Source organism: Mucilaginibacter sp. P1_D10 (assembly GCF_056406215.1).
In genome coordinates this window covers 115,344-230,686 of record NZ_JBFUAP010000002.1, presented here as the reverse complement: position 1 = coordinate 230,686, position 115,343 = coordinate 115,344, and the positions used below count along the sequence as shown (strand labels likewise).

The window sequence follows — 115,343 nt, the reverse complement described above, 5'->3', positions numbered from 1 at the left end:
AAACCATGTACCAGCGCAGCAAGATCCAGGAAGAATCCCTCTATTACGAAACCCTAAAGCATACCGGCGAATATCCCATCATTGGCGTGAATACTTTCCTCAACAAAAAAGGCTCGCCCACGCTGATCCCATCCGAAGTGATACGCGCCACCGAAGAAGAAAAGCAATGCCAGATAGAGGCCCTGCACCTGTTCCAAAAGCGGAATGAAGAAAAAGCACCTGCATTGCTAAAAGAGCTACAACAGCGCGCCATAGCCGGCGATAACATCTTCGAGAGCTTGATGGAAGCCTGCAAATATTGCAGCCTTGGGCAAATAAGCCATGCGCTTTACGAGGTGGGGGGGCAGTACAGGCGGAATATGTGAGCCCCCCAGCCCCCTGAAGGGGGAGTTTTTGAATTGCTAACTGATATTTCGCGCAAAGCCGCTAAGCTGCAAATAATCCCGAACATCGTTGCTTTTTTTCTGCAATAGGGAAGGGTTTAGCCACGGTGCGGTTGACAGGTGTGCAACGACAACGGGGCCGCAGCGCTCCCGACAGTCGTTGGGACTGCAAAGCCCGGCCCGCAGGGATTGCCCATAAATTTACTTTTATGGTTGTTGCCGTTTCTCGCCCGTGGCATCCTCAATAACTATTTCGAACCGTTTATTTTTTACTGCAATGGATTTAAGAGTTCCGGCAAACCGCCATGTTGTACCGGCATTTGCTTGTATGTTATCTGCAGTCCACTTGCTTTTTAGTATTATATAGTATGAAGTAAATATAGCTCTATCCTCTTGATCCCCCTCCGTAAGCACCAAGGTATCAGGGACATTTAAATCGGCACTAAATGTGTTTAACTCCCGTTTTTCGGATAACGGGTACCAGGGAAGCAAAACAAGCTTACTAACAAAACCAGTAACGTTATTTAATGCTTCAGTTTCAGTAACCTTACCTGTATTTAGCAAGCCCGCCTCGGAAAGTATGTACATGTACCGAAGTTTAGGTGCCTCCCGGCTATTTACTTGCACGAAAGGAATGCTATTTAAAAGCGACAACGATAATTTGTTAGCGGGGAGCCAGTCTCCTGCCACAATCAAGTCGACAAGGCGGCTCCAATCTTTCTTCGCTATTACTGATTGGGCATGCGCGCTCGAAAAAGCAATGAAAAATAACAAGGCAAAAACAACTTTTTTCATCGTCAAACTATTACTTTGTTTTCGCAAAATCCAGATCCTGGAAATCATAACTAAAATCTGTTGCGGGGCTGATGGCTTTCATTTTTAGGCCGGTTGGTTTGCCGTTCTCATCGGTAGTGAACATCGCAAAGGCGTCGGCATCCATACTGCGTTTGTTCCATTTCACTACAAATGTGTTGCCTTTATAAAAGAACATTTGCCCGGTTAGGTGCGGCGAACGTTTTGATGTGAACCAAAGCTGCCCGTCCTTTTGGCTGATGGTGGCATCGCCCAGCCAGTTGTCGTGGTAAGTTCCTGCATAAACGCTGGCATCTAAAGTTGTTTTCTTTTGCTCTTCTACCTGTTTCCAAACATCGGCAACTACTTTGCCTGCACCTGCCATACCGGCTTTTTCATTGTCGCTGTATACTTTTACCCAGTCGCGACCGGTATCGCCAATGTAGGTATCCAATATCTCGTTGGTAACCGAACTAAACGCACCGCCCGATTGCTGGTTGGTTAGCACAATAATACCCAGCTTCAACTCGGGGAACAGCGTTACCTGCGTTACCATCCCGTCCAGTCCGCCTGTGTGGCTTACTTTTAAATAACCCTTGGCATCCTGTAGGAACCAGCCCAGCCCGTAGCCTGCGAAGTGCGTATTGTAACTACCCGGCCCGGATGGGAGCGGTGTTTGCACCGACCACATCTGGCGGTGCACGGCGCTGCTGAACAGGCGTTTGCCTAAATCGTCGCCGTATTTGCCATCGTTCATTTGCATAATGGCCCATTTGGCCAGGTCGTTCACGCTGCTGTAGATACCGCCGGCAGCATTGGTAGGTTCGCTGGTATTGCGGGGGATAACAATTACTTTACCATCCACGGCGGCATGGGCATCAATGTAGTTTTTTGTGTTTTTTACGCGACTGTATGATGCAAAACTGCCCGTCATTTGCAGGGGCTTCATAATGCGGGTTTCTATAAAATCTTCCCAGCTCATGCCGCTTACGCGGGCAATCACTTCGCCTGCCACTATGTACAGCTGGTTATCGTAATCAAATTTACTACGGAAACTGCTCACCGGTTTAAGGTAGCGCAGGTTGTGGATGATATCCTTCACCGTAAAATCTGTCGAATCGGGGAAGATCATCAGGTCGCCCGCGCCCAGCCCAAGCCCGCTGCGGTGGGTAAGCAAATCCCGGATGGTGAATTCGGCCGTAACATATGGGTCGAACATCTTGAATTCGGGGATGTAGTCGGTTACTTTATCATCCAGCTTGAGTTTGCCTTCGTCAACCAAAATACCAATAGCTGCGGTAGTAAAAGCCTTGCTGTTTGATGCTATGCCGAACAGCGTATTAGCATCCACCTTTTTCTGGGTACGCAAAGATGCCACCCCATAGCCATTGGCATAAACCAGTTTGCCGTCCTTTACCACAGCCACAGCAATACCCGGCACGTCGAAGGTTTTTAGCGCAAGGTTTGCCAGGCTATCTATTTTTGCCGGGGTCATCTGGGCTTTTGCTGTGCCGAAGGTTAATGCGCAAACTGCGAGGGTAAGTATAGGGCGAAGGTTCATGGTGATGATTGTATTGAATAGCTAAATATAAGAACAGGATTTAAGGATTAGCACAAGCAATTAAAAATTATAGTGAGGTTTATCAGAGTTGTGCAAGTGGGCCAAATAACCAAAATCGTTTTGCAATTGACTATACTTAAATGAGTTTCAAACTACGGAAAACTCAACTTGAAAGTTCTGTTATTCTAACGTCACTCACTTCTATTTGTCCTTGCCCAGCAGTATATTGTAAATGAATCCGTATGTTTTTATTTGTTTTAGGTTGAAAAAAGAGCCCAACTTTTTCCCCTTTTTGAGACGGTATTTTACATTGTGTGGTCGTGCTTATTCCAGATCCAACTTGGTCGGTGCACCAAAGTTGAAACATTGCTGTAGTTCCCAACGTCGATTTAATGAAGCAAGAAATCTCATAGGCTTTACCTATTTCTAATAGGTCGTTTATGTTAATATTTGAACCATCTTCTTTTTTGGCAGTATTTGAACCAGTAAATATCATTTTACCATTTTGAATGCTTGCGTAATTGCTACCCCAATGATTAATATCCCACAAATAGTTAATCGGAATTTGCTGCGATTTCTCCTGAATCCTTTCAATTTCATTTATTGCATCCTTGACATCATTCTCATTCTCGTTGGTTTCCAAGTTTCGTACGGTTTTTTTTAGCCTCTCTAAATCTGCCGGAACATCTTTATTTCCCACCATAATTTTGACAAAATTGTTTTCTTCTTTATAGTCACTGGGGGAATACATCACTTTTTGATTAAAATTTAATGTCGAAAAAAATAATATTGCCAGTAACGTTGGAAAACCTATGAGAAACCAAACGAAAATATATTGTAATTCCTTATCAATTAAACCGATAGCAACGGTAGAACTTACCTCTGCCAATGCGGCAAAAATTCCAATTATAGTAAGTGGGTTGTTAATCCTTTTAATATTCTCTACCATAAAGCTTTAGTGATTTATTTTTAAGTTATTGATTTTCGTAAATATAGTAAGGATTTATCTTCGATTCATTATTGATGATTGGGGACATTTTCCGGTCAATTGTTCCAGATAACTTCAATAGGTTTTATCGCCGCTGATAAAAGGAAAGAAGATTTTGATGCCTCTTAAAAAACTAAAGAAGAAAAACAAGTAAAACCATCAATTACTGAATAATTCAAAATTATAGCAAGCCGGTGCCCCTAAGCACCGGCTTGCTATAATTTATTTCATCGTCATGGCCGCTTTATAAACGGCCCTATCCAGTGTTATGCCCAACTGTTTTGTAAACTCGGCAGGGTTAAATCCAATACGTTTGTATTCGGCTTGCACGGCTTCTTTGGCATGGGCAAGGGCTTCCTGGCTTTCCCAAACGGCTATGGTGGTTAAGAGGGTATTCCCGGCCATATCGGTGCCTTCATAAGCCTCGTCGCGTACAAAACCGGGCAAATTGCGGATAAACTTCCGGTTATAGTCCGTGCGTTTCATAAACTCCTCTTTTGCCGCAGCGGGGATAACAAATTTATCAATAAACATTACCTGGGCATTGTTGGCGGCCATCCGGTTCACATCTGCCGGCAGTACGTGTATGCCCTGCAAAAAGCCGAGCCTGTCGGTTTGTAAATGGGCGGCAATCACCTTGCCGTCTTTTAACTGGTAAATGGCCAGCCCATCGTTATGAGTAACCTGGTTGGTAGGCATAAACTTTTGGTATTGGTTTTTAAAAGTGCCTGTCCACCGCCAGCGTATACTTACTTTGTCGCCTTCGGCAACAAGGTCTTCTATATGCCAGTTAATATCCGGGAACGATTTGATGAGCGGGGCCACAAAGCCCTCAAAAGCATGCGGCCCTTTTTCTTCCTTAAAGCCTACATATTCCGGCGCTATTAAATTAGTGAGCAGCGCCATGTTGCGTTTATTCAGCGCTTGTTCGTATAGGTCGCGTATGATTTGTTTGTTTGCAGTGGTTACCATAATAGTTGTTTTGTTGGATTGATGATTTAATTTGGGGGATTGCGCGTTTGATGCCCCGGTGGCCAGTAGGGCCAGGGGTAACAGCATTAGCTTAATTGTTTTTGCGTTCATGTTGCAGATAATTTGTTAGCACAAAAATCCCAACAGGCGCGGCTCAATCCTTGTAAAAAATCATTGATTTACCAAAACAGCGGGTTGCGGAAGAAATCGGTAGGGGTTTGACCGGTAAACAATTTAAAGTCTTTATTAAAATGCGGCTGGTCGAAATACCCTGCGTTAAAGGCCAGTTCGTTCAGGTCGGCGCAATATTTACCGGCACTTAGCAATTGCCTCATACGAATAATGGCCGAAAATTGCTTGGGCGATGCGCCCGTGGCCCTGCGGAAGCGTTTTTCAAGTGCATCCTGGCTGATGCAAAGTGTGGCGGCGAGTTCTTTAATGCGGATGTACCCTTTAGTTGCCCGTATTTTTTGCAGGGCAGTGGCTACCAGTTTATCGGCGGTGTAGTTTATGGGTTGCGTTAAAAGGAAAGATTCGATGACGGCGATGCGCCGGGCGTTATTGTCAGCTTCGGCGAGTTGCTCCTCTACCAAAACAATCTTTTGCCGGCCAATAATATCCTCCATCGGCACGCTATTATTAAACAATTCGTGTACGGGTGGCTTACAAAAGGCCGCCGCCCCCGCCTCTTTAAATATCACTAGTAAATTGCCCGATTGCCGCCCGTACTGCATTACCCGGGCAGAGCGGCGCAGCCCCGATATCACCGAAAGCGGCAGCTCTGTTTCCACGCCTTCGGCGGTATAATTTACCTTGCCGCAAAACCTGAAGGCCATTACCAGCGCGGTATCGGGCAATACGCGGTTAATGTCGCCCTCATCGCTTTGGATAACCGCGTACTGTTGCACAAAGGGCGATAAGGCGGCAGATGGCGGGTAAAACTCGGCTTTCATTTAATTAGTTGACAGGCAATAATTAAAGTTAGCAAAACGGCCGCAGCCTGCTAAACAGCTTTGCATTTATTACATTTCTGTGTAAAACGGGCAGATATACTATGCGCAATCATTTTCCACATCCACCCAAAAATAACCGATAAGCTTATCTTTGCTGCTATGCATCATGAAGACCAAACTTTCACCAAACTCACCGCCGCCCAGTTAAAATCCGCCCAAGTTTATGAGCATTGCAAATTCATCAGTTGCGATTTCAGCAATGCATACCTGGATGGGCTTGTTTTTATGGATTGCGGCTTCGAAGATTGTAACCTGCTGCTGGCCAGCGTGGGTAATACCGGTTTCCAAAATGTGTTGTTCAAAGGTTGTAAGCTAAGTGGGGTAAACTTTGGCAAGGCCCGCGATTTTTTGTTCGAGACGAATTTCGAACACTGCATACTGGATAATGCCATTTTCTATCAAAAGAAGAATAAGAAAGCTAAGTTTACTGATTGTTCCATGATAGAAACAGACCTCACCGAGGCCGACCTAACCGATGCCAAATTCATCAACTGCAATCTGCACCGCGCATTCTTCAGCCGCACCATCTTAAAAGGCGCCGACCTGCGCTCCTCCTACAATTTCACTATCGACCCGGATGATAACGTAGTAAAAAAGGCTCATTTCTCGCTCCACGGATTGCCGGGATTGCTGGGGAAATACGATATTAAGATAGAAGGGTAACGGTTACCAAAATTTCCCCAACGTCATTGCGAGCGAAGCGCGGCAACCATCGGCAAGCATAGTCGCTCTGCATATCCGACCTGCTACCGAGGGTTGCTTCGTGCCTGCAAGGACGCGGTGGTGAAAGCAACCCTTCGCCACAAATCCCCGTACTCCTTAAACTCACCCCATCCGCATTTGCGTAAGTAATCGCCGGGAAGGGATTGCGTTCCCCCGAAACAATTTAAGCTTTTACGCTATTAGTACATCATATTACTTGCCCTCAAAATATGCCATCTATCGCTGCAGTATCAGGCGTAAGCCTCCCCCATAAAGTAAACCAGCAGGACGTAAAAGCTCAGGCCCGCGCCCTCTTCGTAGAGCACTTCCCGCAGGTAGACCGCCTAATGCCCGCCTTCGATAATACCGAAATTGTTACCCGTAACTTCTGCAAACCCATCACTTACTATGCCGAGGCCAACACCTTCGAGCAGCGTAACGATGATTACATAGAAAACGCCCTGCAATATTCTATACAAGCGGTTGAAGAAGCGGTCGCCAAAGCCGGTGTGGATAAGGATGACATAACCGACCTCATCTTCGTATCTACCACAGGCCTCGCTACGCCCAGCATCGATGCGCTCATCATCAACAAAATGCGCCTAAATCCGCATATCAACCGCATACCGGTTTGGGGCCTGGGCTGTGGGGGCGGCGTATCGGGCATGGCCAAGGCAAATACTTTAGCCAAAGCCAACCCCGATGCCATCGTGCTGCTGGTAGCCGTGGAACTATGCTCGCTCACCCTCATCAAAAACGATTACAGCAAAAGCAATTTCATTGGCAGCAGTTTGTTTAGCGATGGCATAGCAGCCGTCATCGTAAAAGGCGATAACTATCAAACGGAAAAGAAAATAAAAATACTGGCAAACAGCAGCAAACTTTATTACGACTCATTGGAGGTAATGGGCTGGGATTTTAAAGACACCGGTTTTAAGGTGCTCTTCTCCAAAGATATCCCTACCTTCATCCACGAAAATATCCGCGGCGATATCGATGCTTTCCTGGCCAAACAGAATTTGGAACTGAAGGACATCAAGAACTTCGTGTTTCACCCCGGCGGCAAAAAAGTGTTGGATGCCTATGCTGATGCCTTACAGGTACCTGGCGACTTTCTGCACAACACCCGTCACGTAATGAACCAAAACGGCAACATGAGCAGCGTAACCGTGCTATACGTGCTGGAGAAGTTCTTATCAGAAGGTTACGATGATGGCTACGGATTAATGCTGGCCATGGGTCCCGGCTTTAGCAGCGAAATGGTTTTATTAGATATGAAAAACTAAATATGTTTATCCTCTTTATCGGCTTTGTAATTTCCCAACGCCTTTTAGAATTAGTAGTAGCCAAACGCAACGAAGCCTGGGCGCGCAGCCAGGGCGCGGAAGAATTTGGCAAGGCGCACTACCCTTTCATCGTGGCCCTGCACACGCTGTTCATCATTAGCATGATAGTGGAATATTACTGCCTTCGTAACGGCGAATTTAACATGATTATGCTGGTGGCGTTCCTTATCCTCATCTCCCTAAAAATATGGACCATCGGCTCGCTGGGAAAATATTGGAACACCAAGATACTGCGTATCCCCAATTCCATCTTCGTAAAAAAAGGGCCCTACAAACTGTTCAAGCATCCCAATTACTTCATCGTTATTTGCGAGATAATGGTAATCCCGCTTGTATTCAACCTCTATGCCACGGCAATCGTATTCACGCTTTTGAATGCAGCTATGCTAACCGTAAGGATACGCGAGGAAGAGCGGGTATGGAACCGGGATGAAGCGGATTTTTACGATTTACAGGATTTTAAGAGATAATCCGGGGAATCGCAAAAATCGTAAAAATCCCGGTTCAGACAATTCTACCTCAATATAACCACCCAGCCTGATATAGGTGGCAGGTTATCTTCCTTTAAGTTTATTACGTAATAATAAGTGCCGTTGGGCAGCTGCCTGCCATTGCTGGTGCCATCCCAGGGTTTTGCATAACCAATACTTTGGTACACCCGTTGCCCGCCTTTGGTGAAGATGCTTACCTGCGCCTGGGGATAACTGTTAAGGTTGTTGATGTGCCAGAGGTCGTTTACGCCGTCGTTATTGGGCGAGAAGGTATTAGGCGCGGTTACCAGTTTATAAACCCGCACCACTACATCGCTGGTGCTTTCTCCGCAGGTACCGCTCAGTACATGCAGCGTATAGGTAATATCATCGGTAGCGCTGGTGGTTGGCGTAAGCGAAGCCGGGTTATCTAAAAACGCCGACGGAGTCCAAAACACGCTCACAATGCTGTCGCCTTTGGCTGTACCGTTTAGTCGGGCGGTTTGCCCCTCGGTCATCCTTATTTTAGGCCCGGCATCAGCAACAGGCGCCGCCAACACCCTCACGGTAACCGCTTCTGTAGACAGGCAGCCGCCGCCGTTGCTCACCTCCAACTGGTAAATGGTTGTTGCCGATGGGTTGGCCATGGGGTTGGCTATATCGTCGTGATCGAGCCCGGCGGAGGGGCTCCATTTAAAGCGGGTGGCATTGGCGGTTTGGGGGGTAAGCTGCACGGGGGTACCAACGCAGGTGAGCTTTGCGGGCATGGGTTGTACGGTGGCCTGGTCATACACGGTAACGGTGGTTTCGGCGTAGCTGTCGCAACCATTGCGGGTTACCCTTACGCGGTACACGCCATTGTTTGCCGGGCTGGCATTGTAACTTACAGTGGGGCTGCTACTGGCAGATGTAAAGCCGTTTGGCCCCGTCCATTCGTAGGTGTCGCCGCCTGTTGCGCCCAATTGCAGCTGAAAGCCCCTGCAGCCGCTTATACTGCTGGCCAGCGTTACGGTGGGCGGAGAATAAACATCTATGGTGAGCGGGTCCGAATAGATGCGACAGGCTTCTGAACCTACCTGGCTGGCGTTAAGGATGCCTATACGATACTGGTACTTGCCCGGTGCCGAATTGGGGATCGTAACCGAGGTGCTTTTATTGGTTTGTCCGGTGATGTCTTTCCATCCGTTGCCATCGTTAAGGTTTTGCTGCCATTGGTAGGTGGGGCTATCATAGCCTTGCTGATCGGCAACCAGGGTGTATTGCAGGTTCTCGCCTTTGCAGCTGCTGCGGGCGATATTATCGCCGATGGTACCAAAACCGGTTTGGATAAGCGGACCGCAGGGGCTAAAGGTAATATCGTCCAACGCGAAATCGTTGCCCGCGCCGCCCGGTGCATTGTTGATCATCTTTACCACAAAATCGCTTCCATCTGCGGGGGTGGTAAAAAGCGTTCCGTACTGTACCCATTTGCCGGGACCGCTTTCGGGCGGTATAATACCTGTATTGTAGGTTTTAAGTTCGCGCCCGTCGGTTGTTTCTATGCGGAAGGTGATATCGGGCTGCCTATAGCCTTGCGTTTGCGGCAGATCGCGCAGTACGTTCATGATCCAGGCACCAAAAAAGTAAGTGGTGTTGGGGCAAAGCGCGTTGCCGGCCACCCTTTCATTAAAAAACACGTCGGGCTGCTCGCCGGCGTTGATGATCATCATATAACCGTTCTGGTCCCCAGTGTGATCATGTGAGATAGCCTGCCAGCTACCCCCTTTGCATGATGAGCCCATGGATGTTTGCAGGGTGTACACACCTTCGCCGCCATCGCCGCCGCAGTTATCGTTAAAATAGCGCAGGTTGGTAATCCCCGCCGCAAGCGGTGGGCCGGGATTGAAGGTAGTACCGTGACCGAAGGTTTCGTTGATTACCGGCGCGCCAAGGCTGCCATTGCAAACCTGCGAAGCGGCGTTTACCGCAAAAAACAAGCAATAAGCAATAAGTATGGTGGAAAAAAGCAGGCGCATGGTTAAGCGTGCGAGGGCACGGAGGTAAATGTAGGCAATTTATCGGATATGGGAGCGCGCGCCAGTCAACGCGGTTTACTTAAGGACTGGCCTGCTAATTAAACCCCGCCCCAACCCTTCGCAATGAGAGAGGCTCAAAAGTGTTCACGTTGCGCCGCGTGAACACCGTGAACACTATTAATATCCTCTTAATCAAACATTTGCAAATTATGGAGTGGTGTCAAAATCGTGTCACCACCGTTATTGCTGTGGTGCGCTATATTTGCGCAGAAACCCTTGCATCTAATTTCACTCCCGTCTATTGGGAAACATGGGTTTTTGATACCGCCCTCTAAAACGAGGCTTAAAAAAAGCACGAGCAAACGCCTTTAAACTTATTACCTGCCTATGACCGCCCGGCATTCCCCCACAGCAAAATAATCTCTAACTTCGAACAACAAACAATTCGTTTGTTATTGGATTTTAATCATAAAAACGAAAATGAATACTGAAAAAGCCATACTGGCCGGCGGCTGCTTTTGGGGGGTAGAAGAACTCATCAGGCAACAGCCGGGCGTTATCAAAACCGTTGTAGGTTATACCGGCGGCGACGTGCCCAACGCCACTTACCGTAACCACGGCACGCATGCCGAAGGCATCGAGGTGATATTCGACCCGGCCGTACTATCTTACCGCAAACTCCTCGAATATTTTTTCCAGATACATAACCCCACCACCCGCAACAGGCAGGGGAACGATATCGGCGCCTCTTACCGCTCGGCTATTTTTTACCTGGACGATACCCAGCGCGACACCGCCACCCAGCTGATAGCCGAAATGGATGCCTCGGGCATATGGCCCGGCAAAATAGTTACCGAAGTAGTGCCCGCCGGCGATTTTTGGAACGCCGAAGCCGAACACCAGGACTACCTGCAAAAGAACCCCTACGGCTACACCTGCCACTTCGAACGGCCGGAATGGACGCTGAGCGAATAAGCCACGCGGAAATATATCAGAACCAACAAGGCCCTGAATCGGAAGATTTGGGGCCTTGTGCGTTAAAGTAGCAAGGTTAAACTGCCTGATGCGCCGAATGCATTTACCTCCCGATAATTTGCAATTGGCAATTAATTAATATTCCGTTATATTAGCCTTGCTTAAACCTCATAAAACATGGAAAATCAATACCAATACATTATCTACGGCATACTTGGAATAGCCGTTATCTTAGCAATTTTTGCGTTTACCAAATTAGATATCAGCTTTTTTGGCTTCAAACTGAAGGGAGACAAGAACACCCGGCGAAACAATGCGGATGTTGACGGCACAGGCAACACAATAAAGATGAGCAGCAACTCAAGCACAACTCCCGCAGATAACACCGCAAAAGTGCGAGGTGACGAAAACGATTTAGAAATGAGGTAGGGTTAATTCCATGGGCCTAATCCAGTACAACTCCGTAAAAATTGATGGCGACAACAACCTGGTGCTCCAATCGGTTGATGGCGAAACCCTGCGCGTGAGCCTCAGCGAGTTCATTGACAAATTTACCCGCGAGAAAAACGAAAGGATAACGTTGTTACAAAAAGCGTTATACGACAAAGAAAAGATAGAAATTTTTAGTGACGAAAAGATAGCCACCCTCTCTGCCGAGCTTCAACGCGTAACGGAAGAACGTGATGCGCAAACCCTGCAAATCATCAAAATGTTAGAGGATTTTGCGCAAAAGGACATTGCCGCAAGCGGTACATTATATCAACAAGCCTTTAACTTATTCATTGCCGCTAAGTTGGATGATGCGCTTGCGTTGTTAAGCGAAGCCCGCTTGCAGGAGGAATTAATCATAATAGAGCAGCGTGAGGAAGCCTCTAGGCAGGAGCGACGAAATTTAGCAAACAACTATTTGTTGCGAGCTAAAATATTGCAGTTACAATTCGATTTCGTGGAAGCAGCCTCTTGTACGGAAAAAGCAGTGGTCATTTGCCCGGAGTGGGGTTATTACCTGGAAGCCGGCAATTTCCTCAAATTTCTTAATCGCCTTAAAGAAGCTGAATTTTATTGGCAAGCTGCGTTGCTGAATGTAAACAGCCCCACGGAAAAAGCCAGAACGCTCAATAATCTTGCTGTTTTACGAGACCAGCAAAACGAATACGATAAGGCCGAAGCCAATTATAGCGAAGCTCTAATTATCCAAAGGCAGTTGGCGACAACTGACCAACACGCCTATCTGCCTGATGTAGCTATGACGTTAAACAATTTGGCTATTCTGCAAAGGAAGCGAAAAGAATATACTCAGGCGGAAGCTAATTACATCGAGGCCTTAACCCTTTTAAGGGAACTGATATCTACAAACCCACAAATATACTTGCCAAAAGTTGCTCATACGCTTAACAACCTCGCTATTTTGCAACAGGAGCGGAAAGAATATGAAAAGGCGGAAGCTAATTACAACGAGGCCCTCGACATCAATAAAAAGTTGGCCGCAACCAACCCGCATACCTACCTTAATGATGTTGCTGTGACGCTTAATAACCTCGCTATCTTACAAAAGAGCAAAAACGAACTGAAGAAAGCGGAAGTAAACTACATCGCTGCGCTAAGCATCCGCAGGAAACTGGCGGCAATAAATCCGCAAGCTTACCTACCCTACTTAGCTGACATTTTGAACAACTTATCTAATTTGCAAGTTAAGAAAGAAGAAAATGACAAGGCAGAAGCAAACTTTAGTGAGGCGGTAAGCATTTATCGAAAACTGATATTGATAAACCGGCAACCCTACCTACCTTATCTCGCTGGAACGTTAAACAACCTAGCCATTTTACAAACAGATGAGGCAAAATACAGTGCTGCGGATGCCAATTTCAGCGAGGCACTCGGCATCTACAAACAGCTCGCTGTAGCAAATTCGCGGATGTATCTGCCTGATGTAGGGATGGTATTAAGTATTATAAGTATGCTCTACACTTTTCACGAGAATTACAAGAATCGCGAAAAAGCGCTGCATTCCGCGAGGGAAGCAATGAAAATTGCGTTACCATTTTCTCATTTTGACCGTCCAAGTGCTGAGTATATTCAAGATGCATCTGATGTATTAAAATACTGGGGCGAAGACGCAGAAGCGTTCATCAGCTTATTAAAAACCCAGTAAGTACCATGAGTCTCATCCAATACAACTCGGTTAAAATTGATGGCGACAACAACCTGGTGCTGCAATTGGTTGATGGCGGCACCTTGCGGATAACGCTTAGCGAGTTCATAGATAAGTTTACCCGCGAAAAAGACGAAAGGATAAAGGAACTGCAGGAGGCCCTTTACGATAAAAACACCATCATAAGTCTCACCCAAGAAAAAGCAAGCAGCCTCTCTGCCGAATTAGAACGGCTAAACAAAGAGCGCGATGCCCAGGCCACGCAGATTACCAAAATGCTGGATGATTTTGCGCAAAAGGATATAGCCACAAGCGGCGAGCTTTATAAGCAAGCCTTCAACTTATTCATCGATACAAAACTCGATGAAGCGCTGGCTTTACTAAGCGAGGCGCGCTTACAGGAGGAATTAGATTCAATTGAGCAACAAGAGGAAGCACCTAAAAAAAGAAGGAGTAACCTGGCAGATAGTTATTTGCTAAAAGCTAAAATGCTACAATTAAAATTCGATTATTCCCGCGCCGGGGATTGTATGGAAAGAGCCGTAAATATTTGCCCTGAATGGAAATATCATCTGAAGGCAGGTAATTTCTTCCATTTTATCAATCAATTAGACGGGGCCGAATTTTTCTTTCAGGCCGCCTTGCGGAACGCAAATAGTCCCAGCGAGAAAGCTGGTACGCTGAACAACCTCGCCGTTTTACAAAAGGACAGGAACGAATACGATAAGGCCGAAGCCAATTATATCGAAGCGCTTGGTATACAGAGGCAGCGGGCAGCGGGCAACCCGCAAAGCTACCTGCCCGATGTAGCCATGACGCTGAACAACCTCGCCATTTTACAACGAGACAGGAACGAATACGATAAGGCCGAAGCCAATTATAACGAAGCACTTGGCATACGGAGGCAACTGGCAGCAGCTAACCCGCAAAGGTACTTGCCCGGTGTGGCCATGACGCTGAACAACCTCGCCATTTTACAAAGCGACAGGGGCGAATACGATAAGGCCGAAGCCAATTATACCGAAGCCCTTGGCATACGAGGGCAATTGGCAGCAACTAACCCACAAAGCTACCTGCCCGATGTGGCCACCACGCTGAACAACCTCGCCATTTTACAACGAAACAGGAACGAGTACGATAAGGCCGAAGCCAATTATAACGAAGCCCTTGGTATATACAGGCAACTGGCAGCAGCTAATCCGCAAAGTTACCTGCCCCGTGTGGCCGGCACGCTGAACAACCTCGCCATTTTACAAAGTGACAAGAACGAATACGCTCAAGCCGAAGTCAATTACAGCGAAGCCCTTGGCACCCGAAGGCTGCTGGCAGCAGCTAACCCGCAAAGCTACATGCCCGATTTGGCCATGACGCTGAACAACCTCGCCAGTTTACAAAGCGACAGGAACGAATACGATAAGGCCGAAGCCAATTATACCGAAGCCCTCAGCATACGCAGACAATTGGCAGCAGCAAACCCGAAAACGTACCTGCCTTATGTGGCCAGCACCCTAAACAACTTCGCGGTCTTGGAAAAGAACAGGAACGAATATGATAAGGCCGAAGTGAATTATGGCGAGGCACTGCACATACGTTGGGAATTGGCAACAGTAAACCCGAAAATATATTTGCCATATGTAGCAGAGACGCTGAATAACCTTGCTAATTTACAAGTTGAAATGGAAGAATACGATAAGGCCGAAGAGAATTACATTGAGGCATTAGAAACCCGCAGGCAACTGGTAGAAGCTAACCCACAGACCTACAAACCCCTTATGGCTAATATTTTAGTCAACATGAGCATACTTTACACTTATAATGAGGATTTTCGCGACAAAGCAAAAGCACTGGATAATTCCAAAGAGGCAATAGCTATTGCTCTTCCCTTTTCTACCTCTGTTCCTACATGCGCTCAGCACATCCAAAGGGCATGCAATATCCTCCAAAACTGGGGCGAAGACCCCGAAGCATTCCTCAACTCCCTAAAAGAGCAATCTTGAGTCTTTACCCCCATTTCATCATTTAATAATCTTCCCTAAATTGCCACCAGATTCTACGCTTATGAAAATATTGTTCGGCTTAAAGGGTACCGGCAATGGGCACATCAGTCGCGCTCCGGATGGCCATTTGGTCCACAGGGTCGTTTCAACAGCCCCTTCGGGAACGTGACACGTCAATTTAGAAGAGCTTACCCCTCATACGCCCGTTTCAGCGTTTCCAAATCAACTTTTGTCATTGGCATAAAAGCTTGCGTAACGCGTTCAATTTGTTGGGGGCTGCCGTTCTTTAGCGCATCAAACATCACGGTAGAGGCCACCTGCCAGGACACGCCGTATTTATCTTTTAGCCAGCCGCATTGGCCGGGTTTGCCACCGGCAGAGAGCGCCTCCCAGTAATAGTCGATCTCTTCCTGGGTTTCGCAGGGCACCAATAGCGATACGGCATCGTTAAACCCGAAGCCATGCTGGTGCGCGCTATCCATCGCAGCCAGCCAGGTTTTATCAGCGTAAAAATCGGCAAACATCAACGTGCCCGCTTTGTCCGGTCCCATATCCGTAGGGCGCGGGGCGGTGGTACCGCGTTTGCCATCCTTAAATACCGAGCAGTAAAAATCAATGGCCTCATTGGCCTTGCCGGCCACGGGTTCGGTAAACATCAGCGATGGAATGATGACCGGCCTTTCCTCGCCTGCCGGGTTAGTGAGGATGAGCTGCCAGGACACGCCGTTTTTATCGGACAGCCAGCCAAAGCGCTCGCTAAATGGGTAGCGGTCCAGCGGCATTAGTATTTTTCCGCCCTCGGTAAGCTTTGCCCATGCCTCGTCGATGTGTTTGGCGGCGTCCGGGTCGAGTGAGGGGTCGAAGTTGATAAAGAATGAAATAGAGGGGTTGATGCCCAATGCGTGACCGGTGCTGATGCCCAGGAAGGGCTGACCGGCAAGGGTAAATTCAACCACTTCGCATTCGCCGCCGGCCATCGGGAAATGATTTACATAATCAACAGCGGAATTTGGCAGTAAGCCTGCATAAAATTCGGCTGCCTCTTTGGCGCTTTGGCCGAACCAGATGTGCGGTTTGATGGGTAACATAGGTATATGATTTTGGTTATGTAATGTAAAAAGTAGAAAGCGTTAATTGTTTTGATGGAATTAATTAACTACCTCAAAGTTAAATGATTTCGCACCACCGTGTCGGTGCCAATTGAGCCATTTTAGGGGTGTATTGCGACAAGATTTGGGGGCCTTACTTATCGCCCGGCTAGTTGAACCCATCCCTCAGGAGCTATATTACCAGCCCACAAAAGATTTATTTTACCCAAATTTGCGGCATGAAAGAAGAAGTACTTGCCTTAATTTCGGGTTTGAAAGAAAATACAATTACGTTTAGCCAGGTTATTGAATTTATAGAAAGCCATTACCGGCACCAGCCCACTGCATTTAAAAATGGCGATGCCTACAATGAAGCAACACAAAATCAGGGGAGTGCCAAGGTTTTTACTTTTGCCCAAATAAACAATTTAAGTGCCGAGGATACCCTTTACCTGTTTGCCGAGCATTACCGCGCGGTGCTGGCCAGTCCCGATGCCACAGACCATCAAAACATCAGGCAGTTTATGCTTCATGGCTGGCCGGGGATAGTTTTTGAAGGGAATGCGCTGCTTGCAAAATGATGCTGGCCCTGCCACCTGTGCGGGGGTTACTTTACAGCAACGTTAAAGGCCAATTTTCTTCGGCTCCAACACCCTCATCCTGTAACAATTCATCGCTGTTTCGCCCAACTGGGCTATGAGGTGGTAGTTGGCAATAGCCCCTACGGCAGCGCCGATAACTGGGATAAGCTGGGCCATTTTGGCCAGGTCGATATAGTCGCGGTATTCCAGCTGGAAGGTGCGCCAATCGAACTGATCAGTATCGGCGGGTAACTTTGCGCTGTAGCTTTCCCAACCCTCCAGCAGGTGGTACACCTCGTTGCGGCGTTGCTGGCTGCAAAAGGTAAGCTGAAAAATATAGAGGATGTACAGCCTTTCCTTATAATCCTTCACATCAAAGCCATACAGGGCGGCAATATTAAACAGCAGTTTCATTTTTATGCCGATAAGAATTGGGAACTCGGCAAAACCCAGCAAGATGCCGCCCGTGCCTGTAATAGCACCTTCCACAGCGGCGGTTTTGCGGTAAATCTCTATCTCGCGTTTTACATAACTTTCGCGCAACAGCAGCGAAGCATCAGGCGCAAGCTTATCAGGGGTGGTGTACTTGGCGCCAAAAAGCACCGCCTTCACCATTTTTTCGATGGTAACGGTAATTACTTTGTGCGCCTTCTCGGGGATGATGCCGTTGATCTTATTCTGCAGGCTCTTGGCTATGCGGTTGGCAAGAGATGGTTTCTTTTGCATGTTTTGCCGCCATTGGGTAAGCAGTACATAAGCTTGTTCTTCGTAGGCATCCATGCAGTTTCGGGTTAATTAAATAGTAGATGATAATTATACCGCAATGTTACTGCCAAAAGTAAAACGCCACTTGTTGACCGGTAAGCGCATATACATTTACCCTCATTTCATCATTTAATAATCTTCCCTAAAGTTTTCTTTGCTAAATTGCCAGCAATTCTACGCTTATGAAAATATTGTTCGGCATACAGGGTACCGGGAATGGGCACATCAGTCGCGCCCGCGAAATTGTGCCCCTGCTGCAGCAATACGGCGAGGTTGACCTCATCGTGAGTGGTACCGAGGCCGAGGTGAGCCTGAGTCAGCCTTTGCTGCATAAGTTCCATGGTTTCAGCTTTGTGTTCGGCAAAAATGGCGGGGTGGATAACTGGGCCACTTTCAAGCTCATGAACCTGCGCCAGCTTTGGAAGGATATGCACAGCCTCCCCCTGGGCGATTACGACCTGGTGATCAACGATTTCGAACCCGTTACCGCCTGGGCATGCCGACTGCAAAAGGTACCATCGGTATCCTTAAGTCACCAATGTTCGTTCGTGTCGCCAAAAACGCCCCGCCCCAAAAGCTGGGACTGGGCCGAGTGGCTCTTCAAATATTATTCGCCCACCACGCACCATATCGGCTTCCACTTTGAGCGGTACGATGATTTTATACATACGCCGGTCATCCGCAGCGATATCCGCCGCATGCAGACCTCCAACCTGGGCCATTACAGCGTTTACCTGCCCGCTTATAGCGACAAAACTCTGCTGAAACACCTCAGCGGCACCGATGCCGAGTGGCATATATTCTCTAAACGTACCAAAACCCCCTACCGCGAGGGCAACGTACAGGTGTTCCCCGTGAATAATGACGGCTTCAACAACAGCCTGGCCAGTTGTGCGGGCCTGCTTACCGGCGGTGGTTTCGAAGGCCCTGCCGAGGCCCTGTTCATGGGCAAAAAGGTGATGATGATACCCATGAAGGGCCAGTACGAGCAGCAATGCAACGCCCTCTCGGCATCCAAACTGGGCGTAAAGGTGGTAAGCACCATCACCGACCACTTCAAAACCGACATCAACGCCTGGCTGGCCGACCAAACCCGCATCAACGTAAACTTCCCCGACGAAACCGCGCAAATTGTGGACGATATGGTGAAGAAATACGCGAGGTAGTACCCACTTTGTCATATCGAACGAGCGATAGCGAGGAGATATCTTGTTGGATTTGCAAAGCCGACATGCAAAGTGGCTAACCTTGCACCAATAATAAGATTTTTTCACTGCGTTCAAGAGATAGTTCTCCCTCGTGCCTCGGTTCGAAATGACATATTGTTATAGTTTTTTTCTGCTATTTTTGCCGCCATACGCAAGGCATATGATCAAGATCTTCAAGGCATACAATCCTGTCAACGTGTTATGGCTTGCCGTGCTTCTTTTCGTGCTGCGTATTGGCTACACCGTGCACGTGCCGGATAAGCTGGCGTTTACCTTCGTAGAGCCCTTTGCCCGCCTGCTGATACCTGTAGCTTACGAGTATGTTTTTTCGCCGGCCGTAAATATGCTGCTGGCCGGCATTTTGGTGCTCGGCCAAGCTGTACTGCTCAATTACCTGGTAAACCATTTCAACCTGCTTAGCAAGCCAAGCTTTTTGCCTGCGTTGATGTATGTTACGCTCACCGCGCTGTTTACCCCCTTCATGGTGCTGAGCGCGCCGCTTATCTGCAATTTTCTGGTCATCTGGATGCTTTTCAAGCTGTTCAGTTTCTATAAAAGCGAGGATGCCAAATCTACCGCTTACGATCTGGGTATGATCGTAGCCGTAGGCTCACTTATCTATCTCCCCTTTATCTTCCTGTTTCTGGCTATCTGGATAGCGCTCGTGATATTCAAGCCCTTCAACTGGCGCGAGTGGGTATCGTGCATATTGGGCTATATCACCGTGTTCTTCTTTTTGGCGGTATTGTATTACCTCAATGGCAGGCTGGGCCGTTTTTACGATATCTGGGCACCCCTCGGTTCTAAATTCCCCAACAGCATCCACATCCGGTATCTCGATTACCTGGTGCTTATCCCGGTCATCATCATTATCGGCCTGTATTTCGTAAAACTGCAGCAAAACTTCTTAAAAAGCTACGTGCACGTGCGCAAATCGTTCCAGCTGTTGTTCCTCATGTTTTTGATCGCGGGGCTGAGTTTTTATATCAAAAGCGAGTTCAACCTCAACCACTTTTTGCTGTGCGCGGTGCCTGCCGCGGTGTTCTGCAGCTACTATTTCATCAACGCAACAACCAAATGGTTTTACGAAAGCCTGTATTTATTGCTGCTTATCAGCATAATATACCTGCAGTTTAACACTTTTTAACTTTTACATTCGTTCAAATTTCGGCCGATGTGTTAGTTTTGTAGCATGAAATTTGGCGTAGTAATATTCCCCGGCTCCAATTGCGATGAAGATATCATCCACGTTTTGCAAAACGTAATGGGCCAGCAAGTAGTTAGGCTGTGGCATAAAGACCATGATTTGCAAGGTGCAGAGTTCATTGTTTTGCCCGGCGGCTTCTCTTTTGGCGATTACCTGCGCTCGGGCGCTATCGCACGCTTCTCGCCCATTATGCAGGAAGTAATACAATTTGCGGCGAAAGGCGGCAAGGTATTGGGCATATGCAACGGTTTCCAGATACTGGCCGAAGCGGGCCTGCTGCCCGGCGCGTTGCTGCACAATAAAAACCGCAAATTCATCTGCCGCAATATTTACCTTAAGCCGCAAACCGCAAACTCGTTGGTTACCCGCCAGCTAGATCCGGAGCGCGCCTTGAAGATACCTATAGCCCATGGCGAAGGCAATTACTTTGCAGATGCCGATGTGCTGAAGGCCATTAACGATAACGACCAGGTGCTGTTTCGCTATTGCGACGAGGCCGGCAACATTACCGACGAAAGCAACCCCAACGGCTCGTTGGAGAACATTGCAGGCGTTTGCAACGCAGAGCGTAACGTGTTCGGCTTTATGCCACACCCTGAGCGTGCATCCGAAAGCCTGGTAGGCAACGAAGACGGGCTGGCGATATTCGAATCGATACTGGCATTGGCTAAGGCCTAAGGATGACATCGCTGGTTATAGATATTGGCAACACTTTAACCAAGATAGCCATTTTTGAGGGTGATGAAATAGTGGTGGTGGAGCAATACCCGGAAATAACCAGGGTAGCGTTAGCTGAATTTTGCAGTTTATACCTACCTGATGCCGCTATTATTTCCACAGTAAAGAACACCGAAAGGCATATTTGGAAAGATGCGTTGGATGCTTTCTCAAATTGTACTCTTACGGAGTTCGACAGCAGCATGGCCAGCGGCATAAATATCCATTATAAAACACCCGACACGCTCGGCCCCGATAGGCTGGCAGCTGTAATAGGCGCGCACCATTTATACCCGCAGGCCGGCAACATCGTTATAGGCGGGGGCACCGCAATCACTTACGATTATGTTGATGCCGGGGCAAATTATTTTGGAGGCAGCATATCGCCGGGTTTAAAAATGCGTTATAAAGCCTTAAATCATTATACAGGAGGCCTGCCGCTGATAGAAACCGACAGCAACTTTGAGGATAATATGGGCCACGACACCGCCTCGGCGATTATGTCGGGCGTGCAAAACGGCATCAAATACGAGCTTACGGGCTTTATAAACGAGTACATAAAAACACAAAAAGCGTACAATATCATACTACACGGGGGCGATAGTATTTTTTTTGATACGCTGTTAAAAAATAGCATCTTTGCCCCCTATATAAAAAATGAGCCTTACCTGGTTCTTAAAGGATTAAACGCAGCTATACAAAAGCATAATGATTAGATATATAAGGCTCTTTATAATAGTTTCTCTTACTGCCACCGCACTGGGTGCAAATGCCCAATCTACCGCAACTACCAGCTCGCCGTATTCCAGGTATGGCCTTGGCGATCTTAGCCCTTCGGTTATGCCGCAGAACATCGGCATGGGCGGTATAGGTACCGCCATCAACAAGATAAACAGCTACAACTATATAAACTTTTTAAACCCGGCTGCCTACTCGTCCATGAATTATGTGGTTATAGATGCGGGCATCTCCAGCAATTTCAACACCCTTAGCAAAAGCGGGCTAAGCAACCAAACCAACTCGAGTTTCAGGCTTAGCCATATCGCCTTCGGCATACCGGTTTCAAAGCAATCGGCTATCAGCTTCGGCATGCGCCCTTATACCGAGCTGGGCTACAACTACCGCCAGAAACAAAGCAATTTCGGCACCGGCCTGCCTGCAGATACCAATGCCGTTAACTACCTCTACCAGGGCGATGGTGGCTTAACAAAAGCGTATTTAGGTTACGGCGTGCGTATAGGCAAGCACTTGTCTATCGGTGCCAATGCATCATACATATTCGGCAACCTTAAAGAAACGCAATCTACCGAAGTGCCAGACCTGTTCGGCACCCTCAACTCCCGTATAGAAGAAAGCAACAGCATCAACGGATTTAATTACGATTACGGCGCACAGTACAGCTTCGATTTTTCGGAAAAGAAACACCTGGTGTTCGGTTACTCGGCATCGGCAAGTTCAAAGCTCAACACCCAAAACAGCTATATCGTAAGTAGCTACTTTACCGAAGCTGGCAGCGAGGGCGTTGCTACCGATAGCCTCATCAACCGCAAGGATGCGAAATCGAAGATAAACCTGCCGCAGATAAACCACTTCGGCATCAGCTACCAGCACGATGGCAAATACATTATCGGTGCCGATTATAGCATAGGCAACTGGAGCTCGCTTACCATAGCCGGCGTAAACAAGGGCCTGCAAAACAGCAAAACTTTAAACGTGGGCGGCCAGGTAACGCCAAACATGTATTCGTTATCCAATTACTTTGCCCGGGTTGACTACCGTTTTGGGGTAATATACGATCAAACCTACCTCAACGTAAACAACACCAATATAAAAAGGTACGCCGCCACCTTTGGCATGGGCCTGCCCTTGCCACGTAACAATACCGCATTCTACAAAATAAACCTTGCGGCAGAGTATGGCAAACGCGGTACGTTAACCAACGGACTGGTAAAAGAAAACTATATCAACTTCCACCTGTCGTTTACGCTTAACGATCAGTGGTTTGTGAAGTACCGCTACGATTAATATTCAGCCGCATGCGCAGCAGGTTATTGGTATTGAGAATAGGGTTGCCGGCATTGTTTATAATGATGCTGCTGGCTGCCTGCGAAAACGATATCAATAAAATAAAAGCTTTAGCAGCGGCCGATTCTACCAAGCCCGTACAGCAAACTACCAACATCGATTTGATTTACAGCGATTCGGCCCTGGTGAAATACAGGCTGAACGCGCCTTTGATGATTGAATATATGGTTGCAAAGCCCTACAAGGTGCTGCCAAAGGGAATCAAGATTACCTTCCTTGATAAAGACGCCATGCCGGCCGGCACCATCACTGCCGATTCGGCCCTTACGCGCAACGACGATAAATTCATCGAGCTCCGTCATAATGTGGTGGCCACCAATGCCGAGGGCACGGTTTACAAATCAGAAGAACTTATTTGGGATATGGCCTTAAAACAAATTTATTCTAACAAGCAAGTGGAGATGACCAAGGTGGGCGGCGATATTATGCGGGGTACCAGCTTTAAAAGCGATGATGCCCTTAAGCACCCCATCTTCCAGAATTCCACCGCTACTATACACGTCAATGGCGACGGATTGCAGCAATAATCAGGCAAATCGGGGGCGCAAAAAATTGTGCTATAGAATTTTAGTAAAAGTTGTATCTTGCGCCTCTTTTTGAGAAATATAAAATAGATATAAGAGTTATATGGGTATCATGGGTTACTTGCGGGATAGGATGGGAACAATCCTCGCAGTTTTTATTGGTTTTGCGCTTTTAGCGTTTGTTGCCGGCGAAGTTATCAAGTCGGGCAGTTCAATTTTCAGGGATAGCAATTCCGAAATAGGCGAAGTGAATGGCTCCACCATCAGCTACAAAGAATTCAACGACAGGTTGGATATGTCTACAAAGCAATTCCAGCAGCAATCGGGTCAGGCCATTTCGCCGCAGATTACTACTTATTTGCAGGAAAGCACCTGGAACCAGTTCCTTACCGACAAGCTATTGAGCAAAGAGGTTGAGAAACTGGGTATCACCGTAGGCGATGCCGAAAGGCAGAACATGATCAGCGGCACCACGCCGGATCAGCAGATTATGCGCCAGTTTACCGATCAGCAAACAGGCCAATTCAGCCGCGATAGGTTAAACCAGTTCCTTTCTTATATCCAGAGCCCACAGGCAGATACTGCGCAGATAAAGCAGTGGGGTACTTTCCTTACCGAACTGATAAAGGATAAGAAAAGGCAAAAATACATGGCCCTGGTGAGCAGCGGCTTGTACGTAAACTCGCTGGATGCGCAAGACGATTACACCGGCAAAAACAAACTTGCCAATTTCAAATACACCGTGCTTGATTATGCATCCATACCGGATGGCAAAGTTACCCTTACCGATGACGATTATAGCGCGTACTATAACGATCACAAGCCCGAGTTCAAGAACAAGCAGGAACTGCGCAGCTTCGATTACGTAAGCTTCAACGCGGCACCTTCTAAAGAAGATACCCTGGCTATAAAAACACAAGCAGATAAGCTAGCGGCCGATTTTAAGGCATCTACCACCGATTCATTATTTGTGCAGATAAACTCGGTTAACAAAGCGCCGTTCCTTTTCCAAAAGAAAGGGTCTTTAGAGCCGCAGCTCGATTCGGTGATGTTCAATGCCGAGAAAGGCTTTGTTTACGGCCCGTACCTGTCTAACGGCTTCTACAAAATAGCTAAACTGCTAGACGCTAAAGTTGGCCCCGATTCTGTACAGGCACGCCACATCCTTATCGACCCTACTAAAGAGGGTGGTTTGGATAAAGCTTTAGCCAAGGCCGATTCATTAAAGAAACTATTGGCAGGCGGCAAAAGCTTTGCTGAGCTTGCGAAAGATTTCTCTACCGATAGGGCATCCGGCGAAAAAGGCGGCGACCTGGGTACTTTTGCCCGTAACGCCATGATACCTATTTTCGACAATGCCGTTTTCAGTGGCAAAACAGGCCAGATACTGGTAGTCACCAGCCAGGCAGGCGTGCATCTTATCGAGATACAAAAACAAATAGGCTCATCTAAAGTAGTTAAAGTTGCTATCGTAGATAAGCAACTGGAGCCTAGCCAAAAAACACAGAACGAGGTTTACAACAAATCGCAAGCTTTCCTGGGCGGCTTAACCAAAGACAACTTTGCAGCACAAGCTAAAAAAGCCGGCTTAGCCGTTAAGAAGGCGGAAGACATAACCGGTACAGCAGCATCGCTGCCTGGCCTGGATAATGCACGCGCTTTTATAAAATGGGCGTTCAAAGCCGAAAAAGGCGACTTCTCTGAAGAAGTTTTCCCAATTGGCGATCAATACGTAATAGGCTCGCTTACCGAAATAAAACCTATCGGCTATTTAAGCCTGGATGCTGTTAAGAAGCAGATAGAGCCTGCCGTAAGGAATATCGTAAAAGGTAAGATGCTTGCCGAAAAGCTTGCAGCAGCAGCAAACGGTGCCAGCAATATAGACCAGGTTGCCGCAAAAGCAGGCAGCAAAGCGGTACCTGTGCAAAACATCGTATTGGCTAATCCGGTTATCCCAGGCTCTGGCCCCGAGTATAAGCTTATCGGCACAATCTTCGGTTCTAAACCGAATGTATTGTCTAAACCTATTGCAGGTACTCAGGGCGTTTACGTTTTCACGCTGGATAGCTTTATCAACCCGGCTGCTTTAACCAACGCCGTTAGGGAGAAACAAACCCTGGGCCAGGCATTAACGCAACGTGCCGATGGGCAGGTGCTTGATGCGCTGAAAGATAAGGCGAATGTAAAAGATAACCGCGCTAAGTTCTTATAAGCTAAATTTAAAGTAATTTTGCATCCGGCAGCAGCGTTATACTGTTGCCGGATTTTTTTTGCTTATAAACGGAACAAATACGCTATGGAAATACAAGAGAACATCATCAATAAAGTTGCGCAAAGCGGCCTGGTTACGCTGGACCCTGCCCAGTTTTACCCGCAAGGCGAACGCGTGGTGTACGATATAAAGGATAATTTGTTCCATGGGCTGATGCTGCGCGAAAAGGACTTCCGCGAATTTGTAAAAGAGCACGATTGGGCACAATACCAGGATAAGTTGGTGGCCGTAACCTGCAGCGCTGATGCCATTGTACCGGCCTGGGCCTACATGTTGTTGGCCAACCGTATGGCCCCCTATGCCAAAGAAGTTGTTTTTGGCGATGCCGGGGTGCTGGAGACTGTTTTGTTCATCAAACAGATAGCCGCTATGGATGCAACGCAATACGCCGGGCAACGCCTGGTAATAAAAGGTTGCGGGGATATACCGGTGCCGGTATCTGCCTACGTAGAGCTTACCAAAAAACTTACGCCTGTGGCAAAAAGCATTATGTTTGGCGAGCCTTGTTCTACCGTGCCGATTTATAAGCGGCGCGATTAAACCCCTGGTGCATAATTCGGTCTATTGGGTTCTATATCAAATAAATGAAGAAATACTATTTTGTGTTTTTACTGCTGGCAGGTTTCGCTACAGCACGTGCCCAGGAAGCCAAAAAAACCGACGAGGTTGCCTTCCAGGCAGGCGAGCAAATTACCTATAAACTGAAATACGGCATATTCAGCGCTGCCGAAGCGGTAATAAAAGTGGAGAACAGCACGCAGAAATTCGACGGCAAACCCGCGTTGCGCATTTTTTCTACCGCCAACACCGCGGGCACCTTCAATTTACTGTTCAAAGTGCGTAACCAATACCAAACTTTTATAGATCCGCATACGCTGCTGCCCTATTATTACTCCGAAGACCGCAAGGAAGGCGGCTACAAGCATTCAGACAAAGTGATATTCGACCACGAGAAGGGCGAGATAACCGCTAACAGTGGCAAATACCCGTACAGCGGCAATGTTTTCGATTTCCTATCGGCCTATTATTTCGCGCGCAATGTGGATGTATCGGGCCTTAAGATAAACGATAAGCTGGATATGCGTTACTTTTTGGAGGATGGCATCCACACGCTTACCATCACTTATCTGGGCAAAGAGCAGGTAAAATGCGGGCTGGGCACCTTCAACTGCTTAAAATTCAACCCAACTATTATCCCGGGGCGCATCTTCCGCAAAAATAGTAAGCTATATTTGTGGATTACAGATGATAAGAACCGCATCCCCGTTAAGGCCCACGTGGAATTGATAGTAGGCAGCCTGGTAATGGATCTGACACAAGCAAGCGGGCTTAAGTATGCCTTAAACCCGGTAAAAAAATAATGATGATTGAAGTAGGAAGCGTTTTGCTGCACGAGGATGTAGTAAAAGAGAATTTTGTATGTAACCTGACTAAGTGCAAGGGTGCCTGTTGCCTCGAAGGCGATTCGGGTGCGCCCCTTAACCACGATGAGCTGGCTGTACTGGCAGAGATATACCCCAAGGTAAAACCCTTCATGACGGCAAAAGGCATCGCCACCATCGAAAGGGAGGGCACCCACGTTACCGATTTTGAGGGCGATTACACCACCCCCTGCGTAGATACGAATAAAGAATGCGCTTATGTTACCTGGGAAAACGGCATTACCAAATGCGCGATTGAGAAAGCTTACGAGCAGGGCGTAATCAGTTGGCAAAAGCCCATATCATGCCACCTGTACCCCATACGTATTACCGCCTACCCCGAATTCGAAGTTTTGAATTACGACCGTTGGAGCATTTGCAGCCCGGCTTGCAGCTTTGGCGACCAACTGAAAGTAAAAGTACACGAGTTTTTGAAAGGCCCGCTTATACGCAAATACGGCGAAGAATGGTACCGCGAACTGGAAGATACCGTTGCAGGAATTTAAAATATTAAAAGGTTTGTATATAACCTTATACCGCCGTTTTCGATTATTTTGGTAATATTGCAATAAATAATTGCTTACTCCAATATTCGTTAATGAAAAAAGCTTTAATCACAGGTATCACAGGTCAGGACGGCGCATATTTAGCTGAATTTTTATTGAAAAAGGGATATGAAGTACACGGCGTAAAGCGCAGGTCGTCTTCATTCAATACCGATCGCATAGACCACCTGTACCACGATCCGCACGAAAAAGGCGTAAGACTGCATCTTCATTACGGCGACTTAACCGATTCTACCGGCTTAATAAGGCTGATACAAGAGATACAACCAGACGAGATTTATAACCTTGGTGCCCAAAGCCACGTTAAGGTAAGTTTCGACACCCCGGAATATACCGCCAACGCCGATGGTATAGGCGTACTCCGCATACTGGAAGCCATCAGGCTTTTAGGCCTCACCAAAAAAACCCGCATTTACCAGGCGTCAACATCAGAGCTCTACGGTTTGGTGCAGGCCGTACCGCAAAGTGAAGACACGCCCTTTTACCCGCGCTCGCCCTATGCAGTGGCCAAACTGTACGGTTACTGGATAATGGTAAACTACCGTGAAGCCTATGGCATGTATGCCTGCAACGGCATATTATTCAATCACGAAAGCCCTATACGCGGCGAAACTTTCGTAACCCGTAAAATTACCCGTGCCGTTGCCAAAATAGCCTTAGGCCTGCAAACCTGCCTGTTCGTAGGCAACCTGTCTGCCCAGCGCGATTGGGGCCACGCCAAAGATTATATTGCCGCCATGTGGCTGATTTTGCAGCAGGATAAGCCCGAAGATTTCGTGATTGCTACCGGCGTTACCACTACGGTAAGGGAATTTATCAAAATGGCCTTTTTAGAGCTTGGCATCGAGGTAGAATTCAGCGGCAAAGATGAAAACGAAAAAGGCGTTATTATAGACGTGAACCAGAAAAAAGTGCAGAAGCTGGGCCTCAACTATGCCGCCCTGCACCCTGGCCAAACAGTGGTAAAAGTAGACCCTAAATACTTTAGGCCTACCGAGGTTGACCTGCTTATAGGCGACCCTACAAAAGCCAAGGAGAAATTAGGCTGGGTACCCAAGTACGATCTGGCAGCGCTAGTGGAAGACATGGTGCACTCTGACCTTGACCTGGCCAAAAAAGATGAACACTTACACAAAGGCGGTTATAAAACGTTGAATTATTTCGAATAGAACAGAAGATCCATCGGCATATATATGAAGAAAATCATACTCAGCACTTTTGTATTGCTGGCTTCTTTCGGGCTTACCAAAGCACAATCTGTGTATCAGCCCTATAATTACCAGTTTTACCAAAAGTTGGATGCCGATGTTTATTCAACCAAAACGCGCGTACATTCGTCAATGAAGCCTTTCTTTGCCGACGACTCGCTTTTGGTGTCGCGCATGAATGCCCTGCTTAACTACGGCGTAGTGAAAAACGGTGCTTATGCCAAAATATTCAACGAGCATTTAATCGATTATAAAAGCACTTCATCAACCTTTTATGCCGATTTGCTGCCCGATTTCAATATCGGCCGCGATTTTACCGACAAAAAAACAACCCATTACAATTCCCTGGGTTTGCAGATTGGTGGTACCGCAGGCAAAAAGTTCTCTTACAACGTAGCGGGCTACCTAAGCAACGCCAAATTCCCCGATTACCTTTCCACCTATATCAACCAGGTGGGCATTGTTCCGGGGCAGGCTTATGCACGCCGCTTAACCAGCGATGCCGATGCGTACAATTGGTCGTACATTACGGCAAACGTTTCGTACACGCCGGTAAAGTTCATTAACATCAGCGCCGGGCGCGATAAAACTTTTATCGGCGATGGCTACCGTTCGGTGCTGTTATCAGATAATGCGTCGCCTTATCCTTTCTTCAGGGTAACGGCCAATGTGGGCAACGTAAAATACATGTCGATGTGGGCATTGTTCGAGGACCCCGCCGCAACCAGCGACCACGGGATCAACCGCAAGAAATTTGGCGTTTTCCATTATCTGGACTGGAACGTGAGCAACCGCCTGTCTTTCGGGTTCTTCGATTCGGTAATATGGGCCAGCGAGGATGACTCCGGCCACGCCCGTGGCTTCGATTTCAACTACATCAACCCGCTTATATTTTTGCGCCCGGTAGAAGCTGCTAACGGCTCGCCGGATAACGCGCTAATAGGCCTTACCAGTAAACTGAAAGTGGTAGACGGGCTTACGCTATACGGCCAGTTCTCGCTGGATGAGTTCGAATCCAAGAACTTTTTCCATAACGCAGGCAGCTACCGTAACAAATTTGGCTGGCAGTTGGGCATCAGAGGCGCTGACTTGTTCGGCGTGAAGAACCTTAACTATCTTGTCGAAACGAATTCGGCAAGGCCATACACTTACTCCGAGCGCGCATCGGTGCTTAACTACAGTGCCAACAGCGAGCCGCTTGCGCATCCCTTCGGTGCCAACTTCCGCGAGTATGTGGGTATGTTGAATTACTCGTACAAACGTTTCGATTTTTCGGGCGAGGGCGATTTTGGCCATTACGGTTTAGATATCAACAACCTTAACTACGGTAAAAACCCGTTCCTTAACTACCAAAACCCGGCAAAAACCGACGGAAACTACATTGGCCAGGGCTTAACCACCAACATGGTTTACCTGCAGGGCAAGGTAGCCTTTTTGCTGAACCCTAAATACAACCTGAGGCTCGAGCTTGGCGGCATTTACCGCACCGAAAAGAACAGCGCATTTAATGATAAAACCAGCATGCTTACTTTCGGCATCCGCAGCTCGTTCCGCGATCTGCATACCGATCTGGCCAGCTTTAAATCGCATTAAGGATAAGTAAGTGGGGGTTTTAACCACAAAACAAAGATAAAATATGAAGAGCACTAAGATTTTACCCCTTAGTGCTCTTCGTATTTATATGCTATTAAGATTAAGGATTGTCTTGCTTCCTGACTCTTATCTCTTGCCTCTCCGCGCTTATTTCGCTTTCATTTCCTCTTTTATCGCCCTTAGAAACTCGTTGGCGTGCTGCGAGCCGATGATGTAAAGCAAGCCATCGCGATCGGTAAGGTGGATGGCATCGTTGCCGGCAGTATAGAAACGGATGGTACCCTTAGAGTGCAGGTTGTAAACAGGATTATTGAAGAGGTAGCGACTGTAGGTGCCTTTCTCTACTTTTACGATGCTGTTAAGGTCTATTTTTACGCGGCGGGTGGTCCACAGGCCATCAAGCGTAACGCTTTTATTGGCCACCACGGTTTTAAAATGCAAAACAAACCCCAGGATGATAGATATGGTGATGATGGCGAAACCCACAACGGCCAGCAAATCGCCGTTGCGTTCGCGTTCGTCGGTAAAAAAGTACGCGGCAAAGCAAAACATCGCTAACATAAGGCGGATAGTAATTGGTATCCACTCGCGGCCCAGGTATTGTTTTTCGGTAAAATCGGCTTTGTCGGTCATAATTTAATCAATTCGAATATAGTAACTTTTTTAGTGTTTTTGCCCACTTTGTACCTTTCGTCGGGCCGGTAACCGCCAAGCCAAATAATATCGCCATTGGCATTCACCAAAACAGGTACATCGCTTTTTTGATGCAGCGGTACCTTCTGGTGAACGAAAAAATCGCTCAGCTTTTGCTTCGTCTTCATCCCCAGCGGGTAAAAATAATCGCCGGGCTGCCAGCTACGCAAGGTAAGCGGATACACCAGCAACTCCGCATCTACCGATGTGGCCAGTGGGTTATCCTTGATGATGAGCGGACTATCATCATGCAAAACACTTAGCTTATACGCCTGGTAATTTACATAAGTTTCCCCCTCGTTAATAACAACAGGCATATTATCGGCCGCTTTTATAACAGCTATAATCAGCGCCCCCCTATCCACCACCAAAGTATGGGTATTGCTGTTGAATACCCTACCTGCATGCTTATCCAGTGCGCTAATCAAATCATCAACCACCTGTTCTACGAATCCGTAAGGTTGCAATAGTTTAAACAACAACAGGCGTTGCGGACTGATATTTTTTATGGCAGCTATGCTGATGCGCACCTCGTCGCCATGTTCCGTTATTACCTCTGCTCGCAGGGCCTCCACCCTTTCGTTCAGCAAGTGCTCCATCTCGCGGAAGTTGCGCAGGTTGCGCTCGAAGGTATCTTCCAGCGCGGGGTTCAATTCCTTAAGCACCGGCACTACCAGGTGCCGTATTTTATTGCGGGCGTATTTTACCGAGGCGTTTGAGCTGTCTTCCATAAAGGCAAGCTTTTGGGTAGCAACTATCTCCTGTATCTCCTCCCTCCCCATAAACAATAAAGGCCGCACCAGGTTACCATTTTTGGGCATAATACCGTGCAGGCCGGCTATGCCGGTGCCTCGCGTAAGGTTCAACAATATTGTTTCTATCGTATCGTTCTGATGGTGTGCAAGCGCAACGGCGTCGTAACCCGCTGTTTGGCAAAGCCCGGCAAACCATTGGTACCTCAATTCGCGTGCAGCCATCTGCGTAGATAATTTATGCTCAGCTGCGTATTGTTTGGTATCGAAATTGGTGGTATGGAAGCTTACGCCAAGCTGCGAGGCCAGCCTGCGGGTAAATTCCTGCTCGGCATCGGCTTCGGGGCCGCGCAGCATAAAATTGCAATGCGCAATGCCGAACTGATAACCTGCAGATTTAAGCAAATGAGCCATTAAAACCGAATCGATACCGCCGCTTACTGCTGCCAGCACTTTTGTGCCGGGCTCAAATAGTTTATTTTGCACAGCAAAATCAATAAAGCGTTCAACAGGAAGCATATCCCAAAATTATTAATTTAATAACCCCTGCAAAAAACTAATTTTGCCCTCGTGATAAAATACGCCTTCAGCCTTCTTTTTGTACTGCTATCTGTTACCGTAATGGCGCAGAAAAAATCCGTGGTGCTGCTTATTCGCTCTAAAAGCCTCGAGCAGATTAAGATAAACGGCAAGGATGTAATCAAAGTGTACCAGGGCACCTTTCAGCAGGATTTTTCGATCATGAGGTCGGACAGCGCATACTTTTATGCGCAGGATAATGCCTTTGATGCCTTTGGCAACGTGAACATTTCGCAGGGCGATACGCTCAATATCTTCTCAGACAAGCTGAATTATAACGGCAACACCAAAATTGCCATACTTACCGATAACGTGAAGATGGTGGATAGAGATGCCACCTTAACCACCAATTACCTCACTTATAATACCGCTACACGTTACGGAACTTATACCAGTGGCGGCAAACTGGTAAATAAAGACAATACGCTCACCAGCCAGAACGGCTATTATTTTGCCGGCAGCAGGGATGCTTTCTTTAGATACAATGTGATTTTGGTAACACCCGATGCGCTGATAAAAACCGATACGCTGCGTTACAACACGGGCACCCGCATCTCCTATTTTTACGGCCCAACCAATATTTACGATACCAAGGACAAAAAAGATACGCTGTACACCGAAGACGGGCTGTACAATACCATAACAGAACAAGCCTTTTTTGGCAAAAAAAATCTCTACAAATCGGGCACCAAACGGTTAAAAGGCGATAGCTTGTTTTACGATAAAAAAGCCGGCTTTGGCCGCGCGGTGAAACACGTGGTATTTACCGATAGCGAGCAGAAGATAACGCTGCTGGGCGATTTGGCCAATTACTACAAAAACGAGGAACGCACCGTGGTTACCAGGGATCCTTACGTGGTAATTGTAACCGAAGAAAAAGATACCACGGCTACTGCGGCCGATACCGCGGCAAGCAACAAGCCGGCTACCGTTAAAAAAGGTTCGCCGATAAAGGCACCATCGCTGGGTACGGTTAAGGCCCCTGTCAGAAACTCGCCTGTAAAAGCCCCGCCATTAACGGTGCCTGTTAAAACCCCCATGGGTACGCCAATTACCAACCCGGGCCTAAAAAAACTAAAAGCCGCCACAGATTCTTTAGCCCGCTTAGCGGCGGCAGCGAAGGTTGATACGGGCAAAAAGCCGGATAGCCTGCTGAAAGTAAAAAAGCCCGAAAAGATAAAGCGCGACTCGATATTCATTTCTGCAGATTCGCTGGAAACCCAGATGGTAACGTTCAAAGATTTGAACATTATGCAGGAGAAACAGCGGCTGGCCGGCATAAGAGATACCTCCATAAAAGTTAAAGCGCCCACCGCTGCAGATAAGGCGGCTGCCGATAAAAAAGCATCCAAATTTTTGGTGGCTACCTCGCTATGGTTGCCGAAAGATAGCCTGATACTGCACCCTATGCAGTTCGGTCCTCCCCCGCCCGTTGTAGTTGCGCCACCCAAGTTGGATAAAGACGGCAAGCCCATCCCTGTGCCCGCAGGCAAGCCCGATGCACAGGGCCGCATCATGCCCAAAATGACCGATCAGCAAAAACTTGATGCCGACCCCGAAGAAAACGACCCGGTATTTGTGGTACGGAAGGTTACGCTGCGCGATACCGCCCGCATCAGGATAATCAAAGCCTTTCATCATGCCAAGCTGTTTAAATCAGATTTGCAGGCCAAAGCCGATTCGATGTTTTACAGTTACAGCGACAGTACCCTGCGCTGCTTTGTAAACCCGATTATATGGACGCAAGGTTCGCAGCTATCTGGCGATACCATTATGATGCAGATGCGTAACAAAAAGATGGATAACCTGATGCTGTTCCCTTCGGCGTTCATCGTCAATATCGAAAAGGACGACTCTACCACCTTTAACCAGATTGCCGGCAAGCGCATGCGCGGCTTTTTTAAGGATGATAAGCTGGATAGGATGTATATATCGGGTAATGCCGAAAGCCTTTACTTTGCGCGCGACAGCACCAAGAAAGTAACAGAGATGCAGCGCTCGCTCACCAGCCGCATGCGGGTGCTGTTTAAAGATAATAGTGCCACGGATGTTTACTTTTTGGTAAAGCCTGAGCACCGCTACGGACCGATAGACAAGTTTAAAGATGACGAGAAGATACTGAAGGGTTTCATATGGAAGCCTAAGGAACGGCCCTTCTCCAAGGAATCCATCATCCCATCGTACGGTAAAAAAGCAGCTACGGTAAAACCAGCCAGCACTACGCCTAAGAAAACCGGAAAAGATAAACAACCGTTGGCTAAACCTCCCGGCGGCAAACCCATGCCCGGCGATAGCACGGCAAATAAATTACCGGCCTTGCTGCCTGTTAAAATGGGTAAAGATACAACCGGCGTAAAACCTGTGATAAAGGGGAAGGCGGATAGCACAGGGCTTAAACCAATCAGTACGCCGGTGGTAGCACCCAAGCGCGATAGCAGTAGCGTAAAGCCAAAGCAAAAGCCGGATACTACGGGTAAAAAGCCATAAAGAGGGTTTCTACCCCCCCACGTCATGCCGAACTTGTTTCGGTACCCCACACGGCAGGTATCGAACCATGCTAACCGACATGCAAAGCTCGTTAGGTATGGTGGCTACTCTTATGAGGGGGTTCTGAAATAAATTCAGAATGACGACAACTTTAAAACGTCATGCTGAACTTGTTTCGGTACCCCACGCGGCAGGTATTGAACTATGCTAACCAGCGTGCAAAGGTCGTTAGCATGATGGCAACTTTTATGATGGGGTCTTGAAACAAGTTCAAGATGACGGGGGAATATTATGTTGCAATTTCATTCAGCCAGCGCGCTCATTCAAAAACGCAATCAACTTCTCAACCGCTATTGCACGGTGGCTGATGGTGTTCTTCTCATCCATGCTCATTTCCGCAAAGGTGATATCATAGCCATCCGGCTGAAAGATGGGATCATAGCCAAAGCCATCGGTACCGCAAACCTCATTACGAATGCTGCCCACAACCACGCCCTCAAAAAAGTGTTCCTCGCCCTGCCACATCAACGAAATAACCGTACGGAACTGCGCCTTGCGGTTCGCCACACCATTTAAGTTTGCCAGCACCTTATCATTATTGGCCTTGTGGTTGCCGTGCGTACCCGCGTAACGTGCCGAATAGATACCCGGCTCGCCGTTGAGCGCGTCAATCTCCAGCCCGCTATCGTCGCCAAAGCAGTCAAGCCCGTAACGTTCCCATATAAAATGGCTTTTGATAGATGCATTGGCTTTAAAGGTAAGGCCCGTTTCTTCTATCTCATCGGTACAGCCTATATCACCAAGCGTAAGCAGGGCAAGCTGGCCTTTTATTTTGGCGGCTACTTCCTGTAATTTGTGGCGGTTGTTGGTAGCAAAAACTAATTGCTGCATATTATAATGTTTTCATCTGGTCCCAAAAGGCCTTCTTGTTTTCATTGCTGCTCATCATCTCATCAAAACCGAAACTATACAGCACCGTGGTTTTCTTGCCCTGCACCGGGCTGTTGAAGGGCAAATTGCCTATACCCTGTGGCAAGGCATCTTTACCCATTATCACCATTTTAAGCGGCTTCAGCAATTCGGCAACTTTGGCAATAGCAAGCGGCTGATGCTGATGGATGTTGAATATCGCTACATCATCCAACACTAAATCTTTCCGTTTAAGGATGCTTTCCATGGCCGTTAAATGCGCCGCGGGGATATGCTCGTCTGATGCATAATTCACCAGTATTACAAAATTCTTATTGTTACCGCCCAGATAATTAAATGCAGGGCGGGGCGTTTGTATTGGCTGAGGAATTACAGGGCTAGCGGTATTTGCAGGCTCAATTTCCCTTGCAGATGACGGGATTACCGGCGTGGCTGCAGGCTGACTAAGAGGTGCAGTAGCTGCCGCAATATCCGGCTCTGCGGCTTTAACCGCTACCGGGGGTGCAGCAATCGGGCCGGCAACTTTATCCTCGGGCAGCAGGTAAAGCTCATCCTGCAGTATAAAACGGAAAGCCTGGGGGTTATCAACCTTCATCATTATTTAACATATTTTAACCAAAAGTACCTAAAGCAGTTGAAGCATTATAGGCATATTCGCACAACGGCTTAATTAATATCGTTTACTGAAGAATTTGCCCGCTATTTAGGCCTCACCCCAACCCCTCTCCAAAGGAGAGGGGCTAAAAAATCCTCTCCAAAGGAGAGGATTTAGGTGACGCTGATGTAAACGGCTTAATTATATATTATTATTAATAAATTTTACCGAAATTTGCGATTTAACGGCCTGCGCGCCCGTCATATTTTTTAACAAAGTTCATGAGAAAATTAGGGATATTCATTGTAAATATTTTTTTAGTAGCCACTATAGCCCAGGCACAAACAGATACTACAAAACAAATCAAGGCCGATACCACCGTAAAAGGCCCTACCGGCCCGGTACGCACCATTGATAAAATTGCTGCGGTAGTTGGCTCCAGCATCATCTTACAATCAGATATCGAGTTGCAATACGCGCAATACCTGGTAAGCGGCCAGCAGCCCCCTCCCGATTTCAAAGCCGTTTTATTGCAGAACCAGCTTACGCAGAAGTTACTAGCCCAACAAGCCGTAATCGATAGCGTGCAGGTGAAGGATGAAGACGTTGATGCCGACGTAGAACGCCGTATGCGCGCCTTTATACAACGCGCAGGCGGACAAGAGAAGCTGGAAGCTTTCCTGGGCCGTTCGGTTATCCAATACAAAGATGAGATACGCCCCGACATCAAAGAATCGATGATTGCGCAGCGAATGAGGCAAAAAATTACTGAAAAGGTAAATGTTACCCCACAGGATATCAAACGCTTCTACGAACTGATGCCGAAGGACAGCTTGCCCACTTTCAATAAAGAGGTAGAAGTTGGCGAAATCGTTTTCGACCCGAAACTTACTAAAGACGAGAAACAGTATTATAAAGACAAAGCCGAGGAACTGCGCAACAGGATCAAGAAAGGCGAAGATTTTGGCGCCTTAGCCAGGCTTTACTCGCAGGATCCGGGTTCCGCGCCCGATGGTGGAGATTTGGGCTTTAACGACCGTAACGGTTTTGTAAAAGAATTCTCGGCGGTAGCCTTCAAGCTGAAAGCCGGCGAAATCTCGCCCGTTTTCGAGAGCGAGTTCGGTTTCCACTTTTTGCAGGTAATAGAGCGCAGGGGCGAGCAGGTACACACCCGCCACATCCTGATAGTGCCCGTAACCACCCCGGCCAGTTTAGACAGGGCCAAGGTAAGCGCCGATAGTTTGTACACCATCATGAAAGCCAACAAGCTGATTGATTTCTCGAGCGCAGCAGCTTTGTTCTCTGATAATAAAGAAACCAAATACAATGGTGGCATGATGCTGAACGCCGATAATGTCCAAACCCGTTCTACGTATATCCCCACAAACCGCCTAGATCCGCAGGTGGCCCTGGTAATAGACACCATGAAAGTAGGCAGCATATCGCAGCCAATTTTGTTTACCGATGCCCAAACCGGCAAAAAAACCTATAAAATTTTATACCTTAAATCGGTTACAGATGCCCATAAGGCCAACCTGGAACAGGATTTTGCCAAGCTGAAAGATATGGCTATGGACGACAAGCTTGACCGCACCGTGAGCCAGTGGTTCGAAAAACGCCGTAAAGAAACCTTCATCAAAATAGACCCGGAATATCAGGCATACCCTATACTACAGAAATGGATAATGCCGGTTACCTCGGCACAGGCAAAACCATAATATAACATATGCAACACCGCTCTGATGTAGAGGCCGCCGACGCACTGAAGCATGCTTACGAGCAAATACGTGCAGAAATTGGAAAAGTAATCATAGGGCAGGACGAGGTTATCAAATTCGTTCTGATCTCTATTTTCAGCAACGGGCATTGCCTCTTGGTGGGCGTGCCCGGCCTGGCTAAAACGCTGCTGGTGCAAACCGTAGCCCAGGTGCTCGACCTCGACTTCAAGCGCATCCAATTCACGCCCGATTTGATGCCATCAGACATCATCGGGTCTGAAATACTGGGCGAAGACCGCAACTTTAAATTCATCCCCGGCCCGGTGTTCTCTAACATTATCCTGGCCGATGAGATAAACCGTACCCCTCCAAAAACGCAGGCGGCACTGCTGGAAGCCATGCAGGAAAAAGCCGTAACGGCAGCAGGCGTTACCCACAAATTAGCTAAGCCATTTTTTGTATTAGCTACCCAAAACCCAATAGAGCAGGAAGGCACTTACCCCCTGCCGGAAGCACAACTGGATAGGTTCATGTTCAACGTAGCCTTAAACTACCCCTCGTTTAAAGAGGAGTTGCAGGTAGTGAAGAATACCACCAGCACCCACCAGGCCACGGTAAGCAAGCAACTGAATGCCGAGCAGATTATCTATTTCCAGCAATTGGTGCGCAATATACCCGTTACCGATAACGTGCTTGAGTACGCTGTAAAGCTGGTATCTAAAACCCGCCCCGATAGCGAGTTTGCTACCCCGCAGGTAAAACGTTTACTTAACTGGGGTGCAGGCCCTCGTGCATCGCAGTTCCTTATCCTGGGTGCCAAATGCCACGCTGTACTCAACGGAAAGTACTCGCCGGATATAGAAGATGTAAAAGCAGTTGCCAAGCCTATATTGAGCCACCGCATCGTACGCAGCTATCACGCCGAAGCCGAGGGTTTGTCTGCCAGCGACATTATCGAGCAATTATTTTAAGAAACTTTATATATATAACAAAAAACGCTAAGCCGATAAGCTTAGCGTTTTTTGTTATAGGCTAAATTTACTGTAGAATTATTCTACCGTAGAAAATATCTCTAACAGCACGTTCCATTTGTGGCTGGCATCCTGTTCCCAAATACGCACATAGTTGTAGTTGTTTACGATATTGCCCTTGCGTATGCGGGCGGTGCCGTAGCTGTAGGCCAGATCGTTACTGGTAGCACGACCGCCATTTACCGTTTGCGACGAAATACTGATGCCCTCGCTGGCTATGAAATCCGAAACTTTTTCTTTGCCCTTTATCGGTTCGAAACCCGGGAAATAATACATCGCACCGGGGCTTAAAAACTCCTTGTAAGCCGCCCTGGCCGACATACCCTGCAGTTGGTTAAGGATTTTATCAGAATCCATTATCAGTCTTTTACCGTTAAAAGGGTCTTTACTTGCAGCTACTTGTTTAGTAAGATCGGGCTCCTGAAAATCGGTAACTACTTCGCCCTCCGGCTCGGGATGCTGTATGCCTAAATCAATCAGTAGTTTATACCTGTTCTCGGTTGGATCCAGTTTCCATACCGAAACGTATTGGCCAAAAACCTTATCATCGTCGGTTTTGCCGTTTTGATAAACGTAGGGGCCGGCGGTAAAGCCCAGATCGCCGTTGGCAGATATACGGGCAACTTTGGGTGCCCAGCTCAATTTGCCGGGCTGTTTGTCGATGGTGGCATAAAACTCAGATATCTTAACCGCGTTTGGTTTAAACACTATCCCTTCGGGATCGGCAACGGCCAAAAAGCCTGCTTTGATGCCTTTGCGCTCAACCAGGTTATTAAAGTCGATTTCGGCATTTACTATCCTGCTTACTTCAACAGGTTTTGTTTGTGCCGATGCATGCTGGACCATGCCAGATAAAACGAAAGCAGCTATCAATAATTTTTTCATAGTGTGTATTGGGCAATATCTATTTTTCGTGTGATAAATGTAAGCATGCCCCGCTTAAATTCAATATGTTATAATCGTTAAAAATGGTTAAATCCGTATCCAATCGGTAGTGCCTTGTTTATTATCGTTCAGTTGGAAACCGATTTGTTTCAGGCCTTCCCTTATCTTGTCAGAAGTGGCGTAATCCTTATTGGCCTTTGCCTGGTTGCGCAGGTTTACAATTAAACCAAGCAAACCGGCTGTATCGCCGCCTTCGTTATCTTCTTGTTTCAACCCTAAAACATCATAAAAGAAATCGTTGTACGTTTTCTTCATACGTTCGAAAGTTGCGGCCGACACAGCACCCGAGTTGCGGGTAGCATCTGTAAATGAATTTGCCCACTTGGATAGGTTGTTTAGTGCCTCTAACGTTTTTGGTGAATTAAAATTGTCGTTCATGCCGTTATAGCAATCTTCGCAAGCCGATATAATCTCGCCCTCTGCCTCGTCATCAACAGCAAGCAGCGCATTTTGTTGCAATACACTTAACTTTTTAGCGGCCTTGGCCAGCGTTTTATAGAACTTCTCGGCAGCATCAAGCGCCTCGTTGCTAAAGTCGACCGTGCTGCGGTAGCTTGCCTGCAAAAAGAAGAAACGTACTACCATGGGGCTATACCCCCTTTTTAGTAAGGAGTGTGTACCCTCGAACAACTCGTGCGGCAGGAAACTGTTCCCCAACGATTTCGACATTTTTTGCCCGTTCACGGTAAGCATGTTCGTGTGCAACCAGTAGCGCGCGGGCGTATTGCCGCAGCTGGCCACATTTTGAGCTATCTCATTGGTGTGGTGCGTGGCCATCAGATCCATGCCGCCGCCGTGGATATCGAACTGATGCCCCAGGTATTTATTGCTCATGGCCGAGCACTCGAGGTGCCAACCGGGAAAGCCCACACCCCATGGCGATGGCCATTTCATCAGGTGTTCAGGCTTGGCTTTTATCCAAAGGGCAAAATCGAGCTTGCCGTGCTTTTCGTGTTGGCCGCCCAATGCGCGGGTATTGTTCAGCATATCTTCCAGCTTGCGGCCGTTCAGTATGCCGTAATCCTGGGTTTGGTTGTATTTCTCTACATCGAAGTATATCGAACCATCCACCTCGTAGGCGTAGCCTTTCTCCAATATAGCCTTCACCAGCTCAATCTGTTCGATGATGTGGCCCGTTGCGGTAGGCTCTATACTTGGCGGCAGGGCGTTGAAGATCTTCATCACATCGTGAAAATCCACGGTGTACCTCTGCACTATCTCCATGGGCTCTAAAGCCGATAGCCTTGCTTTTTTCGATACTTTATCCTCGCCCTCGTCTGCATCGCCCTCCAGGTGGCCTGCATCGGTAATATTACGAACGTAGCGTACTTTATACCCCAAATGCAGCAGGTATCGAAAAATTAAATCGAAGCTGATAAAAGTGCGGCAGTTGCCCAAATGCACATCGCTATATACGGTTGGCCCGCAAACATACATCCCGACGTGGGGAGCATCGAGCGGGATAAATTCTTCTTTTTTACGTGTTAAACTGTTGTAAACAAACAATTTTTGTTCCATGAGCGCAAACTTACAATTTTTAGGGTTCATGTATAATAAATCCCCATCTATCTCATTCAATATTACCCAAACTTAACGGAACGGATAAAATTTGCCAGCTTTTAAAAGCCTCACCTAAACGGCGAAGCCCTCATGTAATAATCCTCTCCAAAGGAGAGGACTTAAAAAAACCTTGTTTAGCCCTTCTCCTTTGGAGAAGGGTTGGATGAGGCTCTTAACTATCCAGCAAAAAACCAAAAGTGTACCTGGGCTGATAACCAAAATAACGAGTAGCTTTCCCACAATCATAAACCCTATCGATACTCCTGGGGAATTGCCAACCCTTAGCCGCGTAGATGGCCTCTGCCTGCGGGTAATATTTCAGGATTGCCGCCCGCGGGTTGTGTTTCAGCTCCACAACGTCTTCCCGGTTAAATGGCGAGCCGCTGCTGATGTTGAATATCTCGAAATTGGCGAAATCTGCTTCCAATGCCAGGCGCAGGGCTTCGGCACCATCGCGCTCATCCAGTCCTCGGTACAGGCGGTGGTTCAGCTTAAGGTTATCATCCTCGGGCAAAAACCGGCCTACGCGATATACCGAAGCCTGAAGATCTTCCTTGTTAAAAAAATCACGGCAAAGCTGTTCGGCAGCTTGCTTGGTAATATCATAGATATCGCGTGGGCGCTCTGTTAGTGTTTCATCTACCCAAACGGCTTTATCTTTATCTACCAATGCCTCGCCATAAATGGATGTAGTGCTGGTGTACAGGAATTTCCTGATGCCATTATTTACGCAGGCTTCCAGTAAATTTAAAGTACCCAGGATATTGGCGTGTATAAATGCTTCGCGTGGATAGCCCAGCTCGTAATGCTTGCCGTGCAGGGCGGCAGTATGGATGATAGCATCGAACCTCTTTATTATCGAAACCACCGCTGCTTTGTCCTGTATATCGATAAGCGCGTCGGTCGTAGCGGAAGGTATCAAATCGATACCCGTAACCCGGTGACCATGGGCTGTGAGGTGCCTAACGGTTGCACTGCCCAACTGGCCCGAGGAGCCGGTGACCAATACATTCATGAAGGGGGTATGTATAGCGGGATGATCCAATTTATTTCAACAGCACATCGGCCCATACGGGGTAATGATCCGACAGTTTTTTTTGGATGATCTGATAGTTCAGCACGTCGAACTGCGGGCTCACCATAATATAATCTATCTGGTAGTTGGGAAAATCGCCGTTATAGGTGCGCCCCAGGCCCGAGCCTTTCTCGAGGAAAGCGTTCTTCATGCCCAGCGCCATCGTGTTAACGGCAAACGAGGCGGGCGTATCGTTAAAATCGCCGGAGTAGATGTATGGATAAGGGCACTCTTTTGCGTGGGCCTTCACGGTGTAAACCTGATCGGCGCGTTTTAGGAATGCTATCTTGAGTTTAGTGCCCAGGCGCTTGGTGGCCGTCATATTGGTTTTGCCTTGTTTGGATACCTCGCCCAGGTATTTGTAATCCTCCGGTTCGAACTTGATAGATTGCAGGTGCATGCTATATAACCTTATCTTCTTATCGCCCTTCTGTATATCTACAAAAAGGCACTGGTTACCCGTCATTTTCCCGGATAGCGATACCAACCCGAAATTGAAGATAGGGTAACGTGAGAAGATGGCCATGCCCGATGCCTGGTCGTAATTCACATCGAAGGGTTCGAAATAATAGAACTCGCTGTTCAGTATTTTTTTGATAGAGTCGATCATATCATACTGCCCGCGCCTGCGGGTATAAAACTCCTGTATCCCTATTACGTCGGGGTTGTTCTGGGCGATGAGTTCCAAAATCTCGTGCTTGGTAGAGATATCGTTATTGGCACCGTAGCGCTTAAAATCGTGCGCGTTATAGGTCATGATGCGCAGCGAATTGGGCTGCTTTGGCCTGGCGATATCGGTTTGGGTACGGAAGCCGATATTATTGATCAACACCTTATACCCGATGAGGATAGTGATTACCGATAGCAGGAAATAAAGCCGGCGCCTGAATAGCCAGTACACAACCAAAATAACGTTGAACAATAACAGGGGTGGGTAAGCCAGCCCGAAGAACGCGATAAGCCAGGCCTTGCGCGGATCCAGGTAGGGGGCCAGGTAACTCAGCAACAAAGCCAGGCACAGCGCATAGTTGCACCATAACACTATCTTGCCGAAAAACCCTAAGCTTTTTTTATCCTTCATTATTGTTGCTTGCGCGGGATAGTGTCTCTTTTTCCTGCTTGCTCAGGCTATCGTAACCAGATGCGGAAATTTTATCTAAAATACGGTCGATTTCGTCTTGCCGGGGCATGTTGGCCGCTTTTTTTTGCGGATGGTTAAAGCTTACCACTTTCATTTTGGGCCTGGGGGCAAATAGCTTGTTGATGCCGCGGATCCAGTCGGTACCGCGCTGCAGCTGATTGATGTAGATAAAGGCAAACAGACCGCTGCCCACATAGCCCATCATGGTAAGAGGGCTATCCTTTGCACCGATTAAAGCCAGTGTTACATAAAACACGCACACCCATTTTAACTTAACCGAGCCGATGATAATCAGGCGGATCTCATGTTCGGGAAGCAATGTGGCGGTAGCCACTATAACAGACACTACACTAATCGCAGCGCCGGCAATTGCCGTATCGGGGATACCCACATGCGCCAGGCTGAGCAAATTGTAACCGGCTATTGCGAAAATAGCACCGGCCAAACCGCCAAGCAGGTACACCCCCAGCAAGCGCTTATGATTTAAGAACTCCTCAAACACGCGCCCCATCCAATATAGCCATAACATGTTGAATAATATCTGCAGGAAGCCCTCGTGCATAAACATATAAGTAAGGGGCGTCCAGATGTGCCTGGCCAAAACCGGTAAAACGGGCGACAGTAAAAGATACTCGCTACTGTAGGCACGCACTGCCGGAATTTGTATGAGTAAAAAAAGCGCCACGTTTATGCCGAGAAGCAGGGGTATCCGGCTATCGCTTTTGGATAATTTATATTGGATATCTCGCCAGAGGGTGTTCATATACGGTAGCTGTAATTGCTATGATAACAAATGAAAATTAATAGTAATTGTTTGTGCTTTTAAGCCCCCAAATTTTTATCAGTATAAACCCGAACAAAGCCCCGCCGAGGTGGGCAAAGTGGGCAACGTTATCCCCTGCGACCTGCCCTATTCCGCTGTATAATTCGAGGGCGATGTAACCGATAACAACAAATTTAGCTTTAACGGGGACAGGGATAAACATAATCATCATTTCCATATTCGGAAACAACATACCAAAACCCACCAGAATACCAAAAACTGCCCCGGAAGCGCCCAACATTTTGCTATGATAAATGTCATAAAGGCTTTGCGCTTGCTCCTGGCTGTGTGCATATTGCGAATATGATTCAATCAATTGAGGATTGGGTATGCTTATCATTCCTGCAATATGATATACCTGTATTGCATTCACTGCCATATATAAAACAAAGCCACCAATGCCTGTAAAAAAATAGTAATTAAAAAATCTCTTAGAGCCTAGTGTTTGCTCAAGTATGGGGCCAAACATAAACAAGGCAAGCATATTAAAAAAGATATGCGTGAAGCCGCCATGCATAAACATATACGTAATTACCTGCCAAGGCTTAAAATATGGAGAGGGTGGATAAAATACAGCCAATAGCCTATTAAGGTCTACAAACTGCCCCAAGGCATAAGTAGCCGCAAAGAAAAGGAGATTGATGATGATAAGATTCTTAACAACCGGTGTTAAATTGGCAAATGGTGATTGCATGTTCTGTATAAATATTAAAATGCCTATAGGTTATTTCTCAAACCGTTCGGCTAATTCGTTTAATGTAAAGGTAGTAATTACGGGCTTGCCATTCAGGGCCAAATTTGGCATCTGGCAGGCAAAAAGCTGGTCTATCAATTGGTTCATCTCTTCCATAGACAATTTTACGCCGGTTTTTATGGCAGCGTTGCGCGCCAGCGAACGGGCCAGGTTATCGCGTTTATCCAGCTTCAATATCGCCAGGTTGTTCTTAAACCCTTCCAGCAGGTGCTCCAGCAGTTCGTGCTCATTGGCGTTGTTGATATCCGCAGGTATGCCTTCTACCACTACCGTATTTTTGCCAAATTCGCGTATATCGAAACCAAGGGCGCGTATATCGGGCAAAAGCTCTCTCAATAACTCAAAATCGGCACTATTTAGTGTGACAGATTGCGGAAATAAGCTTTGCTGGCTCACCCCGCTATGATTCTGCAATTGCTGCAGGTAACGCTCATACAAAATACGCTCATGCGCCCATTGCTGGTGTATAAGCATAAAGCCCGATTTTATCTGCGAGAGGATAAACCTGTTGTGCACCTGGAAAAACTGCTTCTCGCTGCTTTTGCTTATCTCCTGCTCGTTAACGGATGTGCTTTTCTCTTCGTGCATCTGGTGCTGCAGGTTTTCGTCGCGCCGGGCAATCTCGTAAAGGGTATCCCAATTTTTGGGGATGGCTTGCCGGGGGCTGCCACCATCGCGCAGGAAAGGCAATTCGCGTTCTGGCCGTTTCTCCGCCGCGAAGGGGTTAAAATCGGGGTTGAAGGCAATGGTTGGCTGCACAATTTCCTCGAATGGCTTTTGCGTAATCAAATGCCCTATGCTGTTCTCCTGGTCGAAATCCAACGTCGGCGTAATATTGTATTTACCCAGCGAACGCTTCACCGCCGAGCGGATGATGGCGTAGATGGCCTTCTCATCCTGGTATTTGATTTCAGTCTTCGTCGGGTGCACGTTGATATCTATTTTTGATGGGTCGATATCGATGAACAGCACGTACAGCGGGTAAGAGTCATCGGGCAGCAGCTCCTCAAAGGCCGTTAGCACCGCGTGGTTCAGATAAGCATCCTTGATAAAGCGGTTGTTTACGAAGAAGAATTGCTCGCCCCGTGTTTTGCGGGCAAACTCAGGTTTGCCTACGTAACCGTTGAGGCGGATGATGGTGGTATCTTCCTCCACAGGCACCAGGCGCTGGTTGTAATTATTGCCCAACAGGTGTATAATGCGTTGTTTAAGCGATGCTGCCGGCAGGTGGTAAACCTCCTGCCCATCATGATGCATGGTCAAAAACACGCCCGGATTGGCCAGTGCCACACGCTGAAACTCATCTATAATGTGGCGCATCTCCACCGGGTTGCTTTTTAAAAAGCTGCGGCGGGCGGGCGTATTATAAAAAAGGTTTTTGATGGATATGGACGTACCTGTATTGGCCGAGCATGGCTCCTGTTTGATCACCTCGCTGCCTTCAATGCATATACAGGTGCCCAGCTCATCCTCGTGGCGGCGGGTTTTCAGTTCTACCTGTGCAATGGCGGCGATAGATGCCATGGCTTCGCCGCGGAAACCCATGGTACGAATGGCAAAAAGATCCTCCGCCTTGCGTATTTTTGAGGTGGCGTGCCTTTCAAAGCACATGCGGGCATCGGTAAGGCTCATGCCGCAGCCATTATCTATCACTTGTATCAATGCCTTGCCGGCATCTTTCAATATCAGCTGCATTTTATCCGCACCTGCATCTATGGCGTTCTCTATCAATTCTTTTACTGCCGATGCGGGGCGCTGCACCACTTCGCCTGCGGCTATTTGGTTGGCTACCGAATCGGGTAAAAGCTGTATTATATCTGGCATTTAAACGTATTTCCCTCCTCCCGATTTTTTCGGGATCAATTTCGATGCTAAATTAATTATTTGATTGCATAACTTTACCTTTACACGTTTGTATATAATATCAACGTTATCTAATTTACATCCACCTGTTTTTTATATGAAGAAACTCTGGCCCCTGCTGTTTGTTCTGCTTGCCGCTTGTAAGCAAAAAGAATATAATGCAGATACCCTCGTAAAAAATGCTCTCGTTTATACGGTAGATAGCACCTTCTCCACAGCAAATGCCTTTGTGATAAGCAACGGCAAAATAATAGCCGTAGGCAACGCCGATACCCTCGAACAAAAATATTTAGCCAAAGAAACGATAGATGCCGGCGGCAAAGCCGTTTACCCTGGCTTTATTGATGCCCACGCCCACTTTTATGAATATGGCCTTGGCTTGCAGGAAGTGAAACTTGTTGGCAGTAAAAGCTGGCAGGCTGTGGTAGATACCGTGAGTTCTTACGCCCGCAAAAACACCGAAGGCTGGATAATAGGCAACGGCTGGGACCAAAACATATGGGCCGTTAAGCAATTCCCCAACAAAGCTAAGCTCGATTCATTATTCCCGGTACGCCCGGTTATCCTGAGCCGGATAGACGGCCACGCCGCCATTGCTAACCAGGCCGCACTTAACATAGCAGGCATAAAACCCGGCCAAACCATTATTGGCGGGCAGATAGAAACCATCAACGGAAAGCTTACCGGCATACTGGTTGATAACGCCGTTGGCATAGTAACCCGCAAAATACCCGAACCTACCGAGCAGGTGGTACAATCGGCATTGCTGGATGCGCAGCGCAATTGCTTCGCAGTGGGCCTCACTACCGTTGACGATTGCGGCCTGCCTTATACCATGGTAAGCACCATCGCATCATTGCAGCACAAAGGCGATCTGAAGATGCGCATGTACCTGATGCTGGCCGATAAAGAAGAAAACTACGAATACCTGTTTAAACGCGGCGCCTACAAAACGCCATCGCTGAACGTGCGTGCTTTTAAAGTTTACGCCGATGGAGCCCTGGGTTCGCGCGGGGCATGCCTTTTAAAACCCTATGCTGATAAGGCCGGCTGGAACGGCTTTTTGCTGAGCAGCAAGGCACATTTTGAAGAAGTAGCTAAAAAGATAGCCGCCAACGGTTTCCAGATGTGTACGCACGCCATAGGCGATTCGGCCAACCGGGTGATACTTAAGGTTTATGCCGCTGCCTTAAAAGGCAAGAACGATAAACGCTGGCGCATAGAGCACGCGCAGATCGTTTCGCCGCAGGATGTAAAATACTTTGGCGAGTATAGCATCATCCCATCGGTGCAGCCAACGCACGCCACATCTGATATGGCATGGGCCATTACCCGCCTCGGGCCCGAGCGGCTTAAAAGCGCCTACGCCTATAAAGACCTGATGAAACAAAACGGCTGGATACCCTTGGGTACCGATTTCCCGGTAGAAAATATTAACCCCATGTACACGTTTTATGCTGCGGTGGTACGCAAAGACCTAAAGGGCTCGCCTGCCACAGGCTTCCAGATGAATAACGCCCTTAGCCGCACCGAAGCCTTACGCGGCATGACCGTTTGGGCCGCCAAAGCCAACTTCGAGGAGAAGGAAAAGGGCAGCATAGAAGTGGGCAAGTATGCCGATTTTGTGATACTGGATAAGGACATAATGAAGGTGGATGGCAGCGAGCTGCCTAATGTGAAAGTAGTAAAGACATATATAAATGGTGTTAAGGTTTATGAGCAGAAATAGGCAGTATCTCTACCTGCTGCTTTTATCGGGATTCGTAATTTTCAATTCGGCATGCGCGCAAAACCCGCCAATCGGCAAAAACTACCTGCAGGAGCAAAAGGCGGCCGAGCTAAGCACCGTACTACTCAATAACGAAAAGCAAATCATCCCCCTGCAGAGCCTCGATGCAGCTAAAATAGCCAGCATCCATTTCTCGGGCGTGTACGCTACCGCGTTCGATAGCCTACTGAATAAGTACGCTAAAGTGCAGCTCTTTAACGGTAATGATTACCTGGGCATTAAATCCCTCGATGCCTTATCGCTCGATACCAAGTTTTACAACACACTCATCGTACAACTCGCCGATGCGGATTTAAACAACCCGCAGATACTCGATTTTATCAGCACCAACCAAAAGCTAAAGACGGTAGTGGTATCGCTTCTGGGGAGCGATAAGTCGCTTGCTAAACTGAATGATGTAGCAGGGCCGTTGCTATGGTCTACCAAAGTTACGCCGGTATCGGCCATGTTCAGCGCGCAGGCTATATTTGGCGGGGTGGCGGTAACCCAGAAACTCAGCAAAACCTATACGCCAAAATACGCCAACGGTACAGGCTCGCTCACTGCTAAAATACGCCTGCAATATACCGTGCCCGAAGATGCCGGCATCAAAGCAGAAAACCTGACAGAAATTGATAAGATTGCCGCAGAAGCCATCAGCAACCAGGCCACCCCTGGCTGCGTGGTAATGGTGATAAAAGATGGTAAGGTTATCTTCAATAAAGCCTATGGCTACCACACCTATAGGAACGACATACCCGACCAGATAACCGATATCTTCGACGTAGCCAGTATGACTAAGATATCCGCCACTACCATGGAAGCGATGCAGCTTTACGATCAGGGCAAGCTGGCGCTAGATTCTACCGCAGGAACCTACCTGGCGCTGGCGCGAAAAAGCAATATTAAAACCCTAACCGTACGGGAGTTGCTGGAGCACCAGGCCGGCCTGATACCCGATATACAAACTTTCACCAAAATAAAGCCGACTGATTACACCGTAGATTCTTCGGCTAATTTCCCAACGAAGGTGAACGATAACTATTACCTGCGCAAGAATTACTTTGAAGAAGTAATGTGGCCCGATATGCTGAACGCCCCCGTTAAAACCCGCGGGCAATACGTGTACAGCGATGTGGGCATGTGCATTATGCAGCAGATAGTAGAAACCATTACGGCAAAGCCTATCAACAACTACGTGCAGCAGCAGTTTTATAACCCGCTGGGGATGCAAACAGCTGGCTACCTGCCTTTGTACCGTTTCCCGGTGGATAGGATACCGCCTACCGAAGACGACAAGAAAGACCGCCATACCTTGATAGACGGCTACGTGCACGACCCAACCGCGGCGCTGATGGGTGGCGTTGCGGGCCACGCCGGGCTGTTTGCCAGCGCAAACGATATTGGTATTATGTACCAGATGATGCTGAACCGCGGCACCTACGGCGGCGTGCAGTACATTAAACCCGAAACAGTGGATTTGTTTACCGCCAAGCAAAGCGCGGTAAGCCGCCGCGGACTAGGCTTCGATCGCTGGGACCCTATTGCCGACCATAAATACCCGTCACAACTCGCATCAGATCAGGCATACGGGCACACCGGCTTTACCGGTACCTGCGTATGGGTAGATCCTAAGTACAACCTGGTTTACGTTTTCCTATCCAACCGCGTGCACCCCAATGTGAGCAGCAAATTGGGCAGCCTCAACATCCGCCCAAGGATACAGGATGTTATTTACGGTGCGATAGCTAAGGGGATGTAGAGGTTTTTCACCACACATTCATCCCGATTTGTCATTTCGAACAAGCGATAGCGAGGAGAAATCTTGTTAATGAAGCAAAACCAACACGCAAAGCGGTCACACGTTAGCTTTCATACCTGACCTAACAAGTTTTCTCACCCTCTCCCGCACCCCCTGCGCTTCAGGGTTCGAAATGACATGGGGGTAATGGTATCGTTATAATCCCCCCTACTCCAGCACCACCTTCTGGTGCTGGTAAGGAATCTCTACGTCGGCAAAGCCTTTCTCTTTAAGCTTTTGAGCAAAGTGCTGCTGCACCTCATATTCGCCATGCACCAGGAAAAGCTTTTTCACCAGTTTCGGGTCCTGGCAGCTGAGGAAATGCAGCAGGTCGTCGTAATCGCCGTGGGCGCTCATGCTTTTGATAGACTGTACTTCGGCATTCACGTGGTACTGTTCGCCAAAAATATGAACCTCCTTTTCGCCACGGGCAAGGCGGCCGCCTAATGAATTAGGTTCGGCGTAGCCCACCATCAATATGGTATTCTTTTGGTTGTTGATGTTGTTTTTGATATGGTGCTTCACCCTCCCCGCCTCGGCCATGCCCGATGAGGAGATGATAACGCAGGGCCGTACATCATTGTTCAGCGCAATAGATTCCTGGGTAGATTGCACGAACTTCAAACCCTTAAAGCCGAAGGGGTCTGCATCTACCTTCATCACGTCTTTCACCTCTTTATTATACACCTCGGGGTGGGCTTTCAATATCTGCGTAGCTTTCTCCGATAAGGGGCTATCTACATAATATGGCACATCGGGCAACACGCCTTTCAATTCCAGCGCATTTAAGGCATAAAGCAATTCCTGCGTACGGCCCACGCTGAATGCAGGGATAATCACTTTGCCTTTTTTCTCCTCGCAGGTGTGTTTGATAATTTCCAGCAGGGCATCTTCTATAGGGCCAATATCTTTATGCAGGCTGTCGCCGTAAGTCGATTCCAGCAAAATGTAATCTGCCTGCGGGAAAGTTTGGGGGTTATTGAGGAGCATATCGCCATAGCGGCCCACATCGCCGCTAAAGGTGATATAGGTCTTTTTGCCGTTTTCTATAGCGCGGATATGCACGGCCGCGCTGCCCAGCACGTGCCCGGCATCGGTAAACTTAAATTTAAGGTTTGGCGTAATATGGTAAGGCTCCTGGTAATCTACTATTTTGAAAAGGCCCAGCGCTTTTACCACATCATCCTCGGTATATAAAGCCTCCAGCAATGGCAAGCCTTTACGCGCCCTGTGCTTATTGCTGTACTCCACATCCTGCTCCTGTATCTTGGCCGAATCTAAAAGCAATATCTTGCAAAGGTCCATGGTGGCGGCGGTGCAGAATATCTGGCCTTCGAAACCTTCTGCCACCAGGCGCGGTATCAGTCCGCAATGATCAATATGTGCATGCGAGAGGATAAGGTAATCAACCTTAGCCGGGTTGAACCCGAAATGCTCATTCATCTCTTCGGTTTGCTCGCCCATACCCTGGAACATGCCGCAATCTAAAAGTATGCCGGTGCCATCCTGAAGGCGCAAAAGGTGCTTGCTGCCGGTTACGTTACGGGCGGCGCCGTGAAAGGTAATATCCATGTATAATTGGTTGTGCGTTTTACAACCAAACATGCACATAAAAGTTTGATAAATAAAAAACTAAACGTTTAGTTGTTATTTTCATTTTAATGTTTTAACTTCGTTTAACTAACAATTTAGTTTATCTCACATAGTATGGAAATTAAAGACTTAACCCGCGCCGAAGAACAGATAATGCAGGTGCTTTGGCAGTTGAAGAAGGGCTTCGTAAAAGATGTTTTAGATATTTTGCCCGAGCCTAAACCTGCTTATAATACCGTATCGACCATCATCAGGATACTGGAAACCAAGGGTTTTGTTGGCCACACCGCCTACGGCAAAAGCCACGAATACCACCCCGTAGTAAGCAAAGAGCAGTACCAGAATTTTGCTGCCGATAAGCTGCTGAGTGGCTACTTCGATAATTCGGTAAACAGGATGCTTTCCTTCTTCGTGAAGAAAGAAAAGATTGACCTGAAAGAAGCCGACGAGATAATGAAACTGATTGAAAAACTAAAAGATAAATAGTTATGGCCTGGTGGAATTATTTATTACTGGTAAATATTTACCTCACCCTGTTCTTTGGCTTTTATTCGCTGCTGCTTCGCCGCGAAACTTTTTTTCAGCTTAACCGCATTTACCTCGTAGGCGCGGCCCTGCTGTCTTTCCTTATCCCGCTCATACAGTCCGACTGGATAAAGGAGCTTTTTATTACGCAGGAGGTGCAAGCAACCTTTTATGGCTCGGGCGCAGATATTAACATAACAGCACTCGCACCTATAAAAGACAGCCCTTACACGCTTGGCCAGTTGGTGGTGATGCTGTACCTGGCGGGCGTAACTGTACTTGCCCTGCGGCTGATGTGGCAATTCATACAACTTAAGCGGGTACTTAAGCAGGCCTTGCCAACGGTACCCTACTCGTTTTTCAACATGATATATGTTGCCGATGATACCGAAAGCAAGGATGTAATTATGGCGCACGAGGAGGTGCACGCCAGGCAATGGCATTCGGCAGATGTGCTTATCGTAGAGGCGGTGATGATACTCAACTGGTTCAACCCTATTGTGTACCTATACCGCTCGGCTATTAAGCATATACACGAGTACATTGCTGATAGGCAGGCCATAAAAGCCGGCAACGACAAAGCCGAATACGCTATGTTGCTGCTGAGCCAAACCTTTAATGCACCGGCACATCGTTTAGTTAACCCTTTTTATAACCACAGTTTACTCAAACAACGTATCATGATGTTACAGAAAAACAAATCGCAGCGCATCAAATTATTGAAATACGGGCTGTCGGCGCCGTTATTCATCATGATGCTGATACTATCATCGGCCACTATAAACGATAGTAAAGCCGTAAAAAGCATCAATAACAACGCCGAGGAATTGTTTTTGCAGCCTGCATCAGCCATCGTTTCAGAGCAGGAAGCATCGGCATTGTACCCGGAGGTGGTAAATGTGCTTAGTCCGGATAAATCCGGCCCAAAGAAAGCAACATTACTGAAAGAGAAGGTTATTGCCTTAGATACTACAAAGAAAGGGCAGGTTTATGTGGCCGTAGAACAGCAGCCACGATTCCCCGGCGACGATAAAGCCTTTGCGGCCTACCTGGGCAAAACAATAAAGTACCCGCAAACCGCGCGTAAAAACAATGTTCAAGGTCGCGTAATACTGACTTTTGTAATAGAAAAAGATGGTGCCATTACCGATATAAAAGTGCTGCGCGGCGTAGGCAGCGGCTGCGATGAAGAAGCCGTGCGCGCGCTGAAACAATCGCCAAAATGGATTCCAGGCAAACAGGGTGGCAAGGCCGTGCGGGTGCAATTTTCAGTACCGATAGCATTTACACTGACAGCTAAAACCGCTTTAAACGTAACCCCAGCAAGCAAAATACCGGGCCTGCCCGATGCCATATTTACACAGGTAGAGCAGCAGCCGGGCTTCCCCGGTGGCAATGCCGCATGCGTTAAATACCTGCAAACCACCATCAAGTACCCAGCCGAGGCACGTAAGAACAAGGTGCAGGGCCGTGTAGTAACCAGCTTTGTGGTAATGAAAGACGGCAGCATAGCCGATGTAAAAGTATTGCAGGGCATAGGCGCTGGTGCCGATGAGGAAGCAATACGCGTAATCAAAAATATGCCTAAATGGTTCCCGGGCATGCAAAACGGCAAGCCGGTAAATGTGCAGTATACGCTTCCAATCTCCTTTACGTTAGATGGTAAACAACTGAACCTGCAAGGCAAAGTAGACCCCGCCCTGCGCCAAAAAACATCTCAGATTGCGGCAAGCGATACCGCCAGTTACCGGATAGCCGGTGGCTCTACTTTTATACAGTTGAAAGGAAGCATCAATCCATTGTACATAATTGATGGTAAGGAGGCAACCAGTATTGATGCGCTGAACCCTAAAGACATAGAGAGCATTAGCATTCTAAAAGATAATAGCTCAACTGCTATCTACGGCGATAAGGGAAAGAATGGCGTAGTGCTAATTGTTACCAAAAAAGCAAAATAAGCTCAGTTTAGTTAATTATAAACCCGGGCCGGCAGCGTAATACTGCCGGCTTTTTTGTGGGTTCAGTAACTCCCTCCCAACGGGAAAGGGGTGCGGCTGTCTGAGCGCAATGGCGGGGAGGGGTTTAGTCGAAAGCGATTTACCATAGCCACCCTCTACGCTCTCACTGTCCTTATTTAAGGGTTAGCAACCTCGTAGAGGTTTAAGCTTTGTAGAAAAACATAGAAAATATAAGACAACGCCGTTAGGTGTTGAACGCCGTTAGGTGTTGAACGCCATTTTGTTGAGTACCTACGGCACTCTATATTTGGGGTGGCTGGTTTGCTACTACAAAGCTTTCACCCCTATGGGGTGACAAGGTTGCTTAAATAACAGCATGGCCGATCTCCCTCCGTAGGATTCTTTCGGACAAAGGAGGGAATCGCACGGGCCCTGCGCATTTCAATCAATATGCTTTTTTGTGGACATTAGCGCCAATTATTATATAGCTGTGGGCCTGCGTATAATGCCTAATATGATGGCAATGACAGCAATAACAAGCAATACGTGGATAAGGTTGCTCACAGCGGTAAAAAACACGCCGATTGCCCAGCCTATAATCAGGATAACAGCGATGATATACAGTAATGAGTTCATGGTTGATGATATAAATGTTTTACAGGTATTTGTTCGTTGAGTAGATATAATAGCCGCAGATTGAAAAATGTTTTAAATATTTGCAGTGGCAAAGCAAAACCACAGCGGCAACACAGCATCATGAAATATTACACCTTTGGCGATGAGCCCGCCATATCGCCCGACGAGTTTTTTATGAACGAAGCCCTTAAAGAGGCGCGGCTTGCTCTGCAGGAAGACGAGATACCCATTGGCGCCATAGTGGTTTGCCAGGGCAAGATAATAGGCCGGGGCCATAACCTTACCGAGCGGCTGAACGATGTCTCGGCCCATGCAGAGATGCAGGCATTAACCGCCGCCACCAACTATATGGGCGGAAAGTACCTGCCCGAATGCACCCTATACGTTACGTTAGAGCCCTGTGTGATGTGTGCAGGTGCGTCGTACTGGTTCCAGGTAGGCAGGATAGTATTTGGGGCATATGATGCCAAACGCGGTTTCGGCAGGCTCAACCAAACAATTACCCACCCCAAAACGTTAATTACCGGCGGCATTTTCGAGAACGAATGCGCGCAGCTGGTGAAGGATTTTTTTAAAAGGAAGAGGTAGCTTTTGGTTCATGGATGATAGTTCATGGTTCATAGAAAAAAGTTAATGGGCGATAGTTTGTAGATGAAAATTCATGGCTCATAGCCGACGACGGTAACCTTTTACCATGAACCATCAACTATGAACCATCAACTAACCAACAAATGACATTTATTTAGAACAAAAAGCCAATTACACGCTTATATTTGCTCGTCACAACATCGTAAAACTTAAAAACTGAATATTATGGCATTTACACTACCGGCGTTATCTTACGCTACCGATGCACTGGAACCACATATCGATAAATTGACCATGGAGATACACCATGGCAAGCACCACAACGCTTATGTTACTAACTTAAACAAAGCTTTGGAAGGCAAACCGGAGGCCGATGCACCTATCGAAGACATCATCAAAAACATTTCTAAATATCCAATGCCGGTACGCAACAATGGTGGCGGTCACTATAACCACAGCCTGTTCTGGACATTGCTTTCGCCCAATGGCGGCGGCGAGCCTACAGGCGCTTTAGCAGCGGCTATCACCAGCACTTTCGGCTCATTTGCCGATTTCAAAACCAAGTTATCTGATGCCGGTGCAACCCGTTTTGGTTCGGGCTGGGCATGGCTTATTGTTACTACCGATAAAAAACTGGCCATCACCTCTACCCCTAACCAGGATAGCCCGCTGATGGATATCGCCGAAGTAAAAGGCACGCCTATTTTGGGTATCGACGTTTGGGAGCATGCTTACTACTTAAAATACCAAAACCTGCGCCCGGCCTATTTAGCCGCCATTTGGAACGTAGTGAACTGGGCACACGTAGCTGAGCTTTACGCTAAAGCGATAGCTTAAGCGGCCCCACTAAAAAGCAAGACTTAATTATATTGAGCGGCAAGTTGGGAACAATTTGCCGCTCTTTTGTTTTATTATTCACCCAATGTCATTGCGAGGAGCGACAGCGACGTGGCAACCTCATAGGACAATCGGATAAGCAAGGTCGACCGTCCTATGAGGTTGCCGCGCTATCGCTCGCAATGACATGGTGGGAAATATGCTATATCCTATGAAAGCCATCGTCCTCGAATCCGCAGAAAACCCCATTGTATATAAAGAAGTAGATAAACCCATAGCCGGGCCGGGCGAAGTGCTGGTGCAGATAAAAGCCGCCAGCCTCAACCGTCGCGACTATTGGATCACCACAGGCAAATATGCAGGCCTTAAATACCCCACCATTTTAGGGGCCGATGGCGCGGGCATTGTTGCCGAAGCCGACGAGGGTGTAGAAGAATGGCTGGGTAAATCGGTTATCATCAACCCATCGCATAACTGGGGCGAGCACCCGGAATTCCAGTCCAAAGAATTTAAAATATTAGGGCTGCCCGATGATGGCACCCTGGCCGAATACGTAAAAGTAAAAGCCGAATACCTTTATCCCAAACCCGCTCACTTAACCTGGGAACAGGCAGCTGCCTTACCCTTAGCCGGGTTGACTGCTTACCGCGCCTTATTCACCAAGGCGCATCTGCAAAAAGGTGATAAAGTATTAATAGTAGGCGTGGGGGCGGGTACGGGCACATTCCTGCTGCAATGGGCAGTAGCGGCGGGTGCGCAGGTGTTTGTAACATCGGGCAGTGGCGAGAAGTTGCAGCGCGCCAAAACCTTAGGCGCAGCCGCAGGCGTAAATTACAAAGCGCAGGATTGGGCAGAGGAGTTGAAACATTTTTCGGGCGGAGGATTTGATATTGTAGTGGACAGTGCCCTCGGCCCCGATTTTAACAAGATACCCGACCTTTGCAACCCCGGTGGCCGCATCGTATTCTTCGGTGGCACGGCGGGCAACATCCCCGAACTCAATGGCCGCACCATCTTTTGGAAGCAATTGCAGATACTGGGCACCACCATGGGTACGCAGGAAGAATTTCAAGCTATGCTCTCTTTTGTGGCTGAACACCAGATAGTTCCCGTGATTGATGAGGTATTCCCGCTAAAGGATGTAGCTAAGGCGTTCGCCAAAATGGGCAATTCGGCGCAGTTTGGTAAGTTGGTGATAACCGTATAATAACGTGGTTGAATTTAGGGTAGACGGCATCAAGTGGGAGCTGCAGGATACGGCGACCTTTTACCTGGTGGAGAAGATAGTACGGCCAGTGCCTTACAAAGCGGGGCAGTTCCTCACCTTTGTATTCGACCACCATGGCGAGGAGATACGCCGGTCGTACTCGCTTAGTTCCTCCCCCGATGATGACCGGCTGGCCATCACCGTAAAACGCATCAGCAATGGCGAAATCTCGCGCTTCCTGCTGAGCAAGGTAAAAGTTGGCGATATGCTTACGGCAATAGAACCGGCTGGCGTATTCACTCCCGGCAATTATGAGGCGGCAAAGGATCTGGTATATTTTGCGGCTGGCAGCGGCATCACGCCGGTATTATCGCACATCAAGTACATCCTTAACAGGAAGGGATGCAGCAAACTGCACCTGCTCTACAGCAATCGAGATAAGCAATCTATCCTGTTCCACAGCGAGCTTGCCGAACTGGAACATAATTACCCCGACAGGCTGAACATCACCTACCTCCTCAGCAGCGAGGCGAACCGCTTAAGCAATTATAAAGTGGAGCAACTGGTGCAGCAGCAACTGCAGTTCGATGCAGCGATGGCCGAATTCTACATATGCGGGCCATTTGCGTACATGCGCATGATTAGCCTCACCCTGCAATTCATGGGCGTGCATGCCGGTCAGATACACAAGGAAAACTTCGTGCTGGAGACGGTGCCCGTCAGCCATCCTCACAAGAGCTACCCACCCCAAAATATCCGCATCAACTACCGGGGCGAGTGGCATGATATCGTAGCCGGAGAGAACCAATCTATATTGCAGGCAGCCCTCCAGAATAATATCCCGCTACCCTATAGTTGCCGCCACGGCATCTGCGCGGCCTGTGTTGCCAATTGCAAAAGCGGCAAAGTAGAGATGGTGAGGAACGAAGTCCTCACCGATGCCGACCTCTCCGCCGGCCGCATCCTCACCTGCACCGGGCATGCGGTTACCGCCGGGGTAGAGATTACTTACTTCTAAAAAAAAGGCATCCCTCGCCGGATGCCTCAACGCCTTCCAAAAAGGCCGGATAACAATCTAAAAAATCATAAAAACATCCCTAAAAAAACGCTATTGTGATAAATTCACGGAGATTTTCGCAGGTAAATTTGGCTAAATCTGCGGTGCCGGGTGCTTTTGAGCCCGCCGGTGGGTTAGCATCCGCTCCTTTTTTGGCTTGTTTTTTTTGCGTTTCCCTAACCATATGATGAACCCGGTTACCGGCAAACTGGCGCAAATAAGGCTAGCCAAAAATGCGATGATTTTACCCGGCAGGCCTATTATCTGGCCCACATGAATATCGTAGTTCATTTCGTTAAGTTTCAGCCCGGCGCTCTTCTTTTCGTAGATGTACGATTTTAGCAGCTTGCCGTTATACTTATCAAACTCGAAGCCTGTTGCATGCGAATAGTGCATCGATTTTGCATAGGCCCCAACGCCGATAGCACCCGAAACAGCAGGGTCATTATGTATCAGGAACATCTCGGCCTGCGGTACGTTTTTGCGTGCATAGGCAAATGCCAGGTCGATAACGGGCTGCGGTGCTACCCCGGCTCGTTTCAACGAATCCGATTTCGGCTCCGTTACTTCGGTTTTATAATCCACCTTCCCAAGGTTGGCTACATTGTATATCGCCTTACTTACCGGTTCAAACGCGATAGCCAAACCGGTAATGGCTAGTATCAACGCAATGGAGGTGGCGTAAAAGCCTAACACATTGTGTAAGTCGTAGTTAACCCTGCGCCAGCGGCCTCCCCATTTAATGGTAAAGCTGCGTTTGCGGTCGGTTTTGCGTTTGGGCCACCACAGGATGATGCCCGTAATCATCAGCACTACGAATATGATAACAGCCACGCCAACCACCCATTTGCCAATAGCGGGGGGCAGCAATAGATACAAGTGTATATATTCTACAACGATGAAGAAGTTGGTCTGCGGTTTTTCGTGGTAAGTGATCTTACTGGTGTACGGGTTCAGGAAAACGTACTCAAAGCCGTCTTTCCCTGTATTAGCCAATACCCCGGCAGGCCTTTCGGTACCGAAATAATAAATGTAATCGGGACTTGCCTTGGGGAACGCCTTTTTTATTGTTGCCACCAGCTGCGATGGTTGCACATATGGTTTACCCGTGTTTTCAACTGTACGATAGCTGTACATGGCATCCTGTATCTCATCCTGAAAGCAGAAGATGCAGCCGGTGATACTCACTATAAACACCACTAGCCCGGAGATGAATCCGAGCCAGCGGTGGCAAAAAAGCATTACTTTCTTGAAATCTGTCATGCTTTAGAATTTGTAGTTGGCGCTCAGCACAACCTGGCGTAAACGCTGCGGGTTGATGGTTGTATAGCCGGTGTAGTATTTTTTGTTGGCCAGGTTGTTTACGGCTAAGCCGAAACGGTATTTGGCTTTATCGTAAAACAGGTTGCTGTTTAGTATGGTGTAAGCAGGCAACGAGAAGGTGCCTTCGGCAGCGCTGTTGATAATCTTGTTTTTGCTTACGTAGTTGCCACCGAAACCGAGACCTAAACCTTTTAAGGCGCTGCCCGGCAAACGGTAGCTTGCATAGAAGTTAGCAAGGTATGGCGACCCTGCAGTATTAGGGCGGTAACCGATAATAGATGCGTCGCCACCTGTGTATTTAGAGTCGTTGTAGGCAAAACCGGCTACGATGTTCACAGAAGGTATCGGGTTGGCAACAACTTCAGCTTCGAAACCTTTGCTTACCTGGGTACCATCCTGCACCTGGGCAAAGTACGGTAAGCCTGCTACAGAACGCAAGGTATTGGTAACCTTTATGCGATAGTAGCTCAGCGTGCTGCTCAGTTTACCGTCAAATAAAGAAAGCTTTACGCCGCCTTCCGCCTGGTTGGCATTTTGCAGCTTTGCAATTACAGATTCGTTGCTGGCGTTGGTAAACAAACCGGGGTTAGAGAAACCATTCTGGTAGTTGGCAAACAGTGATACCTGGTCTTTAACCGGTTGGAATATCAGGCCGAATTTTGGCGAGAACGCAGTTTGGTTGAATGGCCTGGCCGACTGCGTACCATCTAACAGGTAGCTGCCTTTGTTTTGGTAGTTATCTACACGTAAGCCTACCGAAGCAATGAGCCTGTCGGTAAGGTTAATAACGTCAGATGCGTAAGCGCTGTAGGTGTTTGTGCGGTAGATGTAGGGATAGGTATTGGCGTTGGTAAGCGGGTTGGCAGCTACGGTAGCATCAACCAATTGCTTGTTGAACGCGCCGTAATCGAATGTAGGATCGTTAATTGGGGCGATGCCATAGCTGTTGCCATAATAAATCTGGCGTGAGTTTTGGCGCTGGAAATCTAAACCGACCACAAAACGGTGGCGCATACCGCCTATGTTAAAATCGCCGTTGATGTTTTCCTGTATTTCGGTAGCCGCGAATTTACTGTCGGCGGTAGATTGGTCGTTACGGAAAATATAATTATTGTTACCCGGAAGATTTGGTTTAGATGGATCGAGCGCAACAGCTGTTTCATCTGTAATCAGGTAATAATAAGGGCTTGGGCCGTTAGAGAAACTGTGCGTGTTTGAGATGACAGTTTGTGACGCAAGCTTATCAGAGAACTTGTATTTAGCTTCTGCATAGTAGTTTGAGCTACGGGCGTAGGAGGTGACGTTATCGTTTGAGTAAGCGTTCTTGTAATCGATATTCAACTGGCTAACATCGGTAATACCCATTGTTTTTGGGCTATCATAAAAAAAGAAGAAAGGCTTGGCAGCACTACGGCCGTAATACATTTCAGCTTCTAACAAGAAAGAAAGTTTGTCGTTTGCTTTTATAGCGAGGCTTGGCATGGCGGCAAATGAACGGCTCTTGCCATAGTTTTGAAAACTACCCTCGTAACTGTAGGCGCTATTTAAACGGAAGGCAACGTTTGAGCCCAGCGGCGTATTCAAATCAATAGTGGTACGGCTAAGATCGTAGTTGCCCACGGTGTGGCCAATTTCCAGGCCAAAGCTTTCATAAGGTTTTTTGGTTACCCTGTTTACCAAACCACCGAAAGACGTAAGTATGCTACCAAACAAAGTACCTGACGGGCCTTTTATTACTTCCAGTTTTTCTACGTTTATGGCGTCTATGCCGCTGGTAACCAGTCCGGCAATGCCGTTACGTAAACGGGTTTGTGTAACAAAACCACGCAGGGTAAAGTAGCCTCCGCCATCGCCTGCACGGTTGGTAGCATCCCACATTTTCTGTATGCCGCTTGCGTTCCGCAGGGCATCCTCTACATTAAACACTTGCTGCTCTTTAAGCAATTCGCTGGTAATGGTGCTATAGCTTTGGGCATTCTCCAGGTTGGCCAGGGGTATCTTCGCCGCATCCACGCTTATTTTACGGGTAAAACGATTGGCACGGTTAGCTATTACGTTTACCTCGCTCAATTGCGAAAGGCTTGCGTTGATGATAATAGTTGGTACAGCTGTGGTTTGGCCGGCTGTAACAGTAACCGGCACTTCTACCGGTTTTACGCCAACATACGATATGATGAGGGTATAGCTGCCTGCGGGGGCCTTAAACGAAAATTCGCCTGCGTTATTGGTGGTGCTGCCGTAGCTTGTACCTACCAAACCGATAGAAACGTTATCGGCAACCTCGCCTTTGGCGGTTGTTACCTTACCGGTAATGGTACCGCGCGTTTGCGCTAATGTGTTTAAAGGATTTATTAAGGCAATGATAATCGCGAATGCGGCGAGGTATCGGAAAAGATGAGGTTGGAGTTGCTTCATTTTTATTAAGACTAATTATAAATAATGAGGCGAAAATACATGAAGCGACCCAACTTTACAAGTTATTTATAATTATTCTAAATAATAGGGTGATTATTTGGTTGTTCCTTTTACCCGCGAGGCATTATCCTTCGCAAAAGTTTCCCAGCCCGAATAAGATTTTTTACCCTTGCCGCCCGAGGAAACGGGTACCCGCTGGAACGAATGACAAACGGCTACCGCCAGGCCATCGGTAGCATCCAAAAAGTCGGGCGTTTCTTTGAATTTAAGCAGAGTTTGCAGCATGGCGGCAACCTGCTCCTTGGTGGCATTGCCGTTACCGGTAATAGATTGCTTTATTTTGCGGGGAGCGTACTCGGTTATCACCACATTGCGCGACAGCGCCGCGGCTATAGCCATGCCCTGGGCGCGGCCCAGTTTCAGCATCACCTGGATGTTTTTCCCGTAGAAAGGCGCTTCTATCGCCAGGCAATCGGGTTTGTAGTTATCTATCAGGGCAACGGTTTTTTCGAAGATGCGTTGCAGCTTCAGCATATGGTCGTCTATCTTTTCCATCTTCACCACGCCCATGCTTATCAGTTCAATTTTAGGGCCCTTCTCCAGCACCAGGCCATAGCCCATTACTGCGGTACCGGGGTCTATGCCTAAAATTATGCGTTCCTTATTGTTTATCTCGTCCATCTGCTACTGCAAAACTAAGCTTTAGGCGATGGATTTGTGCAGTATGCCTGTATATTCTTCGCGGCTTATCATGTGGGCACCCATACTTTCCAGGTGTTCGGTATAAACCTGGCAATCGATTAATTCATATTCACCGGTTTGACAAAGCCAGATGAGGGCCATTTTTGATGCGTTGCTTGCCCGGCTAAACATGCTCTCGCCGCAGAACACCCTGCCCACTTTTACGCCATACAGGCCACCAACCAGGCTCCCCTGCTGCCAAACCTCTATGGAGTGCGCGTAGCCTTTTTTATGCAGCAGCGAATACGCGGCTTTCATGTCATCGGTTATCCAGGTGCCGTCCTGCCCTTCCCGCGGAATCGTGGAACAAGCGGCCACTACATCATCGAAACATTGGTTGGTAGTAACGCTAAACAAGTTACTGCGCAAAACCTTGCGCATAGATTTGGATATCTTCAGCTCGGTAGGGAATAACACAAAACGCTCATGCGGCGAAAACCAAAGGATTGGCTCACCCTCGCTATACCAGGGGAAAATACCGCTGGCATAGGCCAATAACAGGCGTTCGGTGCTCAAATCTCCGCCAACGGCCAGCAGCCCGTCTTCTTCGGCAAGGGCCGGGTCGGGGAATAGGATGCGCTCATCAAGCCTGAATATCATCCGGGCAAATTTATGCCTTCTTGCGTATTACCAGCTTTTTATTTTGTGCGCGGGCCACGTTATCCATGTATTGCTGCATCTCGGCATATTTTGCCGCCGGGATGATATGGTTATTCAAGTTGAATTTGGCTGTGCTTATTACCTGATTCTTTGCGGCGTCATATGCATAATTTACCTCGTAATTGCCGTAGCTAAACTTAAGGGTTTGGTTGGCCGGCAAAGTCTCTACCTCGAAACCGACTGGCAAATCTATAGTAGTAACGCAGGAGCGCTGCGATGGATATTTAAAAAAGAAATCCGATTTGCGTTTATCCAATGCGGGGTAGGTGGCCTGCCAAAGATCGAACACGCGAGGCTTGTAAAACTGCTTGCTCCCGGTGATGATATCGCAAAACTTCTCGTATTCCAAGCTTAGCTCTACCTCGTCGGTGCCGTTTTTGTCATCCAAAGGCTTAAACTCAAAGGCCGATGGCTGTTTGATATTGAGCGATTTTATCAGATGTTCCTTTTGGTCGTCGGTTTTTAAGGACGCTATGTTCAGGTATTGCTCGCGGAATTCTCCCGTGCTCAGCAGCTTCACGTTTGCTTTTGCTCCGCCATCGGCATCCAAAACGATGTGTACGCTGCTATTTAGTTGGTTGTCGGCACTGTTGCTGCGGGGGGTATTCACCAACTTGCCGCCATCTTCTGTTATCAGCAAGGCGTTCCGGTTTTCGGTAAATGGCCCAAGCTTGCCAAAGGTATGTGTGTTGCTGGTACATTCCAGCCAGGTGGTATCGCCTTTGAACGGGATGCATAAAATAGCATGGTTGAACGGATCGGTAGGGAAATTCGCATCAGCAGGCTCTTCATTGCTGCCTGCGCGCACCAAAGCGTAATACGAAGGGATGTTGGCAGCTTTTAATAAGGCATACATGTAATTTGACAGGCCTTTGCAATCGCCGTACTTTTTGTCGTCGACAAAGGTTGCCGGAAATGGTTTAAACCCACCAATGCCCAGTTGTATGCTCACATAACGCATGTTTCGCTGCATGTATTCATATAAAAACTTTGCCTTCTCTTTGTCTGTTTTTAAGTTGGCGGTCATTTGTTGTATCTCCTGCACCCGTGTTGGGCTCAGTGTGCATACATCAGCGTTTAACCCTTGTATCCATTTGCCAAAGTTTTGCCAGGTGCTAAAATCGCCCGGAATATTAGCGTAAACAAATGAATTATTCATAAAGGTAACCTTTGGGAACAACTGCCATGCAACAGCGTAGTCTTCCAGCTTAACGGCCTTTATGTTGTTGGCTATCCAGGTATAAGTCTCCAATCCATCCTGCATGGTTTTGGTGGGCTTAACGGATGTGCTGCGGCTGCTATACCTAAAACCAACTGAGGGAGGTACGGTAACCGAGCAGATTGAATTCTGTGTAGATTCCTCGTTAGCCTGTGGTGTCCAGCCCCCTAAATCTAAATAGCTGTTTGTGCTGGTTTCTAATATGAGTTCTATAGTGCAGGGGTACGATGCGATGGTATGCCTGAAATAAAGCATACGGTCGTCAGTTACGATAGTACTCCCGTCGGTAGCGGAGCGGTCGTACATATCGCTTTTGCCGTACTTCTTCAGCTTTAAACCGGCAGCATTGTAAACAATCATCTGAAAACCGTTAACACTGTTGAATTTATCATAGCCCACGCCAAACTCAGCGTTGTGGTCGCCTTTCTCATTTAGGATAGTAACGATGCTATGATATTTGGAGGTTACCTTTCCAGGCGCTTTAACAATGTACTCCTGGTACTCGTAACGTGTAACTGCATGCGCATCCTCCTTCAGCGAATCGGGGATGGTAGAGGCAATATAAAGCTCGGGCAGGATTGATTTATCCTGTGCCGCTGCCCCCGGGATTAAGTAAAGGCTTGCCAGCAATAGTATCCCGTAAAATTTGAAATGCCTCATATTAGGATTTTTTTAATACGATCTGCTCATTCAGCATCTCATACATTTTTTTATAAAACTCAAAAAACTCCGGATAGTCTTCTTTAAAGAATATCGACTTTTTATGCTCCACGCTGTACCGTACTACGATGGTGCCTTCCTGCTCGGCCACAATGCGTTTAAAAGTTATGCTCCCATCGGGCATTACCATTGACGTGCTTTTGGGTAGCGACTCTACCTTGTACCCGGCGGGCATTTTGTATGAGCCTACCAGGGTATTGCTTTTATGGTAGCCAAAATCCACATCGGTAAAGCGATTGGTGGCCAAAAACGGGTTCTTTTTTGCCAGGCCGAATATATTGGGGTTGAAATAAATATAATTATCGTCAGAACCGGCCAAATCCTGCGTAAAATCAATCGCCTCGCCAAGCGGCAGCGTATCTACAGCCATATTCTCGAACTTAACTGCCGATATGCGTACGTTGTTATCGTTATCGCGCAAAAAGTCGAGGTACTTCTTTTCGCCATCGGCATTGTATTTGTCCAAAGCATTAACCCGCTCATAATTATAATCGGTTATATTGGCCGTACCGGATAACTTACCGCCGGCCTTTATTTCACCGTTTATTAAAATGGTTTGCCTGGCGGGGTTTTCGTTTTGCAGGAATTTGATATCATATACCTTATTCCATTTATCCAGCATGAGCCCAAAACCATTAAGCATATTAGCAGGTACCTGGTTATAAACGTTGTATTTTTGTGCGGCATCAAGCACATAGTTTTTATCATCGTCTATAGCCACATAAGTAACCAGGGTATTGAATTTATAGAGAGTTGGGTACGCCGGATTTACCTTGCCATTACCCCTGGTGCTCACCAGCATAAGGAAAGCCCTATCGATGCCGGCCTTCCGTAGCAGGCGGCAAACCATAATATTCATTTCGCTGGAGTTGCCCGTCTTTTTGTCCCATGCCTTGCCAACGCCCTCGTAGGTGTACAAATAATAAATTTTATCCCACTTTACCATATTTTTTACTTCGTTGAAAATATAGGCTATCTTCTCATCATCGGTTTTTAAGGCCTTCGCTTTTTCAAGTATTGCTTCCTCGCCCGTAAGCTTTTTATCCAACTGCACCCCTAATCCCCTGTCAAAAACATATTCGCCAACCTTCGTCCAGGTACCTAAATAGGTACTTGAGAGATAGCCGGGGGCATCAAAGGAAAGGAATTGGAAAAGTATTCTTTGGCAATTGTCCTGGCGAGAGGTCATGTATGGCTCGTCGGGTATAGAAGGTATATTGGCAATTGCCCTCACCTGCGTACCGTCGTTAGATTTTTTGTCCACTACATAAGGCTGGTAATGGCTTTCGAGGTTTTTATAGGTCAATTGATCGGGGATGGTGGTCTCCAGTTCGCTGTACCGGTTGGGCAGCCTGCCTTGAAAATACCAATCGGGGAAATTACCTATGTTGTTTGTAGTAACCTCGTATCTATACTCCAGTATACACCCTGCCTTAACCTTAGGGAAAGAGAATACAATCGCCATATGGTCATTGTCAACCACTTCAGTAAATATCTGTTTCTTGTCTACAGGGGTTATTTCAATATTGCCATTAGTTTGATCAATGGTTTGGGCCTGCAGGTCTCCAATGGTTTCCAAATGCCCGACAGAAAAAAATTCTATCCTGATATCGCCTTCGTTTTTAGCATTATCGTTGAATATCTTTATCCGTTTGTGCCTGTTTGTTTTCAGATTTCCGGTACGGTCAAAGTAAACGCTTGCCTTGTCAAATAATACCATGGCATTGGCATCCTTTTCAAAGTCGCAGTATTTTAGCTCAAGGTCGGCCTTATCCACTTTGCCGAAGGGTTGCGTGGTGGGGATAGTTTGTGCTTTAACTGTACAGACAAACAAACCAGCCAGTAGAAGCATTAGAATCCTGTTCATATCAATTATTAAATTAGTTGGGGGGTATTACTTTACGATTTCTTCAGCACGATTGGCTCGTTCAGCATCTCGTACATTTTTTTATAGAATTCCTGAAAATCCGGATAGCTTTCTTTGAAATAAATGGTTTGCTTTACATCTACCGTAAAACGTACAGATACGCCCCCGCCCTGCTCGCCAAAGATACGCTTAAAGCTTATGCTACCATCGGGCATTACCATGCTTACATTTTTGGGTAAAGATTCTATTTTGTAACCAACCGGCAATTTATACTGCCCTACCAGCATAAAGCTGTTGAGGTAGCCAAAATCCACATCGGTAAAGCGGTTTCCGGCCAGGAAGGGGCTCGTTTTTGCTTCGCCCAATAGGTTGGGGTTAAAATAGATATAGTTTTCGTCGGATCCCGTAAGGTCGAGGCTAAAATCCACAGTTTGCTTCAGCGGCAGGCTATCTACCTCCATATCTTCCAGTTTCAGCGACGTTATCTTCATGCCGTTGTCGCCGCCGCTCAAAAAGTCGATATATTTTTTCTCGCCGTCGGTTTTGTACCGCTGCACGGCGCTTACCTTGTGGTAACCGTAGCTTACGAGGCTGGCAGACCCCGTTGCTTTGCTATCGGGCTTTATTTCTGCGGTTACTATGGCAAAGCGTTTTACGGCATTTTTGTTCTGCACGAAAACCATTTCGTAGTTCTCAGCATCCTTATCCATAGCCAGGCCGAAGGTATTCAACACATTAGATGGTACCTGGTTATACAGGTTGTACTTGTTGCTGGCATCGAGCACATACATTTTTACGGTATCTACGGGTATGTAGGCCACCACATTGTTGAATTTATACGAACTTGGGAAGCCGGGGTTTACCCTGCCATGGCCGCGGGTGCTTACCAGCATAGGTTGCACGTTTACGCCCGATTTTTTGAGCAGGTGGCACAAAATCATATTGATCTCGCCCGAATTACCGGCTTTTTTGTCCCAGGCTTTGCCAACGCCATCGGTGGTATATTTATAATAAGACCCGCTGAATTTCATGGCGTTTTTAACCTCGCCAAAAACGTAAGCAATCTTCTCATCTAAGGTTTTAAGCGCTTTGGCTTTAGCAATAATAACTTCTTCCCCGGTGAGCTTTTTGCCCAGCTGAGCGCCCAGATCTTCATGCTCTATCATGTTTTTGCCAACCTTTGCCCAGGTATCGGAGTAATTGCGGGCATAGTAACCCGGTATATTTATGCTGAGGAGCTGGAACAGCAGGCGTTCGCAATTATCCTCGCGCGAGATCATGTAAGGCTCATCGGGGATGGATGGGATATTAGCAATGGCCCTGGTTTTGGTGCCGCTGCCTTCTTCTTTGTTTACGGCCCAGGGCTGCGTGCGGGTTTCCAGGTTTTTGTAATATAATAAATCGGGCACGGTGGTTTTCAGTTCGCTGTAGCGGGTAGGCAAGTGGCCTTGAAAATACCAATCCGGGAAATCGCCCACGTTGGCTGCTGTTAAGGTGTACTTAAACTCCAACACCGATCCTGCCTGCACATTGGGGAAAGAGAAAACCAGCGCCGAAGTATATTTATCAACGGCTTCGGTAAATATCTGTTTTTTATCAACCTTGGTTATAACGGGTTTTCCATCAACCATGTTGATGGTTTGGGCCTGCAGCCCCGTGATGTACTCGGCACGGTCTGCGCTATAATATTCTATTCGGATATCGCCCTCGTCTTTGCCATTGATGTTGAATATTTTGATGCGTTTGTGTACGTTGGTTACTACCTGGTACTGCGTATCGAAAAACACGTCGGCTTTATCGAACAGTACCATCGCATTGGCATCTTTCTCAAAGTCGCATGCTTTCAGTTGCAGGTCGGCAAGGTCTATTTTGCCAAAAGGTTGAGTGGTTGGGGGCGTTTGCGCTTTAACGGTTATGGCAAGCAGGCAAGCCAGTAGTAAGGTAAGGGTTTTAATCATGTGATAGCTAAATTAGGATTAGGCCCAACGAATATAACACCTGCCGATGAAATTTCGTAATTTATTACGAATAAAAAAACGAACTCCTTCAGTTTTTTTCTATTCGTAAGACAGGTTATCAGGATTTTTTGAGTACAATAGGTTCGTTCAGCATTTCGTACATTTTTTTGCAGAAAGCGTAAAACTCCGGGTAATTTGCTTTGCTGTACACGGCGTTTCTAAAATCGACACTGTAGCGTATAACGATATTTGAGCCATCAGCGGCCACCACACGTTTAAAAACAACGCTGGTATCAGACATCATCATGCTAGCCCCCTTTGGCAACGCATCTACCTTATAATTAGCCGGGATAACAAAGGTGCCGCTGATGAGGTAGTTGTTATGATAACCAAATTCTATATCGGTGCTGCGGCTTTCGCTGAGGAAAGGATTGGTACCCAGCGAACTGAATAGGTTTGCGTTGAAGTAAATGTAATTCTCGTCGGCCCCTGTCAAATCCTCCGTAAACTCAATATCCTGCTTAAGCGCAAGCGTATCAATATCGACATTATCTAATTTGAGTGAAGTGATTTTTAGTGCGCTATTATTATCGGTTAAAAAATCCGCATATTTTTTCTCGCCATCGGTTTTATAACGGCCCAGGCTGCTGATACGGTTATAACCAAAACTGCTTATCTGAGCCGTACCGGCCATTTTGCCGGTTGGTTTAATTTCGGCGTTTATTAAAACTACCTGCCTTACAGGCTCCTCCTTTTCCAGTTCGATGATATCGAAAACGCTTTTATCTTTATCAATATACAAACCCGACGAGTTTAATAGCGAGGCAGGTGTTTCACTGTAAATATTGTACTTGCCGGTTGCATCTAATACATAGGTTTTACTGCCAAGGTCGGCGTAAACAACGGCTTTATTAAACTGATATAAAAAAGGGTAGTAACGGGTAACTTTACCATGGTCGCGGGTGCTTACTACCATAGGGTAAACGGGCAACCCTGCTTTTTTCAGCAAATGGTACAAAATCAGGTTTATCTCTGCCGAGTTGCCTGTTTTCTTCTCCCATGCTTTCACGGTACCATCGTTGGTGTACCACCTGTTGGCGCCATTCCATTTCATGGCATCTCTTACAGTATTAAAAATATAGGCTATCTTCTCGTCGGCGGTTTTGTACGTGGCGGCTTTGGCTATAATAACCTCTTCGCCCTCCAGCTTGCGTTTAAGCTGTTGGCCAAAATCGGGCTCATCGGCCAGTATGCGACCAACCTTAGGCCACGAGTCGGCAAATGTCCTCACTACCCCGCCAACAGGTTTTACAGAAACCAAATGGTAGGTGAGCGATTGCAGGTTATCTGCGTATGACGACATGTAGGGTTCATCGGGCAACGAGGGTATATTGGCCAGTGCTCTTAGCGTCTTTTTCAACCTAAAGGTTGTGCCGAATACGGTACGGGCATCATCTGTCTCATTGAACTTCACCAGCTGCTACTTAAGATTCGATTTAATGCTAAAAGAAAGCTGCTCGGGCATTACAGTGGTGAGCTCGTTATAGCGCGAGGGTATCATATCCTGAAAATACCAGTCAGGGAAGTTAACTATCGAATTGGTATTCAGCACATACTTATACTCTATTACAGACCCCGACTTAACATTGGGCATGCTAAACACTAAAGCCGACCGGCTTTTATCTACTACTTCGGTGTAGATGAGCTTCTTATCCAGTTTGATAATCTCGGGTTTGCCATCAACCAGGTTTATGGTTTGCGCCTGCACGCCGTTGATGTATTCTAAATGGTTGCCGCTAAAGAATTCCACCCTTATATTGGCTAAATCTTTACCCTTGTCGTTAAATATCTTGATGCGCACGTGCCTTTCCATCGACAGGTCAAAATTTTCGTCATATGCTATTATGCCCTTATCGAACAAAACCATGGCGTTGGCTCCTTGCTCAAAATCGCAGAATTTTAGCTCCAGGTCGGCAACATCAATTTTTCCGAAGGGTTGGGTGGTGGGTTGCGTTTGCGCTTTGGCAAAAGTACACAGGCACGATAGCAATAGGGTAATTAAGGTTTTGGAATTCATAACAAGGGCTTGGTACAGCGAATATACTGTACACCGACCACATATGCTATCGCCTTATAATTTTTAATTAAAAATAAAAAAACTAAACCCTTTTGATCCAAAGCTGTCATACTAGTATGACAGCCAACATGAAGAGCATCCGGCATTTGTATGCACGGGCGGGCTTTGGCCTTAGGTTTGAGGATTTGGATACCCTTGGGAAGCTATCTGTAAAAGAAGCGGTAGCGGCTTTGTTCCGTGCATCAGAAAACAGCGACCCGGCCACCATCATTGCAGGCAACATCAACTACAAAGACTTTCTATTGGCCAACGAGGGCACCAAGAAGATGTTTCTGCAGGAGCAGCGCCAGCAAGAAAAAGCCCTGAATATTGATTGGGTGAACAAAATGAGCAGTACCGATGCGCAGCTGCGCGAGAAGATGACACTGTTTTGGCATAACCATTTTGCCTGCCGAACTCAAAACGCCTGGTATGCCCAACAACTGAATAACATACAGCGCAGCAACGCCCTCGGCAATTTTAAAACCCTGCTGATGGAGGTATCGAAAGCGCCGGCCATGCTCCAGTTTCTGAACAATCAGCAAAACCAAAAGAACCATCCCAACGAAAACTTCGCCCGAGAACTGATGGAGCTTTTTACCATTGGCCGCGGCAACTATACTGAGCAGGACGTAAAGGAATCGGCACGGGCATTTACCGGCTGGAGTTTTAAGAAGGATGGCAGCTTTGTGGCCCGCCCCCTTCAGCATGATACCGGGCAAAAAATCTTCCTGGGCAAAACGGGCAATTTTGCAGGCGAGGATATCATCGATATGCTGCTCGCTAAAAAAGAGACGGCTCTGTTCGTCTGCAAAAAACTGTACAGGTATCTGGTTAACGATGTACCCAACGATGCGCACATCAACGCCATGGCGGATATTTTTTACAATGGCAATTACGAGATAAGGCCGCTGTTGCAATACGTATTCACGGCCGATTGGTTTTATGCAGATACCAACATCGGCAACCTGATAAAGGCACCTGTGGAGTTTATAGTGGGGCTTAACCGGCAGTTTTATATTACCTATCAAAACCCCGATGTGGTGCTACAATTTGAGCGGGCCCTGGGGCAGGTGCTGTTTTATCCGCCCAATGTTGCGGGCTGGCCGGGCGGTAAAAACTGGATAGACAGCTCATCATTGATGTACAGGCTCAAGATACCCTCGACCGTGCTTAATGGCGGTGTAATTGAGTTTAGCGGCAAGGTAGACCCCGAAGACGAAGCCTTTATAGCCACCACCCGCAAACAAAAGGAAGCTGTAATTACCAAGATACAGGCACAGGCCGATTGGGATAAATTCATGAACAGCATACCACGGGGCGCTGGAAAAGCTGCCCTAGCGCAAACCCTACTGGCAGCGCCCTTGAGTGCTGGCATTACTGAAGTAATAAATAATACGACCGATATAAAGGCATTAGCTATTGAATTAGTATCTACACCAGAATATCAATTATGCTAAAAACATATCCGTTATGAAACGCAGAGATTTTTTAAGAGGTTCGGCATTGGCTTCGGGGGCATTTTTAATCCCTTCGTTTTTAAAGCCATTGGAAGCGATGGCCATGGGGCAACTCTCCGGCTATAAGAATTTGGTGGTGATACAGCTATCCGGTGGTAATGATGGCCTTAACACCATCGTGCCCTTCGGTAACGACATTTATTACCAAAAACGCAAAACCATTGCCATACAGCAGCCCGATATAATCAAACTGAACGATATGCAGGGTCTCAACCCTAACCTGACTGCTTTGAAAGAAATTTACGACCAGGGCTGGATGAGCGTGATCAACTCGGTAGGTTACCCCAATCCCGATAGGTCGCACTTCCGTTCGATGGACATATGGCAAACCGGCAGCGATGCCAATCAATTTTTAACTACCGGCTGGATAGGCCGCTACCTGGATTCTAACTGCGCTACCTGCAATAACCCTTACACCGCTATAGAGGTTGATGATACCCTATCACTCGCCCTCAAAGGCGCAAAAATGAAGGGCATAGCTGTAGAGGACCCCGGCAAGTTATACCAGGCTACCCGGCAGCCATTCTTTAAGCAATTGGTGCACGGCCACGATGCTGCCCACCTGAACGAGGATAACCTGGGCTACCTGTATAAAACCATGATAGAGACCTATTCATCTGCAGATTATATACAGCAAACCTCAAAAACCTATAATACTACCGCCACATACCCGCAAACGCCATTTGCCAATCAGCTTAAAAGCGTGGCTAAATTCATCAACTCGGGCCTGCAAACGCGGGTTTATTATGTATCGTTGAGCGGGTTTGACACCCACACCGGCCAGCAGAACCAACAGGGCCGCCAGCTAAAGATTTATGCAGATGCTGTGGCGGCGTTTGTTAAAGACCTTAAACAGGCTGGCAAACTGGATGATACGTTGGTGATGGCATTCTCTGAATTTGGCCGCCGTGTAGAGCAAAACGCCAGTAACGGCACCGATCACGGCACCGCCAACAACGTAATGCTATTTGGCGGCAAGCTAAAAAAGGCCGGCATATATAACAATGCGCCAAACCTGGCCCAACTGGATAACGGCGACCTGAAATACGAGGTAGATTTCCGTTCGGTGTACGCCACGCTGCTGGATAAATGGCTAAATGTAAGTAACAGCCAGGTGCTTAATAAAAACTTTGCCGGACTGGATTTTGTATAGGTGATTTTGAATGCAGAAACAGCGATGAGGTAGAGATCCGTGCTAGACCTATCTCTCAATCTCCCTTTACAAGTGAGAGAGGCCGCCGGCAATAGTCTCAAAGCAGCAGCGTGTTGGGTCTAATCGCCAGCCCATCCCGGCCACTTACCCTCTCAACTAACCGAAAATCACCCTCCTCCTCTGCTATTTTATAATATATTTGCGCCTCCTTTTCGTAATTAACTCAAATATTGTATTTTACATAAAATTAATAGCCCTAACCCACCCCTGTTTAATGGAGGATATCTATAAAATCATTCTGGAAGAGACACTTGCCGGCTATTGGGATTACTACATACAAGAAAATAAGGTAATCTTAAGCCCGGTTTTTAAAGCTATGTTTGGCTACCAGGACGATGAACTGCCCAACACCACCGCCACCTGGGCCAACCTTATATTGCCCGAAGACAAGGTGGTGATGGATAATTGCGTTAGCGGGCATTACAAAAGCCACGGCGTAACCCCCTACAACGTTGAGGTGCGCTATCGCCACAAAAACGGCAGCATAGTTTGGGTAAACAGCACCGGCCGGGTAATTGAGTGGGATGGCGATAAGCCCCTCCGTATGGTGGGTTGCCACTTTGATATTACCCAACGCAAAAAAGCTGAGCAAAACCTGGAGATAAGCGAAGAAACTTTCCGTAATGCGTTCGAGCATTCTTCCATCGGCATGGTGCTGGTATCTACCGAGGGGAAATTTTTGAAAGTAAACAAGAGTATTTGCGATTTGCTTGGCTACACCCGCGAGGAGCTGCTGGTAAAAACCTTCCAGGAGATAACCCACCCCGACGATTTGGAGGCAGACCTTACCCTGCTGCAAAAAACCCTGAACAAAGAAATCCAGAACTACCAGCTGGAGAAACGCTATTACACTAAAACCGGAAATGTTATTTGGATAGTGCTCAACGTATCTTTAGTGTTAGGGCAGGATGGCGAGCCCTTGTACTTCGTATCGCAAATAAAGGATATCACCGCCCGAAGGGAAGCCGAAGAAGCCCTGCGCGAAAGCGAACGGAGGTGGGTATTCGCATCGGAAGGTACCGGTGGCGGCCTATGGGATTGGGACATAAAAAATGGCACTATCTATCACTCAGAACAATGTTTGCGGATGATAGGCATGGAAAAAGAGGATTTTGGAACCAAACTTGGTGAGTGGACCAGTCGTGTACACCCGGCCGATAAAGCTAAATACATCGCTGATTTAAAAGCCCACCTGCGCGGAGAAACCGATATCTACACCAACCAGCACCGGGTTTTATGTAAGGACAATACTTACAAGTGGGTGCTGGATCGCGGTAAGGTGATGGAGTACGACAGCGACAATAAACCCGCCCGTATCATTGGCACCCATACCGACATCAGCGACCAAAAAAATAAGGAACAGCAATTACGCGATACCTTAAACCTGGTGAGCGGGCAAAACAACAGGTTGCTGAATTTTGCCTACATCGTATCGCACAATTTGCGCACGCATGCCAGCAATTTTAAAATGATAATGGATGTATTGGGCGACCCGATGACCGAAACCGAGGAAAAAGAGGAGCTGTCAGGGCATCTCCTGAAAGTATCGGAACAGCTGAATGAAACCATCGCCAATTTAAACGAAGTAGTATCGATACAAACTAATATCGACATCCAAACCAGCAAGCTTAACCTGCGTACTTATTTCGAAAAGGTCACGGAATTACTGAGCAATGATATCGCGATGTGGAAGGTAGATATTGACAACCGGATTCCGGCCGACTTCATTTTAACCTATAGCCCGGCCTACCTGGAGAGCATCATCCTTAACCTGGTAAGCAATGGCATCAAATACCGCTCGGCAACTCAGCCCCCAAAAATCATCATTGATTATTTTACCGAGCCCAATGGCGCATACGGCTTTACCATTGCCGACAATGGCGTAGGCATCAACCTGAAAAAAAATGGTGCGGATTTGTTCGGCATGTATAAAACCTTCCACGGCAACCGCGATGCCAGGGGCATAGGGTTGTTTATTACCAAAAACCAGGTGGAAGCCTTTGGGGGTAAAATAGAGGTAGAAAGCGAGTTGGGTAAAGGGACTACTTTTAAAATTTATTTGGGGTAACCGTATTTTTCTGAACTCGAATTTGGGGGAATTAACGAATTTTACAGAATTGCTGCACCAACACTAAGGCTTTCTGGAAATTCATAAAATTCGTTTAATTCGAGTTCAGACAAATGAGCTCAACCTAAGCCCCAAACCTCGCCAAAATAGCTTCTGCACTTAACTTTTCCTGTTCGCCGCTTTGCATGTTTTTAAAGCTGAGCAACCCGCTCTGCATCTCGTCGCTGCCGATAAGGACAGTGTAGGGTATCTGCTTGTTGTTGGCGTATTCCATTTGCTTTTTCAGCTTGGCCCCTGCAGGGTAAAGTTCGGCATTCACGTTATTGTTACGCAGTTGCTGCAACAATGGCAAAGCATAAGCTTCCGCTGCAGCATCGAACCCGATGATGAGCACCTGTGTGCTTTGTTCTGCCGATGCCGGGAATAAGTTCAGTTCCTCCATCACATCATAAATACGGTCGGCACCAAAAGAGATACCCGCACCGGTTAAGCCCTTCAGGCCGAACATGCCGGTAAGGTCGTCGTACCTGCCTCCGCCGCCTATGCTGCCCATGGCCACTTCGTTGGTCTTCACTTCGAAGATAGCGCCGGTATAATAGTTCAGGCCGCGGGCGAGGGTAATGTCCAGTTCCAGTGTAGCGCGCTTTAGCGGTGTGTATTGCAGATAGTTAAACACAGTTTCCAGTTCGTCGCAGCCTTGAAGGCCAATCTCAGATGTAGCCAATGCCTCGCGCAGCTTTTGCAGTTTCTCCGCGTTATTACCTTCCAGCAAAATAACGGGCTTCAGTTTATCAATATCAGCTGCGGTAAAGCCGCGCTCTAACAGCTCTTTTATCACGCCGTCTAAGCCTATTTTATCCAGCTTATCAATGGCTACGGTGAGGTCAATTATACTATCGTATTTATCTATTACTTGCGCAATTCCTGATAGAATTTTTCTATTATTTATTTTTATGGTAAAATCCTTCAGTCCCAACAGGCTTAAAGCCTCGTCGTAAATCATCACAAATTCCGCTTCGTTAAGCAATGAAGCAGAGCCCACTACATCCACATCGCACTGGTAAAACTCGCGATAGCGGCCTTTTTGGGGCTTATCGGCACGCCATACCGGCTGCACCTGGAACCGCTTGAACGGGAAGGTAATCTCATTTTGGTGCTGCACTACGTACCGGGCAAAGGGAACGGTGAGGTCGTAGCGGAGGGCTTTTTCGGAGATAACTATTGCAAATTTATTATAGTCAATACATTCATCAACAAATTTTAATGCCAATTCTTCGAACTCTGGTTTACGCTCAGCAACCGGGTCAACAATCCCCTCGTCATATGCAGGCTGTCCTTTTCCTTCACGTACCTTGGCTTGAAGATAGTCACCCTCTAACGCGGTAAGCTGCTTAAATGTGGGAGACTTAGAAAAATAGTCCCCACTATTCAATACCTTAAATATCAGCTTATCCCCCTCATCTCCATACTTACCGGTGAGGGTGCTCAGGTTCTCCATGGTTGGCGTTTCTATCTGCTGATAGCCATACTTGCGGAACACGCCTTTAATGGTATCGAAGATGAAATTGCGTTTAGCCATTTCGGCCGGAGAAAAATCGCGGGTGCCCTTGGGTACAGATGGTTTGATGGATGCCATGGCGCAAATGTACGAAAACGCGGGAAGCTTAAGAAGGAGCGAACTTTGATTTGCATCAAACGAAGCGCTTCATTTGCAATACCGCTCTGCTTACCGATGATTGCCGCGCTATCGCTCGCAAGGACGAAGGCGCGTTTTTCGCCTCGGCTTAGCCCAAAAAACAAAGCCCTCCCGAATGCTCGGAAGGGCTTATGTTGAAACTATTATTTCTCTGTCTTATTAAATGTTTATTGGGCGCTACGGGCCTGGTTCTTCATTTGCTCGTTGGCAACGATTACGATTTCTACACGGCGGTTCTGTGCCTGGCCGTCAACGGTGCTGTTATCGGCAATCGGTTCAGATTCGCCTTTACCAGATGTAGTTAACCTTGAGCTTGCAACGTTACTTGCGGCTATAAAAGCTTTCACGGCTTCGGCCCTGCGGATTGAAAGAGCCATGTTAAGCGCATCGCCACCGGTATTGTCGGTGTGGCCCACAATCAGGATGTTTGTTTGCGGATTATTCACCAATGATGCCGCCAGGTTTTGCAGGTTGGTACGGGCAGCGGCCTTAAGGTCCGACTTATTGATATCGAATAAAATACCCGAATCGAATTTCACCAGGATACCTTCCCCTTCGCGGATAACGGTTGCGCCCGGCACGGTTTGTTTTATTTCAGCAGCCTGCCTATCCATGTTACGGCCTATGAATGCACCGGCTGTACCGCCAACAGCACCGCCTATTATAGCACCCAGGGCAGTGTTACCAGCTGCTTTACCAATAAATGCACCAATGGTACCACCGGCACCTGCGCCAATGGCAGCACCCTTTTGTGTTTTGGTTAATGAGTTACAGCCGCTGCCGATAACACCTAACGAAGCTATTGCAATACTGAAAGTAGCTATCCTTAATTTTAAAGTCTTCATGTTGTATATAGTTGTGTATTTGGTTAAACACTTGCAAAGCAGATGCCAAACCCTGCGTTTGGCAGCAATTCACAAGCATTATCCACCAGGCTTAAAAAACCATACCACAACTATAGTTTTTTAATTCAAGGGAAAGCCAGAAGGTAAAAATGGCAGTTGCCACAAATATTCCCTACAGCTACTGACTGTAATTTAGGACAAAATTAGCTAAAAACGCCTATTGCCTGATAAGCTTTGCCGGGATGATGAGCGTAAAGGTGCTGCCTACGCCTTTCTCCGAACGCACCTGCAGCTCTATTCCGTGGAAAGCCGCTATCGATTTTACGATGGGCAGCCCCAGTCCAAAGCTATCCTGCTTAGGCGATTGTTTTATTTTTTTGAACCTGTCGAAAATGTAGGGCAATTCGTCTTCGGCGATGCCTATGCCGGTATCGTTTATGCTGATTACGTAGTAATTCTTTACCTTTTCGCCGTTTACAATAATTGAGCCATCGGGCTTATTGTACTTAATGGCGTTGTTTACCAGATTGAACAGCAAGTTGAACAGCAAAAACTTGTTTACGTTAACCAGTGCTGCATCCTGGCTCAGTGCCAGCGCGTAGCCTATGTTTTTCTCCTGCAGGCGTATGGATATCTCTTCATACAAATCCTGCAGCATATCCGTTAGCGATATCTCGTCTTCCTTCAAAAACTGCTCGTTCTCTATCTGCGATATCAACAGTAGCGTTTTGGTAATGCTCTTGAGCCTGTTAAGTATTTTCTGCATCTCCAGCATGCGCACCTTCATCTCATCGTTTATATCCTCCTGCTGAAACATATTCTCGATTTTGGATTGCAGGATAGAGATTGGGGTCATCAGCTCGTGCGAGGCGTTGGAGATAAACTCCCGCTCTTTTTGGAAAGCATGCTCAATAGTTTCAATCATCTTATGGATGCTGAAATCGAGATGCTGAAAATCGGAGGTGGTGGTTTTAACCTGCGCATACGAGGTAAAACTGGGGAACTTGGCGCCCACCAGCTTGGTGCGTATAATGCGGCTTAAGGGCGCGAGGATATAGTTAGAATACACCTGATCGGCCAGGATGGTGAGCAATATCATGCCCAGCAATATCAGGAAAGCGATGTTTTGCAAGGGGCCGGTGGTATCGTCTATGGTTTCGGTGCTTTTGCCAATTTCCAGCAGGTAGTTCTTTTTGCCAACCATAAAGGTATGGCTCAGGATGCGGTAATCGATAGTGTCGCGCTCAACCGAGCGGCGTTCATTTTGTATGGTATCGGCGTAGTAATCGGGCTCCGCTTCATCCAAACTAATATACTCTTCCTTTAGCGGCAGGTAGCTGCCGTAGCTTTGCCCGTCTTCTATATAGGTTTGTATGCCCTTCTCCTTTACTATCTGCAGCAGCTTATCCTTTTGTTTAATGAGGCGGTCGTCGGTATAGTTGCGGTTGATGCTTTCGATAATGGAGGGCAGCAAAAGCACAAAAAGGGTTACGATTACCAGTTTTGATAAGGCATTAAACAGCGTTAGTTTGGTTTTTAGCTTCAAATACTTAAACGTTTGTTTTTATACGATAACCCAACCCGCGCACGGTTTCCAGCCAATCGGCGGCGGCAAAGGCACCCAGTTTTTTACGTATATTTTTGATGTGGGCGTCAATAAAGTTGCTGTCGTAATCGTCGTTCACTACGCTGCCCCAAATGTGTTCGCTGAGCTGCGCACGGGTTAAGGTGCGGTTCTTATGCAATATAAGGTAAGCAATCAGGTCGAACTCTTTTTTAGTAATAGCGCTAACCGCATTGCTCATGTAAGTGATGGTGCGGTCGGTAAGGTTTACCAAAAAACCATCAAGGTCTACTACCTGGTTTACCAGCCCAAACTTGCGGCGGGTGATGGCTTGCATACGGCTTTGCAGTTCCAGCAGCGAGAAGGGCTTGGCCAGGTAATCGTCGGCACCCAGGTCAAGGCCTTTTATACGGTCGTAAACTTCGGCGCGGGCGGTAAGGATGATGCAGGCTGCTTCTGGGCGGTTGCGTTTGGCTTCTTTAAGCAGATCCAAGCCTTCATAATCAGGCAGGCCAAGGTCTATCAGTATAAAATCGTAGAGGTTAACGGCAATTTTTTCAGATGCCGATGCGCCGTTGAAGCATAGTTCGCAGATATAGTTGTTCTTGGATAAGAACAGCTCCATCTCATAAGCCAGCGCTTTTTCATCCTCTATTATTAAAACATTCATCGGGCATCAATAAAAAACGTAATAAAATGTAAGGTTGTAAAAAGATTCGCGGCGGTTGAGCAGGGCTCCTTCCACATTTACCGGGATAGAATATTTGTACGAGAACTCCAGCGTGTAATGCGGCCTGTTGTACGATACGGGTATCTTGAAGCTGTAATTGAGCATGGTGAATTTGGCGTTGGCGCGAGCCCCCGTCGCGTTCTGGTTGCGGATATAGATATTATCAGCCTCAAGCTGGTACTTATGGTCGATAGAGTACCGCTGTACAAAGTTTTGCGTACCCAATATAAAGTTGAACGATGGGTTGATGGAAAGGTAATCCTGGTCGTCGAAAATACTCCAGCTGCTCTCCCAGTATTTGGAGTTGCTGACAGTGGCAAACACATCGTACGATTTACCAAAAAGGTAATCGGCCACCAGGCTGGTTTTCGCGAAGCCCCAATCGTACGAGTTTTTGAAGTTGATATCGTTGGATGAGGCCGACTTGATGATAGCCGACTTATTATTGAAAATAAACCGCGTATAGCTTAGCGTGCCGGTAAAGTTTTTAGACAGGCGGTAGAAGTACCCGCCGCCAACGTCTATCTCATCAACCAAAGGCACTTCGTAACCTAATACCTTTAGCGCCGAGCCGTATATAAAAAAGCCCGATTTGTAATTCACTACCAAATCGGCAGCCATAAATGGGTACTTTTTGGGGCCTGTACGGCCGAAGAACAGCGCATCGCTGCCATAATTTATCCCCGCCGAAAGCGAGTTTTTGCGTACGATAACATTGGTATCGGCAACGGCTTTGGCAACGGTATCTGTATCGGCTACCAAACGGGTTTGCAGGCCTGCAAAGGATGCAGGCTTTGCCACTGCTGCGTTAAACGCATTGCAACTCATTACTAAAACTAATATGCCGAAGTATCTCATTGATAAAACGCGGTAAACTTAGTATTAATTATTGTTTCTTCTGGGAATTTCGGGTGGCCGCTCCATGCCATCGGGCCGTCGCTGCCGTTTTGGCTTCACTTTTGGCTTGCCGGTAAGCGGGTCTATTTCTTCCACTTTTTCGGGCTTAGGTTGTTTTTTGGCCTTGGCTACCTCTTTTATTTTCTTTTTCTCTTCTTCCTGCTGCCGTTTTTTGTCTTTGTTAGTTGTATCGCGCTGTTGTTGAAAAACCGGGCGCGCGTCTATATGCATGGCACCGCCACGAAAATTATGATTGCTGCTGATATTGGAGCTGGCAGATAAAAGGCGTGGTGCGGATATCAACAAGAGTACAATATACAAAAACCACTTTATCATTTCAGAAGGAAAACAAATGCGTTATTATTCGTATAAACAACCCCCAAAGGGGAATTGCCTACATCAATAATAACAGCCGAGGGTAAAAATTAACTTATATAGAGGCCTGGTTAGTAATATTGGTAAATATATAAATAGCCTATTGAGCCGCCAAACGCTTAGGCCGTTAATTTAATATCTTTTGATGTGTAAACCCGGGCATGGTCATCAATAATGATGCAGGCCATTTGATTAAGTTTATTGATGAGGTATAAACCGGCGTTTATGCCCATGGCAATAATAGGGGTTGCCATGGCATCGGCAAGCTCAGCACCGGGCGTAATAATGCTTACGCTTTTTATTTTGCTCACTGCAAAGCCGCTATCGGGGTGTATGTTGCCCGCAGGTACTGCACCGCCGGTGTAATTAAGCTTTTCTGAATTGAAGGAGGTAGCAATAGCCATATTGCTGATGTTTACGCCTGCAAAAGGCTGCCCGGCTTGCGATGGATCTGCTGTGCCAATGGTCCACGGCGTGTTATCGGGCTGCAAGCCCCAGCTAAGTAAATCGCCGCCGGCATTAATAACGCCGCTGCTTACGCCTTCCATCTGTAAAATATATTTTGCCCTATCGGCGGCGTAGCCTCTGCTTATGGCGCCCAGGCCTATGCGCATACCTTTGTTCTTTAAAAACACGGTTTGTTTTGCGGCATCGAGCACTACGTTTTTGTAGTTGGTGAGGCTAAGCTTGCGTTTTGCTGCCTTGGTATCGGCATCGGCAATTTGGTTGGCGGGGTAGGTAACATCAAAAGTGCCGTAAGTAAGCTCTGATATTTGCAGTGCCCTATCAACCAGATTAAAAATTTCGGCATCTACGCGTACCGGGCGTATGCCGGCATTGCGGTTAATCTCGTTCAGCTTGCTATCTTCGGTAAAGGTGCTCAGGAGTTTCTCAACGCGGTTTATTTCGTTGATGGCGCTATCAATGCGTTCATTGGCCCAATCGGCATCATTAGCCACCAGGCTTATTGCAAATCCATTACCCATCAGGCGTACTTCGCGTGCGAAAATTGTATTGATACCTGTTAAATTTTTTACTGCCAGCATATGCTTCAAGATTACGTACCGTGGTGATTAGTTGCAGCCGCCTTAAAAAACCGGGCAAACGCCTAACCTAACATTGCTAATGTAGCGGGGCATTATGAAATTGGGATGAAAACGCCGAGAAATGATATTAAATCATTATTTTGCACCAGCGATATATATAAATATTACAATATATATTTCATACCTGATAATCTTAAACAACTAAACCGGCCAGCAAGTACGGGCCGCCTACTTATGAGAAAACTCGCCCTTTTTGCTTTACTGCTGTGTACGTCCAGGTGTTTAATGGCCCAAAACGGCAACAAGGCAGAGCTAAACGGCCTGGTGGGCTTAAGCTCGTTCACCGCAGAAAAATACAAGCTGCCCGGCCATTTGCTTGGGGCGGAGTTTGCCTACCACTTTGATATGGCAAACAACAAAGCGCCATACATCCGCATACTCAATATCCAAGCTATAGATGCCGTGTTCGGCATGCGCAGCTTTAACAATGTAAGCGTGGTAGATAGCGTGTCTACAACGCATCCGATAGGCCATGTTTACACAGTAATGGGGCGTTTAGAGATCCCTATTGTAAAACTCGGTGGCACGCGCCTGGTTTTTGCCCCGGCATTGGGTGTTGCTTATGCTACAGGCACGTACTTTTCTAACGGCAACCCGCTTATTGGCAGCCACATTAATTTGTGTACACAAGCGGGGGTGTTTATTTCAACCCCGCTGAGCCAAACCATTGCTATAAAGGGGGGAATAGATATTTTCCATTACTCCAACGGCGCGGTACGGGTGCCTAACAATGGCATCAACACGGTAGAGGCTTCATTCGGCCTCATCAAAACGCTGAACACCCCGGGGCCGCAAACCAGCAGCAAGGCATTCAGTGAGTTTTATAAACATTCGTTCGAAATAGGGTTTGATGTGGGCCGGCGTGGGGTGCAAAAAGCCGAAGGTGGATTATATAAAACAGGTTTTTCCGCAGCTTACAATTATCGCCTAAGCCCGGTACTGAGCTTAAAGGCCGGAGGAGAGGCCGTTTACTATTATACCCTCTACCATCCCGATAACGACCCCAAAACCAACCTGGAGCCTACCTACCAGTATCATGGCACCTCGTACGACAGATGGCGATACGGCCTAAGCGGCGGTGTAGATTTGTGGATGGGGCGGTTGGCTATTATGGCTAACTATGGCTTTTACCTGCACTATAAAAGCACCACCAATATCAACAGCTATTGGACCCCCGGCGTGAAATATTATGTGCTGCCATGGATGGCCCTACAGGTTAAGGCCTACATACACGGCAGCGATTGCGATTATTTGGGTGGCGGCTTAATTTTCCGCGCGCATTAAGCTGAAGGAGAAAGCATCCGCGCATTAGAATCCAGGAAAAGAGTCGACGAAGAAAAGAGAATTAATTTATGGTCTGGCGGTTTTCAAGAACGCATACCATACGCTTACTGACTATGATTGGGGTACGCCGAAGCTTGGGGTTTCAATCTCACCGAGGTTGTGGAACACTATATTAGAAATTTTAGCCAACTGTAATGCTTCCATCGTTTTGCGGGTTACGATAATACTAAAATTTGCATTTGGGAGAAAAATATCGCTACCATCCCACTGGTCAAGGCCGACATATAAACCCTTAAGGTATTTACCTGTCGGACCGCCTTCAATGAGGCTTTTCTCAAGCACCACAGATGATTTATCATAATCAATCCGCCCGCACCTGCCAGTAACAGATAAACCACTGTAACCACTGATAACGTTGCCTTTTCTGTCTAAAACCGTAACTGGGAATGTCTTGAACCCCGATTGTTGCGCCTCTTTCATTACCGATAGCATATTATCAGAAATCAGGTGCAACCCCGGCCAGCCAGTATCCAACATATCACGCAACTTAGTACCGTACTTTTGCTTAAAAACTACAGGGAAAGAAATGTTGGCATATTCGCCCATTATTAAGCGATGCTCATAAAACACGCCATCGTCATCGCGGCCGAGCAAGCCCTCTGCCTGCACTTGAAAAGTTGAGGAAAGTGATTTACCTTCCATTAAATAAAAATCGCTTATTGGCAGTGCTGCCACCTCCATGGCGGTGCTCCTATCCGCTCGCTGTGTCGTATCAGGCAACACGGCTCTTAACGTTTGCAAAAATGTTTTCAAAATCATCTGCACCCGTTTTTTTCATTAAGCGGCGGTGCCTTCTTTCAACCTTTCGGCATTCTCTGCAAATTGCAGGGCTTCCATAATCTCCTGCAGGTCGCCGTTCATTACGCCGTTAAGGTTGTATATGGTTAAGCCAATGCGATGCTCGGTTAAACGGCCTTGCGGGTAATTATAGGTACGTACTTTGGCGCTCCTATCACCCGTGGCAACCATCGTTTTACGTTTTTTAGACGTTTCTGCAAGATGCTTTTGCAACTCCATTTCGTACACACGCGAGCGCAGTACGCCTAAAGCTTTATCGTAATTTTTTAATTGAGATTTTTGATCCTGGCACTGCGCAACAATACCTGTTGGGATGTGCGTTAAACGCACCGCAGAATAGGTAGTATTTACCGATTGACCACCTGGACCAGATGCGCAGAACAAATCCTTACGGATATCGCTCACCTGCAAATCGATATCGAACTCGTCAACCTCTGGCAATACTACAACACTCGCAGCAGACGTATGCACACGACCCTGGGTTTCGGTATCGGGAACGCGCTGTACGCGGTGCACGCCGCTTTCGTATTTAAAGTTGCCATAAGCATCTTCGGCATTTACGTTGAATACAATCTCCTTATACCCACCAGCAGTACCTTCGGTGTAGTCTACCAGTTCGGTTTTCCAGCCGCGGCGTTCGCAATAACGCATATACATACGGTACATATCGCCTGCAAACAATGCTGCCTCATCGCCGCCCGTGCCACCACGTATTTCGATAATGGCATTTTTAGAATCTTCGGGGTCTTTCGGTATCAGCATCAAACGGATTTTTTCTTCCATTTCATCCTGCCTGGTCAACAACTCGTCCAATTCCATCTTAGCCATCTCGCGGAACTCCTCGTCCTTCTCGGTAGCCAAAATTTCTTTATTGGAATCAATGTTGCTCATAATGTTTTTGTAAACATTATACTCGTCAACAATTTTAGCAAGGTCTTTATATTCTTTGTTCAGCTGGGCAAAGCGCTTCATATCGCTCATCACGTCGGGGCTGCTTAGCTCAACTTCAACCGCTTTCCAGCGTTGGTATATCAGTTCTAATTTCTCTAACATCTTATTTCGAAAATCAATCGCAGCGCTTGTTGGTTAGGCTAGCCCCGCTTTTTATTACAAACCTTTTTCTACGCGTAAACCCCGATGCTCAAAAGGCTTTTCATGCCAATCGGGTTTAGCTTACGCAGTCTATTGCAAAAAACATGCAAAAATACGCAAATTAAGGGATATAATATATTCAGCGAATTGTAAATAGATTAGTGCTTCCAAACGGGTACAGCCTCACGCTCGAAATACTTTAGGGTTAAGTCGGTACCGTCGAAAACTGCGTAGCTGGAATTATACAGCCAGTCGCCGAGATTAATATAACGGGAATTTTCCGTTAAGGCGATATCCAGCGGTTTATGCCGGTGCCCGTAAACCATGTAATCGTAATGCTTGGTCTGCAGCAATTCGCGTGAGTAAATTTCTATCCACTCCTGCGGGTGCAGTTTAGCTTCGCCAATACGGGCATTGGTTTGCTTGCTATCGTGCGACCACGCATTGGCCAACCCAATACCCAAATTAGGGTGCAACCTGGCAAAGGCCCATTGGCAAAGCCTGCTGCGGAATATCTTCTTAAGGAATTTGTATTTTTTATCGCCGGGCCCAAGGCCATCGCCGTGGTGCAGGTAAAAAGTCTTCCCATTGCGCACTATTTCCAGTTCGTTGGTGATGATGGTGGCACCCAGTTCTTTCTCGAAGTAATCGAACATCCACATATCGTGGTTTCCTTTAAAAAAGTAAAGCTTTATGCCGGCATCTGCCAGTTCGGCCAGTTTGCCTAAAAAGCGGATATACCCTTTAGGGATTACCGTTTTATACTCGAACCAAAAATCGAACACATCACCAACCAGAAAGAGTTCGGCAGCATCGGCTTTTATCATATCCAGCCAGCGGATAATGCGGGCCTCGCGGATGGCCGAGGTGTCGGCACCGCCTACACCCAAATGAAAATCTGAAGCAAAGTATAGCTTATTACCGGTTGGCATATCCGCCAAAAATACGGCAATAAAGCACAGCGGACAAGTGGCAATTTAAAGCAGCTTGTATTAAAACCCATGTTGCCCCTTAGGTGCAACGAGGTATCGGCTACAACGCTTCTTGCGCAAATAACAAACAGCAACAACACGCGTGGTGACACCATTTTGACACCATGCCTCAATTTACAAACATCTGATTAATAGCGAATTAAAAGCGTTCACGGTGTTCACACTGCGCAGCGTGAACACTTTTGAGGGTTTATGATGTAATTTCCAGGCATGAGGTTTTAATATGCCCCGGCTGTGAGCGGTGGCATATTTTCTATGCGTTTGGCAAAGTATAAATCCCATGCATGCTGTTGCTGTTTGTTGGTGCTGTGGCCGGTATCTTCGTCGTAATCGATATTCAGCTGTTTGTATTTGGCATCTATACGATTGAATATATCCATCGCCTCGTTTTTGTAATTGGCGGTAAAGCGGGTGCGGTTTACAACGCGCAGCACTTCCTGCTGTTCCAAATAGGCGATATTGTAATGGCCCTGCTCGTGCTTTAATATTTCGGCAAGAGATTGCTGCGAGGTAATGCGCGAGCGGTCTATCCACGATTTGTAGTGATTCATATCCAGCCGCACGTTGAAATGCAGGATATACTCGCCATCCTGATGCGTAGCCTGGAAATGGAAGTCGATAGTGCAATTGGTATAAGCCACCACGCCGCGATTGTTGGCGCGGGGGTAGCCCTGGAAATCATCAGCCGTTAGCTGCCTGAAAGGCTGGGCATGAAGCGTAAAAGTAGCAAGCAGCAACAACACCGATACCGTGCCTGCACGTAATAGTTTAAAAATCATCAGAAGGGGTTAAAAAGTAATTTTACTTTTTGACTTTATCTGACTGCAGAAGGTTTAATGCCATCATTTCTTTCATGGTATGCTCCATACCGGCGGTAGAGCCGTCTAAGAATATCACGTTGCCGTTAGAGTTTTCGGCGAAGTGCTTGATAGATTCTGTCCACATGGTGAAGAGGATAACCGAGGTATCCATATTGGCGCCTTGCATTTCTTTAGCGGCCGTAGTCATACCCTTGGCCACTTCCTCGCGGAATAAGGCGATACCCTGGCCACGCAACTGGGCGGCCTGGCGCTCAGCCTCGGCAGAAATTTTGATGGCGTTACCATCGGCTTCTGCTGCTTTGGTTTTGGTGATGAGCAATGCCTGGCCCTCGTTTTCGGCAGCGGCTTTGAGGTTATTAGAAGCCACTACCTGGCTCATGGATTTCATGATGACGTCATCGAACGTGATATCGTTTAGTTGCAGATCTTGCAGGTGGTAACCCCAGCCTTCCAGTATAGTATCCAGTTGATCTTTTACGTGCTCTACGATGTCGCGGCGCAGTATCAGCACCTCGCTCTGACGCTTGGTGGCAACGAATGCGCGGATGGAGCCCTCTACGGTGCGGATGAGTGCCTGCATCAGGTTACGTTCGTCTACGAATTTAAAAGCAACGTTCTTGATTGCCTCTTCTGATTGATCCAGTACCGAATACAGCAGCATGGCTTTAAAATAAACGTTAGCCTGATCGAACGTTACGGCCTGGAACTCCAGCTCTACCGAGCGGTTCTGGATGGATATTTTTGAATAAACATTTTCGATGAAGGGAATCTTGAAATTCAAGCCCGGTGCTAATATGCGGCGGTATTTGCCGAACACGGTTATGACCACGATGGTGCCCTGTTTTACCGTAACAAACGACGAGGCCACCCCGATAAAAACAAGAAACAGGATGATGTAAAAAACAATAGATGTTGATTCCATTTGGCTTTATAATTTGAAATAAATATAGGCTTATTTATTTGAGGCGCAAGAGGAATTTAAAACGAATGATTAAGGGTAACCTCACGCAAAGGCGCGAAGGCGCAAAGAAAAAAAAATAGCGGCCTTGCGCCTTTGCGTGAAATATTCGACCCCTACTCCGCCACCCAAACCGCATCAACAAACCAATCCTTGCTATCAAAAAGCCTATCCAATGGCTTAAAGCCGGCAACTGCGGCCATGTTATCCACCTGCTCTACCGTAAACTTCTGCGATATTTCCATGTAGATGTACTCGTCTTTGGCGAAACTTATATACGTATCGCCAATATTCACCCGCTGTTCCTGCAAACTAACCAGATAGCTGCGGCAGGCGCCGCTTTCCGGGTCATACATGGCGTAGTGGTCGAATTGTGAAACATCGAAATCGCCGTTCAGTTCGCGGTTGATGCGCTCCAATAAATTCAGGTTAAAGCGTTTGGTAATGCCTCCTTTATCGTTGTAGGCTGATAAAACGGTGTGCGGGTTCTTCTTCAGGTCTGCCCCTATCAACACCATATCGCCGGGCGACAGATGCTGGCGCAGCACCTTGCAGAATGCCTCGGCATCCTTCACCTGCATATTGCCTATGTTTGAACCCAAAAACATCACCACCTTGCGTTTATCGGAAATTGCAGCTGCCTTCGTTAACATATCAAAATACTCGCCCTGCAAGCCATTTATTTTTATGCCCGGCAAGGTAACCGGTAGGGTAATATTGAGGTAGGCGATCACATTTTCCGAAATATCTATCGGCAGGTAGGTAAAATCAGCTTGTTCATCAATCAGGTATTTTAACAGATGTGACGATTTTGTGGCATCCCCCGCACCCAGTTCTATCAGTTCGAAAGCATCGCCATCGGCAATGATGGCTTTGGCTAGCTCCGCAGTTTTTTGGGTGAATATCTCCAACTCGCAATTGGTTGGGTAATATTCGGCGCAGTTCATCAGCTCCTGGAATATCTTATCGCCGTTGGCATCATAAAAATATTTAGAGTCGAGGCGCTTTGGTTTGGCGCTTAAACCGGCTATCACGTCCTTGTAGAACTGTCCGTTGGGGCTTGCGTGCTCTTCAGGTTTTTTCAGGGTGCAGGTAGATGTTTCCATAGGTGTTTTTGCAGTGTTTTATTTTGCGAGGCGTATGCCGGTAAATTGCCAGCGTAATTCGGGTTGAAAAAAGTTGCGGTAGGTAATGCGGCTATGGTTGGGCGGGGTTGCTTCTGATGCGCCCCTCAAAACCTTTTGCCCCACCATAAACTTGCCATTGTATTCGCCGATTGCGCCGGGTGCTTTGGCAAAGCCCGGGTATGGCAGGTAGCTGCTTTCGGTCCACTCCCAGCGACTGCCCCAGTTAAACTGCATAGCCGCGACTTCCCATTCAAACTCCGTCGGCAGGCGCATGCCCTTCCATGAGGCGTAGGCGTAAGCTTCGTAATAGCTGATGTGGCAAACCGCCTCGTGCAGGCGCAGCGGCTCTAAACCATGGTAGGTATAATAATGCCACTCGTCGTCAATCAGATGCCAGTACATGGGGGCCTCTACCTTATTGGTATTTACCCAATCCCAACCGGCGGCATGCCAGTGGCGAAAATCGTGATATCCCCCGGCATCTATAAATTCGAGATATTCGGTATTGGTAACCAGCGCCGGACTAATCCCGAAGGCATTCAAATAAACTTTATGGCGATTATGCTCGTTATCGAAGGAAAAACCTTCGCCCGCAAAGCCAATCTCGTAGACGCCTTCGGCGAGGCTTATGAGATCTGTGCCATCAACCTCCTCTACTCTCGGCTTTACATAATCTTTGGAGTAAGCTGAGAACAAAGGGTTATTGCCGAGGATGTATTTGATATCTGTCATCAGCAGTTCCTGGTGTTGCTCCTCGTGGTTAAGGCCGAGCACTAACAGTTCCTGTACGTCGGCACCTAATGGGCTGCAGGCAATAAAGTTCTGCATGGCATCATCTACGTACTTCCGGTAAAGCTGTATATCGACAACTGTGGGGCGGCTTAAATTCCCTCTATCCGTCCGGATAACGCGCGTACCTACGGTTTCGTAATAGCTATTGAAAACGTAATTGTATTGGGGGTCGTACTCCTGATAGCCCATAAAATAAGGCTTCAGGATAAAGGTTTCAAAAAACCAGGTGGTATGCCCGATGTGCCATTTGGGGGGACTAACATCTACCACGGGCTGCACCACGTAATCTTCGGTTTGCAGGGGCGCGCAGATGGCTTCCGTTCGCTGGCGTACTTTTTTATAACAGTCTGCTAAATCCATTGGTATTACTTACTATCCAAATATCGTTTAAGGTCTGAAATTGTTTTAATATGCAGCTCCTTTGCCTGTTTTTGGCGCATCATTAAGGCATAGGCATTATTAAACCCGATAGGTTTAAGCCACTTCAACTGATAACGCTTTTCAAATTCGCGGGCAACGTAGTTGTAGGTGCTATCCTTGCTCATTTGCAGCTGCATCACCGTTTTTGCCGGGGCCTGCAGTATGGCCAATAAGCCGGTGCCAGTGTATTCGGGGTACAGGTCTATCTGGTCGTTAGTGAGTGCATCGAAAACTATCTTGGTGCCGCCCAGGCCGGTTTTTGTGGCAACGTCGTAATCGGTATAGCCTTTGATAAGCATGGTGTACATGCCTGCCAATATGTATTGCTCGCCGAATATTTTGGAGCCGATGCGCACCACGCCCCCTTTGCCGCCCCTATCTGCCCTGAACAAATGCTTCGCCACCAAAAATTCTTTGGCTACGCGCTCGGGCGATTGGTGCAGATAATCGGTTTTGTAGTTCAGCTCCGTCATTACCGAATCGGTAATCGTGCCGACCAGCAGGTTCAGCGTTTTTTCCAGCTGCGGGAATTTCCGCAGGGCATCTTCGCGCACCACCGGCGCAGCATAATAGGGCGGGAAAATCTTTTTATCATCATCAAGCACCACCAAATCGTAAGCCTTCAGGCGGCCATCGGTTGAGTAACCGCTTATCACATCCAGTTCTTTCTCCTGCGCGGCGTTGTACATCACCGCATCGCTAATCACTATCGTGTGTATCTTCAGTCCGTATTTACTTTGCAGCCCCAGATTACCATCTTGTCGGCCCATAAACTCGGGCGTAAAGCCGGCGGTAAGCTTACTGCCATAAGCAGATGGCACAAAATACAGGCAGGATAATATCAGCAGTAAAACAGGCGCAATTTTTACCGCGCCCTTAATCTTTTTGAAATTGAGCTTTTGAACCAACGACAGCAGGAAATCGAAAATAATGGCCAGCAGGGCTGCCGGTATTGCACCCGCCAAAATCATATTGGTATTGTTAAGCGAGATCCCCCCGAAAATAAACTCGCCCAAACCACCCGCCGCAATGTACGATGCCAGCGTAGCCACACCCACATTGATTACCGTGGCGGTACGTATGCCCGCCAAAATCACCGGCATAGCCAGCGGAAGCTCCACTTTGAACAGCACCTGCCATTTACTCATGCCCATGGCAATGGCAGCTTCTTTTACCGTAGCATCTACCCCGGTTATGCCCGTATAGGTATTGCGGATGATAGGCAGCAGCGCGTACAGCAACAGCGCTACGATGGCAGGTTTTGCACCGATGCCTAGCAGTGGTATCATAAAACCAAGCAACGCTATGCTGGGGATGGTTTGCAAAACGCCCGCTATGCCCAGCACCAAACCTGAAAGGCTTTTTTTGCGGGTGATATAAATACCCAGAGGCAGGCCTATCAGCACCGCGATAAACAGCGAGATAAACGTAAGCCCGATATGCTGCAGCGTTTGCACAGCCAGCTTATCGGCCTGCTGAGCCATAAAGCCCCAAAGCGTTTGCTGTTGCTCATTCATGCGGCTGCAGGGTTTTATACTGTGCGTAAGCGGCCATCAATTGCTCAAAGCTGATGGCCTTTATTACATGCTCGCTGTTGGTAACCTGTATCGTTTCGGCTTTGCTAAATTTAAACCGCTCCAATGCCGACCAAAAATCAAGCTCGGTAGAAAGGGCCGGCGATTTTGCTTTGCTGCTTCCCGCAGGCAAGTGCTCCCACAAATCGGCTAGTTTGATGGCTCTGAATTCCAACTGCAAACGCTCCTCCTGTAAAAAGTCCCGCACGAAATCATTCTTCGGAGCAAACAGTAATTCGGCAGGGGTGCCGATCTGCACTATCTTGCCTTTATCCATCAGGGCAATGCGGTCGGCCAGTTCAAAGGCTTCCTGCACATCGTGTGTTACCAGGATAATGGTTTTGCGTTTCAGTTCATCGAGTGCTTTAAATTCGCCGTGTATTTTTGAGCGGGTAACGTTATCCAGTGCACCAAAGGGTTCATCCATCAGCAGCAGCGGCGGGTCGGCAACCAGGGCACGGGCCAGGCCTATACGTTGCTGCTGGCCGCCGCTCAGTTCATTGGGATAAGCGTTGAGATGCTCTTTAGCCAAGTGTAGCTTCCCCAGCAGTTCGTTGATGCGTCTATCGGTTTTGGCTTTATCCCATTTCAACAATTGGGGCACTATGGCAATATTCTCGGCAACGGTATAATGCGGGAAGAGGCCGTTGTTCTGCAATACATAACCAATGCCACGGCGAAGCGTCTCGGGGTTTTCTTGGAGGATATTTTTATCATTGATGTAGATTGCGCCGCTATCGGGCTCTATCAGTCGGTTCAGCATTTTTAAGGTAGTGGTTTTGCCGCAGCCGCTGGTGCCCAGCAAGGCCAGAGTTTCGCCTTCGGCTACCTCAAAAGATATGCCGCCCACAGCCTTTGTGCTGCCGAATGTTTTTACCAGATGCTCTACTTTTATCATAGCGGCCAATTAATCCTCCAAAGTCATGAAAAGATTATTGAGCGATTCGGAGTAGGTGGGGTGGGCAAATACACAATAGCGGATCCTGTCGTAAGTAATGCCGCCTTCCATGGCCATCTGTAGCACGGTCATTATTTCGCCGCCCTCTGTACCCACTACGGCTACACCCAATATCTTTTTAGTATCGGCATCTACCACGGCTTTCATCAGTCCCCGCGTATCGCCGGTTTCCAGCGCCCTGGCTACGTGCGACATCGGCAGCTTAGCCACTTTTATATTCAGGCCCTGCTTGCGGGCCTCAGTTTCGGTGATGCCTACGCGACCGAGTTCGGGGTCGGTAAACATACAATAGGGTATTGGGCGGTCTTTAGTGTTTAGGTCTAGTTTTTCTATCAGGTTGCGGTACACGATGGTATAATCATTATACGAGATGTGCGTAAACGCCGGCCCGCCCTTTACATCGCCCAGCGCATAAATGCCTGGCTGCGTGGCCTCCAGCTTATCATCTACCTTAATGTAGCCTTTCTCATCTAACGCTACGCCGGTCTTTTCCAGGCCGAGCCCATCGGTCTGCGGGGCGCGGCCAATGGCTACCAGCACATGCGTGCATTTCAGCTTGCTTTCCTTACCAACGGTATCCAATGTTGCCGTAACCTGGTTTTTGCCCTTGTTTTTGAATTTTACTGCTTTTGTGTTGGTGAGCACTTTTATACCTTCCTCCTGTAGTATGCCGGTTATCTCTGTAGAGATATCTTCATCCTCGCGCGAGAGCAGCCTGCCCGATTTCTCCAATATGGTAACCTTGCTGCCGAACCTGCGGAACATCTGCCCAAATTCCAACCCGATGTAGTTGCCGCCCAGTATCAATAAATGTTCGGGGACTTTCTCCAGCTTAAGGATGCTGGTTGAGGTGAGGTATTCTATATCGTCCAGCCCATCGATATCATGCGGGACGATGGTTTTACAGCCGGTGTTGATAAATATCTGATTGGCCGTAAATTGCCGTTTCTTGCCCGTTTTGGGGTTTACGGAGATAGTTTTGTTACCAATAAATGTGGCCTCGCCAAAAAGCAGGTCGAGGTTTTTTGTTTTCTCCATTGCGGCCTGGCTGCCCGTGCGCGATTTCATTACGATGCCGTTGGCACGTTTCACTACCTGCTTCAAATCTACCGTGTAACCCTTTATGCTAATGCCCATATCGTTGCATTTGCCCGCCAGATAGGCGAGCCGCGCACTGGCCACCATGGTTTTGGTGGGTGTACAGCCATCGTTTACGCAGGTGCCGCCTATAAAGCGCTTCTCTATCAGCAGTGTTTTCATACCGGCGTTGGCCAGCTTTTTCGACAAGGGGGAGCCCGCCTGCCCCGAGCCGATGATTATTGCGTCGTAATGCTTCATATCAATCGGTTATTTTTACGCCTTTCCAGAAGGCAACATGGTTGGCAATATTGGCGGCAGCAGCCTTGGGTTCGGGGTAATACCAGGCGGCATCAGTGTTTTGCCTGCCATCAACCTCCAGCGTGTAATACGATGCCAGCCCTTTCCAGGGGCAGGTGGTTTGCGTACTGCATTCCTTAAAAAACTCCGACTTGATACTATCCTTAGGGAAATAGTGGTTGTTTTCTACAACGATGGTATTGTCGCTTTCGGCAATAACCTGGTTGTTCCAGATGGCTTTCATGTGAGGTTGATTTGTGTATAAAGATACCGCAACGGCATCGGAATTATAAATAGCGAAATGTATTTTTTGTTTGTCCGCATCAAAAATGAGATGCCTTACACAATTGGTAGCGCGTAACGCAGAAACCTTACAGCGAAAATATTTTAAATTTTATTTTTAATTTCTCAGAAAACGCATATCTTTGCATTCCCAAAATAAGGGGAACGAAATTAAAAAACAACGATTTCGCCACCCAGAAATGGCCCGTTCGTCTAGGGGTTAGGACAGGAGATTTTCATTCTTCAAACAGGGGTTCGATTCCCCTACGGGCTACCAACCCTCTTTACAAAGTGTAAAGAGGGTTTTTTCTTTTTGCAACTTTTAAAAGATGCCCCGATTGCATATAAATGAATATTTTAGGGCTCAGTCTATAATTTCCCTCAGGAGTTTGTTCAATTCATTAACCGGTATTCCTGTGGCGTTTTGCCAACCCGTTGTTTGAAAAGACGTGCAAAATGCTGCGGGTATTTAAAGCCTATGCCGTAAGCTATTTCGCTTATTGATTTGCCTGCGTCAAACATTTGTTCCTTCGCTGCATCTATAATTTTATTTTGAAGGTATTCCTGAGCCGATTGTCCCGTTTCTTTTTTTACCAGGTCGCCAAAATATTTCGGCGAAAGATGAAGTTCTTCAGCACAATAAGCTACGGTAGGGAGGCCTATTATCGCTGGTTTATCCGATGTAAAGTAATTATCCACCAGGCTTTCAAACCTTGTTAATATATCTTTATTAACATGCTCACGAGTGATAAACTGCCGGTCATAAAAGCGCTCACAATAATTAAGTAACAATTCAATATTGCTGATCACCAATTTCTTGCTGTGCTTATCTATCGACCGTAATAATTCCCTTTGGATTTTGTGAAAACATTCCAGCAAGTCGCTTTTTTCACGTTCAGAAACATGCAGGCCTTCTTTGACACTATACAAGAAAAAATGATAGTCATGAATGTGTTTACCTAAACTGGTGCCATGGATAAAGTCGGGATGAAATGCCAGCGCCCAGCCGTTTGGTTGAATAAAAGTGTTTTCCTCATCAAATCCCGCCAGCTGCCCCGGCGCAATAAATATGAGCGTTTCTTGCTGGTAGTCATAATGGCTCCGGCCGTACAACATATCGGCGCATTTTTCTTCTTTCAAAAACACAACATAAAGCCCCGAGGTAAAACGGCTCATTTTGATAGGCTTTGAACTTGACTGGTCCAAAACACTAACGAGGGGGTGTAGGGTCTCCTGTCCCCGTTCAGTGTTGAATTGGGTTACGCTATCTAATTTGATGATCTTATTCATATTCGGTATTAAGCTTACTCAAAATTAAGTATAAGTAATCCGGTTTTTCCAAAGTCAATGGATGATCTGGAATATTGGTTGGTAATACAGGAATTTGTATAACTGTCACGTAGATAAATACCAAGACCTTTGACAATGAATCAAACATACATGATCATGAAAAAGATATTCCTTTTACTTATAGCTGTTTTTTTTACTTCAATTGGCATTCATGCACAATCAAAAACGGATACAGCAAAGATTAAAACAACAAAGAAATACCAGGCGAAGGCACCAGCAACGCAACCGTTCGGGAAAGACGCTTTTAGCAAATCAAACAATACAACAATTCGCTGGCTGGGCATGGCCGGGTTCCTTGTCAACAGCCGGGGGACAACATTCATGATTGATCCATTGCTGGAAGGCTATGATATGCCTTTACTGATGAAATTTCCAATCCTGCCCAAAGAGGTGCCGCATTTGGATGCCGTATTTGCAACTCATAGTGACAACGACCATTACAGCGTAGAAACCTTCAAAGACCTCGCTCCTATAACTACTGCATTCTATTCGACGATCTACGTAGATTCGTTAATGAAAAATGATGGTTTGAAATCTTTTGGTTATCCCATCGGCGGTAAATTTCAATTCGGTAAAGTAACGGGTAAGCTGATTCCGGCAGATCACGCATGGCAAAACGCCTATCCGAGGCCAGGCCAAAGACATTTTGCTCCTGGTGATGCCTGCGGTTTCTGGTTTGATACACCGGACGGTGCGATTTATGCAACAGGAGATTCCCGACCTATGGAAGAACAGCTGCATATGTCTGCGCCGGATGTGATACTGCTGGATTACTCAGAGGATGCGCAATGGCACCTGGGATTAGAAGCATCGGCAAAACTAGTAAATGCTTACCCCAAAGCTATTGTACTTTTAGGCCACTGGGGTTTTGTTGATGCACCTGACTTTACACCCTTTAATGCAGATCCCTCAAAACTTAAAAAACTAGTAACCAACCCCGAACGGATCAAAGTGCTTGCGCCGGGCGAACCTTTTGTTTTAGAAGCAATAAGGAAGTAAATGGAACTTATAAATCTGTAATTATGAGAAGCAAATCATTAAGAACCTTAACCAGCTTAATTGCACTTATCTTTTGCAACACTGAAATGAATGCTCAAAACAAAGAGCCAGTTGTAAGAATGGCGAAGATCGTAGTAGCGGCCGAGCAACTGGAAGCTTATAAAAAGCTGCTGAAAGAAGAAATCGAAATGTCTATTCGCATAGAACCCGGAGTTCTAACGTTATACGCTGTTCCTGAAAATAATAACCCTACGCATATAACCATTTTTGAGGCCTATGCAGATACAGAAGCTTATCAGCGCCATTTAAAACGGCCGCACTTTTTGAAATATAAAGTGGCTGTGAAAGACATGGTAACGCAACTTGATCTGATAGAAGTAAGCAAGATCGCCTTAGGCGGTAAACCCATGAACCAATTATAATCTTATGAAAACATAATGGAATGTTGTTACGGGGCTTTGCCTGTTTTTCTGCTGCTTATGCTGCAGCCATGAAGGTTTCTCACAAAACAAACTTAGCGCTAAGGCTGCGAAATAAACACGTGGAATTCTGATGCCGGCAGGTGCAGGGGGAAAAAGAAGAAGCGAAGATGCTGAACGCCTATTTGGGTACTTTGCAGACAAAGGTAAGGCATGCACACCAAATCTTGCTTGACAGCGGGCTGGAAGTAACCGCTGAAAACCTCAAAAAACAGTTATCCGGCAATGCAGAAAAGCCCAGATATTTAATGCAAATCTTCGAGGGGCATAAACGAAGAATGAAATCCTTGATCGGGAATGGCTTTGAGGCCTATGCGCTGAGGGGGTACAATACATCTGTTAAACATTTATCCGGCTTTTTAAAAGCTAATCACGGAAAGACGGACATCGACGAACCTGATGAAGTATTAAAAAGCGGAAATTTTCTACCCGAAAATTCCCGCTTTTTTTTGCGCCTGATTGTTTCATCTTCAGATGGAAAACGGTGCTTGCTGCATTCGTGACCCATTTAAACGGATCGCAAGTATAAAAGAAACCCTTTTCCGGTGTTTACCATTTCTGAATAATTTATTTTCTATCGGGATGACACACTTTTAGGCTCTATTGTGCTTCAAACTAAGGTGCCAGATCCAACCTTTAACATAAATGAGTATTTTTAAATTTAAAAGTTGTCAATGTGATGTCGGTCATTATCAGAAACAAATAACAGATGGGAACCGCTTTTTTTAATTGCCTTACTATTAATAAGTTTAAATAATGAAGATCAAATACATATTCTTAATTACATTCCTTTGGAATAGTATTCACAATCCAGCTTTCGCCCAACAATTTAAACACCCGGGACTTCTATCCGGAAAAGAAGACATTGCCCGTATTAGAAAGGGCATTTTCGATGGTCAGGCTGATATAACATCCGGCTATGATACATTCAAACAACATTTGCAAAGCCAGTATAGCTACCAAATGCAGGGCCCCTTGTCTGCCGTGAGCCGTAATCCCACAGTTGGGCAAACAATTTATGACAGCGATGCCAATGCAGCTTATCAAAACGCAATGATGTGGGCAATATCAGACAATAAACTATATGCAAAAAAAGCAGTTGAGATCATTAACGCCTGGTCAGATAAATTAAAAACAATAAGCGGAAGAGATGCTGTTTTGATGGCTGGTTTGGGACCGTTTAAAATGATCAACGCAGCCGAACTGCTTCGCTATACTTATCCCGACTGGAATAATGAGGATATAAAAAAAACGGAGAAGCATTTTAAAGAAGTAATTTATCCGGTTATAAAAAATTTCGCACCGTTTGCCAATGGCAATTGGGATGCAGCTGCTTTAAAGACGGTTATGGCCATTGGCATATTTTGTAATGACAGGGGAATATTTGAAAATGCCATTCGCTATTACAAAAATGGAGCAGGCGACGGTAGTCTACCTAATTACATCATTAATCAGACCGGACAATGCCAGGAAAGCGGCAGGGATCAGGCACATACACAATTAGGGCTCGCACATTTAGCCGACTGCTGTGAAATGGCTTGGCACCAGGGTTTAGATTTATATGGATATGATGACAATTTGTTGTTAAAAGGATTTGAATACGCTGCCCAATATAACCTTGGCTATGATGTGCCTTTTGTTCCTACTGCAGACAGGACAGGAAAATATACTCACTATAAGATATCAGAGGAAGGGCGCGGCAAAATCAGGGCTATTTATGAGGAATTGTATAACCATTTTGTAAAAAGACGGGGAATGTCTGCGCCTTACACTGCAGAAGCAGCTACCAGAATTCGGCCGGAACCTCAAGGGCTACCTGGCGCTGATCATATTGGGTTTGGCACCTTTTTATATAGCCGATCTGGCCCGGATGATTTACATCCATCTCCTCCATCTGCTCCAGCCGGCTTGACTATTGCAAGTTCAGGAAAAGCAAACCAATTGGGTTGGGTTCCAGTAGAGGGCAGTAAATGCTATAAAATCAAGCGGTCAACTTTTCCGGGCCGCAATTACCAGATCATTGCTAAATCTGTTATGGAACCATTTTTTTTGGATAAGTCAGCTAAACCTCATCAAATTTATTACTACACAGTTTCAGCTCAAAATCAATACGGAGAAAGCGCGCCCAGCTATCCGGCTTCGATAGCTACCGGTTTGCCTGATAAATGGTCGGTTAAGGATATTGGCCTTTTAAACCCGGCAGCGAAGCCAAACAGTTTAAATAACAAAAGTGCAAGCTCCGGAACTGTATCATTTGACGGCACCCAATATAGGGTTGAGGGAATGGGGACTGGATTAGACAGTGCTGCCGATCACTTTACTTATCTTTATCAACGAATGACTGGAAATGGCTCCATCACAATTCGTTACGTTCCTCAATTAAGTTCGCAATTTTCACAATTCGGCCTTATCGTTCGGCAAGGATTGCAAATTAATGCACCCACTGCGGCCATTATCATTGGGCCAGAAATTTCAAAACAGATCGAAGCTCCGGAGTGGTCTGCAAAACACAAATTGCGAGAGGGCCAAAACGAAAACATGAGAACAATCGCCTCCAGTTTACCCTTGTCGGCACCAGGCGTTGCCTATAGCCGGCTGGTAGGAAATATTTGGTTAAAACTGGAAAAAAAAGGAAATTTAGTGATATCAGCCATTTCCACAGATGGACAAAACTGGCAGAAAATTGGCCAAACTGAATCTCGTAATTCTGCGCCGGTTTATATAGGACTGGCAGTTGCTGCCGGCAAAACACAGCTAAGTACAACCGTTACGTTTGACCATGTCAAAATTGAACAGTGAAACATGCAATGGCTAAGTCAGAAGGTATACTCTGTTGTTATCGTTGAGCATATTCTAACCTGTTCTAATTTGTGTACCTTATTCAATTTTCGGCACACTTAATTCCAACCGTACCAAATACTTAAAATATGAGAGAAGAAAAATAGCGGCGTTTCAAACATTGTTTGGAGTATAAATCAATAAAGCTTCTGTCTATGCATTGTCTGTCCTCGTGACAGTGCGTACCAAAAAAACTATCATGATAAACATAAAGCCCAGCGTATTCGCAAGCATAATTTCTGTCTTACTGGTAACAGCAAGTACTTGTTCACTTTTAAAGGCGCAAAACAGACAAGAAACCTCTCTGGAATCACCCGATCACAAAACTAAAATCGAATTAAAGCTAACCGAAGCGGGCCAGTTGTCTTATCAATTGAAATTTAACGGGCAAAGGGTAACAGAATGGTCTCTCTTAGGCTTAGAAACGAGCGGCCCGGTTTTATCCAACGGTATTAGGATTGAAAGCCACAATAAAACCAAACATAAAAACAGTTTCGATTGGCCGCTGGGAGAAGATAAGCGTATAAATAACGTTTACCACCAATTGGTTTTGCACTGCAGGTCGTCTGACGCTAAATTTGATTTAGTTATGCGCGCATATAATGGGAGCTTCGCATTTCGTTACATTGATAAAGATATCGGTATAGGTATAGTAAAATTGCATAGGGAATTAACAGAATTTAATCTCGCTGACAGTTATGACATTTTTCAATACCATGAAGAATCTATTTTTCGGCGGGTATCGTTAAATGACCTATCGGGAATTTGCGACCTGCCAGCCACATTGGTCTCCGGAAAGAAACTTTATATTAGTATTGGCGAGGCCGAAAACCGCAATTTTACTAAATGCGTATTAGTCAAGGGCCAAACACCAAATAGTCTTAAGTTCAATTTCTACACGGATACAATTTATAAAAATGGGAAGATTCAGTCTATAAACAAAGATAGTGACGTGGGATTTCGAGATAGCCTAATTTCTCCGTGGAGAACCATCAGTTGTAGCACGACGGCGATCGGTCTGCACGAATTCAGCCAGCTTAATTTAAAACTCACAACTCCATTAACAAACGAAGCTCCACTCAATGTCAAGCCTGGAAAGGTTTTTAGAGTGCCGGTAACTACTAATGGCGGAATTGACGGTATAGATTTGGCAAAAAAAATGAATTTTCAATATATCATGTTTGATGCGGGCTGGTACGGTGCGGAATTCCGAACAAACTCTGATCCGACAAAAGCCATTCCGGAACTGGACCTTCCAAAGGTGATCGAATATGGTCGTGCTAACGGCATAGGCGTCATTTTGTATGTAAACTATGTAGGCTTGAAAGCTAAACTCGACACCATCCTGCCACTTTACAAAAAATGGGGAGTAAGCGGACTAAAGTTTGGTTTTGTTGATGGTGGCACTCAAAGTGGCTTGACCTGGCTGGATACAGCAGTTAAAAAGACGAATGATTATGGCTTTATACTTAACATTCACGATCATTATAAGCCTACCGGTTTAAGTCGTCGATACCCATACCTGTTATCGCAGGAAGGTATCCGCGGCGACGAAAACAGTCCTGACGCTTATCACAACACAGTGCTTCCTTTTACGCGCTTTCTGGCCGGCCCTGCAGATTTCACGTTCTGCTATCCCAATGCCGCCAATCCTTTCAGTAAAAATATAAAAGTTAGTAAAGTGCAACAATTAGCGTTGACTGTTATTTACTTTGACCCGCTACAGGCCATTTTTTGGTACGGTCGCCCCGAAGATTATAAAGCGGATGATCCAGATCTTCAGTTTTTAAAAGCTGTTCCAACTGTTTGGGATGAATCAAAATACCTGAAAGGGAATATTGGCGAATTTATCTGTGTCGCACGCCGCAAGGGCGAAGTTTGGTATTTGGGAAGTGCGTCGGGTTTAATTCCGCTTTCTACAGAACTTCAATTGAGTTTTTTACGAAAACATATTTCTTATACCGCTACGATATATGAAGATGACGGCAATAACGGCGTAAAAATTATAACGCGAAAGGTTACATCAAAAGACAAACTACCAGTGCAAATATCAGGAAAAAGCGGACAGGCGGTAATTCTTACGCCAGCATTATAATTTATGCCGGAAAATCTTAAATAATCTTCGGTGTAAAATTCTTAACGATACTCTGTCAACGATCAGCCAATTTAAGTTCCTGTACGTAACAGATTATTATAACGTGGAGATTTCGAAAATCAAATCATGGCAGAGAATTCAGGTAGCCTGTCTTTTTTGTTTATACCGACATCGCCTTAATTCATCGCTCTATCCTGCTTAAAATTTTATTATAAGCAATAGTGCCGGTTCTTTTCTATACCAACTATTCCGGCAACCCTGATAAATTTTGAATGTTTCTATATGTGGATAGAGTATCATTCTATAAAGTTCTTGTCTTAAAGGTATGAACAAACAAACTTTGGATCAATTTCCCGATTTGGAAATCCACTTTTTGCAGTTACCTGTTACTGAAGACATAATAAATGCTCATTGGAATAAAATATGTTCGCAGATCTCTGTTGCTTCTACTGATGCAACTATCGATACTAACTTACCTGAAGCATCCGGCGAATCCGGATTATCTTAAATAAACTGCTCAATAGAAACTCCAAATACACGGCAACCTAAAAACCCAGGTTATTTTATATTTTTCAGCCTTACCAATTCTGTTTGTCAAATCAGTTTCAGCGAGGATAGAATAACCTTTCAGAATTTCGACGAAGGCTTTACTGCAAAGTCAGTAAAATGGAACGGGAATAAGATTAAGATTTTTTGTACCGGCGAATCAGATAATAAGGTTGGCTGTTACACGGATTTTGATTGGTTTCGGGTAATTAGGTAGCTTGATACCCATTAATTTATTTTAAAAAACAAGGTAATAGTTCTAATTTGCAGGTAATGAAAAATAAAACTGAGGGTGGGCCTGATTTAACTTCCTTCAAAATAAAAGATGTTAAAATAAGTGAAGAGAAAATTCTTTCCCACTGGACCGGCATTTTAGCAAAAATCACCGGTGGGAAAAAAAAGAAGGTCTCAAATAAACGATAGCCGCGTTTTAATGATAAAAATGCCGAATGCAATTTTTGAAACTGTTTTATTCTAAACCGAACTCACATGACGATATGTGCAGATTTCAGGAAACCGCCGAACATTGAACGAATTAAAATTGAAAACTACTGTAATTAAGCTGCCGTATTTTCACATTGTCTGCTGGAAACAACTCTCAATTTGCTTTAGTATATTCTTATTACTGTTAACATCATCAAAGATGAGCGCAAGGCCGTTTATAGAACAGCTTGGATCAAAAGATGGTTTATCAAATAATGAAGTAAGATGCATTTTTCAGGACTCCCGCGGGTTCATGTGGTTTGGCACTTATGATGGGCTGAACCGCTATGACGGCTATGATTTTAAAGTCTTCAGAAATAATCCGAAAGATCCGGGGTCAATCATTCACAGCTTTATCAATACCATTGCAGAAGACAGTAGACACGCCATGTGGATTGGTACCCGACAAGGCGTAAGCGTACTTGATCCAATTACTTTAAAATTCACAAAGGTTTTTTCCTTCCGACCAGGGATTCGAATTAGTCAAAAACTTACTTCCTTTGTTACTTCAATTAAAACTGACAAAACCGGCGATATCTTTGTCGCAACTCAAAACAATGGACTTGTTATTTTTGATCATTCGTCGAAAGGTCCAGGTATGGAGATACCATTTTGGGGACCAGGCGGCAACCATTGGAATTATTCCGTTTCCACCTTATTTTTTTTTGATGAGCACCTTTTCCTTCTAATTGAAGGCAAAGGTCTTTGCATTTATGATCGCCACAACAAAAGGTTATTATTATTAAACTCTAAATTAAAAAAAGCCAGTTGTATCTATGGGGAGAATAATCTGCTTTGGATTGGTACAAACGCTGGTTTGTACCGCTATAATATTGGCCTTAATAGCTTTGAGCCGGCTTTGACAGAAACAGATGGCGGCCTTAGTTCGGGCAGGATAACTTGTTTAAAAGCTATGCCCGGCGATAAACTATGGATTGGTACTGATGGTGGGGGCATTAGCATACTTAACAAAAAGACACAAAGATTAACCTATCTCACCGGGGGCTTTCGCAGACATGCCTTGTCCAGCAACGCCGTTTACTCGATATTTCTAGATAACGAAAACAGAAAATGGATTGGTACTTTACGGGGTGGAATCAACATAATTGATGATGTAAAAAACAGATTTCAGAATATAGTTCAAGACCCCACGCTTTCCAATAGTTTAATAAACAATTTTGTCAAATCGCTTTATGAGGACACAAAGGACCGGATTTGGATTGGCACAGATGGAGGCGGGCTCAGTATTTGGGATCGCAAAAATGAAAAATATGAAAATTACGTTTATAAAAAGAATCAGTACGGCAGCCTAAGCTCCAATTTCATTACCAGCATCAAACAGGACTATACCGGCAAAACCTGGGTGGCAACTTACAGTTCCGGTATCGATCTTTTCCAGCCACAGACAAAAACTTTTAAGACATATGTCGGCCTTGACGAACAAGGCAAAGCAAATCACAAGTTTTTTTGGTTGCTTTTTGAAGATCACTTTAAAAATTTATGGGCAAGCGGCCTCCAGGATGGCCTTTTTCTTTATGACCGGGCAAATGACCAGTTCAGGCTTTTCGATCCTTCTGTTAAAAACATATTAGCTTTCCACGAAGACTTAAATGGACAACTGTGGGCAGGAACGTTTGATGGTTTGTTCCAGTTAGATATTAAGAATAAAAAACACAAGTATTACGCGATAGGTAAACCTGTAAGAGCTATTCACGAAGATAAAAAACACCAGTTTTGGATAGGGACGGAAGCGGGTCTGATGCTGTTTAACAAGAATCGAACGGAAGTCGTAAAACAGTTTACTACAGACGATGGGTTAAGCAGTAATAACATCCTTGGTATTGAGGAAGAAAAGGGAGGAGACCTTTGGTTAAGCACGTTTAACGGGCTTTCAAAATTCAATTCACAAAGTGGAAAGTTTACCAATTTTACCCAAAGCGATGGATTACAAAATAAGGAGTTCAACTTTAATGCGTCGTTAACGCTTCGCTCAGGCGAAATGGCATTTGGCGGGATCAATGGTTTAAGCATATTTTTGCCAGAGAAGATTCTTCCCCTTAAGAATAAGCCAAACCTGGTTGCAACCGCAATAAACCTTAATAATCATTCTATTAACGATCAGGCAAATTATATATCGGCGATTACAGATCAACAAATTTCTGAAATCACTGTACCATATAACCGGGCTTCCTTATCGGTTAAATTTGCGGCCATAGAATTTACGGCTCAGGAACGCATCAATTATAGGTACGTGATGAAAGGTTGGGATCGCGGATGGAACAATTCGGGGCAGAATCGCAATGCTGTATATACGCGACTTAATCCCGGAACCTATACCCTGCTCATCAATTGTACCAATGCTGAAGGGCAATGGATCAGCAAAACAATTTCGTTGCGGGTAATCGTTCTGCCTCCCTGGTATCTCACATGGTGGGCCATTACGTTTTATATCGGTATATTAATTTGCTGCGTCTACTGGTTCCTGAACTATCGATTTAGAGAAACTCGTTTACGATATGAAATTAAAATCGCAAAAGCAAACGCAGACAATCAACAGAAACTTCAAGAAAAAGAAAGGGAACTTAACGAAAGGCGGGTAGAGTTTTTTACGGGAATTTCTCACGAATTCAGAACACCGCTATCGTTAATCATAAATCCGATTAAAGATATTTTGACGCGCAATGGAAATGAAAACAGGAACGATTTAAGTTTGGTGTATCGAAATGCGAGAAGATTACTCAGCCTTGTCGATCAACTTCTCCTGTTTCGAAAAGCGGAGGCAGGTGCTGAAAATATTTGCGTCACCCCTCTAAATATTGGTATGGTTTGTCAAGAAGTCTTCCTTTGCTTCGTTCAGCAAGCCAAAGCTGCGGACTTGACATTTGAATTGACGGTACCTGAAGAAGAAGTGATAATTTATGGCGAGCGGGAAAAGATAGAGATCATATTATTCAATTTGATTTCAAATGCAATAAAATATTCGCCGCATGGAAAAATTGTAAAAGTGCAGCTCCACTCCAACCAGGATGACGTTTTAATTAAAGTTATAGATAACGGGAACGGAATTCCTACGACGATCGGCGATAAGATCTTTAACAAATTTTATCGTTCAAGAGATGCAGGCCATCCCGTTAAAGCCGGTTTCGGTATTGGCCTTTATCTCGCTAAACAATTTACAGACGATCATTTTGGAACGCTTACGTATGAAAGTGCTCCCAACTCAGGAACAACTTTCTTGCTTAAACTAAAAAAAGGCATTGCACATTACCCTGAGAATGCCGTTTCACTGATTGCAGATTCATCTTCCGAAATATTAAGTGAACTATCTGATCAGCCTTTGGTGCTGAATGACAATTTAGGTGTTAACGTAAAAACTGAAGAGTTTTTGGGAATGGATATCTTTTCAGATAGAAAATCGGTCCTAATCATTGATGATGACCTTGATATACGAAAATATATCAAAAGTATACTGGAAAGCCAGTATATAATTTTCGAGGCAGAAGATGGTAACTCCGGATTACTTTTGGCAAGGGAAAAGAATCCTTCGCTTATCATTTGCGATGTCATGATGCCTGGAATGAACGGGCTTGAACTGTGCTCTTTAATCAAGAAGGACCCATCGATGAATTTCATTCCGATGATTTTGTTAACTGCATCCTCCTCGCCGGAAGGAAAAATAAAAGGGCTGGAAAGCGGTGCGGATGATTATATCAGTAAACCTTTTGAAAGTGACGTTCTCACGGCGAGGGTTGCCAACCTTTTATTGATCAGAAGTAATCTGCAAAACTATTTCTATAACGCAATCACTCTTAAATCTGCTGAGATAAATATTTCTGATGAATACAAACAGTTCCTCGAAAAATGTATAACCATCGTTGAAGCTCATATGACAGATTCAAACTTCAATACCCAAATGCTTGCTGCAGAACTTGGCGTTAGCCGTTCTAATCTTTTCCGCAAAGTGAAATCATTGTCTGGTCATAACATCAACGGATTCATCAGATTTATACGTCTTCGCAAAGCAGCCGAATTGTTGATCCAAACTGAGCTCAACGTTAATGAAGTAGCTCTGGGAACTGGTTTTAACGAAATAAAGTATTTCAGGACGCAGTTCCACAAGTTATTCAAAACAAACCCTTCGGATTTTGCCAAACAAAACCGCCGGATTTTCAAAAAGAAATATAACGTCATCGAATAATAGTCAAAACGGCCGGCCGGTATGTATTAATCACTTACAGGACTTTTATGGCCAAATTATACCCTTTAAATGACCGTTTTCTACCCTATATTTCTGACAGAATCCCATCATTTTAGCTTCTACAAAACCAAATTATAACGCATCGTTAAACTTTTACTTTTCAGAACCCACAACTGTTAATTCATAAGTGTTCTGGCGAAGCTGCTGACGGAGTTTTTTAAAGTTACTAAGCTATAAGCCACATATGAGTAATAATAATCAATTGTCAATCTGGTGGGATGAATCCCGACTGGGTGATGTTAAATCCTTCGGACAAATTCATCATGCATTATACCCTTCCTTATACCGCTATATTTTTAAGATAATTAAAGACGATGACATCTGTCAAGATCTTCTCCAGGACCTTTTTGTAAAACTGTGGGAAAAAAAAGAGGCCATCGGTGCCATTAGTTTTGTAAAAGTTTACTTCTTCAGAACAGCCAGGTCTTTAACTATCAATCATCTCAAATGCATTAGAAACCAAAATGTGCCGTTTGAAGAAGGAATGGAAGCTGACTTTGTTTTTTCGCAAGAGGAAATTGTCGTAAAAGACGAAAGTCGCTCGGAATTGTCCAAAATGCTAACAATCGCATTAAATACCTTGCCTAAAAGGCAGCGCGAAATGATATTTTTAAAGTACTTCGATGGATGGGATTATGACGAAATTGCCGCCGTGACGGGTATTAATTATCAATCTGTGGTAAATCACGTTCATCGGGGGATCGTCCATTTAAGAAACCGAACGGCAGACAAAAACTCACTTAATTTCCTTCTTGCCGTTTAGCCCTTTAAAAGAACTGGCTATTTTGATTCGTACGAAAATTAACCAGTAGTTCACTAGGTCCTTAAAGTCCAAAGCTTTATAATGTACCGGATGTTAATGCTTTTTGAAAAAATCTAATTCGATTGTTTTATGTCACGTTTCCCTCACCATCAATCGTGTTTTCAGAACATTTGATAATCCTATCAAAAATATCCCTGGCTTCTTAAAAGTAAGTTATCATAATTACGCTTCCTTATTTGTAAACAAAGGGGCAGCCGGTTGGTAATCTGTCCTAAACCCACAGGCCACATTCACCCACTTCATCCGGGTGTTATAAATCCGCTACTCGATGATCGGGCATTCAGCATCGACCATTGGCTTAAATGGTTTACCTCCGGGCTATTCCTATAAACTCCATTAAAAAATTCGGCTTCAATGAAGAGTATACATATCGTGTTATACTGTCTATTGGACAATAACCAATTATGAAGATTTGATGCTCAAAACAAAGAATCTATTTACTAACCAATTAACACACAATTAAATTGAAGAATTATGATTAATTTTTACAGTAAAAAATGGCGGATAACCCGTATATCCGTCCTGCTGTTGACGTTGCTTTCCTGTAGTACCGTGTTTGGGCAGACCCAAACGGTTATAGGAAAGGTGATTGACTCAGAGACCGGCGAAGCTGTCGTCGGAGCAACAATAACAATTGCTAATTCAACAACCGGTGTTGCTGCCGATGTTAACGGCAAATTTAAAATCGATGTTCCGCCTAAGGGCCTTCTACATTTCAACAGTATCGGCTATGTCAGCCTAAACGTTCCGGCTGATTTTGATAAAGAAATGATTATCAGGCTATACCCAAATAAAACCGGGTTAAATGAAGTCATTGTCGTGGCCTATGGTACGCAAAAGAAACCTTCAGTTGTTGGAGCAATTTCCACGGTAAGCTCTAAAGTATTTGAAGATAGGGGCCCAACTAATAACCCTATTGCAAACTTGCAGGGACAAGTACCGGGAATGGTGGTTACCAGGTCGTCAGCGCAGCCCGGCCGCGAAAACTGGAATTTTCAAATAAGAGGCGCTACATCTGTCAACGGTCAGGACCCATTAATCATTTTAGACAATGTTGCCCTTAATAATAATAACGAATTGAATTCGCTAAATCCGGACGACATTGATAATATCTCCGTGTTAAAAGACGGAGCTGCCTCTATTTATGGTGCCCGCGCCGCATATGGGGTTGTGCTCATTACAACCAAAAAAGGCAAAAGCGGCAAAATGCAAATTCAATATAGCCCTTCGGTATCACAAAAAGTTGTAGGGCTTCAGCCTAAGATGGCGAATATTGACCAATGGGCAGACGGCTTACTCCAGGCAAAAATAAATGATAATTATGGAGTAATTCCGGCTACCGATCTATGGTATCAAATGGCCAATTTTGCTAAAGCAAACAAAGGTACAGTTGTATCGGCATCCCAAATTCCAGGTAACACGACGGGAGGAATTACAGCTAACTCCTTTTATAATGGGCTGCCCGTACCTGCCTTTCTCGATGTAAAGGAACTTGACTTTATCGACGTATCACTGCAACAATTCCTATGGGGCCGTGCCACCTCTACCCAGCACAATTTGAGCATTTCGGGTGGTTCAGAAAAAAACACGTATCGTGTTTCGCTGGGCTATTTGAATGACGGCAGCCAGTTGAAAATTGGCAACAACGGCAACCAGCGCTATAACCTGCGTTTCAATAATAATTTCAGATTCAGCGATAAGGTGCAGATAGAAACAAATGTTGCGTTAGAAAAAAATGATATTCAGCAGCCTACCATGTATACAACAGGTAGCTATAGTGCACTCGGCAACGGCTTTCAAATAGGTTTGCCAATGTACACACAATCCGGTCGCCCGTATCAATGGGGAGGTGTTACCAGTCCCGCAGGGTTATTACGAGACGGTGGCGACAATCTTGAATTTAATTCTCGTGCATTGTTAAATACGTCTCTAACATACAACTTCGCAAAACACCTTACTTTCTCAGGGACTGCGGGATACAATGTCTGGTGGCAGGATGCAAGGGTACAAACTAAAACAGTTCGCTTATATTCTTATGATGATAAGTACCTAACCGGTACCACAGCTCCATCCGGAGGCTCCACAGGTGGAAGTCAAAACTATTTCAGGCAAAACATTAACGACCCATACTATAATTTGATTGGGCGAATGACCTATACCAATCAGTTTAATAATATACACGATATATCATTCATGATCGGTAGCTCTTACGAGCGTGATGAGTATGATTTGTTTAACACAACCACCTATAATATCGGCAGTGATGATATACCATCCCTGAATTTGGGTTTGACCAGCTCGGTTGGGGGGTTTGTGACAAATAATGAGGTACGTAATCATTATGCCCTTGGCTCTTATTTCGCCAGAGCAACTTACGCTTTTAAAGGCAAGTACCTTTTTGAAGCTACCGGAAGATACGATGGTTCCTCGAAATTTATCGCTTCTACGCGTTGGAAACCTTTTTACAGCTTGATGGGTGGATGGCGATTAAGTGAGGAAAATTTTATTAAAAACACAAATATATTCACCGAACTAAAGATTCGCGCCTCTTACGCTACGGCGGGCAGTCAAGGTGGCATAGGTTTATATGATTACCTACAATCCCTTAATGTGAGCAGTAGCGGAACATTGTTAGGATCGACAATCGCGACCGCAACAAGCACTACCGGCAACCTTGTATCACTTAACCGTACTTGGGAAACGGTAATTAAAAGGAACTTAGGGATTGACTTTGGTGTGTTAAAAGGGCATCTGAATGGCACTTTTGAATTATTCCGCAATCAGAATAAGAACATGCTTGTAAGTGTTACCTACCCCGGAGTTTTAGGTATCGGCGCACCGCAATCTAATAACGGCAACTTAAAAACCTGGGGATGGGAAGGTCAGTTAACCTGGAAGGATCATATAGGTCAAGTTAACTATTCGATTTCGGGAAACATAACCGACAGCCAAAACAAACTTGTATATTTTAATGGCGTGCCTGCTTTGGGCGCGGGATATAATGCAACTGTGGAGGGTTACCCTCTTGGTTCCTATTTCGGTTTAAAATATGGCGGACGCTTTCAAACTCAGGCGGAAGTTGACACCTACAATGCGAAATTTTACAATCCGGGTGGCGCAATTAACACCATCGGTATTCCGATTGCCAGCCCCTTAACTAATCTGCCGGGCCAAAATTCGGGGTTGCGTCCGGGTGATAATTATTATGTAGATGTCAACGGCGATGGAAAACTTACCAATGGAACTTCCACTGCAGATATGGGCGATCTGGTATTTTTAGGTAGTGACGTACCCCGCTATACCTTTGGTATGGCCCTATCATTGCAATGGAAAGGCTTTGATTTTACGAGCATTTTCCAAGGTGTTGGTAAAAGAACTATTTTCCGGGCTAACGGTAGCGCCAACAATTGGCGGGTTCCATATACCGCACTTGGACAAGCTCAGACTACACAATGGATAGGCGACACCTGGACTCCCGAAAACACCAATGCATACTATCCAAATCTGCACTCTAATGGAATCAACGGTTACAATTATCAAATATCAAGCTGGTCAATAGAGAATGGCGCGTACGTGCGTTTAAAAAATCTGGTGATTGGCTACACTTTGCCAAAGGCGCTGCTTCAACGCACAAAAGCGATAAGCGGCTTAAGAATTTATATCTCGGGAAGCGACCTGTGGGAAATTAGTGGCATTCATGACAGCTGGGACCCGGAAGTAACACGTACCACTCAGGGAAACGAACGCTACCCCTTCTACCGCTATATAACTTTAGGTGCAAACATTACATTTTAATTAAATCGACATGAAAAATATTTCACAAACTATTTTTTACTTTCTGCTGCTGTTGATAACAACGGCGCAGCTTAGCTGTAACAAAGTACTTGACCTGAAACCTCAGGATCAACTTTCCGAGGCCGCATATTTTAAAACGGCCAATGATTTTAAAACGTTCACTAATCAATATTATGGATATCTCAGGAACTTTGCTACTTCATTTGCAGATAATCCTCATTATGATGGACGGGCAGATGTGTTTGGCGGAGGCGGGGCATTTGGTGCAGGCACAAACACGGTAGTTGCAACCGACGCCAACTGGACAAATAATTATGCCAGAATTAGAAACTGCAACTACCTGCTGGAAAAGGCAGCCGGGTTTAATGACCCAAATGCAATCGCGCAGTATGTCGCGGAAGCTAAGTTTTTTAGGGCATATTGCTATTTTGACTTACTACAGCTGTATGGCGGTGTCCCTTTGATCACTAAAACACTAAAATTGGATTCCCCTGAACTTTACGGTGAACGAGCCTCCCGGGATGCAATAGTTGACCAGATCGTTGCGGACCTTGAAGCTGCTATACCGAATTTGCCAGCTTCGATAGCATCG

The 115,343-nt window shown here is 46.4% G+C and carries 96 protein-coding genes and 1 tRNA gene (2 of these 97 cut by a window edge); 48 read left to right on the top strand and 49 right to left on the bottom strand.

From position 1 onward, the window contains the following. Positions 1–365 carry the 3' portion of a methylmalonyl-CoA mutase family protein gene (locus AC1DYT_RS03460; RefSeq protein WP_477468256.1) on the top strand. Its footprint begins 3,892 nt before the window's first position, so the window shows 365 of its 4,257 coding nt (coding positions 3,893–4,257); its start codon lies off the left edge, out of view; its stop codon occupies positions 363–365. 225 nt (positions 366–590) lie between these two features. Here AC1DYT_RS03460 and AC1DYT_RS03455 read toward each other — a convergent pair whose 3' ends face one another. From AC1DYT_RS03455 to AC1DYT_RS03435, 5 genes are all read right to left on the bottom strand, one after another. Then, positions 591–1,178 (bottom strand): hypothetical protein, encoded by a 588-nt coding sequence (locus AC1DYT_RS03455; protein WP_477468255.1) that lies wholly within the window; start codon positions 1,176–1,178, stop codon positions 591–593. Between the two features lie 10 nt (positions 1,179–1,188). Beyond that, positions 1,189–2,736, bottom strand: a complete 1,548-nt coding sequence (locus tag AC1DYT_RS03450; protein WP_477468254.1) for a serine hydrolase — start codon at positions 2,734–2,736, stop codon at positions 1,189–1,191. 163 nt (positions 2,737–2,899) lie between these two features. After that, positions 2,900–3,685 (bottom strand): hypothetical protein, encoded by a 786-nt coding sequence (locus AC1DYT_RS03445; protein ID WP_477468253.1) that lies wholly within the window; start codon positions 3,683–3,685, stop codon positions 2,900–2,902. A gap of 261 nt (positions 3,686–3,946) precedes the next feature. Continuing rightward, positions 3,947–4,807, bottom strand: coding sequence for an ester cyclase (locus AC1DYT_RS03440; protein WP_477468252.1), 861 nt, complete (start codon positions 4,805–4,807; stop codon positions 3,947–3,949). Positions 4,808–4,875: 68 nt separating this feature from the next. Continuing rightward, positions 4,876–5,649: a helix-turn-helix domain-containing protein gene (locus tag AC1DYT_RS03435; protein WP_477468251.1), complete on the bottom strand. Its 774-nt coding sequence runs from the start codon at positions 5,647–5,649 to the stop codon at positions 4,876–4,878. A 159-nt stretch (positions 5,650–5,808) separates the two neighbouring features. Here AC1DYT_RS03435 and AC1DYT_RS03430 point away from each other — a divergent pair, with 159 nt between their 5' ends. The 3 genes from AC1DYT_RS03430 (at position 5,809) to AC1DYT_RS03420 (ending at position 8,227) form a co-directional block, all read left to right on the top strand. Continuing rightward, positions 5,809–6,372, top strand: a complete 564-nt coding sequence (locus AC1DYT_RS03430) for a pentapeptide repeat-containing protein (protein ID WP_477468250.1) — start codon at positions 5,809–5,811, stop codon at positions 6,370–6,372. A 269-nt stretch (positions 6,373–6,641) separates the two neighbouring features. Further along, complete coding sequence (locus tag AC1DYT_RS03425) at positions 6,642–7,697, top strand: type III polyketide synthase (RefSeq protein WP_477468249.1); 1,056 nt, start codon at positions 6,642–6,644, stop codon at positions 7,695–7,697. Positions 7,698–7,699: 2 nt separating this feature from the next. Continuing rightward, positions 7,700–8,227 (top strand): isoprenylcysteine carboxyl methyltransferase family protein, encoded by a 528-nt coding sequence (locus AC1DYT_RS03420; RefSeq protein WP_477468248.1) that lies wholly within the window; start codon positions 7,700–7,702, stop codon positions 8,225–8,227. Positions 8,228–8,271: 44 nt separating this feature from the next. Here AC1DYT_RS03420 and AC1DYT_RS03415 read toward each other — a convergent pair whose 3' ends face one another. Continuing rightward, positions 8,272–10,242: a gliding motility-associated C-terminal domain-containing protein gene (locus tag AC1DYT_RS03415; RefSeq protein ID WP_477468247.1), complete on the bottom strand. Its 1,971-nt coding sequence runs from the start codon at positions 10,240–10,242 to the stop codon at positions 8,272–8,274. A 480-nt stretch (positions 10,243–10,722) separates the two neighbouring features. Between AC1DYT_RS03415 and msrA the strand changes: the two genes are divergently transcribed. The 4 genes from msrA (at position 10,723) to AC1DYT_RS03395 (ending at position 15,366) form a co-directional block, all read left to right on the top strand. Continuing rightward, a complete protein-coding gene (gene msrA / locus AC1DYT_RS03410; protein ID WP_477468246.1) occupies positions 10,723–11,217 on the top strand; it encodes a peptide-methionine (S)-S-oxide reductase MsrA in 495 nt (164 codons plus the stop codon). Between the two features lie 177 nt (positions 11,218–11,394). Further along, positions 11,395–11,646, top strand: coding sequence for a hypothetical protein (locus AC1DYT_RS03405; RefSeq protein WP_477468245.1), 252 nt, complete (start codon positions 11,395–11,397; stop codon positions 11,644–11,646). 10 nt (positions 11,647–11,656) lie between these two features. Beyond that, the gene (locus AC1DYT_RS03400; RefSeq protein ID WP_477468244.1) at positions 11,657–13,369 is read left to right on the top strand and encodes a tetratricopeptide repeat protein; all 1,713 of its coding nucleotides are present in this window, start codon (positions 11,657–11,659) and stop codon (positions 13,367–13,369) included. Between the two features lie 5 nt (positions 13,370–13,374). After that, positions 13,375–15,366, top strand: a complete 1,992-nt coding sequence (locus tag AC1DYT_RS03395; RefSeq protein WP_477468243.1) for a tetratricopeptide repeat protein — start codon at positions 13,375–13,377, stop codon at positions 15,364–15,366. A gap of 188 nt (positions 15,367–15,554) precedes the next feature. Here AC1DYT_RS03395 and AC1DYT_RS03390 read toward each other — a convergent pair whose 3' ends face one another. Next, a complete protein-coding gene (locus tag AC1DYT_RS03390; RefSeq protein ID WP_477468242.1) occupies positions 15,555–16,454 on the bottom strand; it encodes a VOC family protein in 900 nt (299 codons plus the stop codon). A 239-nt stretch (positions 16,455–16,693) separates the two neighbouring features. Between AC1DYT_RS03390 and AC1DYT_RS03385 the strand changes: the two genes are divergently transcribed. After that, positions 16,694–17,035, top strand: coding sequence for a HopJ type III effector protein (locus AC1DYT_RS03385; protein ID WP_477468241.1), 342 nt, complete (start codon positions 16,694–16,696; stop codon positions 17,033–17,035). Between the two features lie 42 nt (positions 17,036–17,077). Here AC1DYT_RS03385 and AC1DYT_RS03380 read toward each other — a convergent pair whose 3' ends face one another. Next, positions 17,078–17,815 (bottom strand): EcsC family protein, encoded by a 738-nt coding sequence (locus AC1DYT_RS03380; protein WP_477468240.1) that lies wholly within the window; start codon positions 17,813–17,815, stop codon positions 17,078–17,080. A gap of 167 nt (positions 17,816–17,982) precedes the next feature. On the opposite strand from AC1DYT_RS03380, the gene AC1DYT_RS03375 reads away from it, so the two are divergent. The 12 genes from AC1DYT_RS03375 to AC1DYT_RS03320 all read left to right on the top strand — a co-directional run bounded on the left by AC1DYT_RS03375 (position 17,983) and on the right by AC1DYT_RS03320 (position 30,601). Then, entirely contained in the window at positions 17,983–18,966 is a 984-nt protein-coding gene (locus tag AC1DYT_RS03375; RefSeq protein WP_477468239.1) for a glycosyltransferase family protein, read from the top strand. Positions 18,967–19,168: 202 nt separating this feature from the next. Next, entirely contained in the window at positions 19,169–20,155 is a 987-nt protein-coding gene (locus AC1DYT_RS03370) for a DUF6427 family protein (RefSeq protein ID WP_477468238.1), read from the top strand. Positions 20,156–20,200: 45 nt separating this feature from the next. Beyond that, positions 20,201–20,893: a phosphoribosylformylglycinamidine synthase subunit PurQ gene (gene purQ / locus AC1DYT_RS03365; RefSeq protein ID WP_477460630.1), complete on the top strand. Its 693-nt coding sequence runs from the start codon at positions 20,201–20,203 to the stop codon at positions 20,891–20,893. Positions 20,894–20,895: 2 nt separating this feature from the next. Continuing rightward, complete coding sequence (locus AC1DYT_RS03360; protein ID WP_477468237.1) at positions 20,896–21,648, top strand: type III pantothenate kinase; 753 nt, start codon at positions 20,896–20,898, stop codon at positions 21,646–21,648. After that, positions 21,641–22,957: a BamG family beta-barrel-assembly machinery protein gene (gene bamG / locus AC1DYT_RS03355; protein WP_477468236.1), complete on the top strand. Its 1,317-nt coding sequence runs from the start codon at positions 21,641–21,643 to the stop codon at positions 22,955–22,957. The genes AC1DYT_RS03360 and bamG overlap by 8 nt, the downstream gene beginning before the upstream one ends. 11 nt (positions 22,958–22,968) lie before the next feature. Further along, a complete protein-coding gene (lptC, locus tag AC1DYT_RS03350) occupies positions 22,969–23,544 on the top strand; it encodes an LPS export ABC transporter periplasmic protein LptC (protein ID WP_477468235.1) in 576 nt (191 codons plus the stop codon). Between the two features lie 100 nt (positions 23,545–23,644). After that, complete coding sequence (locus AC1DYT_RS03345; protein WP_477468234.1) at positions 23,645–25,753, top strand: peptidylprolyl isomerase; 2,109 nt, start codon at positions 23,645–23,647, stop codon at positions 25,751–25,753. Positions 25,754–25,837: 84 nt separating this feature from the next. After that, on the top strand, positions 25,838–26,353 hold the full coding sequence (locus AC1DYT_RS03340) for a DUF2480 family protein (RefSeq protein ID WP_477468233.1): 516 nt from the start codon (positions 25,838–25,840) through the stop codon (positions 26,351–26,353). Positions 26,354–26,397: 44 nt separating this feature from the next. Then, positions 26,398–27,174, top strand: coding sequence for a DUF3108 domain-containing protein (locus AC1DYT_RS03335; protein ID WP_477468232.1), 777 nt, complete (start codon positions 26,398–26,400; stop codon positions 27,172–27,174). Between the two features lie 2 nt (positions 27,175–27,176). After that, positions 27,177–27,740 (top strand): DUF3109 family protein, encoded by a 564-nt coding sequence (locus AC1DYT_RS03330; protein ID WP_477460697.1) that lies wholly within the window; start codon positions 27,177–27,179, stop codon positions 27,738–27,740. A gap of 92 nt (positions 27,741–27,832) precedes the next feature. Further along, positions 27,833–28,969, top strand: coding sequence for a GDP-mannose 4,6-dehydratase (gene gmd / locus AC1DYT_RS03325; RefSeq protein WP_477468231.1), 1,137 nt, complete (start codon positions 27,833–27,835; stop codon positions 28,967–28,969). Between the two features lie 24 nt (positions 28,970–28,993). After that, a complete protein-coding gene (locus tag AC1DYT_RS03320) occupies positions 28,994–30,601 on the top strand; it encodes a gliding motility protein RemB (protein WP_477468230.1) in 1,608 nt (535 codons plus the stop codon). 147 nt (positions 30,602–30,748) lie between these two features. Here AC1DYT_RS03320 and AC1DYT_RS03315 read toward each other — a convergent pair whose 3' ends face one another. Next, complete coding sequence (locus AC1DYT_RS03315; RefSeq protein ID WP_477460639.1) at positions 30,749–31,234, bottom strand: hypothetical protein; 486 nt, start codon at positions 31,232–31,234, stop codon at positions 30,749–30,751. Then, entirely contained in the window at positions 31,231–32,565 is a 1,335-nt protein-coding gene (gene tilS / locus AC1DYT_RS03310) for a tRNA lysidine(34) synthetase TilS (RefSeq protein WP_477468229.1), read from the bottom strand. Before tilS ends, AC1DYT_RS03315 begins: the two co-directional genes overlap by 4 nt. A gap of 51 nt (positions 32,566–32,616) precedes the next feature. Here tilS and AC1DYT_RS03305 point away from each other — a divergent pair, with 51 nt between their 5' ends. Continuing rightward, entirely contained in the window at positions 32,617–35,112 is a 2,496-nt protein-coding gene (locus tag AC1DYT_RS03305) for an OstA-like protein (protein WP_477468228.1), read from the top strand. Between the two features lie 306 nt (positions 35,113–35,418). On the opposite strand, the gene rdgB is transcribed toward AC1DYT_RS03305, so the two are convergent. After that, positions 35,419–36,003 (bottom strand): RdgB/HAM1 family non-canonical purine NTP pyrophosphatase, encoded by a 585-nt coding sequence (rdgB, locus tag AC1DYT_RS03300; protein WP_477468227.1) that lies wholly within the window; start codon positions 36,001–36,003, stop codon positions 35,419–35,421. Between the two features lies 1 nt (position 36,004). Then, positions 36,005–36,640 carry a hypothetical protein gene (locus AC1DYT_RS03295; RefSeq protein ID WP_477468226.1) on the bottom strand — a complete coding sequence of 212 codons (636 nt, stop codon included), beginning with the start codon at positions 36,638–36,640 and terminating at the stop codon, positions 36,005–36,007. A 278-nt stretch (positions 36,641–36,918) separates the two neighbouring features. Here AC1DYT_RS03295 and AC1DYT_RS03290 point away from each other — a divergent pair, with 278 nt between their 5' ends. Further along, positions 36,919–38,355, top strand: coding sequence for a peptidylprolyl isomerase (locus AC1DYT_RS03290; protein ID WP_477468225.1), 1,437 nt, complete (start codon positions 36,919–36,921; stop codon positions 38,353–38,355). Positions 38,356–38,363: 8 nt separating this feature from the next. Further along, the gene (locus AC1DYT_RS03285; RefSeq protein WP_477460645.1) at positions 38,364–39,326 is read left to right on the top strand and encodes an AAA family ATPase; all 963 of its coding nucleotides are present in this window, start codon (positions 38,364–38,366) and stop codon (positions 39,324–39,326) included. Positions 39,327–39,404: 78 nt separating this feature from the next. Here the strand turns inward: AC1DYT_RS03285 and AC1DYT_RS03280 are convergent, their stop codons facing one another. The 7 genes from AC1DYT_RS03280 to mutL all read right to left on the bottom strand — a co-directional run bounded on the left by AC1DYT_RS03280 (position 39,405) and on the right by mutL (position 47,508). Beyond that, positions 39,405–40,271, bottom strand: a complete 867-nt coding sequence (locus AC1DYT_RS03280) for a hypothetical protein (protein WP_477468224.1) — start codon at positions 40,269–40,271, stop codon at positions 39,405–39,407. 87 nt (positions 40,272–40,358) lie between these two features. Further along, positions 40,359–41,849: a cysteine--tRNA ligase gene (gene cysS, locus AC1DYT_RS03275; RefSeq protein WP_477468223.1), complete on the bottom strand. Its 1,491-nt coding sequence runs from the start codon at positions 41,847–41,849 to the stop codon at positions 40,359–40,361. A 214-nt stretch (positions 41,850–42,063) separates the two neighbouring features. Further along, the gene (locus AC1DYT_RS03270; RefSeq protein WP_477468222.1) at positions 42,064–42,906 is read right to left on the bottom strand and encodes an NAD-dependent epimerase/dehydratase family protein; all 843 of its coding nucleotides are present in this window, start codon (positions 42,904–42,906) and stop codon (positions 42,064–42,066) included. A gap of 31 nt (positions 42,907–42,937) precedes the next feature. After that, on the bottom strand, positions 42,938–44,047 hold the full coding sequence (locus tag AC1DYT_RS03265; RefSeq protein WP_477468221.1) for an endonuclease/exonuclease/phosphatase family protein: 1,110 nt from the start codon (positions 44,045–44,047) through the stop codon (positions 42,938–42,940). Further along, entirely contained in the window at positions 44,037–44,870 is an 834-nt protein-coding gene (locus tag AC1DYT_RS03260; RefSeq protein ID WP_477468220.1) for a rhomboid family intramembrane serine protease, read from the bottom strand. The genes AC1DYT_RS03265 and AC1DYT_RS03260 overlap by 11 nt, the downstream gene beginning before the upstream one ends. Before the next feature lie 37 nt (positions 44,871–44,907). Beyond that, entirely contained in the window at positions 44,908–45,624 is a 717-nt protein-coding gene (locus AC1DYT_RS03255; RefSeq protein ID WP_477468219.1) for a rhomboid family intramembrane serine protease, read from the bottom strand. 30 nt (positions 45,625–45,654) lie between these two features. Further along, entirely contained in the window at positions 45,655–47,508 is a 1,854-nt protein-coding gene (gene mutL / locus AC1DYT_RS03250; protein ID WP_477468218.1) for a DNA mismatch repair endonuclease MutL, read from the bottom strand. 136 nt (positions 47,509–47,644) lie between these two features. On the opposite strand from mutL, the gene AC1DYT_RS03245 reads away from it, so the two are divergent. Together AC1DYT_RS03245 and AC1DYT_RS03240 are read left to right on the top strand one after the other, a co-directional pair. Beyond that, a complete protein-coding gene (locus AC1DYT_RS03245) occupies positions 47,645–49,276 on the top strand; it encodes an amidohydrolase (protein WP_477468217.1) in 1,632 nt (543 codons plus the stop codon). Continuing rightward, positions 49,263–51,077, top strand: a complete 1,815-nt coding sequence (locus tag AC1DYT_RS03240) for a serine hydrolase domain-containing protein (RefSeq protein WP_477468216.1) — start codon at positions 49,263–49,265, stop codon at positions 51,075–51,077. Before AC1DYT_RS03245 ends, AC1DYT_RS03240 begins: the two co-directional genes overlap by 14 nt. A 207-nt stretch (positions 51,078–51,284) precedes the next feature. On the opposite strand, the gene AC1DYT_RS03235 is transcribed toward AC1DYT_RS03240, so the two are convergent. Continuing rightward, complete coding sequence (locus tag AC1DYT_RS03235; protein WP_477468215.1) at positions 51,285–52,688, bottom strand: MBL fold metallo-hydrolase RNA specificity domain-containing protein; 1,404 nt, start codon at positions 52,686–52,688, stop codon at positions 51,285–51,287. 135 nt (positions 52,689–52,823) lie between these two features. Here AC1DYT_RS03235 and AC1DYT_RS03230 point away from each other — a divergent pair, with 135 nt between their 5' ends. Together AC1DYT_RS03230 and AC1DYT_RS03225 are read left to right on the top strand one after the other, a co-directional pair. Further along, a complete protein-coding gene (locus AC1DYT_RS03230) occupies positions 52,824–53,195 on the top strand; it encodes a BlaI/MecI/CopY family transcriptional regulator (RefSeq protein ID WP_133228617.1) in 372 nt (123 codons plus the stop codon). Between the two features lie 2 nt (positions 53,196–53,197). Beyond that, entirely contained in the window at positions 53,198–55,192 is a 1,995-nt protein-coding gene (locus AC1DYT_RS03225) for a TonB family protein (protein WP_477468214.1), read from the top strand. A 480-nt stretch (positions 55,193–55,672) separates the two neighbouring features. On the opposite strand, the gene AC1DYT_RS03220 is transcribed toward AC1DYT_RS03225, so the two are convergent. Beyond that, positions 55,673–55,828, bottom strand: coding sequence for a lmo0937 family membrane protein (locus AC1DYT_RS03220; RefSeq protein WP_477468213.1), 156 nt, complete (start codon positions 55,826–55,828; stop codon positions 55,673–55,675). Between the two features lie 120 nt (positions 55,829–55,948). Between AC1DYT_RS03220 and AC1DYT_RS03215 the strand changes: the two genes are divergently transcribed. The 4 genes from AC1DYT_RS03215 to AC1DYT_RS03200 all read left to right on the top strand — a co-directional run bounded on the left by AC1DYT_RS03215 (position 55,949) and on the right by AC1DYT_RS03200 (position 59,478). Further along, complete coding sequence (locus AC1DYT_RS03215; protein ID WP_477468212.1) at positions 55,949–56,416, top strand: nucleoside deaminase; 468 nt, start codon at positions 55,949–55,951, stop codon at positions 56,414–56,416. A gap of 225 nt (positions 56,417–56,641) precedes the next feature. Then, complete coding sequence (locus AC1DYT_RS03210) at positions 56,642–57,253, top strand: superoxide dismutase (protein WP_477468211.1); 612 nt, start codon at positions 56,642–56,644, stop codon at positions 57,251–57,253. Between the two features lie 211 nt (positions 57,254–57,464). Continuing rightward, positions 57,465–58,460: a zinc-binding dehydrogenase gene (locus tag AC1DYT_RS03205; protein WP_477468210.1), complete on the top strand. Its 996-nt coding sequence runs from the start codon at positions 57,465–57,467 to the stop codon at positions 58,458–58,460. A gap of 4 nt (positions 58,461–58,464) precedes the next feature. After that, complete coding sequence (locus AC1DYT_RS03200) at positions 58,465–59,478, top strand: 2Fe-2S iron-sulfur cluster-binding protein (protein ID WP_477468209.1); 1,014 nt, start codon at positions 58,465–58,467, stop codon at positions 59,476–59,478. A 132-nt stretch (positions 59,479–59,610) separates the two neighbouring features. Here AC1DYT_RS03200 and AC1DYT_RS03195 read toward each other — a convergent pair whose 3' ends face one another. From AC1DYT_RS03195 to AC1DYT_RS03155, 9 genes are all read right to left on the bottom strand, one after another. Further along, positions 59,611–60,780, bottom strand: coding sequence for a PepSY-associated TM helix domain-containing protein (locus tag AC1DYT_RS03195; protein WP_477468208.1), 1,170 nt, complete (start codon positions 60,778–60,780; stop codon positions 59,611–59,613). A gap of 3 nt (positions 60,781–60,783) precedes the next feature. Next, positions 60,784–63,255 carry a TonB-dependent receptor domain-containing protein gene (locus tag AC1DYT_RS03190; protein ID WP_477468207.1) on the bottom strand — a complete coding sequence of 824 codons (2,472 nt, stop codon included), beginning with the start codon at positions 63,253–63,255 and terminating at the stop codon, positions 60,784–60,786. A 93-nt stretch (positions 63,256–63,348) separates the two neighbouring features. Continuing rightward, positions 63,349–63,936: a crossover junction endodeoxyribonuclease RuvC gene (gene ruvC, locus AC1DYT_RS03185; RefSeq protein ID WP_477468206.1), complete on the bottom strand. Its 588-nt coding sequence runs from the start codon at positions 63,934–63,936 to the stop codon at positions 63,349–63,351. 21 nt (positions 63,937–63,957) lie between these two features. Next, entirely contained in the window at positions 63,958–64,596 is a 639-nt protein-coding gene (gene aat / locus AC1DYT_RS03180) for a leucyl/phenylalanyl-tRNA--protein transferase (RefSeq protein ID WP_477468205.1), read from the bottom strand. A gap of 10 nt (positions 64,597–64,606) precedes the next feature. Then, positions 64,607–66,535 (bottom strand): DUF3857 domain-containing protein, encoded by a 1,929-nt coding sequence (locus tag AC1DYT_RS03175; RefSeq protein WP_477468204.1) that lies wholly within the window; start codon positions 66,533–66,535, stop codon positions 64,607–64,609. A 1-nt stretch (position 66,536) separates the two neighbouring features. Next, a complete protein-coding gene (locus AC1DYT_RS03170; protein ID WP_477468203.1) occupies positions 66,537–68,462 on the bottom strand; it encodes a DUF3857 domain-containing protein in 1,926 nt (641 codons plus the stop codon). 32 nt (positions 68,463–68,494) lie between these two features. Next, on the bottom strand, positions 68,495–70,420 hold the full coding sequence (locus tag AC1DYT_RS03165; protein ID WP_477468202.1) for a DUF3857 domain-containing protein: 1,926 nt from the start codon (positions 70,418–70,420) through the stop codon (positions 68,495–68,497). 118 nt (positions 70,421–70,538) lie between these two features. Next, complete coding sequence (locus AC1DYT_RS03160; protein WP_477468201.1) at positions 70,539–71,894, bottom strand: hypothetical protein; 1,356 nt, start codon at positions 71,892–71,894, stop codon at positions 70,539–70,541. A gap of 6 nt (positions 71,895–71,900) precedes the next feature. After that, positions 71,901–72,497 carry a DUF3857 domain-containing protein gene (locus AC1DYT_RS03155; RefSeq protein ID WP_477468200.1) on the bottom strand — a complete coding sequence of 199 codons (597 nt, stop codon included), beginning with the start codon at positions 72,495–72,497 and terminating at the stop codon, positions 71,901–71,903. A gap of 128 nt (positions 72,498–72,625) precedes the next feature. On the opposite strand from AC1DYT_RS03155, the gene AC1DYT_RS03150 reads away from it, so the two are divergent. The 3 genes from AC1DYT_RS03150 (at position 72,626) to AC1DYT_RS03140 (ending at position 77,337) form a co-directional block, all read left to right on the top strand. After that, positions 72,626–73,996: a DUF1800 domain-containing protein gene (locus AC1DYT_RS03150; RefSeq protein WP_477468199.1), complete on the top strand. Its 1,371-nt coding sequence runs from the start codon at positions 72,626–72,628 to the stop codon at positions 73,994–73,996. A 13-nt stretch (positions 73,997–74,009) separates the two neighbouring features. Continuing rightward, entirely contained in the window at positions 74,010–75,209 is a 1,200-nt protein-coding gene (locus AC1DYT_RS03145) for a DUF1501 domain-containing protein (protein ID WP_477468198.1), read from the top strand. Between the two features lie 274 nt (positions 75,210–75,483). Continuing rightward, positions 75,484–77,337, top strand: a complete 1,854-nt coding sequence (locus AC1DYT_RS03140; protein WP_477468197.1) for a PAS domain-containing sensor histidine kinase — start codon at positions 75,484–75,486, stop codon at positions 77,335–77,337. A 124-nt stretch (positions 77,338–77,461) separates the two neighbouring features. On the opposite strand, the gene hisS is transcribed toward AC1DYT_RS03140, so the two are convergent. The 7 genes from hisS to AC1DYT_RS03105 form a co-directional block, all read right to left on the bottom strand. Beyond that, the gene (hisS, locus tag AC1DYT_RS03135) at positions 77,462–78,973 is read right to left on the bottom strand and encodes a histidine--tRNA ligase (RefSeq protein ID WP_477468196.1); all 1,512 of its coding nucleotides are present in this window, start codon (positions 78,971–78,973) and stop codon (positions 77,462–77,464) included. Between the two features lie 227 nt (positions 78,974–79,200). After that, positions 79,201–79,878 carry a YiaD family glycine zipper/OmpA-like lipoprotein gene (locus AC1DYT_RS03130; protein WP_477468195.1) on the bottom strand — a complete coding sequence of 226 codons (678 nt, stop codon included), beginning with the start codon at positions 79,876–79,878 and terminating at the stop codon, positions 79,201–79,203. Positions 79,879–80,095: 217 nt separating this feature from the next. After that, positions 80,096–81,424 (bottom strand): sensor histidine kinase, encoded by a 1,329-nt coding sequence (locus tag AC1DYT_RS03125; protein ID WP_477468194.1) that lies wholly within the window; start codon positions 81,422–81,424, stop codon positions 80,096–80,098. Between the two features lie 4 nt (positions 81,425–81,428). Then, a complete protein-coding gene (locus tag AC1DYT_RS03120; RefSeq protein ID WP_477468193.1) occupies positions 81,429–82,112 on the bottom strand; it encodes a response regulator transcription factor in 684 nt (227 codons plus the stop codon). A gap of 6 nt (positions 82,113–82,118) precedes the next feature. Further along, complete coding sequence (locus AC1DYT_RS03115) at positions 82,119–83,030, bottom strand: hypothetical protein (RefSeq protein ID WP_477468192.1); 912 nt, start codon at positions 83,028–83,030, stop codon at positions 82,119–82,121. Positions 83,031–83,054: 24 nt separating this feature from the next. Then, on the bottom strand, positions 83,055–83,405 hold the full coding sequence (locus tag AC1DYT_RS03110) for a hypothetical protein (RefSeq protein WP_477468191.1): 351 nt from the start codon (positions 83,403–83,405) through the stop codon (positions 83,055–83,057). 158 nt (positions 83,406–83,563) lie between these two features. Next, entirely contained in the window at positions 83,564–84,490 is a 927-nt protein-coding gene (locus AC1DYT_RS03105; protein WP_477468190.1) for an FAD:protein FMN transferase, read from the bottom strand. A gap of 234 nt (positions 84,491–84,724) precedes the next feature. On the opposite strand from AC1DYT_RS03105, the gene AC1DYT_RS03100 reads away from it, so the two are divergent. After that, complete coding sequence (locus tag AC1DYT_RS03100; RefSeq protein WP_477468189.1) at positions 84,725–85,834, top strand: acyloxyacyl hydrolase; 1,110 nt, start codon at positions 84,725–84,727, stop codon at positions 85,832–85,834. Between the two features lie 111 nt (positions 85,835–85,945). Here AC1DYT_RS03100 and AC1DYT_RS03095 read toward each other — a convergent pair whose 3' ends face one another. From AC1DYT_RS03095 to AC1DYT_RS03045, 11 genes are all read right to left on the bottom strand, one after another. Next, on the bottom strand, positions 85,946–86,653 hold the full coding sequence (locus AC1DYT_RS03095) for an imm11 family protein (RefSeq protein ID WP_477468188.1): 708 nt from the start codon (positions 86,651–86,653) through the stop codon (positions 85,946–85,948). A gap of 18 nt (positions 86,654–86,671) precedes the next feature. After that, entirely contained in the window at positions 86,672–87,745 is a 1,074-nt protein-coding gene (gene prfA / locus AC1DYT_RS03090) for a peptide chain release factor 1 (RefSeq protein WP_477468187.1), read from the bottom strand. 197 nt (positions 87,746–87,942) lie between these two features. After that, complete coding sequence (locus tag AC1DYT_RS03085) at positions 87,943–88,716, bottom strand: UDP-2,3-diacylglucosamine diphosphatase (protein WP_477468186.1); 774 nt, start codon at positions 88,714–88,716, stop codon at positions 87,943–87,945. A 278-nt stretch (positions 88,717–88,994) separates the two neighbouring features. Beyond that, a complete protein-coding gene (locus tag AC1DYT_RS03080; protein WP_477468185.1) occupies positions 88,995–89,555 on the bottom strand; it encodes a DUF922 domain-containing protein in 561 nt (186 codons plus the stop codon). A gap of 22 nt (positions 89,556–89,577) precedes the next feature. Continuing rightward, positions 89,578–90,519 (bottom strand): SPFH domain-containing protein, encoded by a 942-nt coding sequence (locus AC1DYT_RS03075; protein ID WP_477460685.1) that lies wholly within the window; start codon positions 90,517–90,519, stop codon positions 89,578–89,580. Positions 90,520–90,671: 152 nt separating this feature from the next. After that, positions 90,672–91,661, bottom strand: coding sequence for an L-histidine N(alpha)-methyltransferase (egtD, locus tag AC1DYT_RS03070; RefSeq protein WP_477468184.1), 990 nt, complete (start codon positions 91,659–91,661; stop codon positions 90,672–90,674). Positions 91,662–91,679: 18 nt separating this feature from the next. Beyond that, positions 91,680–92,834: an ergothioneine biosynthesis protein EgtB gene (gene egtB / locus AC1DYT_RS03065; protein WP_477468183.1), complete on the bottom strand. Its 1,155-nt coding sequence runs from the start codon at positions 92,832–92,834 to the stop codon at positions 91,680–91,682. 5 nt (positions 92,835–92,839) lie between these two features. Continuing rightward, positions 92,840–94,411 carry an ABC transporter permease/substrate-binding protein gene (locus AC1DYT_RS03060; protein WP_477468182.1) on the bottom strand — a complete coding sequence of 524 codons (1,572 nt, stop codon included), beginning with the start codon at positions 94,409–94,411 and terminating at the stop codon, positions 92,840–92,842. Beyond that, the gene (locus tag AC1DYT_RS03055; RefSeq protein WP_477468181.1) at positions 94,404–95,366 is read right to left on the bottom strand and encodes an ABC transporter ATP-binding protein; all 963 of its coding nucleotides are present in this window, start codon (positions 95,364–95,366) and stop codon (positions 94,404–94,406) included. Before AC1DYT_RS03055 ends, AC1DYT_RS03060 begins: the two co-directional genes overlap by 8 nt. 9 nt (positions 95,367–95,375) lie before the next feature. Next, a complete protein-coding gene (locus tag AC1DYT_RS03050) occupies positions 95,376–96,764 on the bottom strand; it encodes a mercuric reductase (protein WP_477468180.1) in 1,389 nt (462 codons plus the stop codon). A 1-nt stretch (position 96,765) separates the two neighbouring features. Then, positions 96,766–97,047 carry a DUF427 domain-containing protein gene (locus AC1DYT_RS03045; protein ID WP_477468179.1) on the bottom strand — a complete coding sequence of 94 codons (282 nt, stop codon included), beginning with the start codon at positions 97,045–97,047 and terminating at the stop codon, positions 96,766–96,768. Positions 97,048–97,287: 240 nt separating this feature from the next. On the opposite strand from AC1DYT_RS03045, the gene AC1DYT_RS03040 reads away from it, so the two are divergent. After that, positions 97,288–97,362: transfer RNA gene (locus tag AC1DYT_RS03040), tRNA-Glu, on the top strand. A gap of 116 nt (positions 97,363–97,478) precedes the next feature. Here the strand turns inward: AC1DYT_RS03040 and AC1DYT_RS03035 are convergent. After that, positions 97,479–98,375: a helix-turn-helix domain-containing protein gene (locus AC1DYT_RS03035; protein ID WP_477468178.1), complete on the bottom strand. Its 897-nt coding sequence runs from the start codon at positions 98,373–98,375 to the stop codon at positions 97,479–97,481. Positions 98,376–98,531: 156 nt separating this feature from the next. Between AC1DYT_RS03035 and AC1DYT_RS03030 the strand changes: the two genes are divergently transcribed. The 11 genes from AC1DYT_RS03030 to AC1DYT_RS02980 form a co-directional block, all read left to right on the top strand. Further along, entirely contained in the window at positions 98,532–99,434 is a 903-nt protein-coding gene (locus AC1DYT_RS03030; protein ID WP_477468177.1) for an MBL fold metallo-hydrolase, read from the top strand. Between the two features lie 23 nt (positions 99,435–99,457). Then, positions 99,458–99,856 carry a putative quinol monooxygenase gene (locus AC1DYT_RS03025; protein ID WP_477468176.1) on the top strand — a complete coding sequence of 133 codons (399 nt, stop codon included), beginning with the start codon at positions 99,458–99,460 and terminating at the stop codon, positions 99,854–99,856. Between the two features lie 167 nt (positions 99,857–100,023). Next, the gene (locus AC1DYT_RS03020) at positions 100,024–100,416 is read left to right on the top strand and encodes a hypothetical protein (RefSeq protein WP_477468175.1); all 393 of its coding nucleotides are present in this window, start codon (positions 100,024–100,026) and stop codon (positions 100,414–100,416) included. Positions 100,417–100,669: 253 nt separating this feature from the next. After that, positions 100,670–102,712 carry an alginate lyase family protein gene (locus AC1DYT_RS03015; RefSeq protein WP_477468174.1) on the top strand — a complete coding sequence of 681 codons (2,043 nt, stop codon included), beginning with the start codon at positions 100,670–100,672 and terminating at the stop codon, positions 102,710–102,712. Between the two features lie 238 nt (positions 102,713–102,950). Beyond that, positions 102,951–104,846, top strand: a complete 1,896-nt coding sequence (locus AC1DYT_RS03010; protein WP_477468173.1) for a glycoside hydrolase family 97 protein — start codon at positions 102,951–102,953, stop codon at positions 104,844–104,846. 325 nt (positions 104,847–105,171) lie between these two features. After that, positions 105,172–105,354, top strand: coding sequence for a hypothetical protein (locus tag AC1DYT_RS03005; protein WP_477468172.1), 183 nt, complete (start codon positions 105,172–105,174; stop codon positions 105,352–105,354). A 311-nt stretch (positions 105,355–105,665) separates the two neighbouring features. Continuing rightward, complete coding sequence (locus AC1DYT_RS03000; RefSeq protein ID WP_477468171.1) at positions 105,666–105,815, top strand: hypothetical protein; 150 nt, start codon at positions 105,666–105,668, stop codon at positions 105,813–105,815. A gap of 220 nt (positions 105,816–106,035) precedes the next feature. Continuing rightward, complete coding sequence (locus AC1DYT_RS02995; protein WP_477468170.1) at positions 106,036–110,073, top strand: hybrid sensor histidine kinase/response regulator; 4,038 nt, start codon at positions 106,036–106,038, stop codon at positions 110,071–110,073. A gap of 244 nt (positions 110,074–110,317) precedes the next feature. Further along, positions 110,318–110,896: an RNA polymerase sigma factor gene (locus AC1DYT_RS02990; RefSeq protein ID WP_477468169.1), complete on the top strand. Its 579-nt coding sequence runs from the start codon at positions 110,318–110,320 to the stop codon at positions 110,894–110,896. 534 nt (positions 110,897–111,430) lie between these two features. After that, positions 111,431–114,751, top strand: a complete 3,321-nt coding sequence (locus AC1DYT_RS02985; RefSeq protein WP_477468168.1) for a SusC/RagA family TonB-linked outer membrane protein — start codon at positions 111,431–111,433, stop codon at positions 114,749–114,751. 10 nt (positions 114,752–114,761) lie between these two features. Continuing rightward, on the top strand, positions 114,762–115,343 hold the 5' portion of the coding sequence (locus AC1DYT_RS02980; RefSeq protein WP_477468167.1) for a RagB/SusD family nutrient uptake outer membrane protein. It continues 1,227 nt past the right edge of the window; 582 of the gene's 1,809 nt are visible here — the first part of the coding sequence; it begins with the start codon at positions 114,762–114,764; the stop codon falls past the right edge of the window.

Bases quoted from the DNA above. Each gene is read 5' to 3' on its own strand.
- AC1DYT_RS03455 (WP_477468255.1), bottom strand. From the start codon at position 1,178: ATGAAAAAAGTTGTTTTTGCCTTGTTATTTTTCATTGCTTTTTCGAGC.
- AC1DYT_RS03450 (WP_477468254.1), bottom strand. From the start codon at position 2,736: ATGAACCTTCGCCCTATACTTACCCTCGCAGTTTGCGCATTAACCTTC.
- AC1DYT_RS03445 (WP_477468253.1), bottom strand. From the start codon at position 3,685: ATGGTAGAGAATATTAAAAGGATTAACAACCCACTTACTATAATTGGA.
- AC1DYT_RS03440 (WP_477468252.1), bottom strand. From the start codon at position 4,807: ATGAACGCAAAAACAATTAAGCTAATGCTGTTACCCCTGGCCCTACTG.
- AC1DYT_RS03435 (WP_477468251.1), bottom strand. From the start codon at position 5,649: ATGAAAGCCGAGTTTTACCCGCCATCTGCCGCCTTATCGCCCTTTGTG.
- AC1DYT_RS03430 (WP_477468250.1), top strand. From the start codon at position 5,809: ATGCATCATGAAGACCAAACTTTCACCAAACTCACCGCCGCCCAGTTA.
- AC1DYT_RS03425 (WP_477468249.1), top strand. From the start codon at position 6,642: ATGCCATCTATCGCTGCAGTATCAGGCGTAAGCCTCCCCCATAAAGTA.
- AC1DYT_RS03420 (WP_477468248.1), top strand. From the start codon at position 7,700: ATGTTTATCCTCTTTATCGGCTTTGTAATTTCCCAACGCCTTTTAGAA.
- AC1DYT_RS03415 (WP_477468247.1), bottom strand. From the start codon at position 10,242: ATGCGCCTGCTTTTTTCCACCATACTTATTGCTTATTGCTTGTTTTTT.
- msrA (WP_477468246.1), top strand. From the start codon at position 10,723: ATGAATACTGAAAAAGCCATACTGGCCGGCGGCTGCTTTTGGGGGGTA.
- AC1DYT_RS03405 (WP_477468245.1), top strand. From the start codon at position 11,395: ATGGAAAATCAATACCAATACATTATCTACGGCATACTTGGAATAGCC.
- AC1DYT_RS03400 (WP_477468244.1), top strand. From the start codon at position 11,657: ATGGGCCTAATCCAGTACAACTCCGTAAAAATTGATGGCGACAACAAC.
- AC1DYT_RS03395 (WP_477468243.1), top strand. From the start codon at position 13,375: ATGAGTCTCATCCAATACAACTCGGTTAAAATTGATGGCGACAACAAC.
- AC1DYT_RS03390 (WP_477468242.1), bottom strand. From the start codon at position 16,454: ATGTTACCCATCAAACCGCACATCTGGTTCGGCCAAAGCGCCAAAGAG.
- AC1DYT_RS03385 (WP_477468241.1), top strand. From the start codon at position 16,694: ATGAAAGAAGAAGTACTTGCCTTAATTTCGGGTTTGAAAGAAAATACA.
- AC1DYT_RS03380 (WP_477468240.1), bottom strand. From the start codon at position 17,815: ATGGATGCCTACGAAGAACAAGCTTATGTACTGCTTACCCAATGGCGG.
- AC1DYT_RS03375 (WP_477468239.1), top strand. From the start codon at position 17,983: ATGAAAATATTGTTCGGCATACAGGGTACCGGGAATGGGCACATCAGT.
- AC1DYT_RS03370 (WP_477468238.1), top strand. From the start codon at position 19,169: ATGATCAAGATCTTCAAGGCATACAATCCTGTCAACGTGTTATGGCTT.
- purQ (WP_477460630.1), top strand. From the start codon at position 20,201: ATGAAATTTGGCGTAGTAATATTCCCCGGCTCCAATTGCGATGAAGAT.
- AC1DYT_RS03360 (WP_477468237.1), top strand. From the start codon at position 20,896: ATGACATCGCTGGTTATAGATATTGGCAACACTTTAACCAAGATAGCC.
- bamG (WP_477468236.1), top strand. From the start codon at position 21,641: ATGATTAGATATATAAGGCTCTTTATAATAGTTTCTCTTACTGCCACC.
- lptC (WP_477468235.1), top strand. From the start codon at position 22,969: ATGCGCAGCAGGTTATTGGTATTGAGAATAGGGTTGCCGGCATTGTTT.
- AC1DYT_RS03345 (WP_477468234.1), top strand. From the start codon at position 23,645: ATGGGTATCATGGGTTACTTGCGGGATAGGATGGGAACAATCCTCGCA.
- AC1DYT_RS03340 (WP_477468233.1), top strand. From the start codon at position 25,838: ATGGAAATACAAGAGAACATCATCAATAAAGTTGCGCAAAGCGGCCTG.
- AC1DYT_RS03335 (WP_477468232.1), top strand. From the start codon at position 26,398: ATGAAGAAATACTATTTTGTGTTTTTACTGCTGGCAGGTTTCGCTACA.
- AC1DYT_RS03330 (WP_477460697.1), top strand. From the start codon at position 27,177: ATGATTGAAGTAGGAAGCGTTTTGCTGCACGAGGATGTAGTAAAAGAG.
- gmd (WP_477468231.1), top strand. From the start codon at position 27,833: ATGAAAAAAGCTTTAATCACAGGTATCACAGGTCAGGACGGCGCATAT.
- AC1DYT_RS03320 (WP_477468230.1), top strand. From the start codon at position 28,994: ATGAAGAAAATCATACTCAGCACTTTTGTATTGCTGGCTTCTTTCGGG.
- AC1DYT_RS03315 (WP_477460639.1), bottom strand. From the start codon at position 31,234: ATGACCGACAAAGCCGATTTTACCGAAAAACAATACCTGGGCCGCGAG.
- tilS (WP_477468229.1), bottom strand. From the start codon at position 32,565: ATGCTTCCTGTTGAACGCTTTATTGATTTTGCTGTGCAAAATAAACTA.
- rdgB (WP_477468227.1), bottom strand. From the start codon at position 36,003: ATGCAGCAATTAGTTTTTGCTACCAACAACCGCCACAAATTACAGGAA.
- AC1DYT_RS03295 (WP_477468226.1), bottom strand. From the start codon at position 36,640: ATGATGAAGGTTGATAACCCCCAGGCTTTCCGTTTTATACTGCAGGAT.
- AC1DYT_RS03290 (WP_477468225.1), top strand. From the start codon at position 36,919: ATGAGAAAATTAGGGATATTCATTGTAAATATTTTTTTAGTAGCCACT.
- AC1DYT_RS03285 (WP_477460645.1), top strand. From the start codon at position 38,364: ATGCAACACCGCTCTGATGTAGAGGCCGCCGACGCACTGAAGCATGCT.
- AC1DYT_RS03280 (WP_477468224.1), bottom strand. From the start codon at position 40,271: ATGAAAAAATTATTGATAGCTGCTTTCGTTTTATCTGGCATGGTCCAG.
- cysS (WP_477468223.1), bottom strand. From the start codon at position 41,849: ATGGAACAAAAATTGTTTGTTTACAACAGTTTAACACGTAAAAAAGAA.
- AC1DYT_RS03270 (WP_477468222.1), bottom strand. From the start codon at position 42,906: ATGAATGTATTGGTCACCGGCTCCTCGGGCCAGTTGGGCAGTGCAACC.
- AC1DYT_RS03265 (WP_477468221.1), bottom strand. From the start codon at position 44,047: ATGAAGGATAAAAAAAGCTTAGGGTTTTTCGGCAAGATAGTGTTATGG.
- AC1DYT_RS03260 (WP_477468220.1), bottom strand. From the start codon at position 44,870: ATGAACACCCTCTGGCGAGATATCCAATATAAATTATCCAAAAGCGAT.
- AC1DYT_RS03255 (WP_477468219.1), bottom strand. From the start codon at position 45,624: ATGCAATCACCATTTGCCAATTTAACACCGGTTGTTAAGAATCTTATC.
- mutL (WP_477468218.1), bottom strand. From the start codon at position 47,508: ATGCCAGATATAATACAGCTTTTACCCGATTCGGTAGCCAACCAAATA.
- AC1DYT_RS03245 (WP_477468217.1), top strand. From the start codon at position 47,645: ATGAAGAAACTCTGGCCCCTGCTGTTTGTTCTGCTTGCCGCTTGTAAG.
- AC1DYT_RS03240 (WP_477468216.1), top strand. From the start codon at position 49,263: ATGAGCAGAAATAGGCAGTATCTCTACCTGCTGCTTTTATCGGGATTC.
- AC1DYT_RS03235 (WP_477468215.1), bottom strand. From the start codon at position 52,688: ATGGATATTACCTTTCACGGCGCCGCCCGTAACGTAACCGGCAGCAAG.
- AC1DYT_RS03230 (WP_133228617.1), top strand. From the start codon at position 52,824: ATGGAAATTAAAGACTTAACCCGCGCCGAAGAACAGATAATGCAGGTG.
- AC1DYT_RS03225 (WP_477468214.1), top strand. From the start codon at position 53,198: ATGGCCTGGTGGAATTATTTATTACTGGTAAATATTTACCTCACCCTG.
- AC1DYT_RS03220 (WP_477468213.1), bottom strand. From the start codon at position 55,828: ATGAACTCATTACTGTATATCATCGCTGTTATCCTGATTATAGGCTGG.
- AC1DYT_RS03215 (WP_477468212.1), top strand. From the start codon at position 55,949: ATGAAATATTACACCTTTGGCGATGAGCCCGCCATATCGCCCGACGAG.
- AC1DYT_RS03210 (WP_477468211.1), top strand. From the start codon at position 56,642: ATGGCATTTACACTACCGGCGTTATCTTACGCTACCGATGCACTGGAA.
- AC1DYT_RS03205 (WP_477468210.1), top strand. From the start codon at position 57,465: ATGAAAGCCATCGTCCTCGAATCCGCAGAAAACCCCATTGTATATAAA.
- AC1DYT_RS03195 (WP_477468208.1), bottom strand. From the start codon at position 60,780: ATGACAGATTTCAAGAAAGTAATGCTTTTTTGCCACCGCTGGCTCGGA.
- AC1DYT_RS03190 (WP_477468207.1), bottom strand. From the start codon at position 63,255: ATGAAGCAACTCCAACCTCATCTTTTCCGATACCTCGCCGCATTCGCG.
- ruvC (WP_477468206.1), bottom strand. From the start codon at position 63,936: ATGGACGAGATAAACAATAAGGAACGCATAATTTTAGGCATAGACCCC.
- aat (WP_477468205.1), bottom strand. From the start codon at position 64,596: ATGATATTCAGGCTTGATGAGCGCATCCTATTCCCCGACCCGGCCCTT.
- AC1DYT_RS03175 (WP_477468204.1), bottom strand. From the start codon at position 66,535: ATGAGGCATTTCAAATTTTACGGGATACTATTGCTGGCAAGCCTTTAC.
- AC1DYT_RS03170 (WP_477468203.1), bottom strand. From the start codon at position 68,462: ATGAACAGGATTCTAATGCTTCTACTGGCTGGTTTGTTTGTCTGTACA.
- AC1DYT_RS03165 (WP_477468202.1), bottom strand. From the start codon at position 70,420: ATGATTAAAACCCTTACCTTACTACTGGCTTGCCTGCTTGCCATAACC.
- AC1DYT_RS03155 (WP_477468200.1), bottom strand. From the start codon at position 72,497: ATGAATTCCAAAACCTTAATTACCCTATTGCTATCGTGCCTGTGTACT.
- AC1DYT_RS03150 (WP_477468199.1), top strand. From the start codon at position 72,626: ATGAAGAGCATCCGGCATTTGTATGCACGGGCGGGCTTTGGCCTTAGG.
- AC1DYT_RS03145 (WP_477468198.1), top strand. From the start codon at position 74,010: ATGAAACGCAGAGATTTTTTAAGAGGTTCGGCATTGGCTTCGGGGGCA.
- AC1DYT_RS03140 (WP_477468197.1), top strand. From the start codon at position 75,484: ATGGAGGATATCTATAAAATCATTCTGGAAGAGACACTTGCCGGCTAT.
- hisS (WP_477468196.1), bottom strand. From the start codon at position 78,973: ATGGCATCCATCAAACCATCTGTACCCAAGGGCACCCGCGATTTTTCT.
- AC1DYT_RS03130 (WP_477468195.1), bottom strand. From the start codon at position 79,878: ATGAAGACTTTAAAATTAAGGATAGCTACTTTCAGTATTGCAATAGCT.
- AC1DYT_RS03120 (WP_477468193.1), bottom strand. From the start codon at position 82,112: ATGAATGTTTTAATAATAGAGGATGAAAAAGCGCTGGCTTATGAGATG.
- AC1DYT_RS03115 (WP_477468192.1), bottom strand. From the start codon at position 83,030: ATGAGATACTTCGGCATATTAGTTTTAGTAATGAGTTGCAATGCGTTT.
- AC1DYT_RS03110 (WP_477468191.1), bottom strand. From the start codon at position 83,405: ATGATAAAGTGGTTTTTGTATATTGTACTCTTGTTGATATCCGCACCA.
- AC1DYT_RS03105 (WP_477468190.1), bottom strand. From the start codon at position 84,490: ATGCTGGCAGTAAAAAATTTAACAGGTATCAATACAATTTTCGCACGC.
- AC1DYT_RS03100 (WP_477468189.1), top strand. From the start codon at position 84,725: ATGAGAAAACTCGCCCTTTTTGCTTTACTGCTGTGTACGTCCAGGTGT.
- AC1DYT_RS03095 (WP_477468188.1), bottom strand. From the start codon at position 86,653: ATGATTTTGAAAACATTTTTGCAAACGTTAAGAGCCGTGTTGCCTGAT.
- prfA (WP_477468187.1), bottom strand. From the start codon at position 87,745: ATGTTAGAGAAATTAGAACTGATATACCAACGCTGGAAAGCGGTTGAA.
- AC1DYT_RS03085 (WP_477468186.1), bottom strand. From the start codon at position 88,716: ATGCCAACCGGTAATAAGCTATACTTTGCTTCAGATTTTCATTTGGGT.
- AC1DYT_RS03080 (WP_477468185.1), bottom strand. From the start codon at position 89,555: ATGATTTTTAAACTATTACGTGCAGGCACGGTATCGGTGTTGTTGCTG.
- AC1DYT_RS03075 (WP_477460685.1), bottom strand. From the start codon at position 90,519: ATGGAATCAACATCTATTGTTTTTTACATCATCCTGTTTCTTGTTTTT.
- egtD (WP_477468184.1), bottom strand. From the start codon at position 91,661: ATGGAAACATCTACCTGCACCCTGAAAAAACCTGAAGAGCACGCAAGC.
- egtB (WP_477468183.1), bottom strand. From the start codon at position 92,834: ATGGATTTAGCAGACTGTTATAAAAAAGTACGCCAGCGAACGGAAGCC.
- AC1DYT_RS03060 (WP_477468182.1), bottom strand. From the start codon at position 94,411: ATGAATGAGCAACAGCAAACGCTTTGGGGCTTTATGGCTCAGCAGGCC.
- AC1DYT_RS03055 (WP_477468181.1), bottom strand. From the start codon at position 95,366: ATGATAAAAGTAGAGCATCTGGTAAAAACATTCGGCAGCACAAAGGCT.
- AC1DYT_RS03050 (WP_477468180.1), bottom strand. From the start codon at position 96,764: ATGAAGCATTACGACGCAATAATCATCGGCTCGGGGCAGGCGGGCTCC.
- AC1DYT_RS03045 (WP_477468179.1), bottom strand. From the start codon at position 97,047: ATGAAAGCCATCTGGAACAACCAGGTTATTGCCGAAAGCGACAATACC.
- AC1DYT_RS03035 (WP_477468178.1), bottom strand. From the start codon at position 98,375: ATGAATAAGATCATCAAATTAGATAGCGTAACCCAATTCAACACTGAA.
- AC1DYT_RS03030 (WP_477468177.1), top strand. From the start codon at position 98,532: ATGAAAAAGATATTCCTTTTACTTATAGCTGTTTTTTTTACTTCAATT.
- AC1DYT_RS03025 (WP_477468176.1), top strand. From the start codon at position 99,458: ATGAGAAGCAAATCATTAAGAACCTTAACCAGCTTAATTGCACTTATC.
- AC1DYT_RS03020 (WP_477468175.1), top strand. From the start codon at position 100,024: ATGCTGAACGCCTATTTGGGTACTTTGCAGACAAAGGTAAGGCATGCA.
- AC1DYT_RS03015 (WP_477468174.1), top strand. From the start codon at position 100,670: ATGAAGATCAAATACATATTCTTAATTACATTCCTTTGGAATAGTATT.
- AC1DYT_RS03010 (WP_477468173.1), top strand. From the start codon at position 102,951: ATGATAAACATAAAGCCCAGCGTATTCGCAAGCATAATTTCTGTCTTA.
- AC1DYT_RS03005 (WP_477468172.1), top strand. From the start codon at position 105,172: ATGAACAAACAAACTTTGGATCAATTTCCCGATTTGGAAATCCACTTT.
- AC1DYT_RS03000 (WP_477468171.1), top strand. From the start codon at position 105,666: ATGAAAAATAAAACTGAGGGTGGGCCTGATTTAACTTCCTTCAAAATA.
- AC1DYT_RS02995 (WP_477468170.1), top strand. From the start codon at position 106,036: ATGAGCGCAAGGCCGTTTATAGAACAGCTTGGATCAAAAGATGGTTTA.
- AC1DYT_RS02990 (WP_477468169.1), top strand. From the start codon at position 110,318: ATGAGTAATAATAATCAATTGTCAATCTGGTGGGATGAATCCCGACTG.
- AC1DYT_RS02985 (WP_477468168.1), top strand. From the start codon at position 111,431: ATGATTAATTTTTACAGTAAAAAATGGCGGATAACCCGTATATCCGTC.